The organism is Erwinia sp. MMLR14_017, assembly GCF_033657285.1.
In the GTDB taxonomy this organism is placed as follows: domain Bacteria; phylum Pseudomonadota; class Gammaproteobacteria; order Enterobacterales; family Enterobacteriaceae; genus Erwinia.
Genome location: NZ_JAWVWP010000015.1, coordinates 1 through 99,692 on the forward strand (window position 1 = coordinate 1; position 99,692 = coordinate 99,692).

The 99,692-nt window shown below is 53.3% G+C and carries 97 protein-coding genes, 3 tRNA genes, 1 other RNA gene and 1 other annotated feature; of the genes, 50 read left to right on the forward strand and 51 right to left on the reverse strand.

The annotated features are described in order from the left end of the window. Window positions 1-271: 271 nt before the first annotated feature. Genes yjfF through ytfQ form a run of 4 tightly spaced genes read right to left on the reverse strand, consistent with a single transcriptional unit; the run spans window position 272 to window position 4,800 of the window. Window positions 272-1,258, reverse strand: coding sequence for a galactofuranose ABC transporter, permease protein YjfF (yjfF, locus tag SD961_RS19565; RefSeq protein ID WP_318792007.1), 987 nt, complete (start codon window positions 1,256-1,258; stop codon window positions 272-274). Next, window positions 1,251-2,270 (reverse strand): galactofuranose ABC transporter, ATP-binding protein YtfT, encoded by a 1,020-nt coding sequence (gene ytfT, locus SD961_RS19570; protein WP_318792008.1) that lies wholly within the window; start codon window positions 2,268-2,270, stop codon window positions 1,251-1,253. The genes yjfF and ytfT overlap by 8 nt, the downstream gene beginning before the upstream one ends. Then, entirely contained in the window at window positions 2,263-3,789 is a 1,527-nt protein-coding gene (ytfR, locus tag SD961_RS19575) for a galactofuranose ABC transporter, ATP-binding protein YtfR (RefSeq protein WP_318792009.1), read from the reverse strand. The genes ytfT and ytfR overlap by 8 nt, the downstream gene beginning before the upstream one ends. A 54-nt stretch (window positions 3,790-3,843) precedes the next feature. Further along, on the reverse strand, window positions 3,844-4,800 hold the full coding sequence (ytfQ, locus tag SD961_RS19580; RefSeq protein WP_318792010.1) for a galactofuranose ABC transporter, galactofuranose-binding protein YtfQ: 957 nt from the start codon (window positions 4,798-4,800) through the stop codon (window positions 3,844-3,846). 495 nt (window positions 4,801-5,295) lie between these two features. Between ytfQ and ydgT the strand changes: the two genes are divergently transcribed. The 9 genes from ydgT to nth all read left to right on the forward strand — a co-directional run bounded on the left by ydgT (window position 5,296) and on the right by nth (window position 13,211). Next, complete coding sequence (ydgT, locus tag SD961_RS19585) at window positions 5,296-5,511, forward strand: transcription modulator YdgT (protein WP_318792011.1); 216 nt, start codon at window positions 5,296-5,298, stop codon at window positions 5,509-5,511. Between the two features lie 102 nt (window positions 5,512-5,613). Further along, window positions 5,614-6,054, forward strand: coding sequence for a DUF2569 domain-containing protein (locus tag SD961_RS19590; protein ID WP_318792012.1), 441 nt, complete (start codon window positions 5,614-5,616; stop codon window positions 6,052-6,054). Between the two features lie 309 nt (window positions 6,055-6,363). Next, window positions 6,364-6,945, forward strand: a complete 582-nt coding sequence (rsxA, locus tag SD961_RS19595) for an electron transport complex subunit RsxA (protein ID WP_318792013.1) — start codon at window positions 6,364-6,366, stop codon at window positions 6,943-6,945. Beyond that, window positions 6,945-7,520 carry an electron transport complex subunit RsxB gene (rsxB, locus tag SD961_RS19600; RefSeq protein ID WP_318792014.1) on the forward strand — a complete coding sequence of 192 codons (576 nt, stop codon included), beginning with the start codon at window positions 6,945-6,947 and terminating at the stop codon, window positions 7,518-7,520. Before rsxA ends, rsxB begins: the two co-directional genes overlap by 1 nt. Then, a complete protein-coding gene (gene rsxC / locus SD961_RS19605; RefSeq protein ID WP_318792015.1) occupies window positions 7,513-10,194 on the forward strand; it encodes an electron transport complex subunit RsxC in 2,682 nt (893 codons plus the stop codon). Before rsxB ends, rsxC begins: the two co-directional genes overlap by 8 nt. Beyond that, window positions 10,195-11,256 (forward strand): electron transport complex subunit RsxD, encoded by a 1,062-nt coding sequence (gene rsxD, locus SD961_RS19610; RefSeq protein ID WP_318792016.1) that lies wholly within the window; start codon window positions 10,195-10,197, stop codon window positions 11,254-11,256. Next, entirely contained in the window at window positions 11,256-11,885 is a 630-nt protein-coding gene (gene rsxG, locus SD961_RS19615; RefSeq protein WP_318792017.1) for an electron transport complex subunit RsxG, read from the forward strand. The genes rsxD and rsxG overlap by 1 nt, the downstream gene beginning before the upstream one ends. Continuing rightward, complete coding sequence (locus SD961_RS19620) at window positions 11,878-12,579, forward strand: electron transport complex subunit E (RefSeq protein WP_318792018.1); 702 nt, start codon at window positions 11,878-11,880, stop codon at window positions 12,577-12,579. Before rsxG ends, SD961_RS19620 begins: the two co-directional genes overlap by 8 nt. Beyond that, on the forward strand, window positions 12,576-13,211 hold the full coding sequence (gene nth, locus SD961_RS19625; protein WP_318792019.1) for an endonuclease III: 636 nt from the start codon (window positions 12,576-12,578) through the stop codon (window positions 13,209-13,211). The genes SD961_RS19620 and nth overlap by 4 nt, the downstream gene beginning before the upstream one ends. Window positions 13,212-13,277: 66 nt before the next feature. Here nth and betA read toward each other — a convergent pair whose 3' ends face one another. From betA to betI, 3 genes are all read right to left on the reverse strand, one after another. Next, window positions 13,278-14,954 (reverse strand): choline dehydrogenase, encoded by a 1,677-nt coding sequence (gene betA / locus SD961_RS19630; protein ID WP_318792020.1) that lies wholly within the window; start codon window positions 14,952-14,954, stop codon window positions 13,278-13,280. Between the two features lie 63 nt (window positions 14,955-15,017). Beyond that, on the reverse strand, window positions 15,018-16,475 hold the full coding sequence (gene betB, locus SD961_RS19635; RefSeq protein WP_318792095.1) for a betaine-aldehyde dehydrogenase: 1,458 nt from the start codon (window positions 16,473-16,475) through the stop codon (window positions 15,018-15,020). A 28-nt stretch (window positions 16,476-16,503) separates the two neighbouring features. Beyond that, window positions 16,504-17,100: a transcriptional regulator BetI gene (gene betI / locus SD961_RS19640; protein ID WP_318792021.1), complete on the reverse strand. Its 597-nt coding sequence runs from the start codon at window positions 17,098-17,100 to the stop codon at window positions 16,504-16,506. A gap of 660 nt (window positions 17,101-17,760) precedes the next feature. On the opposite strand from betI, the gene dtpA reads away from it, so the two are divergent. Further along, window positions 17,761-19,254, forward strand: a complete 1,494-nt coding sequence (gene dtpA / locus SD961_RS19645) for a dipeptide/tripeptide permease DtpA (protein ID WP_318792022.1) — start codon at window positions 17,761-17,763, stop codon at window positions 19,252-19,254. Window positions 19,255-19,305: 51 nt separating this feature from the next. Here dtpA and SD961_RS19650 read toward each other — a convergent pair whose 3' ends face one another. After that, window positions 19,306-20,187 carry a pyridoxamine 5'-phosphate oxidase family protein gene (locus tag SD961_RS19650; protein ID WP_318792023.1) on the reverse strand — a complete coding sequence of 294 codons (882 nt, stop codon included), beginning with the start codon at window positions 20,185-20,187 and terminating at the stop codon, window positions 19,306-19,308. Between the two features lie 2 nt (window positions 20,188-20,189). Beyond that, window positions 20,190-20,807 (reverse strand): glutathione S-transferase, encoded by a 618-nt coding sequence (locus SD961_RS19655; protein WP_318792024.1) that lies wholly within the window; start codon window positions 20,805-20,807, stop codon window positions 20,190-20,192. Window positions 20,808-20,903: 96 nt separating this feature from the next. Between SD961_RS19655 and SD961_RS19660 the strand changes: the two genes are divergently transcribed. Together SD961_RS19660 and gstA are read left to right on the forward strand one after the other, a co-directional pair. After that, the gene (locus SD961_RS19660; RefSeq protein ID WP_318792025.1) at window positions 20,904-21,836 is read left to right on the forward strand and encodes a LysR family transcriptional regulator; all 933 of its coding nucleotides are present in this window, start codon (window positions 20,904-20,906) and stop codon (window positions 21,834-21,836) included. Window positions 21,837-21,919: 83 nt separating this feature from the next. Next, window positions 21,920-22,528, forward strand: a complete 609-nt coding sequence (gene gstA, locus SD961_RS19665; protein WP_318792026.1) for a glutathione transferase GstA — start codon at window positions 21,920-21,922, stop codon at window positions 22,526-22,528. 42 nt (window positions 22,529-22,570) lie between these two features. Here gstA and pdxY read toward each other — a convergent pair whose 3' ends face one another. The 5 genes from pdxY to anmK all read right to left on the reverse strand — a co-directional run bounded on the left by pdxY (window position 22,571) and on the right by anmK (window position 27,076). After that, window positions 22,571-23,431 (reverse strand): pyridoxal kinase PdxY, encoded by an 861-nt coding sequence (gene pdxY / locus SD961_RS19670; protein WP_318792027.1) that lies wholly within the window; start codon window positions 23,429-23,431, stop codon window positions 22,571-22,573. 57 nt (window positions 23,432-23,488) lie between these two features. Continuing rightward, entirely contained in the window at window positions 23,489-24,763 is a 1,275-nt protein-coding gene (gene tyrS, locus SD961_RS19675) for a tyrosine--tRNA ligase (RefSeq protein WP_318792028.1), read from the reverse strand. Window positions 24,764-24,899: 136 nt separating this feature from the next. Further along, a complete protein-coding gene (pdxH, locus tag SD961_RS19680; RefSeq protein WP_318792029.1) occupies window positions 24,900-25,556 on the reverse strand; it encodes a pyridoxamine 5'-phosphate oxidase in 657 nt (218 codons plus the stop codon). Between the two features lie 65 nt (window positions 25,557-25,621). Then, window positions 25,622-25,933: an MliC family protein gene (locus tag SD961_RS19685; RefSeq protein WP_318792030.1), complete on the reverse strand. Its 312-nt coding sequence runs from the start codon at window positions 25,931-25,933 to the stop codon at window positions 25,622-25,624. Between the two features lie 21 nt (window positions 25,934-25,954). Beyond that, window positions 25,955-27,076, reverse strand: coding sequence for an anhydro-N-acetylmuramic acid kinase (gene anmK / locus SD961_RS19690; RefSeq protein ID WP_318792032.1), 1,122 nt, complete (start codon window positions 27,074-27,076; stop codon window positions 25,955-25,957). Window positions 27,077-27,352: 276 nt separating this feature from the next. Between anmK and slyB the strand changes: the two genes are divergently transcribed. Continuing rightward, window positions 27,353-27,820 carry an outer membrane lipoprotein SlyB gene (gene slyB / locus SD961_RS19695; protein ID WP_306212679.1) on the forward strand — a complete coding sequence of 156 codons (468 nt, stop codon included), beginning with the start codon at window positions 27,353-27,355 and terminating at the stop codon, window positions 27,818-27,820. Window positions 27,821-27,855: 35 nt separating this feature from the next. On the opposite strand, the gene slyA is transcribed toward slyB, so the two are convergent. Further along, a complete protein-coding gene (gene slyA, locus SD961_RS19700) occupies window positions 27,856-28,293 on the reverse strand; it encodes a transcriptional regulator SlyA (RefSeq protein ID WP_306212677.1) in 438 nt (145 codons plus the stop codon). Window positions 28,294-28,441: 148 nt separating this feature from the next. On the opposite strand from slyA, the gene SD961_RS19705 reads away from it, so the two are divergent. The 3 genes from SD961_RS19705 to SD961_RS19715 are packed head-to-tail and all read left to right on the forward strand — an operon-like array spanning window position 28,442 to window position 31,553. Next, window positions 28,442-28,681, forward strand: coding sequence for a DUF1656 domain-containing protein (locus SD961_RS19705; RefSeq protein ID WP_318792033.1), 240 nt, complete (start codon window positions 28,442-28,444; stop codon window positions 28,679-28,681). Continuing rightward, a complete protein-coding gene (locus SD961_RS19710) occupies window positions 28,678-29,535 on the forward strand; it encodes an HlyD family secretion protein (protein ID WP_318792034.1) in 858 nt (285 codons plus the stop codon). Before SD961_RS19705 ends, SD961_RS19710 begins: the two co-directional genes overlap by 4 nt. After that, the gene (locus tag SD961_RS19715; protein WP_318792035.1) at window positions 29,532-31,553 is read left to right on the forward strand and encodes an FUSC family protein; all 2,022 of its coding nucleotides are present in this window, start codon (window positions 29,532-29,534) and stop codon (window positions 31,551-31,553) included. The genes SD961_RS19710 and SD961_RS19715 overlap by 4 nt, the downstream gene beginning before the upstream one ends. A 5-nt stretch (window positions 31,554-31,558) precedes the next feature. On the opposite strand, the gene sodC is transcribed toward SD961_RS19715, so the two are convergent. Further along, complete coding sequence (gene sodC / locus SD961_RS19720) at window positions 31,559-32,077, reverse strand: superoxide dismutase [Cu-Zn] SodC (RefSeq protein WP_318792036.1); 519 nt, start codon at window positions 32,075-32,077, stop codon at window positions 31,559-31,561. Between the two features lie 117 nt (window positions 32,078-32,194). Next, window positions 32,195-32,434 carry a DUF1289 domain-containing protein gene (locus tag SD961_RS19725; protein ID WP_318792037.1) on the reverse strand — a complete coding sequence of 80 codons (240 nt, stop codon included), beginning with the start codon at window positions 32,432-32,434 and terminating at the stop codon, window positions 32,195-32,197. A gap of 236 nt (window positions 32,435-32,670) precedes the next feature. On the opposite strand from SD961_RS19725, the gene eptA reads away from it, so the two are divergent. The 4 genes from eptA to rnt all read left to right on the forward strand — a co-directional run bounded on the left by eptA (window position 32,671) and on the right by rnt (window position 36,957). Further along, window positions 32,671-34,305, forward strand: coding sequence for a phosphoethanolamine transferase EptA (gene eptA, locus SD961_RS19730; protein WP_318792038.1), 1,635 nt, complete (start codon window positions 32,671-32,673; stop codon window positions 34,303-34,305). A gap of 209 nt (window positions 34,306-34,514) precedes the next feature. After that, window positions 34,515-35,618 carry an alkene reductase gene (locus SD961_RS19735; RefSeq protein WP_318792039.1) on the forward strand — a complete coding sequence of 368 codons (1,104 nt, stop codon included), beginning with the start codon at window positions 34,515-34,517 and terminating at the stop codon, window positions 35,616-35,618. A gap of 175 nt (window positions 35,619-35,793) precedes the next feature. Further along, window positions 35,794-36,201 carry a lactoylglutathione lyase gene (gene gloA / locus SD961_RS19740; RefSeq protein ID WP_306212660.1) on the forward strand — a complete coding sequence of 136 codons (408 nt, stop codon included), beginning with the start codon at window positions 35,794-35,796 and terminating at the stop codon, window positions 36,199-36,201. A gap of 105 nt (window positions 36,202-36,306) precedes the next feature. Beyond that, window positions 36,307-36,957, forward strand: a complete 651-nt coding sequence (rnt, locus tag SD961_RS19745; protein WP_318792040.1) for a ribonuclease T — start codon at window positions 36,307-36,309, stop codon at window positions 36,955-36,957. Window positions 36,958-37,003: 46 nt separating this feature from the next. Here rnt and SD961_RS19750 read toward each other — a convergent pair whose 3' ends face one another. Next, entirely contained in the window at window positions 37,004-37,342 is a 339-nt protein-coding gene (locus tag SD961_RS19750; RefSeq protein WP_306212656.1) for a Grx4 family monothiol glutaredoxin, read from the reverse strand. A gap of 372 nt (window positions 37,343-37,714) precedes the next feature. On the opposite strand from SD961_RS19750, the gene SD961_RS19755 reads away from it, so the two are divergent. Beyond that, on the forward strand, window positions 37,715-38,530 hold the full coding sequence (locus SD961_RS19755; protein ID WP_318792041.1) for a C40 family peptidase: 816 nt from the start codon (window positions 37,715-37,717) through the stop codon (window positions 38,528-38,530). A 38-nt stretch (window positions 38,531-38,568) separates the two neighbouring features. On the opposite strand, the gene SD961_RS19760 is transcribed toward SD961_RS19755, so the two are convergent. Beyond that, on the reverse strand, window positions 38,569-38,658 hold the full coding sequence (locus SD961_RS19760) for a YnhF family membrane protein (RefSeq protein ID WP_318792042.1): 90 nt from the start codon (window positions 38,656-38,658) through the stop codon (window positions 38,569-38,571). 272 nt (window positions 38,659-38,930) lie between these two features. Here SD961_RS19760 and purR point away from each other — a divergent pair, with 272 nt between their 5' ends. Further along, window positions 38,931-39,956 (forward strand): HTH-type transcriptional repressor PurR, encoded by a 1,026-nt coding sequence (gene purR / locus SD961_RS19765; RefSeq protein ID WP_318792043.1) that lies wholly within the window; start codon window positions 38,931-38,933, stop codon window positions 39,954-39,956. 71 nt (window positions 39,957-40,027) lie between these two features. Here the strand turns inward: purR and punR are convergent, their stop codons facing one another. Further along, a complete protein-coding gene (punR, locus tag SD961_RS19770) occupies window positions 40,028-40,942 on the reverse strand; it encodes a DNA-binding transcriptional activator PunR (protein WP_318792044.1) in 915 nt (304 codons plus the stop codon). A 112-nt stretch (window positions 40,943-41,054) separates the two neighbouring features. Between punR and punC the strand changes: the two genes are divergently transcribed. Next, window positions 41,055-42,245 carry a purine nucleoside transporter PunC gene (gene punC, locus SD961_RS19775; RefSeq protein WP_318792045.1) on the forward strand — a complete coding sequence of 397 codons (1,191 nt, stop codon included), beginning with the start codon at window positions 41,055-41,057 and terminating at the stop codon, window positions 42,243-42,245. Window positions 42,246-42,541: 296 nt separating this feature from the next. Further along, window positions 42,542-43,690, forward strand: a complete 1,149-nt coding sequence (cfa, locus tag SD961_RS19780; protein WP_318792046.1) for a cyclopropane fatty acyl phospholipid synthase — start codon at window positions 42,542-42,544, stop codon at window positions 43,688-43,690. A 50-nt stretch (window positions 43,691-43,740) separates the two neighbouring features. Here cfa and SD961_RS19785 read toward each other — a convergent pair whose 3' ends face one another. Further along, window positions 43,741-44,385, reverse strand: coding sequence for a riboflavin synthase subunit alpha (locus SD961_RS19785; RefSeq protein ID WP_318792047.1), 645 nt, complete (start codon window positions 44,383-44,385; stop codon window positions 43,741-43,743). Between the two features lie 224 nt (window positions 44,386-44,609). Between SD961_RS19785 and SD961_RS19790 the strand changes: the two genes are divergently transcribed. The 6 genes from SD961_RS19790 (at window position 44,610) to SD961_RS19815 (ending at window position 48,705) form a co-directional block, all read left to right on the forward strand. Further along, entirely contained in the window at window positions 44,610-45,983 is a 1,374-nt protein-coding gene (locus SD961_RS19790) for an MATE family efflux transporter (RefSeq protein ID WP_318792048.1), read from the forward strand. Window positions 45,984-46,135: 152 nt separating this feature from the next. Beyond that, a tRNA-Val gene (locus SD961_RS19795) sits at window positions 46,136-46,212 on the forward strand. Between the two features lie 4 nt (window positions 46,213-46,216). Next, window positions 46,217-46,293, forward strand: a tRNA-Val gene (locus tag SD961_RS19800). 8 nt (window positions 46,294-46,301) lie between these two features. Continuing rightward, window positions 46,302-46,378, forward strand: a tRNA-Val gene (locus SD961_RS19805). Window positions 46,379-46,752: 374 nt separating this feature from the next. Then, window positions 46,753-48,165, forward strand: coding sequence for a pyruvate kinase PykF (gene pykF, locus SD961_RS19810; RefSeq protein ID WP_318792050.1), 1,413 nt, complete (start codon window positions 46,753-46,755; stop codon window positions 48,163-48,165). 303 nt (window positions 48,166-48,468) lie between these two features. Beyond that, window positions 48,469-48,705: a major outer membrane lipoprotein gene (locus SD961_RS19815; protein ID WP_013201929.1), complete on the forward strand. Its 237-nt coding sequence runs from the start codon at window positions 48,469-48,471 to the stop codon at window positions 48,703-48,705. Between the two features lie 111 nt (window positions 48,706-48,816). Here the strand turns inward: SD961_RS19815 and SD961_RS19820 are convergent, their stop codons facing one another. The 7 genes from SD961_RS19820 to sufA form a co-directional block, all read right to left on the reverse strand. Then, on the reverse strand, window positions 48,817-49,851 hold the full coding sequence (locus SD961_RS19820) for a L,D-transpeptidase family protein (RefSeq protein ID WP_318792051.1): 1,035 nt from the start codon (window positions 49,849-49,851) through the stop codon (window positions 48,817-48,819). A gap of 70 nt (window positions 49,852-49,921) precedes the next feature. After that, window positions 49,922-50,344, reverse strand: a complete 423-nt coding sequence (sufE, locus tag SD961_RS19825) for a cysteine desulfuration protein SufE (protein WP_318792052.1) — start codon at window positions 50,342-50,344, stop codon at window positions 49,922-49,924. Window positions 50,345-50,373: 29 nt separating this feature from the next. Further along, the gene (gene sufS / locus SD961_RS19830; RefSeq protein WP_318792053.1) at window positions 50,374-51,594 is read right to left on the reverse strand and encodes a cysteine desulfurase SufS; all 1,221 of its coding nucleotides are present in this window, start codon (window positions 51,592-51,594) and stop codon (window positions 50,374-50,376) included. Further along, window positions 51,591-52,871, reverse strand: coding sequence for a Fe-S cluster assembly protein SufD (gene sufD, locus SD961_RS19835; RefSeq protein ID WP_318792054.1), 1,281 nt, complete (start codon window positions 52,869-52,871; stop codon window positions 51,591-51,593). Before sufD ends, sufS begins: the two co-directional genes overlap by 4 nt. Then, window positions 52,846-53,592 (reverse strand): Fe-S cluster assembly ATPase SufC, encoded by a 747-nt coding sequence (sufC, locus tag SD961_RS19840; RefSeq protein ID WP_265910281.1) that lies wholly within the window; start codon window positions 53,590-53,592, stop codon window positions 52,846-52,848. Before sufC ends, sufD begins: the two co-directional genes overlap by 26 nt. A 57-nt stretch (window positions 53,593-53,649) precedes the next feature. Further along, window positions 53,650-55,140 carry a Fe-S cluster assembly protein SufB gene (sufB, locus tag SD961_RS19845; RefSeq protein WP_318792055.1) on the reverse strand — a complete coding sequence of 497 codons (1,491 nt, stop codon included), beginning with the start codon at window positions 55,138-55,140 and terminating at the stop codon, window positions 53,650-53,652. A 5-nt stretch (window positions 55,141-55,145) separates the two neighbouring features. After that, a complete protein-coding gene (gene sufA / locus SD961_RS19850) occupies window positions 55,146-55,520 on the reverse strand; it encodes a Fe-S cluster assembly scaffold SufA (RefSeq protein WP_318792057.1) in 375 nt (124 codons plus the stop codon). Window positions 55,521-55,910: 390 nt separating this feature from the next. Here sufA and SD961_RS19855 point away from each other — a divergent pair, with 390 nt between their 5' ends. Further along, a complete protein-coding gene (locus tag SD961_RS19855) occupies window positions 55,911-56,315 on the forward strand; it encodes a hypothetical protein (protein ID WP_318792058.1) in 405 nt (134 codons plus the stop codon). A gap of 36 nt (window positions 56,316-56,351) precedes the next feature. Here the strand turns inward: SD961_RS19855 and SD961_RS19860 are convergent, their stop codons facing one another. After that, window positions 56,352-56,780, reverse strand: coding sequence for a hotdog fold thioesterase (locus SD961_RS19860; protein ID WP_318792059.1), 429 nt, complete (start codon window positions 56,778-56,780; stop codon window positions 56,352-56,354). Then, window positions 56,780-59,833: an FAD-binding and (Fe-S)-binding domain-containing protein gene (locus SD961_RS19865; protein ID WP_318792060.1), complete on the reverse strand. Its 3,054-nt coding sequence runs from the start codon at window positions 59,831-59,833 to the stop codon at window positions 56,780-56,782. Before SD961_RS19865 ends, SD961_RS19860 begins: the two co-directional genes overlap by 1 nt. A 219-nt stretch (window positions 59,834-60,052) precedes the next feature. Between SD961_RS19865 and ydiK the strand changes: the two genes are divergently transcribed. Further along, window positions 60,053-61,171 carry an AI-2E family transporter YdiK gene (gene ydiK, locus SD961_RS19870; RefSeq protein ID WP_318792061.1) on the forward strand — a complete coding sequence of 373 codons (1,119 nt, stop codon included), beginning with the start codon at window positions 60,053-60,055 and terminating at the stop codon, window positions 61,169-61,171. 257 nt (window positions 61,172-61,428) lie between these two features. Next, an RNA gene (gene rprA / locus SD961_RS19875) (antisense sRNA RprA) lies at window positions 61,429-61,539 on the forward strand. A gap of 62 nt (window positions 61,540-61,601) precedes the next feature. Here the strand turns inward: rprA and ppsA are convergent. Further along, window positions 61,602-63,983 (reverse strand): phosphoenolpyruvate synthase, encoded by a 2,382-nt coding sequence (ppsA, locus tag SD961_RS19880; RefSeq protein ID WP_318792062.1) that lies wholly within the window; start codon window positions 63,981-63,983, stop codon window positions 61,602-61,604. 472 nt (window positions 63,984-64,455) lie between these two features. Here ppsA and SD961_RS19885 point away from each other — a divergent pair, with 472 nt between their 5' ends. From SD961_RS19885 to SD961_RS19895, 3 genes are all read left to right on the forward strand, one after another. Beyond that, on the forward strand, window positions 64,456-65,289 hold the full coding sequence (locus SD961_RS19885) for a pyruvate, water dikinase regulatory protein (protein ID WP_318792063.1): 834 nt from the start codon (window positions 64,456-64,458) through the stop codon (window positions 65,287-65,289). 132 nt (window positions 65,290-65,421) lie between these two features. Further along, entirely contained in the window at window positions 65,422-66,468 is a 1,047-nt protein-coding gene (locus SD961_RS19890) for a 3-deoxy-7-phosphoheptulonate synthase (protein ID WP_318792064.1), read from the forward strand. A gap of 186 nt (window positions 66,469-66,654) precedes the next feature. Continuing rightward, window positions 66,655-67,350 (forward strand): DUF421 domain-containing protein, encoded by a 696-nt coding sequence (locus SD961_RS19895; protein ID WP_318792065.1) that lies wholly within the window; start codon window positions 66,655-66,657, stop codon window positions 67,348-67,350. A 144-nt stretch (window positions 67,351-67,494) separates the two neighbouring features. On the opposite strand, the gene SD961_RS19900 is transcribed toward SD961_RS19895, so the two are convergent. The 14 genes from SD961_RS19900 to thrS form a co-directional block, all read right to left on the reverse strand. Further along, a complete protein-coding gene (locus SD961_RS19900; RefSeq protein ID WP_318792066.1) occupies window positions 67,495-68,934 on the reverse strand; it encodes a protein adenylyltransferase SelO in 1,440 nt (479 codons plus the stop codon). A gap of 107 nt (window positions 68,935-69,041) precedes the next feature. Further along, window positions 69,042-69,788: an EAL domain-containing protein gene (locus tag SD961_RS19905; RefSeq protein ID WP_318792067.1), complete on the reverse strand. Its 747-nt coding sequence runs from the start codon at window positions 69,786-69,788 to the stop codon at window positions 69,042-69,044. A gap of 379 nt (window positions 69,789-70,167) precedes the next feature. Continuing rightward, window positions 70,168-70,626, reverse strand: a complete 459-nt coding sequence (locus tag SD961_RS19910; protein WP_306212600.1) for an NlpC/P60 family protein — start codon at window positions 70,624-70,626, stop codon at window positions 70,168-70,170. A 51-nt stretch (window positions 70,627-70,677) separates the two neighbouring features. Beyond that, window positions 70,678-71,412: a vitamin B12 ABC transporter ATP-binding protein BtuD gene (gene btuD / locus SD961_RS19915; protein WP_318792068.1), complete on the reverse strand. Its 735-nt coding sequence runs from the start codon at window positions 71,410-71,412 to the stop codon at window positions 70,678-70,680. Further along, entirely contained in the window at window positions 71,413-71,958 is a 546-nt protein-coding gene (locus SD961_RS19920; RefSeq protein ID WP_318792069.1) for a glutathione peroxidase, read from the reverse strand. 43 nt (window positions 71,959-72,001) lie between these two features. After that, window positions 72,002-72,985, reverse strand: coding sequence for a vitamin B12 ABC transporter permease BtuC (gene btuC, locus SD961_RS19925; RefSeq protein ID WP_318792070.1), 984 nt, complete (start codon window positions 72,983-72,985; stop codon window positions 72,002-72,004). A 53-nt stretch (window positions 72,986-73,038) separates the two neighbouring features. Then, the gene (gene ihfA, locus SD961_RS19930; protein ID WP_056234587.1) at window positions 73,039-73,338 is read right to left on the reverse strand and encodes an integration host factor subunit alpha; all 300 of its coding nucleotides are present in this window, start codon (window positions 73,336-73,338) and stop codon (window positions 73,039-73,041) included. A 4-nt stretch (window positions 73,339-73,342) separates the two neighbouring features. After that, on the reverse strand, window positions 73,343-75,730 hold the full coding sequence (gene pheT, locus SD961_RS19935; protein WP_318792071.1) for a phenylalanine--tRNA ligase subunit beta: 2,388 nt from the start codon (window positions 75,728-75,730) through the stop codon (window positions 73,343-73,345). 14 nt (window positions 75,731-75,744) lie between these two features. Continuing rightward, entirely contained in the window at window positions 75,745-76,728 is a 984-nt protein-coding gene (gene pheS / locus SD961_RS19940) for a phenylalanine--tRNA ligase subunit alpha (RefSeq protein ID WP_318792072.1), read from the reverse strand. Window positions 76,729-76,808: 80 nt separating this feature from the next. Continuing rightward, window positions 76,809-76,933, reverse strand: a sequence feature (Phe leader region). Further along, window positions 76,884-76,928, reverse strand: a complete 45-nt coding sequence (pheM, locus tag SD961_RS19945; protein WP_306213151.1) for a pheST operon leader peptide PheM — start codon at window positions 76,926-76,928, stop codon at window positions 76,884-76,886. It overlaps the preceding feature by 45 nt. 128 nt (window positions 76,934-77,061) lie before the next feature. Further along, complete coding sequence (rplT, locus tag SD961_RS19950; RefSeq protein WP_318792073.1) at window positions 77,062-77,418, reverse strand: 50S ribosomal protein L20; 357 nt, start codon at window positions 77,416-77,418, stop codon at window positions 77,062-77,064. 40 nt (window positions 77,419-77,458) lie between these two features. Further along, window positions 77,459-77,656 carry a 50S ribosomal protein L35 gene (gene rpmI, locus SD961_RS19955; RefSeq protein WP_004157374.1) on the reverse strand — a complete coding sequence of 66 codons (198 nt, stop codon included), beginning with the start codon at window positions 77,654-77,656 and terminating at the stop codon, window positions 77,459-77,461. A 90-nt stretch (window positions 77,657-77,746) separates the two neighbouring features. Further along, entirely contained in the window at window positions 77,747-78,298 is a 552-nt protein-coding gene (infC, locus tag SD961_RS19960; RefSeq protein WP_152322585.1) for a translation initiation factor IF-3, read from the reverse strand. A gap of 3 nt (window positions 78,299-78,301) precedes the next feature. Next, on the reverse strand, window positions 78,302-80,230 hold the full coding sequence (gene thrS, locus SD961_RS19965; RefSeq protein ID WP_318792075.1) for a threonine--tRNA ligase: 1,929 nt from the start codon (window positions 80,228-80,230) through the stop codon (window positions 78,302-78,304). A 721-nt stretch (window positions 80,231-80,951) separates the two neighbouring features. Here thrS and SD961_RS19970 point away from each other — a divergent pair. Then, a complete protein-coding gene (locus SD961_RS19970) occupies window positions 80,952-81,155 on the forward strand; it encodes a hypothetical protein (protein WP_318792076.1) in 204 nt (67 codons plus the stop codon). 102 nt (window positions 81,156-81,257) lie between these two features. Here SD961_RS19970 and SD961_RS19975 read toward each other — a convergent pair whose 3' ends face one another. Together SD961_RS19975 and SD961_RS19980 are read right to left on the reverse strand one after the other, a co-directional pair. Next, complete coding sequence (locus SD961_RS19975; RefSeq protein ID WP_318792077.1) at window positions 81,258-82,013, reverse strand: YdiY family protein; 756 nt, start codon at window positions 82,011-82,013, stop codon at window positions 81,258-81,260. Between the two features lie 377 nt (window positions 82,014-82,390). Continuing rightward, complete coding sequence (locus SD961_RS19980) at window positions 82,391-83,521, reverse strand: ABC transporter substrate-binding protein (protein ID WP_318792078.1); 1,131 nt, start codon at window positions 83,519-83,521, stop codon at window positions 82,391-82,393. 142 nt (window positions 83,522-83,663) lie between these two features. Here SD961_RS19980 and ghoS point away from each other — a divergent pair, with 142 nt between their 5' ends. After that, a complete protein-coding gene (gene ghoS / locus SD961_RS19985) occupies window positions 83,664-83,957 on the forward strand; it encodes a type V toxin-antitoxin system endoribonuclease antitoxin GhoS (RefSeq protein ID WP_318792079.1) in 294 nt (97 codons plus the stop codon). Between the two features lie 106 nt (window positions 83,958-84,063). Further along, entirely contained in the window at window positions 84,064-84,948 is an 885-nt protein-coding gene (locus tag SD961_RS19990) for a fructosamine kinase family protein (protein WP_318792080.1), read from the forward strand. A 21-nt stretch (window positions 84,949-84,969) separates the two neighbouring features. Here SD961_RS19990 and SD961_RS19995 read toward each other — a convergent pair whose 3' ends face one another. Beyond that, entirely contained in the window at window positions 84,970-85,509 is a 540-nt protein-coding gene (locus SD961_RS19995) for a YniB family protein (protein ID WP_318792081.1), read from the reverse strand. Between the two features lie 170 nt (window positions 85,510-85,679). Here SD961_RS19995 and hxpB point away from each other — a divergent pair, with 170 nt between their 5' ends. The 6 genes from hxpB to SD961_RS20025 all read left to right on the forward strand — a co-directional run bounded on the left by hxpB (window position 85,680) and on the right by SD961_RS20025 (window position 93,124). Then, the gene (gene hxpB / locus SD961_RS20000; RefSeq protein ID WP_318792082.1) at window positions 85,680-86,348 is read left to right on the forward strand and encodes a hexitol phosphatase HxpB; all 669 of its coding nucleotides are present in this window, start codon (window positions 85,680-85,682) and stop codon (window positions 86,346-86,348) included. A 182-nt stretch (window positions 86,349-86,530) separates the two neighbouring features. Beyond that, window positions 86,531-87,121: a metal-dependent hydrolase gene (locus SD961_RS20005; protein ID WP_318792083.1), complete on the forward strand. Its 591-nt coding sequence runs from the start codon at window positions 86,531-86,533 to the stop codon at window positions 87,119-87,121. A 160-nt stretch (window positions 87,122-87,281) separates the two neighbouring features. Further along, the gene (locus tag SD961_RS20010; protein WP_318792084.1) at window positions 87,282-88,679 is read left to right on the forward strand and encodes an L-cystine transporter; all 1,398 of its coding nucleotides are present in this window, start codon (window positions 87,282-87,284) and stop codon (window positions 88,677-88,679) included. Window positions 88,680-88,840: 161 nt separating this feature from the next. Next, a complete protein-coding gene (gene katE / locus SD961_RS20015) occupies window positions 88,841-91,105 on the forward strand; it encodes a catalase HPII (protein ID WP_318792085.1) in 2,265 nt (754 codons plus the stop codon). Window positions 91,106-91,282: 177 nt separating this feature from the next. Beyond that, window positions 91,283-92,614, forward strand: a complete 1,332-nt coding sequence (locus SD961_RS20020; RefSeq protein WP_318792086.1) for an MFS transporter — start codon at window positions 91,283-91,285, stop codon at window positions 92,612-92,614. Between the two features lie 129 nt (window positions 92,615-92,743). Continuing rightward, window positions 92,744-93,124 carry a DUF6515 family protein gene (locus tag SD961_RS20025; protein ID WP_318792087.1) on the forward strand — a complete coding sequence of 127 codons (381 nt, stop codon included), beginning with the start codon at window positions 92,744-92,746 and terminating at the stop codon, window positions 93,122-93,124. 110 nt (window positions 93,125-93,234) lie between these two features. On the opposite strand, the gene osmE is transcribed toward SD961_RS20025, so the two are convergent. Further along, window positions 93,235-93,570: an osmotically-inducible lipoprotein OsmE gene (gene osmE / locus SD961_RS20030; protein WP_318792088.1), complete on the reverse strand. Its 336-nt coding sequence runs from the start codon at window positions 93,568-93,570 to the stop codon at window positions 93,235-93,237. A gap of 209 nt (window positions 93,571-93,779) precedes the next feature. Between osmE and SD961_RS20035 the strand changes: the two genes are divergently transcribed. The 5 genes from SD961_RS20035 to cho all read left to right on the forward strand — a co-directional run bounded on the left by SD961_RS20035 (window position 93,780) and on the right by cho (window position 98,374). Continuing rightward, the gene (locus tag SD961_RS20035; RefSeq protein ID WP_318792089.1) at window positions 93,780-94,364 is read left to right on the forward strand and encodes a TetR/AcrR family transcriptional regulator; all 585 of its coding nucleotides are present in this window, start codon (window positions 93,780-93,782) and stop codon (window positions 94,362-94,364) included. Continuing rightward, window positions 94,361-95,554 (forward strand): multidrug effflux MFS transporter, encoded by a 1,194-nt coding sequence (locus SD961_RS20040; RefSeq protein ID WP_318792090.1) that lies wholly within the window; start codon window positions 94,361-94,363, stop codon window positions 95,552-95,554. The genes SD961_RS20035 and SD961_RS20040 overlap by 4 nt, the downstream gene beginning before the upstream one ends. 120 nt (window positions 95,555-95,674) lie before the next feature. Then, window positions 95,675-96,502, forward strand: coding sequence for an ammonia-dependent NAD(+) synthetase (gene nadE / locus SD961_RS20045; RefSeq protein ID WP_318792091.1), 828 nt, complete (start codon window positions 95,675-95,677; stop codon window positions 96,500-96,502). Window positions 96,503-96,560: 58 nt separating this feature from the next. Beyond that, complete coding sequence (gene yddG / locus SD961_RS20050) at window positions 96,561-97,445, forward strand: aromatic amino acid DMT transporter YddG (RefSeq protein WP_318792092.1); 885 nt, start codon at window positions 96,561-96,563, stop codon at window positions 97,443-97,445. 65 nt (window positions 97,446-97,510) lie between these two features. Beyond that, on the forward strand, window positions 97,511-98,374 hold the full coding sequence (gene cho / locus SD961_RS20055; protein ID WP_318792093.1) for an excinuclease Cho: 864 nt from the start codon (window positions 97,511-97,513) through the stop codon (window positions 98,372-98,374). A gap of 83 nt (window positions 98,375-98,457) precedes the next feature. On the opposite strand, the gene spy is transcribed toward cho, so the two are convergent. Both spy and SD961_RS20065 read right to left on the reverse strand, forming a co-directional pair. Further along, entirely contained in the window at window positions 98,458-98,946 is a 489-nt protein-coding gene (spy, locus tag SD961_RS20060; protein WP_318792096.1) for an ATP-independent periplasmic protein-refolding chaperone Spy, read from the reverse strand. 433 nt (window positions 98,947-99,379) lie between these two features. Further along, window positions 99,380-99,692 (reverse strand): DUF2931 family protein (locus SD961_RS20065; protein WP_318792094.1); only part of this gene is annotated, 313 nt, incomplete at its 5' end.

The window sequence follows — 99,692 nt, forward strand, 5'->3', positions numbered from 1 at the left end:
GGGAGAATGGGCTGATAAGCAAAGGCTAAGCGGCATGGACGCCGCTTCGCAGCCATCAGGGATGATTTCACGGCGTTTTTGTGTTCAGCCCATTCTCCCTGACCGGAGCACCGCCTCACAGGCAACTGGTGCCTTTGGTTTAAACCCATTCTCCCTGACCGAAGCACCGCCTCACAGGCAACTTGTCTCCTTTGGGTTCAGCCCACCTCCCGGCCTGAGCACTTCCCCACAGGCAACTGGTGCCTTTGTGTTCAGCCCAATCTCCCTGCCCCTAACCGGCCAGCCTTTTCACCGGCGCATTTTGCTGGCGATCCCACATTACCGTCAGCAGACGTTGCAGCGCGATAAAAGCGAACAGCAGAATACCGATGGCGATTTTGGTCCACCATGAACTCAGCGTGCCGTCAAAATTGATCCAGGTCTGGATCAACCCCTGAATCAGTACGCCGAACAAAGTGCCCAGCACGGTGCCAACGCCGCCGGAAAGCAGCGTGCCGCCAATCACTACTGACGCAATCGCATCCAGCTCTACACCCATGCCCGCCAGCGCATACCCGGCGGAGGTATAGAGCGAGAAGACGATACCAGCAAGCGTGGCTAACCCGGAAGAGAGCATATAGATGCGGATAGTGGTGCTGCGGGTGGAAATACCCATCAGCTGGGCGGAAGTGACATTACCGCCAATAGCATAAACCTGATTACCAAAACGGCTGCGGTGCGCCAGCAAGATGCCCAACGCCACCACCGCCAGCATAATCACCGCCAGCAGGCTAAGCCTGCCGCCACCGGGTATCTTCCACGCCAGGCTGGATAAAGTAGTATAGAGCGGGTGATCAATAGGCAGTGAGCTTTCAGAAACCAGATAGCTGCTGCCCCGTAAAAAGAACATGCCTGCCAGCGTAATAATAAACGCCGGGATTTTCAGCGCGTCAATAAGCCAGCCCATAAAGGCACCAAACGCTGAGCCCATTACCATCACCAGCGCAAACGCCGCCCAGGGATTAAGATGAAAATCGCCGATGGCTCTGGCCAGAAACACGCCGGTGAACGCAATAACCGCGCCAACCGACAAATCGATCCCGCCGGAAAGAATAACAAACGTCATTCCTACCGCAATAATGCCCAGAAATGCGTTGTCGGTCAGTATATTGGCAATCACCCTGGTTGAGGCGAAACCGGGAAACTGGCTGAGACAAAAGAGATAACCTGCTACAAATACCAGCAGCGTTATCATCAGGGGAAGATGACGTTTAACCACCTTTGCGTCCTCGCTTAAACAGTTGAATAAACCGTGGCGACTGGATTAACAGTACCGCCATCACCACCACCGATTTCACTACCTGATTCAGCTCAGGCGGGAAACCGGAAAGCAAAATCCCGGTATTCATCGCCTGGATAATCAGCGCACCCGTCAGCGAAAGCAGCAGATTGAAGCGACCTCCCATCAGGGAAGCGCCACCGATCACTACCGCAAGGATCGCATCCAGTTCCAGCCAGAGTCCGGCATTGTTGGCATCCGCGCCCCGGATATCAGCCGCAATAATCAGTCCCGCCACCGCCGCACACAGGCCGCTGATAACATAAGTAGTCATCACTATCAGCCAGCCATTTACCCCTGCATTTCTCGCCGCGCGCAGGTTAATCCCTACCGCTTCGATAAACATGCCTAACGCACTTTTACGGGTCAGTAACCAGACCAGCAGCGCCATGACCAGCGTAATCCACACCGGTACCGGTAACAGCCAGAGGGTACCGCTTCCCAGATGAGCCAGCGACTCACTGTCGAAGGTGACAATTTGTCCCTGAGTGATCAGTTGCGCTATTCCGCGTCCTGCCACCATCAGGATTAGCGTGGCGACAAAGGGCTGGATCTTCAGCAGCGCGACCAGAATGCCGTTCCACAGACCGCAAAGAATGCCGGTTCCTAACGTGGCAAGGATAATCACCGTCAGGCTGTGACCCGCTACGGTAAGTGTCGCCGCCGTTGCACCGGCAATTGCCATTACCGCACCCACGGAGAGGTCAATCCCGCCGGTAGCGATCACCAGCGTCATGCCAATCGCCAGTAACGCAACGGGAGCGGCCCGGTTAAGAATATCGATCGGACTGCCGAACAGGCGCCCATCCTGAAGATGAATAGCGAAGAAATTATTGGCAACCAGGCTGTCCACCATCAGCACCAGCAACAGCGCTGCCAGTTGCGGCATGCCTGCCGGCAGTTTACGTTTCATCATGGGTCTCTTCCCCGGCACCAGATGTGACTCAAGCATGCTGCGCCCCTCCTGCCGCAATAGCGTTAACAATGGAGGCCACGGAAAGCTGCTCAAGCGGTATTTCCGCTACCTGCTGACGATCTCTCAGGATCACCACCCGATCCGCATACCCCACCAGCTCTTCCAACTCAGAGGAGATCACCAGAAGTGCCAGACCGTCGGCACAGAGTGATTCGATCAGACGAATGATTTCTGCATGCGCACCGACGTCAATGCCGCGCGTAGGCTCATCCAGGATCAGAAACTGAGGTTTTGTTACCAGCCAGCGGGAGAGCAGAACTTTTTGTTGATTGCCCCCGGAAAGTAGCTCGACCGGCTGATCTGCATGTGGGGTGCGGATACCCAGGCTTTTAATAAAGCGCTCCGCTATCTGCTGCTGTTCACGGCGTTTAATGGGCCGCAGCCAGCCGCGCTGCGCCTGAAGCGCGAGGATGATATTTTCACGCACCGATGCCGCCCCGATGATACCGTCCGTTTTGCGATCTTCCGGACAGAAACCCATCCCAAGACGCGATGCCTGGGCAGGCGTGCGAATAGTGCGTTTCTTTCCCTTGATAAAGGCGCTGCCGCTGTCGGCGCGTTTAATGCCAAACAGCAGTTCGGCGGTCTCCGTCCTGCCCGACCCTAACAGGCCAGCCAGACCTACGGCTTCACCGGGACGAACGCTGAGACTGAATGGTTCAATGGTGCCTTTCTTGCCGTAATCTTTGAACTCCACCACCGGCTGATTGCTTTTCAGCGTGCTGCCCGCACGTTGCAGCGCCGTCTCCAGCAGTTCGCGCCCCAGCATCAGCTTGATCAGTTCAATCTGCGGCAGTTCACGGGTTTCGCGCGTGGCAACAAATTGCCCGTTGCGCAGTACGGTGATCCTGTCGCTGACTTTATAAACCTGGTCCAGGAAGTGAGTAACAAAGATCAGACCCATCCCTCTGGCTTTAAGCTGATTCATCAGCGTAAACAGCATCTCAACTTCACTGGCATCCAGACTGGCGGTGGGTTCATCAAGGATCAGCACTTTAGCGGAGAGATCCACCGCCCGGCAGATGGCAATAATCTGCTGCATGGCTACCGAAAACTGCCCAAGAGGGCGTGTAACGTCCAGCTCAAAGCCGTAGCTACGCAGCAGGGCCTGCGCTTTACGCACCAGCGTTTTGCGGTCGATCAACCCAAAGCGGCGTGGCTCGCGGCCAATAAACAGATTATCCGCAACCGACATGTTAGGCAGCAGATTCACTTCCTGATAAACCGTACCGATACCCATAGCCTGGGCTTCGGCAGTGCTTTGCGGATGAATCGCTTTGCCGTCCAGGGTAACGGAACCGCTGTCCCGCTTATAGACGCCGGTCAGCACTTTAATTATGGTGGATTTACCCGCGCCATTTTCGCCAAGCAGCGCCATTATTTCGCCAGGCCGGACCTCAAAAGAGACGTTATCCAGCGCCTTAACGCCAGGAAAAGCTTTGCTGACGCCGCTGATGGCGAGCAGTGGTGCCGGTGTCATGTTTTGCATGCTCATACGACTTCGCCTCAACCATGAAAAAAGCCGCCTGTTTGCCAGGCGGCGAGAGGGTTAGTAACCCATGCCTTTTTTCTTGTCTAACTGAGACTGCGCATCGGCTGGAAGGTAGAGCTTCGACTCGGTTTTAATGATTTTCGCGGGCATAGTGCCATCTTTTTTGAATTTCTCCAGCGCATCAAACGCCGGGCCAGCCATATTTGGCGTCAGCTCTACGTTGGCATTCGCTTCGCCCGCCAGCATCGCTTTATAAATATCGGGAACGCCATCGATGGAGCCGGTCAGAATATCTTTACCGGGCTTCAGTCCCGCTTCTTTAATGGCCTGAATAGCGCCAATTGCCATATCATCGTTATGGGCATATACCATGCAGATATTTTTGCCGTTATTCTCCGCTTTAATAAAGCTTTCCATCACTTCTTTCCCTTTACTGCGGGTGAAGTCGCCGGACTGAGAACGGATAATTTTAATCCCGGGTGCCGAGCCTATCGCTTCAGCAAACCCTTTTTTACGATCGATCGCTACGCTGGCCCCCACTGTGCCCTGCAGTTCCACGACATTACATGGCTTACCAGCCTGCTGTTTCACCAGCCAGTCACCAATCAGCTTGCCTTCAAAGACGTTGTCTGCGGTCACCACCGCCATATATAACGACTTGTCTTTGACCACAATTGCCCGGTCAAGCAGGAACACCGGGATTTTGGCATCTTTCGCTTCTTCAAGTACCGGCTCCCAGCCAGTCTGTACCACCGGCGCGATAAAAATGGCATCCACACCCTGCGCGATAAAAGAGCGCACGGCCTTGATCTGGTTCTCCTGTTTCTGCTGACCATCGGCAATTTTCAGCGTGATGCCGCGCTTCTGAGCCTCGCTTTTCGCCACGCTGGTTTCTGCCGCACGCCAGCCTGATTCAGAGCCAACCTGCGAGAAACCCACCGTCATTGATTCTGCCAGCGCCGCGCCAGAGAGGCTCGCACTGATAAGGGTGGTTAAAAGTAAACGCTTCCACATGATCATTTTTCCTCTGAAGGGATTTCGTTGTGTAGGGTCAAACGCCAGTGAATCCTGACCGATTCTGGCTGAAACAATTTCGACAATGCTCACAAATCACAACAATTAAAAGAGGTTACGAGAATTACCACCGCGAAAGGCAGGACGCGTTATATGGATAAAACGGGTGAAGTTTTTTTTGCGGATGTTAAATAACTGTAATAAACATAAGCGCTTATCGCCGCATCTCATGGAAGCGATTACAATATAAGGTCAGGTTCTGTCATGGCGCGCCCCCGGTATCAGCTAAAAGCTTTTTAACCGTTTTGTGACTTACGCCACATCTGGTTAAAACCGGCCAGGAAAAGTGGCGAGATAATAAACGTCTGGTCTTAAAAGTGCGTGAAATCCTTACGTTGTTTTCTGAATTTACCGGGCTTTAACCATTTGGCCTATAGACACCCTATACGTCAGTAATATACTTAACGCTCCTATTTCTGACCGCTAACGGCCACCATGACAGTTCATGATTATCTGTTAAAATTTCGTAAAGTAAGCTCGCTTGAAACCCTGGAAAAATTGTACGACCACCTGAATTATTCTCTTACCGATAATCAAGAAATTATTAATATGTATCGCGCTGCCGATCACCGTCGCGCCGAATTGATTTCAGGAGGACGTCTGTTTGATCTGGGCTGCGTACCTAAATCTGTCTGGCGTTATGTGGTTTAAATTTCCGTGCAAAATTCACCAGGCCTTTCGTATACTCTGTGTCCCTGTTATGCATGACCTGTTCAGATAAGAAAGGGTCTGCTTGTTTTATAAGGATAATGAGTGGCTCCCGATCCAACACCGCGCATTGCCGGGCTGCTTCTGGTCCCGCTTGCCTGGTTAATAATGACTATGCTGACCAGCGCCGTGGTGGTGGCAATGTATTTAAGCGCATTGCTCACCCCTGAACTGCGCAGCGCGCTGTTTAACAACACCCATGCTTTTACCGTGCAATGGAGTATTTCATTAATCACCTCGCTGGTCGTTTGGGGATACAGCATCTGGGTCACATGGATTTTCTGTAAAAGATCGCGCCGTCTTCCCCGCCATTATATAATCTGGCTTCTGGTGACGGTGCTGCTGGCCATCAAGACCTTTGCGTTTTCTCCGGTTAGCGACGCGGCAGCTCTCCGTACTTTGCTGATTGCCCTGTTTGCTGCGGCGGTCCTTGTGCCCTACCTCAAGCGCTCTCAACGGGTGAAAAACACCTTTATTGAGCCTTAACCTTCCGTCTGGCTTTGATCGTGCTGCCACACCTGAGCTAACGCTGCGAGCCAGACTTTTTTCCGGCAGCAAATTACCGCACTGAATACTGGTACTCTCTGAAACGACGAGAATGCCAGTTTATTCCTTCACGAGTGTCTGCTGGCTTGCTTAAAGTCACTTTCCCAGATTTATCCGCCGGTTCAGTGATGAAAAAGGCAGCATAATTTTAATCCTCCGTGCGTTAGAGCAATAACCCTGCTGCTGATGTGTTGTCGTCACGCGCTCAATGTCCGATAATAGGCGGCTATCTTTTTATCAGGCGTAAAAATGACCGATTACCTGCTTCTTTTTATTGGCACAGTGCTGGTGAACAACTTCGTTCTGGTGAAGTTTCTCGGTCTCTGTCCCTTTATGGGCGTTTCCAAAAAACTGGAAACGGCAATTGGCATGGGACTCGCCACGACGTTTGTTATCACCCTGGCCTCGATCTGCGCATGGCTGGTGAACCATCTTATTCTGCTGCCGCTGGATCTCGTCTATCTGCGCACCATGGCCTATATCCTGGTGATCGCCGTCGTGGTGCAGTTCACCGAAATGGTGGTGCGTAAAACCAGCCCGGACCTCTATCGTCTTCTGGGTATTTTTCTGCCGCTGATTACCACCAACTGCGCGGTGTTAGGCGTGCCTTTGCTCAGCGTTAACCTGAATCACACCTTCCTTCAGGCTGCGCTGTTTGGCTTCAGCGGCGCGCTGGGCTTTTCACTGGTGATGGTGCTGTTTGCCGGCATCCGCGAACGTCTGGTGCTGGCCGAAGTTCCTGCGCCGTTTAAAGGTTCCTCCATTGCCCTGGTGACAGCAGGCCTGATGGCGCTGGCTTTTATGGGCTTCAGCGGACTGGTGAAATTCTGATGAGTGCGGTATGGATTGCTGTTGGGGTACTGAGCGTGCTTGGGCTCTTTTTTGGTGGCCTGCTGGGCTACGCTTCCCGTCGTTTCGAAGTGGAAGAAGACCCCATCGTTGAACAGATTGATGCCATTCTGCCGCAAAGCCAGTGCGGCCAGTGCGGCTACCCTGGCTGCCGTCCCTATGCGGATGCGGTGGGAAATAACGGCGAAATGATTAACAAGTGCGCTCCGGGCGGCGAGCAAACCATGCTCAAGCTGGCGGCGCTGCTGAATGTCGATCCTCAGCCGCTGGGTGAAGAGGCGGTACTGGAACCTCAGCGCAAAGTCGCGTGGATCGATGAAGAGAACTGCATCGGCTGTACCAAATGTATTCAGGCCTGCCCGGTGGATGCGATTGTAGGAGCGACCCGCGCCATGCACACCGTGCTTAGCGACGTCTGTACCGGTTGCGATCTCTGCGTTGCGCCCTGCCCAACCGACTGTATTGAAATGCGTCCTGTTGCGCCCACCACGGCGAACTGGAAGTGGGATTTAAATACTATCCCGGTCAAGGTTATTTCTGTGGAACGTCATGCGTAATCTGCTCAACTTTTTTAAAAAAGAGCCTCTCTGGGATTTCGCTGGCGGTATTCATCCGCCGGAGATGAAAACCCAGTCTAACGGCACGCCTCTGCGTCAGCTGCCGCTGCCAGCACAATTTATTATTCCCATTAAGCAGCATATCGGCCACGAAGGCGAACTGCTGGTCAGTCCTGATGACAAAGTGCTGCGCGGCGAGCCGCTGACGTTTGGTCGTGGCCGTATGCTGCCGGTACACGCCCCCACTTCCGGTACCGTAGAGGAGATTGGTCCCCATATGACCGCCCATCCTTCTGCGCTGGCCGAAATGTGTATTTTCCTCAGGCCAGATGGCGAAGATCGCTGGTGTGAACGTCATCCTGTGGCGGATTACCGCCAGAGCGAACGAAGTGAAATTGTCAGGCTGATCCATCAGGCTGGCGTGGCTGGTCTGGGCGGTGCGGGGTTCCCGACGGCTACCAAGCTAAAAGGTGGCCTGCAGGGCGTGAAAACGCTGATTATTAACGCCGCAGAGTGCGAGCCTTACATCACCGCAGATGACCGTCTGATGCAGGACTGTGCCGCAGAAGTGCTGGAAGGCAGCCGGATCCTGGCCTGGGTGTTACAGTCAGAACAGGTGCTGATCGGCATTGAAGATAATAAGCCCGAGGCGATAGCCGCGCTGAAAAAAGCGCTGGGCACGGCAACGGATCTGCAAATCAGGGTTATTCCTACCAAATATCCTTCCGGCGGCGCGAAACAGCTGACTAAAATCCTGACCGGACGCGAAGTTCCCCATGGCGGGCGTTCCACCGATATCGGCGTACTGATGCAAAACGTTGGAACGGCATACGCTGTTAAACGGGCAGTGATCAACGGTGAGGCGCTGACAGAACGCGTGGTGACGCTGACAGGCGGCTCCGTTGGTAAACCAGGCAACGTCTGGGGCCGCCTGGGCACTCCAATCAGCCACCTGCTGCACAATGCTGACTTCTCTCCGGCTTCTGGCCAGATGGTGGTGATGGGCGGTCCGCTGATGGGCTTCACCCTGCCGACTCTGGATGTGCCGGTGGTGAAAATCACCAACTGTATTCTGGCCCCGTCGGCGAGCGAAATGGGTAATGACGAGGAGGAGAAATCCTGCATTCGTTGCAGCGCCTGCGCCGATGTCTGTCCGGCGGCCCTGCTGCCGCAGCAGCTTTACTGGTACAGCCGGGGCGGCGATCATGACAAAGCCCGCGAGCACAATATCTCGGACTGCATTGAGTGTGGTGCCTGCGCTTATGTCTGCCCCAGCAATATCCCCCTGGTTCAGTATTATCGCCGGGAGAAGGCGGAAATTCGCGCCATCGATCTTGAGGCTGAACGTACCGCACAGGCTAAAGCCCGATTCGAAGCGCGGCAGGAACGTCTGGAACGCGAAAAACTGGCGCGGGAAACCCGTCATCAGCAGGCTAAGCGCACCACCAGTGATGGAGAAAATGGCCAGGTTGCCGCTGCGCTCGCACGGGTGAAAGCTAAAAAGCAGGCGGAGTTACCAACAGGCGAAACGGCGGCAGAAAACCCCGTCCAGACGGCGCAGCGTTCAGCGCGTCACGCGCAGGCTATGGCACATGATGCCGAAAGACAGTCTGAGACCGAGCCAGCCACCAGACAGACAGGCGATCCGCGTAAAGCGACAGTTGAGGCTGCTATTGCCCGAGCCAGGGCAAAGAAGGCTTCGCAGGATCAGCACGAATCAGCGCCGCAGCAGGCAATATCTGACGTGAAACCAGCAGCGACCGAAGCCGATGCAGCAGCCGATCCGCGCAAAGCGGCGGTGGCGGCTGCCGTTGCGCGGGCAAAAGCGAAGAAAGCAGCTCAGGCTGCTGAACAGGCAGAAGCTGAGCCGCAGCAGGCAACCTCTGACGTAAAACCAGCAGCGCCTGAAGCCACAGCGACCGAAGCCGAACCGCCAGCCGATCCGCGCAAAGCGGCGGTGGCGGCTGCCATTGCGCGGGCAAAAGCGAAGAAAGCTGCACAGAATGGCGAACAGGCAGAAGCTGGGCCACAGCAGGCAACCTCTGACGTAAAACCAGCAGCGCCTGAAGCCACAGTGACCGAAGTCGAACCGCCAGCCGATCCGCGCAAAGCGGCGGTGGCGGCTGCCATTGCGCGGGCAAAAGCGAAGAAAGCTGCACAGAATGGCGAACAGGCAGAAGCTGAGCCGCAGCAGGCAACCTCTGACGTAAAACCAGCAGCGCCTGAAGCCACAGTGACCGAAGTCGAACTGCCAGCCGATCCACGTAAAGCGGCGGTGGCGGCTGCCATTGCGCGGGCAAAAGCGAAGAAGGCAGCTCAGGCTGCTGAACAGGCAGAAGCTGAGCCGCAGCAGGCAACCTCTGACGTAAAACCAGCAGCGCCTGAAGCCACAGCGAACGAAGCCGAACCGCCAGCCGATCCGCGCAAAGCGGCGGTGGCGGCTGCCATCGCGCGGGCAAAAGCGAAGAAGGCAGCTCAGGCTGCTGAACAGGCAGAAGCTGAGCCGCAGCAGGTGGAGCCTGCCGATTCAGCGGCACAGCAGCCTGAAGCCGCAGTTAAAAACGATTCTGACGGATCGCCAGCAGCGTCTGACGATCCCCGCAAGGCAGCAGTGGCGGCGGCCATCGCACGTGTTAAAGCGCGCAAGGCGCAGCATTCTACGCAAGAGGATTAAATGGCTTTTCGACTCGCTAGCTCGCCCTATACGCACAACCGCCGCAGCACCAGCACTATTATGCTGCTGGTGCTTGCCGCAGCCGTTCCTGGCATTGCAGCCCAGTGTTACTTTTTTGGCTGGGGAAATCTTATTCAGGTAGTGATTGCCGCAGCGGCCGGACTCGCTGCGGAAGCCGCCGTGCTTAAGCTGCGCAAAATGCCGCTGGCTAAAACGCTGGGGGATAATTCTGCCCTGCTCACCGCACTGCTGCTGGGGATCAGCATTCCCCCGCTGGCGCCCTGGTGGGTAATTGTCATCGGCACGGTGTTTGCCGTGGTGATCGCCAAACAACTTTATGGCGGTCTGGGGCAGAATCCGTTTAATCCGGCGATGGTGGGCTACGTTGTGCTGCTTATCTCCTTCCCGGTGCAGATGACCAGCTGGCTGCCGCCCGAATCCTTACAGTCCATAACGCCCACGTTTATGGACACGCTGAGCATGATCTTTCATGGCCATACTCTGAACGGTCATAGCATGCAGCAACTGCAAACGGGCATTGATGGCGTCAGCCAGGCTACGCCGCTGGATACCTTTAAAACCGGTCTGCGCGCCGGTCACAGCGCTGAGCAGCTTCGTGCACAGCCAATTTATAGTGGCGTGATCGCCGGGCTGGGCTGGCAGTGGGTCAACATCGGCTATCTGGCTGGTGGCTTGTTCCTGCTGTGGAGCAACAGCATCCGCTGGCATATTCCGGTCAGCTTCCTGCTTTCTCTGGCACTCTTTTCCACGCTGGGCTGGCTCTTCTCCCCTGACACGCTGGTTTCACCCGTAGTGCATTTATTCTCCGGTGCGACGATGCTGGGGGCATTCTTTATTGCCACCGATCCTGTCAGCGCCTCGACCACCAATAAAGGTCGCCTGATTTACGGTGTGCTGATTGGCCTGCTGGTCTGGCTGATCCGCAGCTTTGGCGGCTATCCGGATGGCGTTGCCTTTGCAGTGCTGCTGGCTAATATTACCGTGCCGTTAATTGATTACTATACGCAGCCGCGCGTCTACGGTCATCGGAGGGAGAAGTAATGCTGGATGCCATTCGCAAAAACGGCGTACGGCTGGCGCTGTTTGCTGCCGTCACCACTGGCTTAACGGCGGTGATCAATGCTGTGACCAAACCGACGATTGACCATCAGACCGTGTTGCAGCAGAAAATCCTGCTGGACCAGGTTGTTCCGCCAGAGATGTATAACAATGCCATTCAGCAGGAGTGCTACCAGGTGTTCGACCCGTCACTGGGTAGCGGCCCGCATCACCTCTATCTTGCCCGCAAAGATGGCAAGCCCATAGCCGCCGCGGTTGAGACAACGGCGCCGGACGGCTATTCTGGTGCTATTAAAATGATTGTGGGCGCTGACTTTACCGGCAAAGTGCTGGGCGTACGGGTAGTTGAGCATCACGAAACGCCGGGGCTGGGTGATAAGATTGAGCTGAGGATCACCAACTGGATCAACAGTTTTAACGGCGTTCAGCTTAAAGGTAAGGATGACGCCAGTTTTGCAGTGAAGAAAGATGGTGGCAACTTTGACCAGTTCACGGGCGCAACCATTACGCCACGCGCCGTGGTCAACGCGACGAAACGCGCCACGCTTTATATCGCAACCTTACCAGCGCAGCTTGCCTCGCTGCCTTCATGTGGAGAATCCAATGAGTGAAGCAAAAAACCTGGTGATCGGCGGCCTGTGGAAAAATAACTCTGCACTGGTTCAGCTGTTGGGTTTATGTCCCCTGCTGGCTGTCACCTCAACGGCTACTAACGCACTCGGGCTGGGGTTGGCTACCACGCTGGTGCTGACCTGCACCAACAGTGCCATTTCAGCCTCGCGCCGCTGGGTTCCTTCTGATATCCGCATTCCAATCTACGTGATGATTATTGCTGCCGTTGTCAGCTGCGTGCAGATGCTGATTAACGCCTTTGCCTACGGTCTCTATCAGTCGCTGGGGATCTTTATTCCGCTGATTGTTACCAACTGCATCGTAGTGGGCCGCGCTGAGGCTGTAGCCTCGAAAAACAGCGTGCCTCTCTCTGCGTTAGATGGCCTGGCTATCGGGCTGGGAGCCACCAGCGTTATGGTGGTGCTGGGTTCCCTGCGGGAAATCATCGGTAACGGCACCATTTTCAACGGTGCCGACCAGCTCTTAGGCCCGTGGGCAAAAGTGTTACGCATTCAGGTGGTGCATTTTGATTCGCCGATGCTGCTGGCCATGTTGCCGCCGGGCGCGTTTATCGGGCTGGGAATGCTGCTGGCCGCTAAATATGTTATCGACAATAAACTCAAGGCAAGGGCGGCACTGAAAGCCGAACAGGCTGCGAAGAACTTGCCAGAAGGAAAAGCGAGTGCGCTGTGAATAAGGATAAACGTCAGCAAATTTTAACCCGTCTGCGCGAGAACAATCCGCATCCCACCACGGAGTTGGTCTTTACGACTCCCTTTGAACTGCTAATTTCGGTGCTGCTTTCGGCGCAGGCTACCGATGTCAGCGTCAACAAGGCTACCGCAAAACTTTATCCGGTGGCTAACACCCCGGCACAGTTACTGGCGCTGGGCGTGGAGGGGGTAAAAGAGTACATCAGAACTATTGGCCTGTTTAACAGCAAAGCAGAAAACATCATCAAAACCTGCCGTATTTTGCTGGAAAAGCATCAGGGTGAAGTTCCGGAAGATCGTGAAGCGTTAGAAGCACTGCCCGGCGTGGGACGTAAAACAGCGAACGTGGTGCTGAATACCGCCTTTGGCTGGCCCACCATTGCCGTCGATACGCATATCTTCCGCGTCTGTAACCGCACCAATTTTGCGCCAGGCAAGAATGTTGAACAGGTTGAAGAGAAGCTGCTGAAGGTTGTGCCAAAAGAGTTTAAGGTGGACTGCCATCACTGGTTTATTCTGCATGGTCGCTATACCTGCATTGCCCGCAAACCGCGCTGTGGCTCCTGTCTGATCGAAGACCTTTGTGAATACAAAGAGAAGGTCGAGATCTGAGATAAAAAGGCGGAACCTCTGTTCCGCCTTTTTTTGCTATAGCTGCCCTGCGCATTCTGACATAACTCAGCTCAGGGTTTCTTCAGCTTCCGCCTTTTCACGCTGTAACTGATAATATTCTGCCGTCGAGAGCGCCAGCGGCGCTTTACCCCGGATCATATCTGCTATTTTTTCAGCAATCATCACCGTTGGTGCATTGAGGTTGCCGGTAGTGATTTGCGGCATGATGGAGGCATCCACCACGCGCAGCCGCTGCATACCATGCACACGCCCTTCTGCATCCACCACTGCCATCTCATCATTCCCCATCGCGCAGCTGCCACAAGGGTGATAGGCGGTCTCTGCGTGCTCCCGGATAAAGGCATCAATCTGTTCGTCACTCTGAACCTGCGCACCCGGCTGGATTTCGTCGCCGCAATAGTCGGCCAGTGCAGGCTGACGCATGATTTCACGGGTCAGACGTACGGCGTTGCGGAACTCTACCCAGTCGCGCTCTTCAGACATATAGTTGAAGAAAATTGAGGGTGCGGCACCGGGATGCTTTGAGGTCAGCTTCACGCGGCCACGGCTCATCGAGCGCATCGGCCCTACGTGTGCCTGGAAGCCATGCTCTTTTACCGGGCTGCTGCCGTTGTAGTTGATCGCCACCGGCAGGAAGTGATACTGCAAATCAGGCCAGTCTGGCTGGTCATCGCTGCGAATAAATCCGCCCGCTTCAAACTGGTTGCTGGCTCCGGTACCTGTGCCGTTAAACAGCCACTCAGCCCCGATTGCAGGCTGGTTCCACCACTGCAAAGAAGGATAGAGGCTGACCGGCTTTTTGCAGCGGAACTGCATATAGACTTCAAGGTGGTCCTGTAAATTACGACCCACGCCCGGCAGAGCATGTACCACATCAATATCCAGCTCGCGCAGCCACTCTTCCGGCCCTACGCCCGAGCGCTGAAGGATTTGTGGCGAGGCGATAGCCCCCGCACAGAGCAGCACTTCACGCGCGGCTTCCGCCTGCTCTTGTTTGCCGTTGCGCAGCCAGCAGACGCCGGTAGCACTTTTGCCGCTGAACAGGATACGGTCAGTCTGAGCATGGGTAATAATGGTCAGATTTGAACGCTGCTTTGCCACGTCCAGATAACCTCTGGCAGTGCTGGAACGGCGACCCTGCGGCGTGACGGTACGGTCCATGGGGCCAAAACCATCCTGGCGATAACCGTTAAGATCATCCGTTTCGTGATGTCCCGCCTGGGTGGCGGCATCAATGAAAACACGGAACAGCGGATTATTGCCTTTTTTAGGCGTCGTGACGCTCAGGTAGCCTTCGCCACCGTGATAGTCGTTTTCGCCAATATCACGCTTCTCCGCCTTACGGAAATAGGGCAGGCAGTGAAGATAGGACCAGTTTTCCAGTCCCTTTTTGCTGGCCCAGTTGTCGTAGTCCATAGCGTTGCCGCGAATGTAGCACATACCGTTGATCAGCGAAGAGCCGCCCAGGCCTTTACCGCGTCCGCACTCCATACGACGGTTACCCATATTTGGCTCAGGGTCGGTTTCAAAGGCCCAGTTATAGCGTTTACCCTGTAGAGGGTAAGCCAAAGCGGCTGGCATTTGGGTACGGAAGTCCCAGCGGTGATCTTTTCCGCCCGCTTCCAGTAACAGTACCGATACGTCAGCATCCTCAGTCAGTCGCGTGGCCAGTACGTTGCCTGCTGAACCCGCGCCAATAATGATGTAATCAAATTTCTGCATTAAACCTCCAGAGTGCCGCAGCGGGAAAGCCGCGGCAAAAAATCAGATTGCCAGCCCTGCGCATCAGAATGCGGAAGGGTACTCTCCCATCTCAATCAGCACGGACTTGGTGCGCGTATAGTGATGCAGGGTTTCAAGCCCGTTTTCACGGCCGACGCCCGACTGTTTGTAGCCGCCCACCGGCATAGGGGCCGGTGATTCGCCCCAGCTGTTCACCCAGCAGATACCCGCTTCAAGCTGATGAATAACCCGGTGGGCACGGTTCAGAGAGGTGGTAAATACCCCTGCCGCCAGGCCATATTCGGTGTTGTTGGCGCGATCGATCGCTTCCTGTTCCTCATCAAACACCAGCACGCTCATGACCGGACCAAAAATCTCTTCCTGCACGATACGCATCTCATCGGTGCAGTCAGTAAAGACCGTAGGCTCCACATAACACCCTTTGGCAAAGGCGCCTTCTGTCATCCTTGAGCCACCAGCCAGCAGCCGTGCCCCCTGCTCTTTACCAATATTCAAATAAGAGACGACTTTCTGGCAGTGTTCTTCGCTGACCAGCGGCCCGAAATTGACCTGAGGGTCCATTGGGTCACCGCACCTGATACCTGCCATTTTCTCCTGCAGACGTTTTTCAAACGCCGGAAGCAGTGAACGCTGCACAAAAACGCGGGTGCCGTTAGTGCAAACCTGGCCGCTGCTGTAGAAGTTAGCCATCATCGCGCCATCTACGGCACGTTCCAGCTCGGCATCTTCAAACACGATCAGCGGAGATTTTCCGCCCAGTTCCATCGTGACAGATTTGAGGTTCGCCAGCGCCGCATCAGCCATCACCCGTTTGCCGGTGTTGACTTCTCCGGTGAAGGAGACTTTGGCAATTTGCGGGTGCTGGCTGAGGCCTTGCCCCACCGCTGCTGCGCCCTGAACCACGTTAAAGACACCGTCCGGCAGGCCCGCTTCGGTGAAGATCTTCGCCAGTTCAAGCGCGCTCAGCGGCGTCACTTCACTGGGTTTGAAGATCATTGCGTTACCGGTAGCCAGCGCCGGAGCACTTTTCCACAAGGCGATCTGGATGGGGTAGTTCCAGGCTCCGATCCCGGCGCAGACGCCTAACGGCTCGCGGCGGGTATAGACCAGCGCACTCTCACGCAAAGGGATAGACTCGCCTTCAACCGCTACGGCCAAACCAGCGTAATACTCCAGCACGTCGGCCCCGGTCACGATATCGACATAAGCTGTTTCGCTGATGGGTTTACCCGTATCGGCGGTTTCCAGTTCGGCCAGCGTCTGATTGCGTTCGCGCAGCAGCGCAACCGCCTTCAGCAGAACGCGGCTACGTTCTACCGGCGTGTAGGCGCGCCAGATACGCTGCCCGGCGTGAGCTGAGGCTACGGCACGGTCAATATCCTGCGTACTGGCAGCGGTGATCTCGGCCAGTACCTCGCCATTGGCGGGGTTGATGGTGGTAAATGTTTCGCCATGACCGGGTTCCTCACGGCCATTGATATAAATTCCACGGCGTTGCATATCTGCCATGCCTCCTCCTTTGGGGGGGTTAGTGTGCCGGGCCTGATAGCCACAGCGCGAGATTTTGATAGCAAAGCGCACGGGCGTTCTCCAGCCCCTGTGCCATCGGCTGTGGCGCCAGCGTCATACGCAGCCACAGACCGTCAATAAGCGCTGCCATGCTGGCTCCTGCGGCACGAGCCCTCTCAACAGGAAGTACCCGGGCGAACTGCGCCGTCAGGTTCGAATAGAGGCGACGGTCGTTAATGCATTGCAGACGATGCAGATCGGGCTGGTGCAGGCTGTTAGTCCAGAACGCAAGCCAGGTCTTCAGTACCGGGCTGTCAATCTGCGACACATCAAAGTTACCGTCGATGATGGCGCGTATTTGCGCCTCCGGCAGGTTTGCCGCCTGCTGACGATACTGAACCACCGCCTGATAAAGGTCAGAAAGGATCTGGCGCATACAGGCATCCAGCAGGCCATTTTTGTCGCCAAAATAGTGGCTGACAATCCCGGTGGATACCCCCGCCTCTTTGGCGATCAGTGCCAGGCTCGCATCTGCCAGCCCTACTCTGTCGATAACGGTCAGGGTGGCATGGATTAACTGCGCCTGACGAATGGCTTTCATTCCAACTTTTGGCATCGCTTCATCGGTTTTAGCTATTGAATGAAAGTGATTATAGCCATTTTATATTGAACGTTCAATCAATAAAAAAGAGAGGGCCGTTTGTTCGGCTCTGGTTCAACCTTTAACGGCTCTGCGTTAGCACAAAAAATGTGGGGGAAATTGCTTAAAAGCTATCGCGAATGAATAAAGAAAAGAGAGCAGGAAGAAGTTATTTTTCAATAATTATTATGTTGGCTTAAAGTGATCTGAATCACATTTAGATCATTTCTCTGGGATAAAATAGTTCCCGCCGCTATGTGATGGTGTGTATAGCTGACATCAGATTCAATAACAGTTATTAATTTTACCTTTTTTAAAGCAAGTAGTGGATATCTCTTTTGATGGCCTGAAGCTCCCGCTTTTACAGCGGGAAATGAGAGGCGCGTCTTTTTTAAGCTGTTTATTCTTAAAGGAAAATAGTTAACAGTATATTCATCTATCGATGAAAATTTCACCGCAGGTTAACACTTGATTCGCGGCTGAGTGCCTTATAAGAAAAAATGCTTGCCTGATCTGCTTCGATCGGCGAAATTAACCGCCGCTTTTCATTTCTTATAATCATGCGGCGAATGCCCACCTTGTGCTACGACGACTTTATTCAGGAGTCGAAACAGGCTACGAACATCAGAGGTACCAGTGTCAACTGCAAACAAACATCCTGAGGTCAACAGCCTCAATGCGTTCAAGCAACCTAAATCGTTCTATCTGATTTTTTCTATCGAACTGTGGGAACGCTTCGGTTATTACGGCCTGCAAGGCATCATGGCGGTCTACCTGGTAAAAATGCTGGGTATGTCTGAAGCGGAGTCGATCACTCTGTTCTCCTCCTTCAGTGCGCTGGTCTATGGCCTGGTTGCCGTGGGTGGCTGGCTGGGCGATAAAGTGCTGGGAACCAAACGCGTTATCGTATTGGGTACGCTGGTGCTGGCGCTGGGTTATGCGCTGGTGGCCTGGTCGGGGCATGATGTGAGCATGGTTTATATCGGCATGGCGACCATCGCCGTCGGTAACGGCCTGTTCAAGGCTAACCCCTCTTCCCTGCTCTCTACCTGCTATCAAAAAGATGACCCGCGCCTGGATGGGGCTTTCACCATGTATTACATGGCGATCAATATCGGTTCATTCTTCTCAATGCTGGCTACTCCGTGGCTGGCGGCAAAATTTGGCTGGAGCGTGGCGTTCTCCCTCTCCTTTATCGGTATGCTGCTGACGCTGGTCAACTTTATGCTGTTCCGCAAATGGGTAAAAAATTACGGTTCTAAGCCCGATTTTGCGCCGCTGCAGGTTGGTAAATTACTGGCCACGCTGGTGGGTGTCGCCGTACTGATCGTGCTGGCGACCTGGCTGCTGCATAACCAGGGCATCGCCCGCCTGGTATTGGCGGTGATCGCTGCGGGCATCGTTCTGATCTTCGCTAAAGAAGCCTTCGCGATGAAAGGCGCCGCGCGCCGCAAAATGATCGTCGCGTTTATGCTGATGGTGGAAGCGGTGGTGTTCTTTGTGCTCTATATGCAGATGCCCACATCCCTGAACTTCTTTGCCATCCGCAACGTTGAACACAGCATTTTCGGCATCGCGTTTCAGGCTGAACAGTATCAGGCGCTGAACCCGTTCTGGATTATGATTTTCAGCCCGATTCTGGCCGCTATCTATAACAAGATGGGCGACCGTCTGCCGATGCCGCACAAGTTTGCGCTGGGGATGATCCTCTGCTCTGCGGCCTTCCTGGTTCTGCCGCTGGGCGCAAAGTTTGCCAATCAGATGGGCATCGTTTCCGTTAACTGGCTGATCCTCAGCTATGCGCTGCAGAGCGTCGGTGAGCTGATGATTTCTGGCCTGGGCCTGGCTATGGTGGCGCAGTTAGTGCCGCAGCGTCTGATGGGCTTTATTATGGGTTCCTGGTTCCTGACCACCGCTGGCGCTGCGATGATTGCCGGTAAAGTGGCGAATCTGATGGCCGTGCCGGAAAATATCACCGATCCGGTGCAGTCGCTGCACGTCTATGGCGATGTCTTCCTGCAGATTGGTATCGTGACCGGTGTTATTGCCCTTCTGATGATGCTGACAGCACCGAAGCTGAACCGCATGACGCAGGACGAGCAAGGCGACTTAAAAGAAGTTAAAGCATAACGTATTGATTCTTATGCTGAGGGCGACAGAGATGTCGCCCTTTTTTGCTGGTTATCCGGCTGCAACCGAAGAATCCGCATATTCAACGTCAAGTCCCGCAGACGGAAAGAGCTGGCGGATGCGCCAGACCTTTTCAATTTCCACATACCAGTAGCGCTCGGTCAGCCCCTTTCCTCTTTGCCAGTCAATTTCAGCTTTACCCTGAATATGTAGCGCAGCCCCCTGCTGAAAATCGGGGATCAGCAGGGCGCAGCGTGGTTCAACCAGTAAATTGCCCAGCGTGTTCATATAACGGTTGCCGACATAATCAGGGATTTTCAGTTTTCCCCGCTCCAGTGAGAGAAACCCAGGCAGACCGCCACGATGGGAAATATCTGTCCCCCCCACATCCGCCTGACGTGGTGCCACGCTGGCGACAAAAAAGGTATCCGCAGCGCCAAGGGCATAACGCGCAGCAGCATCCAGAGTCGCAAGCTGCTCCACCTCAACCGGACCTTTTTCGCTACTGTAAGGGAGATGACGTCCCTGAATATATTTCGGGCAGTTGCCAAAGCTTTCCTCTACGCGGATCTCAACGTGTTCCTCATCTACAGCCTGAACCACGCCATTCACCCGGTTACGCCTGCGGTTAGAGAAATCAATGCCCAGTCCCCCTACCGCCATTCCTGTTTTTAGCGCAGGGAGTAAAGGCGTTGCCTGCAGCGAGCGCTGTGTGAGCGTCAGCAGACCAGGCCCCGCGCTGCTGACGAAACCCGGCTCTCCCTGTAGTAAACCAGCCACCGGATAGCCATCCTCACCCAGCGTTGCCAGGTAAAAAGTCTGCAGACCGGCAAAGAACTGACGATGCTGCTCAGGCATGGCGGGATAAATGGCGGCCCTGACCTCTCTATATCCTGCCCGCTGCTGTGCCTGCTGTTCCCCTGGATGAAACATGGCTAATTCAACTCAGGGTGCGGCAGCGGAGGAAGCCCAATGAAACCGGGCAGCGCCTCAACGTTTTGCAGCCACTGCTGAATGGCAGGATAATCCGCAAGTGAAATACCGCCCTCCGGCGCGCAGGCCACATAGGCGTAACAGGCCAGATCGGCCAGCGTAGCCTGTTCCCCCACCAGCCAGCGTTTACCGGTCAGATGCTGTTCCATCTGTGGCAGAAATTTGGCCGCCACACTACAGGCCGACGCATAATTCTCAGGCGTGGAAAACTGCCTGATCAGCCTTGCTGAGGCCACGCCATAGCGGATTTCACCGGCAGCTTTTGCCAGCCAGCGATGTACTTCTACTTCCTGCAACAGATCCTGCGGCAGCCAGTGGCTCCCTGGCGCATAACGCTTAACCAACCATATAAGAATAGCGTTGCTGTCTGTAATAACGGTTTCGTCCTCCACCAGCACGGGTACTTGCCCAAGCGGATTCAGCGCCAGAAACTGCGCTGTTTTACGTATGTCCGCACCGGCTTCGATCTCTTCAAACGGAAGGTCCAGCAGGGTCAGAAGTAATTTTACCCGATGTCCGTGCCCCGATAATGGAGTGTTGTAGAGCGTTAATGCGGTCATGATCTTCTCCTCTTGAGTTTCCCAGAGCTTACTCTTGCAGCAAACAGCCGGAAACCTGCATTATGGCAATTCATAATTTCTTTTAGTGGAAGAGTGATGGACAAGCTGGATGAACTTGAGGTGTTTGTGGCAGTAGTGCAACAAGGTAGCCTGGCTGCGGCAGCGCGGAAGCTGCGGCGTTCTCCACCAGCGATTACCCGTGCGTTGGCCTCGCTGGAGAGCCGCTTCGCGGCCAGCCTGATTGAGCGAACCACACGCAATATGTCCCCAACGCCCGCCGGACTCGCGTTGTTTGAACGAGCCAGGACGCTCATTAGCGATTATCAACAGGCGATTCAGGACTCCTCTGAATCTCAGCTCAACGGCCTGCTACGCATTACCGCGCCGGTACAGTTTGGCCGCAAGTATATCGCCCCGCTGGTGCTGGATTTTATCGATCGCTATCCCGGCATTCAGGTTGAACTGCTGCTTAACGACAGTTACCAGGATCTGCTGGAACAGGGGCTGGATATCGCCGTGCGCATCGGCCAGCTGCGGGATTCTTCGCTGGTTGCTGTGGAGACGGGAACCGTACAGCGTATCCTGCTTGCCAGCCCTGAGTATCTGGCACGTGCCGGCAACCCTGCATCTCCAGCCGATTTGGCGGCCCATACGCTGATAGCCGGAACTTCCGTGAGTTCAGTCAGAGAGTGGCGTTTTGGCACGGTCACTCATCAGGAACGCGTGCGCATTCAGCCCACATTTATGGTTAACGAAGTGGAAACGCAGTTAATCGCCGCCAGAGCGGGTAAAGGCATTACCCGCCTGCTCTCTTATCAGGCTTATGATGACCTGGCGCAGGGCACGCTTTGCGAGGTGCTGCCTTCCTGTCGGCCCGCTCCCCTGCCCGTACAGCTGGTCACGCAGAATCTGAAATATATGCCTGCCAGAGTCCGCGCATTCTGGGATACCGCCCGGGAAGCGCTGTCAGCATTGATCTGTCTGCAAGCCGAAAGCATGACGCCGGTTAAGAAACAGACAGATAATTAATGAAAGTGAGCACCTGGCGCTGACTTTTCAGCCAACTGCAGTAAGCTCAAAATATCTTTCGCTAATCAGCTGTAGGAGCCTGCATGAAACTCTACCTTACGTCCGGGGCTTGTTCGCTCTCGCCTCACATTGTGTTGCATGAATCTGGTCTTGATTTCACAGTGGTGTCGGTAGATTTAAAGAGCAAAAAAACCGAGCAGAACGGTGACTTTCTGGCCATCAATCCACAGGGCAAGGTACCCGCGCTGGAGCTGGATGATGGCACGATCCTGAGCGAAACCGTGGCGATTGTTCAGTATATTGCCGACCAGAAACCAGACCGCCAGCTGCTGGCACCCACGGGCTGTATGACGCGCTATCAGACGCTGGAATGGCTGAATTTTATCGCCACCGCGCTGCATGAACATTTCTATGCGCTTTACCGTTCTGGCGTGCCTGAAGAGTACCGCACTCAGGTCCGTGAGCAGTTGCAGAGCAAATTTCGCCGTGTAAACGACGCACTGGAGGGAAAACAGTGGCTGATGGGGCAGCACTTTACCGTGGCAGATGCCTACCTGTTTACGGTGATGCGTTGGGCGAAGGCGGTGAAGCTGGATTTAACCGGGCTGGATACGTTAACCACGTGGTTTGAACGAGCGGCAGAACGGCCCGCCGTGGCGGCAGCTTTACAGGCTGAAGGCGTGCAGGGCTGAAGTGTTCCCTCTGCCCTGTAGTGGCAGAGGGAATGTTAGCTGTTACAGTTTTTCTGCCGCGAAATGCTGCTGTGGATTAGCAATGCCATCCTGCGCCGCGACCAGCTGTAATTCATACTCGCCCATCTCATGGGTTTTCAGCATCACCTCATACACAGCCGCAGTGATATGCTCCAGCGCCTCCTTGAGGGATTTACCCTGCAGCAGATCTACCAGCAGCAGGCCACTGGTAAGATCGCCTACGCCCACAGGCTGTCTTACGCCGAAATCGACCAGAGGACGGCTGATATGCCAGGCTTCATCCACCGTCACCAGCAGCATTTCAAATCTGTCGCTGCGCAGGCCTGCTCTTGCCAGGTGCTTCACCAGCACCACTTTCGGCCCTTTAGCAATCAGCTCACGGGCGGTGGCAACAGCCTGCTCTACGTCGGTGACCGCGTGACCGCTCAGCATTTCCAGCTCAAGCAGGTTTGGGGCAATGATATCGCTGGCGGGCAGCGCAGAGCGGGTATGAAACTCCGCCACGCCCGGCGCCACAATGCAGCCCTTTTCCGGGTGGCCCATCACCGGATCGCAGAAATACCACGCAGCAGGGTTGGCCGCTTTTACCTGACGCACAATCTCCAGGATCTGCTCGCCCTGCTCTGCCGAGCCTAAATAGCCGCTCAGCACCGCATCGCAGGTTTTCAGACGATCAATATCAGCTATGCCTTTAACAATTTCGGTCAGATGGGTGGCGGGCATCACCACGCCGGTCCAGTGCCCATACTGCGTATGGTTAGAAAACTGAACGGTGTTCAGCGGCCAAACGTTTGCGCCCATGCGGCGCATAGGAAATTCCGACGCGCTGTTTCCCGCATGACCAAACACCGTATGCGACTGTATAGAGAGAATGTTTTTCATAACGAACCCTGCCTAAAAAGAAAGGCCGGACTGGCCGGCCTGTGGTGATGTTGTGTTTTATTTCCAGACAATCAGGCTGTAATTCTTTTTTCCACGGCGCAGCAGCGTAAAGCGGTCAAACAGGCGGTCTGCATCAGTAAAGAGGTACTCTGCACTGAGCTGAGGTTCGCCGTTAACGCTGACCGCTTTAGAGTCAATCAACTTACGGGCCTGACCTCGGGAGGGGGCCAGGTCGCCATCCACCATCGCCTGCTGCAAATCCTGTCCACGCTCCAGCTCAACGAACGGCATGCCATCCTGCGCCAGCTGCTCGAAGTCCGCTTCCGTCATCTCATTCAGCGCGCCGGAGAAAAGGCTTTTGGTGATACGTACCGCAGCGGCAAGGCCTTCTTCGCCATGCACCAGTTTTGTTACCTGCTCAGCCAGCACATATTGCGCACGAGGCGCTTTGCCGCTGTTTTTGTCTTCCTCTTCCAGCGCATTGATCTCTTCAAGGCTCATAAAGGTGAAGAATTTCAGGAAACGATACACATCAGCATCTGCGGTGTTGATCCAGAACTGGTAGAACTTGTAAGGACTGGTTTTGCTGGCATCAAGCCAGACAGCGCCGCCTTCGGTTTTACCAAATTTGGTGCCGTCCGATTTGGTGATCAGCGGCACGGTCAGGCCAAAGACCTGGTTTTGATGCAGACGACGGGTGAGATCGATGCCGGAGGTGATGTTGCCCCACTGATCGGAACCGCCAATCTGCAGCGCCACGCCATGCAGCTTGTTCAGGCAGGCAAAGTCGTAACCCTGCAGCAGGTTGTAGGAGAACTCGGTAAAGGAGATGCCCTGATCGTCACGGTTAAGGCGCTGCTTCACCGCTTCTTTATTAATCATCTGATTAACGGAGAAGTGCTTGCCAATATCACGCAGGAAGGTCAGCACATTCATGTTGCCAAACCAGTCGTAGTTATTGGCAGCGATAGCGCTGTTGTCACCGCAGTCGAAGTCGAGGAAGGGGGCAACCTGATGGCGGATTTTTTCCACCCATTCATTCACCGTCTCGTTGGTATTGAGCTTACGCTCCGCCGCTTTAAAGCTGGGATCGCCAATCAGGCCGGTGGCACCGCCCACCAGAGCGACAGGACGATGTCCGGCATCCTGGAAGCGTTTCAGGCAGAGTAACGGCACCAGATGCCCCAAATGCAAGCTGTCGGCAGTGGGATCAAAGCCGCAATAGAGTGCGATTGGCCCCTGCGCCAGTCGTTCTGCTAACGCCTCTTGATCCGTGACCTGGGCTACCAGGCCCCGCTCTTGCAATTGTGTGATCAGGTTACTGCTGGCCATCTTTGACTCCATGTAAAAAAAGTCTGCACCTTAGCTGGTACACAGCTTTCCGCTGATTCGCGGAGAAAAAATAAGGCATATAGAATAAAGCGCTGGCGCACTCTGTGCCAGCGCTTAACAGGATTATTTCAGGGGTTCAGGGTGCCAGGCGATCGATTTTCCAGCTATCCGCTTCACGCTGGTAGAAAAAGCGGTCATGAAGACGATGTTCGCCCCCCTGCCAGAACTCCATTGAATCGATTTTGATGCGGAAACCGCCCCAGAAACTGGGCAGAGGTACTTCGCCCTGCTGAAACTTCTGCTTCAGCTCCAGGAATTTGCCTTCCAGCACGCCTCTGGCGGAGATGCGGCTGGACTGTTTCGATACCCATGCACCAATCTGACTCTCGCGCGGGCGGCTGTGGAAATACTTCATCACCTCCAGCATGGAGAGTTTCTCCACCGTTCCCAGCACCATCACCTGACGCTCCAGCATGTGCCAGGGAAACAGCAGGCTGATGCGGGGATTCTGCTCCAGGTGATGAGCCTTGCGGCTGCCCAGGTTGGTATAGAACACCATGCCACGCTGATCGAAATGCTTCAGCAGCACGATGCGCTGGTAAGGTTGCCCCTGTTGGTTCACGGTTGCCACACTCATCGCCGTAGGATCGGGCAGTTGCGCCTCAACAGCCTGCCCCAGCCAGTGCTCAAACAGCACCAGCGGGTCGGCAGGCAGATCGTTACGGCGCAGGCCGCCACGGGTATATTCACGGCGCAGATGGGCGATCTGCTGCAGGTTGTCGCTTTCGTTCATCGCTCAGGCTTCAGCTTGAAGGGGGAAGCGGCATTGTGCGCTTCATCCCGATGGGTTTCAACGGGTTAACTGCCATTGAGGCGGCAGTCGTTAATAATGACTTTATCGTTTCGCTCGATAAATGCCCCGTCACCTTTAGACCAGAAAACATAGGTTCCGTCACTGTAACGGGTACCGGAGGCGGCTACCTGCTGTTTTAATGTCAGCGGGTTACCGTCAAGGATAAGGTTAACCTCCTCACGGCTATTATCAAGGATCACCGTCAGGGGTAACGTTCCGCAGGTGTAGTGCAGGGTTTTTTGCTGCTCCGGCGCTGAATGGAAATAGCTGCAGCCCGACAGTAACGTCAGCGTGGACAGTAAAAGTATCTTCTTCATTCTCTCTCCTGTGAACAGGGGTTAGCGATAATGGGCAGGATTAGCGGGATAGATAGCGCCAATCACCGAGGCTTCTTTGGCTCCCGTCACTGAGGGCAAATTTCCCGGCAGACCCGATAAGGTACGGTAAGCCAACCAGGCGAAAGCCAGCGCCTCCATATCATCACCGCTGATCCCCGCTTCATCTGTGCTGCCCACTTCGATCCCCGGAAGCTGTGCTGCCAGCCTTGACATCAGCAAAGGGTTCCTGCTGCCGCCGCCACAAACCAGCAGCCGTTCACACCCGCCGCACAGCATAACCTGTTCGGCAATAGTCACTGCGGTAAGTTCCGCCAGCGTTGCCTGGACATCCTCCGGCTGCAGTCCGGGGAAGGCAGAAAGCTGTTGCTCAACCCAGCCCAGATTAAAGTATTCGCGGCCGGTGGATTTTGGTGCCGGTAGTGAGAACCAGGGGTCGCTCAGCATTTGTTGCAGCAGCGGTGTAATAACGCTGCCCTGTCGGCCCCATTCGCCATCTTTATCATATCCTTTACCCTGATGGCGCCAGATCCAGGCGTCCAGAAGCATATTGCCGGGGCCGGTATCGTAGCCACCGATCGGTTTGCCTGGGATCAACAGCGAAAGATTGGCGATGCCACCTATGTTCAACACCATCCGGCGCTCTTCAGGGTGCATCAGAATAGCCTGATGGAAGGCGGGCACCAGCGGTGCGCCCTGCCCGCCAAGCGCCATATCGCGACGACGGAAATCCCCCACCACGGTGATGCCGGTAGCCGCGACAATCTGATTGTTATCGCCGATCTGCAACGTGTTCGGCGCCTCGCCCTGCGGCTCATGCCAGACCGTTTGCCCGTGGCAACCGATCGCCGTAATATCCTCTTTTTCAAGCCCTTCACGCTGAAGCAAGGCCTGCACCGCTTCGGCAAACGCCCGTCCCAGCTGTGTGTCTATCTGGCCCAACTGAGAGAGCGTTAACGACTGTCCCTGACAGATCCCCAATACTGCCTGACGCAAAGCTGGCGGCATGGGGTGGCAGTAGCTCGCCTGCTGCGCCACCATATGCTCATCAATGGCAGCCAGCACCACATCAATGCCATCCAGGCTGGTGCCGGACATAACGCCAATATAGCGTCCTGATTTCATTGTTTCGCCTTACCCGCTGGGGTTTGCTGGATTTCCTGCCTACAGCGTCGCAAAATCAGGCGGGCAATTCTATGATTAACTAACCATTTTTGAAGGCTGGCTGGATATTTAACTCTCTTTACGCAATTTTGCAGCTGATTGATTTATGGTTTATGCATGTTGCGCTACGCTGGGGGTAGCAGTTTTTTTACCCAACTTAGCGGCTTGTGCCATATAATTACCCTATTGAACGCTGCGCAATTATCTGCAGCAAATGGAAAACTAAGGAGTTTTACGATGATTAAGCGTTTATTAGTCGTGGCACTGACTGGCGTGACATTGGCAGGATGCAGCAACACTGACACCCTTTCTGGCGATGTTTACAGTGCCTCAGAAGCCAAGCAAGTGCAAAACGTCACCTACGGAACGCTGGTATCCGTCCGCCCGGTTCAGATTCAGGGCGGGGATGACAATAATGTCATCGGTGCAATCGGCGGTGCGGTATTGGGAGGCTTCCTGGGTAATACTCTGGGCGGCGGAACGGGCCGTAGCCTTGCTACCGCAGCTGGCGCAGTGGCTGGCGGGGTCGCAGGTCAGGGCGTACAGGGCGCCGCTAACAAAACGCAGGGTGTGGAGCTGGAAATCCGCAAAGATGACGGCAATACAATTATGGTGGTGCAGAAACAGGCGGCCAGCCGCTATGCCGTAGGCCAGCGTGTAACAATGGCCTCTAACGGAAGCCAGGTCACCGTTTCACCACGATAAGTAACAATAAAAAAACCGGCCTCAGCCGGTTTTTTTTATTCATCCCGACCCTGTAGTTCCAGGATGTTTTTTTCGAGACGGGCTATCAGCGTCACCAGTTTGTCGATTTCACTTTGTGAAATACCTGACAAAATATCATCCCGGGTGGCATCAATAACATGTTCAACCTGGGTGATGATGGGTGCGGCTTCAACCGTGAGCTTAATCCGCTTAGCGCGGCGATCGCTGGCACAGGTCGTTCGGGTTATTAGCCCCTTCTCCTCCAGCTGATCCAGCGTACGCACCAGCGAGGGCTGCTCAATACCGATCGCCTTGGCTAGCTGAATTTGTGACTGTTCAGGCGGCAGCTGATGAATATTGTGCAGCGTCACCCAGTGCGTCTGCGTGAGTTCCAGGGGTTTAAGGCGCTGATCGATCAGTGAACGCCAGATACGCACCAGTCTGGCGAGATCCGTTCCTAATGGGGTATCCAATTTCATCTCCTTATAATTAGCTTGCTAGCTATCATGCCTCATTTTAGACTATTCTGCGAGTTTACAGGACAAAATACAAATTCATCCCTTTTGAAACGTATTGATTACCCGGCGCGCCGCAAACGGCCTGGCAAGAAGGATTTACTTCGTGGATAACGCACATTTCTCCTCCTCCTCACCGCTAACAGACCTGGTTTTTGGCGCCTCGGTGTTTTTTCCACCGATTTTCAAAGCCGTACTGCTGGGGTTTTTCTTCTGGCTGTTACTTCATCCCCTGCTGCGGGGCTGGATCTACTCTGGCGAAATCTGGCACCCAACGCTGCTGGATCTTTCTCTCTTTATTCTTTGCGTCAGCGTTTCGCTGTGGCTGCTGCAGGTGAACGGATGAAATTCAGCACATTAAAATATTTTTCCACGGTGATTTTCTTTGCGGCGGCGCTCTGTGCCGGATGGTGGTTGTGGAATTATTATATGCAGTCACCCTGGACCCGGGATGGCAAAGTCCGCGCAGAGCTGGTGAATATCACTCCGCAGGTTTCCGGGCGCATTGCGCAACTGGCGATCAAAGATAATCAGTTTGTCACCAGAGGCACGACATTACTGACGTTAGATGATGAACCTTACCGGATTGCCGTGCTGAATGCTGAGGCACAGTTGGCAAAAGCGCAGTCTGATTTGCTGAAAGCGCAACATGAAGCGCGCCGTCGTCAGAGTCTGCCACGCAATGTGATCTCCGCAGAGGATCTGGATGCGGCCAACCTCAGCGCCAAAGGCATGGCCGCGACGGCAAAGGCGGCTCAGGCAGAACTGGAGCAGGAGCAATGGAACCTGTCGCAAACCAGGATAACAGCACCAACCGACGGCTGGATAACTAACCTGGTGGTACGTCCCGGAAATTATGCCACCAGCGGTACCCCACTGTTTGCGCTGGTCGACAGCCATTCGTTTTACGTAATGGGCTATTTTGAAGAAACCAAGCTGCGGCATATCCGTGCAGGTTATAAGGCCAGCGTGCGTCTCTATAGCGATAACCGGGCGTTACAGGGCGAGGTCGAGAGCATTGGCCGGGCTATTTATGATCAGAGCGTTGAAACTGACAGCGGTCTGGTACCAGATATCAAACCAAACGTGCCGTGGGTGCGTCTGGCTCAGCGCGTTCCGGTTCGTATCCGCCTGACCACTATTCCTGCGGATCTGCCGCTGGTGGCGGGAACCACCTGTAGCATCTCTATTCAGCCATGAATTTCAGTTGGCTTGCCTGGCAAAACCTTCCGTGGTGTAAAGCCACCGCAGGACAGTGGCGTTACGCCCTCCGCAATGCCATTGCCATGTGTCTGGCGCTGAGTATTGCCTATGGGCTTCAGCTGGATGAACCCTACTGGGCAATGACTTCGGCCGCCGTGGTCAGTTTCCCCACCGTAGGCGGCGTCATCAGCAAAAGTCTGGGGCGCATCGCCGGTAGCCTGCTGGGAGCAGGCGCAGCGCTGCTGATTGCCGGGCATACGCTTAATGAACCCTGGCTGTTTGCCCTGTCGATGTCCGCCTGGCTGGCACTTTGTACCTGGATTGCCAATCATTATCAAAACAACGTCGCCTACGCCTTCTCTCTGGCCGGATACACAGCGGCGATCATCGCTTTTACCACGGTTAATATCACCGATATCAACGATCTGTGGAATATTACTCAGGCACGGGTGTGTGAAGTGATTTCAGGCATCTTGTGTGGCGGGTTGATGATGATGATCCTGCCGAGCACCTCAGACGGCGATACGCTGATCCAGTCATTAAAAGCGATGCATACCCGTCTGCTGGAGCATGCCGGGCTGCTGTTGCAGCGTGAAACCACCGATAATGTTCGCAGCGCGCATGAGAGCGTTATCGGTCAGATCCTGACCATGAACCTGTTAAGGATCCAGGCGTTCTGGAGCCACTACCGTTTTCGCCGTCAGAACAATGTACTCAACTATGTTCTTCACCAGCAGCTGCGGCTGACCAGCGTCATCTCCAGCCTGCGCCGTATGCTGCTTAACTGGCCCGAGCCGCCGGAGATCCTCTTTACCACGCTACAGGCGCTGCTCAACGAGCTGGCAAAACCGGAGTGTAATAAATACCGTCTGGCGCAAATTCTGAGTCAGGCTGCCCCTGACGACAAGCAAGATTATCGCCATCAGGCCTTCTGGCACCGCTTGCGCTATTTCTGCTGGCTCTATCTGAATATCAGCCGCTGGCTGAGGCAGTTTGAACGGGCTGATGCCGACACGACTCTCTCTCCACCGGCCGTCCCGGCGCTGGCACGCCATGCCGACAGTGCTGAAGCGAGCTGGAGCGCATTGCGAACTTTTATCGTTATTCTGCTGGGATGCGCCTTCACTATTACCACCCAGTGGGATGCCGGTGATGCCGCCATAACCCTTGCTGCCATTAGCTGCGTGCTCTATTCGTCAGTGCCTTCTCCCAGCAACAGCGTCTCGTTGTTGCTGAAAACGCTGCTGCTGTTGAGCCTCTTCAGCTTCATCATCAAATTTGGTCTGATGGTGCAGATCAGCGTGCTGTGGCAGTTTCTACTCTTTCTTTTCCCTTTGCTCATCACGCTCCAGCTCTTTAAGCTGCAACAGAAAAACCGCGCCAGCCTCTGGGCGCAGCTGATTGTTTTTGGCGGATCGTTTCTGGCGGTCACTAACCCGCCTGTTTATGATTACCAGGCGTTTCTGAACGATAATCTGGCAAAGGTGTTTGGCGTGATGCTGGCCTGGCTGGCCTTTCAGATCCTGCGTCCCAGCTCGGATAAACGCCGCAGCCGCAGGCACATCCGTGCTCTGCGTCGGGAATTTCTCGACCAGCTCAGCCGGCGTCCTCACCTCAGTCAAAGCACGTTTGAATCGCTGATCTACCATCGGGTCAATCAACTCAACAGCAGTCGCGACGATCGGGCTCGTTTATGGTTGCTGCGCTGGGGCGTGGTGCTGCTGAACTGCTCACATATTGTCTGGCAGCTGCGTGAGTGGCACAGTGAGGCCAGTGAGCTGACCGATATGCGCGAGGTGACGCTGCAAAATTTACACCGAATCATCGGCGAACGCGGTGTGCATCACCATTCACTGGCGCAAACGCTGGAAGAGTTAGCGCAGAGAATTGAAAGGTTGCAGGCCATCGGCAATGACGAGGCCAGCGAGCTGGCGGGAATTATCTGGCGGCTTTTTTGTTCACTCTCTCAGTTGCAACAGGCGCTGCCGGAAGAGGCACGTGCGGCAGGCGCCTGATGCGATCAGATCACGCCGCAGGCGAAGCGATCGCCTCCGCCGCCCAGCGGTTTCGGCATATCCGCATGATTATCGCCGCCCATGTGGATCATCAAAGCTTTGCCTTTGATTTCCGAGAGTTTTTTGATGCGCGGTGCCAGTACCGGATAAGTTGCCATGCCATCGTCGGTCACAAACAAGGCGGGCAAATCGCCCAGGTGTCCGTTCTGCCAGGGTCCAAGATGTTTACCCGCCCCCGACGGGTCCAGATGTCCGCCAGCCGCTCCGGCCGGAACAATTTTACCCTCTTTGGTTTGCGGTTCGCAGCTCCCTTTTGCGTGAACATGAAAACCATGAATGCCCGCAGAGAGGTCATGGAGTGCTGGCGTGAAGGTGATGCCGTAAGGCGTCTCTTCCAGCGTTACGATACCCAGGCTCTCACCTGCTCCTTGCGGAGTAGCCAGCTTTATATCAACTTTTTCACTGGCCGCCTGCGCAAAACAACCTGTTGCCAACAGCAGCGCCATCAGAGTTATACGTTTCATACATTTCCCTTATCTCATCCAGAGTGGAGCTATAAGCCTGGTAAGTTTCAGAGAAAATGCCTGTTAAAACCGCTTTATTGACTCTTTTTTACCTGTGCCATCACCAGACCGGCACGCTTAAAACAGCGAAGGCTGTTCCGGCTCATCAGGAACCTCCGTTTTGCCCGCACGCTGCAAACGAAGATAGCGCTGGCGACAGAGGCGGATCACCTCCCGCTTTTGCGCATCGGTAAATTTCATCCAGTTGAAGCGCTCTTCACGACTTCTGAGACAACCACGGCAGTAGCCGCGTTCGTCAGACTGACAAATCCCCCGACAGGGACTTGGCACCGGGAAAAACTCAAGTTGTTCTGCCACCGCCCCTCCTGAATATATGCCAGTCTCTTATTGAAGATCGGTTATTCCCCGACCGCAAGTCTGAATGCTTTTTTTTTGCTCTGCAGGCGGTAGCCAGCCTGACCCTTTCTTACGCATAACTCACAGGTAACAGGCGACTATTTCCTGCGGGAGTTCGCATTGTTGAGCACGGATTAAGGTTTCACTAAGGTTACGACGCTAAGCTTTCCGCAGAATTTATTTTTTCATGGAACGCTATGAAACGCTTATTTAAGTTACGGTGTAACGAAAACGCCTTCAACCTTTATGTTACTATTTTCTTTACTTTTATTCTCAATGCGTTGTTTCTTATGCGTGCCTGGGAGACGATCCCCTACACGACATTTCATGATTATATTTTTGCTGCCACTCTGCCGGTGGTGCTGTTTTGTGCCTACCTGATTATCTTCAGCGTGGCTGCTGTTCCCTGGTTCCGTAAACCTTTGCTAATCATTTTAGTGCTGGCAGGGGCCGCTGCGAACTATTTCATCTACAGCTTCGGCACCGTCATTGACACAAATATGATCCAGAATGTCTTTGAAACTGACGCCCAGGAGGCCGCTGCGTTATTCAGCCTTCGTTATCTGCTGTGGATAACGGCTTTAGGTATCGTGCCCGCCGTATTAATTGCAGCCGTAAAAATTACTACTCATCGTCCCTGGTGGATGAACATCGCTATACGAGCCCTGACCGTGATGGCAGCGGTTGCCGTGGTTTTGCTGGTAGCCGCTCTTTTCTATAAAGATTACGCCTCACTGATCCGTAATAACAAAGGGCTGGTCAAAATGATCACCCCTGTTAATGTGGTCAGCAGCGTGGGCCATTATGCAGATAATCGCTGGTTTGCTGGCAATCAGACGCTGGTGCGAATTGGTCAGGATGCGAAGAAAGGGCCACTAATCAGGGCGGAAAAGAAAAAAACGCTGGTGATCTTTGTGCTGGGTGAAACAGGCCGGGCAGAAAACTTTTCCCTGGGTGGCTATGCCCGCGAAACCAATCCTGAGTTGAAAAAGGAGAATGTTATTTACTATCAGAACGCAACCTCCTGCGGCACCGAAACCGCCATCTCTGTCCCCTGCATGTTCTCCAATATGCCGCGTGAACATTATGATGCCAGCCTGGCACGTCATCAGGAAGGCGTGCTGGATGTGATGGCCCATGCTGGGGTAAACGTTTTGTGGCGTGAAAATGATGGCGGTTGTAAAGGTGCCTGCGATCGCGTGCCCCATACCGACATGACAAAATGGAATGTCAGGGCGCTTTGTAAAAGTGATTACTGCCTGGATGACGTGCTGTTGCACCGCCTGGACAAATATATTGACAGCGTGAAGGACGACACGGTTATTGTGCTGCATCAGATGGGGAGCCACGGACCTGCCTATTATCTGCGTTACCCGGCGGCGATGCGCAAGTTCACCCCAACCTGCGACAGTAATCAGATTCAGGATTGCGAACACCAGGCTTTAGTGAATACTTATGACAACTCGATCCTCTATACCGATGCCATGGTGGCCAGCACCATCAGCCTGCTGAAATCCCGGAGTGATAAATTCAACGTGGCGCTGGTCTATCTCTCCGATCATGGGGAATCACTTGGGGAACACGGCATGTATCTGCATGGCGCACCCTATGTGTTTGCTCCCTCCCAGCAGACGCACATTCCTTTCCTGCTCTGGATGTCGCCAGATTACGCCAGCGCCTTTGGCATCAGTCAGGATTGTCTTCACCAGGCCGCCAGAACTGAGGCGGTGTCACAGGACAACATCTTCCATACACTGCTGGGAATGATGAATGTGCAAACCAAAGAGTATCAGCCAACTCTGGATATGATCCGATCGTGCCAGGCGCACTAGCCCTGTTTGTACCAGACCTGCCGGTCTGGTACGCTAGCTGAATACGCTATTTTTGCAGGCGAAAATGCTTGCCTGCGCTAAGCTCATCCTCTCTCTATACTTCCAGAGAGCGCACTTAGGGTTAATGCCTGGCAGAAGATAACGCGTAGGCTGCCAGCGCTAGTAAAAAAAAGACTTTTATCTAGTCGACCGGTCTACCAGGAGAAATAATGGAATTGAAAAAACTGTTCACCCCTTTAAAAACGGGTGCGATTACCGTTCCTAACCGCATTTTCATGGCCCCTCTGACCCGACTGCGCAGTATTGAACCGGGCGATATTCCTACTCCACTGATGGGTGAATATTACCGCCAGCGTGCCAGTGCGGGACTGATCATCACTGAAGCGACACAAATTTCTGCACAGGCTAAAGGCTACGCCGGTGCACCTGGCCTGCACTCAGCAGCGCAAATTTCTGCCTGGAAGGCGATCAATACAGGCATTCACCAGGCGGGCGGCCACAGCGCCGTTCAGCTCTGGCATACCGGCCGTATTTCCCACACCAGCGTACAGCCAGAGGGTAAAGCCCCGGTTTCCTCTTCTGCCATCAACGCAGAAACCCGTACTTCCCTGCGTAATGAGCAGGGAGAGGCAATACGTGAAGCCACATCCACTCCGCGCGCGCTTGAAGTAAATGAGATTGCAGAGGTGGTTAATGATTTCCGTCAGGCGGTGACTAATGCCCGTGAAGCGGATTTTGACCTGGTAGAGCTACACTCCGCACACGGTTATCTGATCCATCAGTTCCTCTCGCCAGCATCTAACCAGCGCACGGACAGCTACGGTGGCAGCGTAGAAAACCGCACCCGCTTTGCGCTGGAAGTGGTTGATGCTGCTATTGCCGCCTGGAGCGCTGACCGCATCGGGATCCGCATCTCCCCTCTTGGCCCGTTCAACGGCCTGGATAATGGTGAAGATCAGGAAGCCGCCGCGATCTACTACATCACTGAGCTGGCGAAGCGTAATCTGGCTTATCTGCACATTTCCGAGCCTGACTGGGCCGGAGGCAAGCCTTACAGCGAAGCGTTCCGTAAAGCCATTCGTAACGTCTACCCGGGCGTGATTGTGGGTGCTGGCGCATATACCGCCGAAAAAGCAGAAGATTTGATTGAAAAAGGGCTGATTGACGCCGCTGCCTTTGGCCGCGTTTATATTGCTAACCCGGATCTGGTTGAACGCCTGCGTGAAAACGCTCCGCTTAACGCACAGCGTCCAGAGCTGTTCTACGGCGGCGGTGCAGAAGGATATACCGATTATCCTTCACTCGCCGGATAAGAGTTAACAGAGAAAATCAGGCTGCGCCCGACGCGGCCTGTAAAGCGTTGAAAAGCCTTGCTTGCTGTTTATTTCCCCGCAGGCAGAGCCTTCTGATTACCCTGCCAGAAAATCATCGCTATACTTATTTTTTTAACCGTTATCGGATGATAACGTTTTTCACAAAGAGGATGTTATGCGCTTACTTCACACCATGCTTCGCGTTGGCGATCTGCAGCGTTCCGTTGATTTTTATACTAAAGTTCTGGGCATGCGTCTGCTGCGCACCAGCGAAAATACCGAATATAAATACACGCTTGCTTTCGTGGGCTACACCGAGGAGAGCGAAGGTGCAGTGATTGAACTGACCTATAACTGGGGTCAGGAGAGCTACAATCTGGGCGACGCATACGGTCATATTGCGCTGGGCGTGGATGACGTTGCGGCTACCTGCGATCGTATCCGTCAGGACGGTGGCAACGTAACGCGCGAAGCTGGCCCGGTTAAAGGCGGTACCACTATCATCGCCTTCGTTGAAGATCCGGATGGCTATAAAATCGAACTGATTGAGAACAAGCATGCAGGTCACGGTCTGGGTGCCTGATTTTCCAGGGTGCCTTAAAGGCACCCTTCTTCTCCCTTCCCCTGCTGCATCTCGCGGTGAAATTTGCCATAATGCGCGCTGCATTTTTTCGCCAATGAGATCCTGATGTCTGAATCGAACCAACTGAACACCCTCAGCAGCCGTTTTCGCGGCTTTTATCCGGTAGTGATCGATGTGGAAACCGCTGGATTTGACGCGAAGACCAATGCGCTACTGGAAGTGGCTGCCGTCACCCTGAAAATGGATGAAAATGGCTGGCTGGAGAAAGACCAAACGCTCCATTTCCACGTTGAGCCGTTTGAAGGTTCTGTTCTGCAACCTGAAGCATTGGCTTTTAACGGCATTGACCCCTCTGACCCGCTTCGTGGTGCGGTGAGTGAATATGAAGCCCTGCATGCCATATTTAAACTTGTGCGCAAAGGGATTAAAGATCGGGACTGCAATCGCGCCATTATGGTTGCGCATAATGCCACCTTTGATCTCAATTTCATGAACGCGGCCGCTGAACGTACCGGTCTGAAACGCAACCCCTTCCATCCTTTCGTCACCTTTGATACGGCCGCGTTAAGCGGGCTGGTATTAGGGCAAACGGTGCTGGCAAAAGCCTGTGCGGCGGCGGGGATGGCGTTTGACAGTAATCAGGCGCATTCCGCTTTGTACGATACAGTGCAAACGGCCGATCTGTTCTGTGAGCTGGTAAACCGCTGGAAACGGCTGGGCGGCTGGCCTCTTCCCGCGCCGGTAAGCGCAGGATAAAAAAAGGGCGAGGAATTTTTCCTCGCCCTTTTACTTTCTGACTCGCTTATTCAGCGGTGTCAGAAGGATATTTTTGCGCAGTTTCTTTGATCAGCTGCTGCAATTCGCCCTGCTGATACATCTGAATGATAATGTCGCAACCGCCGACCAGTTCACCATCCACCCACAGCTGCGGGAAAGTCGGCCAGTTGGCATACTTAGGTAATTCCGCGCGAATTTCCGGATTCAACAAAATGTCCACATAGGCGAAACGTTCGCCACAGGCTGACAGCGCCTGAACGGCCTGTGCCGAGAAGCCGCAGCTTGGCAGTTTCGGTGAACCTTTCATGTAGAGCAGAATCGGGTTTTCTGCTATCTGGCGCTCAATTTTCTCAACGGTACTCATAAATGGCTTCCTTAATCGGATACTTCGTGTCTATTTAGTGTAGCGACTCTGTCCGCACGATGAAAACGACATTTTACTAAGAGCATTTTCGGCTGCTGCGCCTTACAAGCCCAGGCGGATACATTAAAATAACATTTTCCAGAGGTTATTGCAGCGCTGATGGCGGTAAACTGGATAAGGTTTGCGCAGATAACCAGCTGATTTGGCTTATTTTTACAGGTTTTACTTGTTCTGCATCATTGAAACAAAAAAGACCTTACCTTTTGTTAAACAGTTAGATTAGAATTGCCCCATGAGCCTGCTGCAAAGCAGATATCCCTGTTTTTGGCACGCTTTGGCCGCTGGTCGAAGCACAAACTGTTAATGGTAACGATGCGTTTACTCATCACCCTCTTTATGCTGGCGCTTGCTCAGCTCTTTTTTAACGTGGCGCACGCATCGCCACACGCCCCCGTTAATGCCAGTCATCATAAGAAAGACGCCGGTACGCCAGCCCGCGAAGATGAGCGACGTAAACGCCGGCCGGTTAAAGCAAGCTCGACTAAAAAAGTTAAAGAGTCCACCAGCAAGAAATCCCGCTTAACCTCCGTGTCAAAGCTCAAGCTTAAAAAGAAGGCCTCTCCAACTGCCGCCGTTACCCCCAGCAGATATAAAAAGAAAAGCGTTAATGAGAGTAAAAAACGTTACGGACGGCATCGCGGTAAAACAGCGCAAATGGAAGCGCTGACTGCCGATCTCGACCCGGCACCCCTGAAGTTGAGCAAGGCGCATCGTGCCCGCTATCAGAAAGCGCGTGAAACCGCGATGAACAAACTGATGGGCCAGCTGGGTAAACCCTATCAATGGGGCGGAACCTCACCGAAAACCGGCTTCGACTGTAGCGGGCTGGTCTGGTATGCCTATAAAGATTTGGTGAAATTTAAGATCCCCCGCACCGCTAACGAAATGTATCATCTGCGTGATGCCGCCTCGATCAAACGTGATGAGCTGGAAAAAGGGGATTTGGTCTTCTTCCGCATTAATGGACGCGGGGTTGCCGACCATGTTGGTGTCTATCTGGGTGACGGTAAGTTCATTCAGTCCCCGCGTACCGGCAAGGATATTCAGGTCAGCGCGCTGGGCGAAGATTACTGGCAGCGTCACTATATTGGCGCCCGTCGAATGATGACGCCGAAAACCATCCGCTAAGGGTTATAAAGGGGCCTGTAATCAGGCCCCTGTTAAAGTTAGTGTATGATGGCGGTAAAGCTAAACGCCATAATCATCACCAGGGCGCAAACCGTGGTCAGTAATGAGAACTTTAAATCGGTATCCATATTTTACCTGAATAACCCTACAGTTAATGGTGCTTTCAATTTTCCCATACTTATCGGTAAAAATCTCGTTTTCTCTGCTCAGCCTTGTTAGAATTCTCTTTGTTGCGCAACGCCCGCTCAGCCACCATTCTGCGGACGAACCACTCTTTTCCTTCCTGACGAATCCGGCAGCAACTTAAAACGATTTAAGCCGTCAGGTTTTATTCTTTCCAGGCAAACGATTAACAACAGTCTTATCAACACGTTGAGATAAGCGCAGGAGTAGCTAGTACATGGCAACAATTAAAGATGTGGCAAAGCAGGCCGGGGTGTCGACCACCACCGTCTCCCACGTCATCAATAAAACCCGCTTTGTCGCCGAAGAGACGCGGGAGGCCGTCTGGGCTGCAATTAAATCGCTGCACTATTCCCCCAGTGCGGTGGCCCGCAGTCTCAAGGTTAATCACACCAGGACTATTGGTCTGTTAGCCACCTCCAGTGAAGCGCCCTATTTTGCCGAGATTATTGAAGCGGTGGAAAACTGCTGTTTCGCAAAAGGCTATACCCTGATCCTGGGCAATGCCCATAACGATCTGCAAAAGCAGCAGGCCTATCTGTCGATGATGGCGCAAAAGCGCGTGGACGGTCTGCTGGTCATGTGCTCTGAGTATCCCGATCCGCTGATCAAAATGCTGGAAGAGAACCGCAATATCCCGATGGTAGTCATGGACTGGGGCGAGTCTCGCGGAGACTTCACAGATACCGTGCTGGATAACGCTTTTGAGGGCGGCTATCTGGCCGGGCGCTATCTGATCGATAGGGGTCACCGCGATATCGGCGTGATCCCCGGACAAATGGAGCGCAATACCGGCGGCGGTCGTCATGCCGGCTTCCTGAAAGCGCTGGCTGAAGCCAACATTACCCTTCGTAAAGAGTGGCTGGTGCAGGGTGATTTCGAACCGGAGTCGGGTTATCAGGCGATGCAGCAGATTTTATCGCAAAAACAGCGACCGACGGCGGTCTTTTGTGGCGGTGACGTAATGGCCATGGGCGCAATTTGCGCTGCGGACGAGATGGGCTTACGGGTCCCGCAGGATATATCGGTGATCGGTTATGATAACGTGCGCAACGCCCGTTACTTCACGCCAGCTCTGACTACCGTTCATCAGCCTAAAGAGCGTTTAGGCGAGACCGCTTTCGATATGCTGCTGGACCGCATCACCAGCAAACGGGAAGATCCACAGACCATTGAAGTACATCCTTCACTGATCGAACGCCGCTCGGTCGCTGACGGTCCTTTCCTGGATTACCGCCGCTAAGCCTCCTGCGTCTCTCTTTTTTGCTGCAACCGGGGGCATACTCTGCCCCTGGCTTGCGCTGTTCAGGCTTTTTACTCTTCCTCGCGCAGCCATTCGCTGTTCAGCGTATCGCTTTCACCCAGATAATCGAGTAGCCAGCTCAGCGCCGGGGACGCCTGTTGTTCAGACCAGCTGACGCAGCAGGGACTGTCGGGGAAACTGGCTACAAGCCTGAGCTCGTGCAGTGTGCCCTGCTTCAACAGCGGCCGGGCAAAATGTCCCGGCACCATGCCCACGCACAGCCCGGCTGAAAGACAGTCGAAGGCACTTTCCCAATCCGGTACCACCAGCCGCCGCTGGTTATCCAGGGTCCAGGTTGTTCGCTTGGGGAGTGCTCGCGAGGTGTCCTCCAGCACCAGCGAAGGCCATTCCCGGATCGCCTCTTCGCTGATAACCTGCTCCCTGTGCTGCGCCAGAGGATGATCTGCTGCCACCACGCAGCGCCAGTTCAGCGCTCCCATATCGCGAAAGGCAAAACGGCCGCCCACCGGAATAGCCTGAGTAGCACCGATGGCCACATCAACCCTGCCATCCGCCAGCGCATCCCAGACGCCGTTGAACACCTCTGGCGACAGATGCAGCTCCATATCCGGAAAATGGCGATAGAAGTCCACCACCAGCTGGCGCGTGCGCTGAGGTTTGACTATCCGATCGACGGCAATATTGATCTGTCCACGCCAGCCGTTGGCTACCTGCTGACACTGCCGCCGGGTGGCGAGCATTTTTTTGATAACACCACGCCCTTCCTGCACAAATACCCGTCCGGCTTCGGTCAGCACCACATCCCGGTGCCGCCGTTCAAACAGGGGTACCGCCAGCCACTCCTCCAGCTGCCGCACCGTATAGCTGATAGCTGAGGGGACGCGGTGCAGCTCAGCCGCGGCTGCGGTGAAACTGCCCGAACGGGCAACGGCATCAACAACTTCCAAAGCGTGCTCTGACCACATAACCTGCCTGCAAATTTTTTGAAGGGAACAGGCAAATATTACCGTTTCACAAGCTGGATGGCACGCGATTACACTCTGCGGCGTTTGATTCATTACCCATAAGAGAGAAAAAATGCCTTCAAAAGGATTTATTGTTTACCTCGCGCTACTCAGCGTCGCGGGTTTTCTCGCAACCGATATGTACCTGCCTGCTTTTATCGCTATGCAGCAAGACTTGCAAATCAGCGCGGGCATCATCAGCGCCAGCCTCAGCCTGTTTCTGGCCGGTTTTGCCAGTGGTCAGCTGATTTGGGGGCCGCTTTCCGATCGTATTGGCCGCAAGCCCGTTCTGTTGATGGGCCTGAGTCTGTTTGCCATCAGTTGTGCCGCGATGTGGTGGGTTCAATCCGCCTCTCTGCTGCTGGCGCTTCGATTTGCGCAGGCCATCGGCATCTGTGCCGCCGCAGTAAGCTGGCAAGCGCTGGTTGTTGACCGCTATCCGGCTGCGCAGGCTAACCGCGTTTTCGCCTCTATTATGCCTCTGGTAGCCCTGTCGCCAGCGCTTGCCCCGCTGCTGGGCGCCTGGCTGCTTAACCATTTTACCTGGCGTGCTATTTTTATCACGCTGTTGCTGGTCGCGGTTGCCTTGCTGATTTGTACCCTGTTTCTGGCATCGCCCCGTAAAGAGGCGACCCAGGCAGGCAGTGAGAAGATGAGCTTTATCAGCTTATTAAAATCCCCGGTCTACGGCGGTAACGTGCTGATATACGCCGCCTGTTCGGCCAGCTTTTTTGCCTGGTTAACAGGGTCTCCCTTCATTTTGGGAGCATTGGGCATGACGCCCGGAGATATCGGCCTGAGCTATGTGCCGCAAACGCTCGCGTTCCTGATTGGCGGGTATGGCTGCCGCACGCTGCTGAAACACCTTGAGGGACGGGCGCTGTTACCCTGGCTGCTGGCTCTTTATGGTGTCAGTATCGTCGCCTTCTTTATTGCCGCTCAACTGCCGGAACCTTCCCTGTATGCTTTGCTGATGCCTTTCTGCGGTATGGCGCTGGCCAATGGTGCGATTTATCCGATTGTGGTCGCTAATGCACTGCTGCCCTTCCCCCAATCCAGCGGCAAGGCTGCTGCCCTGCAGAACACACTGCAGCTGGGTTTATGCTGTGTTGCCAGTCTGATCGTGTCGACGTTTATCACCCATTCTCTGTTTACTACCTCGCTGGTCATGCTCTCAACTGTTGTTTTGTCAATAATCGGCTATATTTTACAACGTGTGAAATCACAAGAGATGGCTCTGGCTGGCGCACACGGCGGGCGCTAACGGCTTGAATTTATTGATTAGCACACTAACAATATTCCGTTGAATTGTGCCTGACGTGAGCATATACTCATGTCAGGCAACAAATAATAACAAGATTTTTGCATTTTTTTTGAGTCCTGACAGGGCTGTCAGCATGCTATTCCGCGTGGCTTTCGTTGCGCAACTCTGCAGGTATTCATATCAATCCTCTGTAACGCCGGATCAGGCGTACGGTTATGCCGTGCGTATTCTCAAATCCTGTAGAAATTGTCTATTCTTTTTCTCAGGTTTCAATCACACAGGGTGATGGAGAAGCTATGAGTTCATCGTGTATAGAAGAAGTGAGCCTTGGAGAGAATCAGTGGTACCGAATCATCCAGGAAATGTTGCGCAACGCTGATATTGAGATCAACGGTACCCGTCCCTGGGATATTAAGATAACCAACGCTGACTTCTTCAAGCGCGTGTTACAGGAAGGGTCACTGGGTCTGGGTGAAAGTTATATGGATGGCTGGTGGGAATGCGAACGGCTTGATATGTTCTTTCACCGCGTCCTGCTGGCTAAACTCGATCAACAGCTCCCCCACCACTTTAAAGATACGCTGAGGGTCGCTGCGGCCAGATTAACCAATCTGCAGTCACGTAAGCGTGCCTGGATTGTGGGCAAAGAGCATTACGATCTCGGTAATGACCTTTTCTCGCTGATGCTCGATCCTTATATGCAATATTCCTGTGGCTACTGGAAAGAAGCGCAAACGCTTGAACAGGCGCAGCAAGCTAAATTAAAAATGATCTGCGATAAGCTGAAGCTGGAGCCGGGGATGTCGCTGCTGGATATTGGTTGCGGCTGGGGCGGCCTGGCGGAGTTTGCGGCCAGAAATTATGGCGTGAGCGTATTCGGCGTGACTATTTCCGCCGAACAGCAAAAACTGGCCCAACAGCGTTGTGAAGGGCTGGATGTCACTATTCTGCTGCAGGACTATCGCGATCTCAATCAACAGTATGACCGTATTGTCTCTGTTGGCATGTTTGAACATGTAGGGCCAAAGAATTACGCAACCTATTTCGAGGTGGTCAACCGTAATCTGAAGCCTGACGGTATTTTCCTGCTCCACACCATCGGTGCCAACACTACCGATGAAAAAGTGGATCCATGGATCAATAAATATATTTTCCCCAACGGCTGCCTGCCCTCTGTGCGTCATATTGCCGATGCCCAGGAACCCTATTTCGTTATGGAAGACTGGCATAACTTCGGCCAGGATTACGACACCACGTTAATGGCCTGGCATCAGCGTTTTCTGGCCGCCTGGCCGGAACTGGCAGAAAAATATGGCGAGCGCTTTAAGCGGATGTTTGTTTATTATCTCAATGCCTGTGCTGGCGCCTTCCGCGCGCGCGACATTCAGCTCTGGCAGGTGGTCTTCACTCACGGCGTAGAAGGGGGGTTACGCGTTCCGCACTGATGGGATGAGAGACCAGAAGGGCCGACTAATGCTGTCGGCCTTTTTTTTATCTATTGCTCTGAAGCAGCCGCTGCGAGTAAAGCGGCTTCCCGCTGAGCCAGCACCCGCTCGACAGTTTCGACTATCGCCTGAGTATGGGGATCGATCTCAATATTAACGCGATCGCCCAGGCGTTTTGTGCCCAACGTGGTTCTGGCCAGCGTCTCTGGAATAAGATGAACACAGAATTTAGTTTTGGTGACTTCACCCACCGTCAGGCTGATGCCATCAATGCCAATAAAGCCTTTATGCAGAATGTATTTCATCTGCATAGCATCCTGCGGCCGGAACCATATTTCCCGGTTATTTTCTGAAGTCACTATTTTACTGATTTCAGCCGTGGTCATAATATGGCCGGACATTAAGTGACCGCCAATCTCATCGCTGAATTTCGCCGCACGCTCAACGTTCAGGGTATCCCCCACTTTCAGGTCACCCAGATTGGTAATCCGCAGCGTCTCTTTCACCAGATCAAAGCTTACCCGATCGCCCTGCACTTCTGTCACCGTCAGGCAGCAACCGTTGTGAGAGACAGAAGCGCCTAATTCCAGACCAGGCAGCATTTCCGCCGGCAATTTAACAATATGGGTACGAAAATTAGGTTTCTCTTCAATTGCCAGCACCTCAGCGGTGCCCTGCACAATACCGGTAAACATAGTTGTGGCCTCTTTAAAAGATTCTGGCTCTAGTTTGCCCTGGTCACCGAATAAAACCAAATGGCATCCCGAAGATCTCGTGACATAACGAGCTATTCTTAACGCGGAAGTTGGCTATTTTCTCTGCGAACATTACACTGTGCGACCATCCCTGCTTTTATATCGCAGAAATAGCGTTTTTTACTTTCGCAGTCTCTTTGTTTTGTTAACCAATAGGTGTATGTGTGCAGAAGTACTTTACAGAAGCGCGTCAATTATTAGCGCTGGCAATCCCGGTGATCCTTGCGCAGGTTGCGCAGACCGCTATGGGATTTGTCGATACCATTATGGCCGGCGCAGTCAGCGCCACGGACATGGCCGCCGTTGCCGTTGGCACCTCAGTCTGGTTGCCTGCCATTCTCTTCGGTCATGGTCTGATATTGTCACTTACTCCGGTGGTTGCGCAGTATAATGGCTCCGGTCGACGCGATCGCATAGCTTTCCAGGTACGTCAGGCCTACTGGCTGGCGGCGATGGTTTCTGTCGTCATCATGGTGCTGCTCTACAACGCCGGTTATCTGATCCGCTCTATGCATAATATTGATCCCCATATGGCAGATATTGCCGAAGGGTATCTTCATGCGCTGCTGTGGGGAGCGCCAGGCTACCTTTTCTTTCAGGTAGCCCGCAATCAGTGCGAAGGCCTTTCCAAAACCAAACCTGGCATGGTGATGGGATTCATCGGCCTGCTGGTGAATATCCCGGTTAACTATATCTTTATTTACGGCCATTTTGGCATGCCTGCACTGGGCGGCGTGGGCTGTGGTGTGGCCACCGCTTCCGTCTACTGGGTGATGTTTATTGCCATGAAATATTGGGCAGGCCGTGCCCATTCGATGCGTGATATTCGTGTAGCTGGCCGTTTCAGTCCGCCGGATAGCGCTATTCTGGGGCGTTTATTTAAGCTGGGTCTGCCCGTCGCACTGGCGCTTTTTTTCGAAGTCACGCTGTTTGCCGTGGTTGCCCTGCTGGTTTCTCCAATGGGAATTGTGAAGGTTGCGGGACATCAAATTGCGCTGAACTTCAGCTCGTTGATGTTTGTTTTGCCGCTCTCGCTGGGCGTGGCCACCACCATCCGCGTGGGTTACAGGCTTGGGCAGGGTTCTACTGAAGCAGCACGCGTCTCCGCCTGGACGGCACAGGCCGTGGGCGTATCGCTGGCAATGATGACCGCGATTTTTACCGTAACGTTCCGGGAACATATTGCTCATCTCTATACGGATAACCCTGAAGTGATCGCCCTGGCCTCTCATCTGATGTTCCTGGCCGCCATTTATCAGTTTTCTGATTCGATACAGGTTATTGGCAGCGGAATTTTGCGCGGCTACAAAGATACCCGTTCTATTTTCTTTATTACGTTTATTGCCTACTGGCTATTGGGTCTGCCCAGCGGATACATTCTGGCGCTAACGGATTGGGTGGTGCCGGGGATGGGACCAGCCGGTTTCTGGACCGGTTTTATCATCGGCCTGACCTCTGCGGCAATAATGATGGTCTGGCGGATGCGACGCCTGCAACAGAAGCCAGCTGAGGTAATTCTGGCTCGCGCAGCACATTAATTTATCGATATTTTTTAACCACGCCATGTTCAAAATTGCTGCGCTTCGCACAGTTGCGCAGCAGTTGGGAAGAAAAATGCAGATTTCCGCTTGCCAGGCGTAGAGGCTGTCGTTAATATTCGTCCCCGCTGTTACCAAGACAGCAAGCAGATGCGTTCTTAGCTCAGTTGGTTAGAGCACCACCTTGACATGGTGGGGGTCGGAGGTTCGAGTCCTCTAGAACGCACCACAGTGCGTCCGTAGCTCAGTTGGTTAGAGCACCACCTTGACATGGTGGGGGTCGGTGGTTCGAGTCCACTCGGACGCACCAAAATCAAAGCGTTCTTAGCTCAGTTGGTTAGAGCACCACCTTGACATGGTGGGGGTCGGAGGTTCGAGTCCTCTAGAACGCACCATTCTGCACGCTTCCAGATAAAACTCTCTGCTCCCCCCTGATGCGCAACAAGCTGATCTGCCGCAACCTTTGCTGCATTGCCTGCTGCTTTTTAATTGGTTTTCGCGCACTTAACGACTATAATACGGAACGTTGTTTCACTTGAATGGTTTCAGCGTATGGTTGACCCTTTAGCAAAAACGATAGCTTGTTGCGCAACGCATTTCTGCGCGCGCGCTGAAACCGCGTCTCAACTTCCCCTGCACGCTGTACCACCTTCACCTATTCTTATTCTGTATCGTAGTTTGCCACTCAGGCACGAATTCTTATCCGGCGCTCACTCAGGCTCCGGGATCTCGCTTTTCTCATCCATCACAACTTAATAGAAAACTCGTCATGAAAAAGACCAAGATTGTTTGTACTATCGGTCCAAAAACCGAATCCGAAGAAATGTTGACCAACCTGCTTGATGCGGGCATGAACGTAATGCGCCTTAACTTCTCCCACGGCGATTACGAAGAGCACGGTAAACGTATCTCGAATCTGCGCGCCGTGATGAGCAAAACCGGACATCAGGCGGCTATCCTGCTGGATACTAAAGGCCCTGAAATCCGTACCATGAAGCTGGAAGGCGGCACCGATGCGTCACTGAAAGCGGGTCAGACCTTTACCTTTACTACCGATCAGTCGGTCATTGGTAATACTGAACGCGTTGCTGTGACCTACGCTGGCTTAACCGCTGACCTGAAAGTGGGTAATACCGTGCTGGTGGATGACGGTTTGATCGGCATGGAAGTGACCGAAGTTACCGAAAACACCGTGGTTTGTAAGGTTCTGAATAACGGCGATCTGGGCGAGAATAAAGGCGTTAACCTGCCTGGCGTTTCTATCCAGCTGCCGGCACTGGCGGAAAAAGACAAGCGCGACCTGATCTTTGGTTGTGAGCAGGGCGTGGATTTTGTAGCCGCATCCTTTATCCGTAAGCGTTCTGACGTACTGGAAATCCGTGAGCATCTTAAGCAGCACGGTGGCGAGCACATTCAGATCATCTCTAAAATCGAAAACCAGGAAGGCCTGAACAACTTCGACGAAATCCTTGATGCTTCCGACGGCATCATGGTGGCTCGTGGTGATTTAGGCGTGGAGATCCCGGTTGAAGAGGTGATCTTTGCACAGAAAATGATGATCAAGAAATGTAACCGTGCCCGCAAAGTGGTGATCACCGCGACGCAGATGCTCGATTCCATGATCAAAAACCCGCGCCCTACCCGTGCAGAAGCGGGCGACGTTGCCAACGCCATTCTGGACGGCACCGATGCGGTCATGCTCTCTGGTGAGAGCGCCAAAGGGAAATACCCGCTGGAATCTGTGACCATTATGGCCACTATCTGCGAGCGTACTGACCGCGTAATGAAGAGCCGTATCGACTCTCAGCACGACAACCGTAAAATGCGTATCACCGAAGCGGTGTGTCGTGGCGCGGTTGAGACTGCCGAAAATCTGGAAGCTCCACTGATTGTGGTGGCGACTGAAGGCGGTAAATCAGCCAAGTCAGTACGTAAATACTTCCCTAACGCCACGATTCTGGCTTTAACCACCAATGAGCAGACCGCGCGTCAGCTGCTGTTAAGCAAAGGCATCATTACCTCTGTGGTGAAAGAAATCGCTTCTACTGACGATTTCTACCGCCTTGGTAAAGAAGCTGCGGTAGCCAGCGGCTATGGTCAGAAAGGCGATGTCGTGGTTATGGTTTCTGGCGCATTAGTGCCAAGTGGAACCACAAATACCGCCTCTGTGCACGTGCTGTAATAGAAGATTACGCCTTGTAGTGAAAAAGCGCCTCTAAGGCGCTTTTTTTACAACTGTAGTAAAGACTAGTCTTAAAATTTCCAATCGAATTTAACGATGCAATTTTTATTATCTGAAGATGAGTCCAATTAAAGTCGTCTGTTTTCGCTAATTTTTTTGTAGAAAAGTAGAAAGACGGTGCATCTTTGAGCGAACGATCAAAATTAAGCACTTTCTCATCAAAAATTTATTCTCATTAGAAAAAACTTTGTGTAATACTTGTAACGCTACATGGAGATTAACTCAATCTAGAGGGTATAAATAATGAATCGTACTAAACTGGTACTGGGCGCGGTAATCCTGGGTTCAACTTTGCTGGCTGGCTGTTCAAGCAACGCTAAAATCGATCAGCTGTCTACCGACGTGCAGACTCTGAACGCTAAAGTTGACCAGCTGAGCAACGACGTGAACGCAATGCGTTCTGACGTTCAGGCTGCTAAAGATGACGCAGCTCGCGCTAACCAGCGTCTGGACAACCAGGCTCACTCTTACCGTAAGTAAGAGTTCTGGTTTGAAAATGGCGCACATTGTGCGCCATTTTTTTGTCTGTAGTTTCCTGCCGATCCTCCTCTCCCCTCTTCTCCTCAGACATGTCGCTATAATGCCTTACAATCAATTCTGCGGGCTTTCGTCTTTTATCTGAGTGACACTGACAGAGGATGCCTGAACCTCTTCAGAATCGCTCTGCTGCAGGTTAACGGGCAATGTATTTTGATCGGTTACCACTTCCCCCTGACTTACAATCACCGGCATGCCAGAACGGCGCTCAATAACCTGTTTAATCATTTCAGCATCACTCTTATCGCTCTTCACAAACTTTTTGCCGTTTGTGGTCAGCGTAATCGGCATGGTCTGCGGATCATCCTTTTCACTGTGTGACAGCGGCTGGTGAACTTCGAGATAACGTTTCCCATCTGGCTCTACAGCATACTTCAACGGCTGATTGATAATCTGCACCCTGGTGCCCTTAGGGACGCTGTTGAACAGCGCCTCGATATCGTCAGGCCGCAGGCGAATACAACCGGAGCTGACGCGCATACCAATGCCAAAATCCGCATTGGTGCCGTGGATCAGATAATGGCCCTGACCATAAGCCAGACGCATGGCATACAGCCCCATGGGGTTATCCGGCCCGGCAGGCACGGTAACCGGCAAGGTCTTGCCTTCAGCGGCATAGCGCTTACGGATATTCGGTGTGGGAGTCCAGGTAGGATTAGGGATTTTCTGGCTGATGCTGGTCACCATGGCTGGCGTGTTCGCCCCAAGCTGGCCGATCCCGATGGGATAGACGATGACCTTGCTCTCATTTGCAGGGTAGTAGTAAAGCCTGAGCTCGGCGACGTTGACGACAATCCCTTCCCTTTTTGTATCCGGTAGCAGCATCTGAGTGGGAATAGTCAACTGGGTTCCCGCTTTGGGTAACCAGGGATCGGTGCCTGGGTTAGCTTCCAGCATACCTAACAGGCCAATTTTGTAGTGTGCTGCTACAGCTTCCAGCGATCGCCCATCCGCTGGAACGGTATAAGTGGTGTTCTCACCAATTAAGCGGCTGTTTTCTGCAGGCAGAGGGTACTCCGTAGCGCTGGCATACTGCGTGGAGGTCAGGATGGTAAAGAAAAGTGCGGCAAAAGTAGACAGAGGTTTCATGCGGATTTCCCGTTCAGGCTGATGAAACTTCCCGCCAGCGAAGCGGGAAGCCTGTCGGAAGTGTAGCAACTCAGTTCTGCGAAAGAACCTGAGCTTTTTGCCGGATGGCGCGGATCATCGCTTCCAGCCCCTGTGAACGCGAAGGCGTAAGGTGCTGAGTTAAAGCGAGCTGTTCAAACCACGGACGCACATCAAAGGCCAGGATTTCGGCCGGGGTCATGCGTTGATAAAGAACAAAAACCACGGCAATCAAGCCCTTAACAATGGCAGCATCGCTGTCACCGCGCAGGATAACGCGCCCTTCTTCATCACAATCCATCAGGATCCATACCTGGCTCTGACAGCCCGAGATGATATTTTCCGGCTGATGGAGGGATTCAGACAATTCTGGCAGCATCGCGCCCAGTTCAATAACGTAAAGGTACTTCTCTTCCCAGTTAGCGCAACGGGTAAAGTTACGCACCAGTTTCTCTTTCTCTGGCAATGACGCCATTGGTGCCTCCGGTAGCCGCCAGGCAAAAATCAGCCCAGCAGGCGGTGTATACGTGTCAGACCCGCCGCCAGGCGGTCGGCCTCTTCTTCGCTATTATACAGAACAAAGGAGGCACGGCACATCGCTGGCACGCCGTAGTGGTTCATTAACGGCATAGCGCAGTGGTTACCGGTGCGAATGGCAATACCATACTGATCCAGGAAGCTGCCGACGTCATAGGCGTGATGCTTGCCCAGATTGAAGGCGATAACGCCAGCACGCTGTTTCGGGCCATAAATAACCAGATCGGGCACCGAGGCCAGCTTGTCGAGTGTATAACGCATCAGCGACTGTTCACGCTCATGGATAACATCCAGACCCAGCTCTGAAACCCAGCTGAGTGCAGCGCCCAGACCGATAATGCTGCCGGTATTGGGAGAACCCGCCTCAAAGCGCCATGGCGCTGCGGCATACGTTGTCCCTTCAGTCAGGCTGACGGTGGCAATCATCGACCCGCCCCCTTCCCACGGAGGCATCTGGTCCAGCATCTCTTTACGACCATAAAGAATGCCGATGCCGGAGGGGCCATAAATTTTATGGCCCGAGAAGGCATAAAAATCGCAGCCCAGATCCTGGACATCGACTTTCTCATGCATCACGGCCTGTGCACCGTCAATCAACGTAGCAACACCGGCCGCTTTCGCCTGCGCGATAATCTCTTTCACCGGGTTGATGGTGCCAAGCACATTCGACACCTGCGTCAGAGCCAGCATACGGGTACGGCTGTCGATAAGCTGAGGTAACACGGAGAGGTCAAGTTCGCCAGTTTCCGTCAGCGGGATAAAGCGGACTTCCGCACCGGTGCGTTCAGCCACCATCTGCCAGGGGACAATATTGGCGTGATGCTCCATCTCGGTGATAATAATATTATCACCTGCCTGAAGCTGCCTGCCGCCCCAGCTGTTGGCCACCAGGTTTATCGCCTCGGTAGTCCCTTTAACAAAGACAATCTCTTCTGGCGATGCCGCATTCAGGAAGCGTGCAGCCTGAGTCCGCACGTTTTCCATATCGGTGGTCGCTTCCGCACTCAGAGTATGAATACCCCGGTGTACGGCAGCGTAGCCATGCTGATAAAAATGACTCTCTGCATCAATCACCGCCTGCGGCTTTTGCGCACTGGCGGCGCTGTCGAGGTAGGCCAGCGGTTGGCCATTTACTTCTCGCGCCAGAACAGGAAATTGAGCCCTGACGCGTGTCAGGTCAAAACTCATTTAATGCCTCCGGGAAAGCGCTGTGCAATACGCTGCATCACCGCTTCTTTCAGTACCTCATCCGTGATGGCTTCAGTCAGCTCGGCGGCAAAGGCGTAGATAATCATGCGCTGGGCAGACTCTTCGCCAATCCCACGAGCACGCAGGTAGAACATCTGCTCATCGTCGATGCGGCCAATGGTGGCACCGTGGCTGCACTTCACGTCGTCGGCGTAGATTTCAAGCTGCGGCTTGGTGTCCACTTCCGCAAGACGACCCAGCAACAGATTGTTGTTGGTCATCTGACCGTCGGTTTTTAACGCATGCTTCGCTACTTTGATCATGCCGTTAAACACTGCACGGGCTTTATCACGGACGATGGTTTTATGCAGCTGACGGCTCTGACAATACCCCTTGTTGTGCTCAAGGTAAGTACGGCTGTCGCACACTTCTTTCTCAACCGGCAGCATCAGGCTGTTGATGCCCAAATCCGTGCCTTCGCCATTAAGCTGAACGCTGGTATTGTGACGGGTAAGTCCCGCGCCCAGCAGGAAGCTGTGGCTTTTCACATTCGCGTCACGTTCGATAACAAAATCGTTATGCGCAAAGTGGTAGCTGCTGTTGTGCTCGAATGCCAGCTTGTAGTGCTTCAGCTGGGCATTGTTGCCTACGGTTGCCGTGAAGCGAGAACCGGTAAAGTGGCTGGCGTCGTTCAGGCTGACGTAATGTTCAATTACTGTCGCCTCTGCCCCTTCATCAAGCTGCAAATGATGACGATAGTGCGAAGTATTCATCCCCGCTTCTGCGCTGCTGCTGATGTGCAGCATATAGATAGCCCGGGAAGCGGATTTGCCACGCGCCAGATGCAGCGTGGTCACCTCTTCCGCCAGGCTTTCCGTCAGATGCAGAAATACTTCAGGCTGAACCGGCGCGCTGCTTTCGCGGCGCTGCGCTGCCTGAGTAACCTGAATATCAAACAGATCAAACGTATTGTCGCTCAGCGCAGCGTTAAACCGCCCGTCCACAAAGACCAGTCTGACCGCGTCGATATCCAGTGCCAGCGCTTTAACCTGCTCAGCAGTTACCGAAGCGGCTTTATGCGCCACGAACTGGTTATCAAAAAGCGCTTCCAGCGGGGTATATTTCCAGTTTTCCTGCTTACGCCCCGGCAGCCCTAAACGCAGCACCTGCTGCCAGTGCTGCTGAGCCTGCAGGGAACGGTTCTCGCCCTGGGTTTCAAACAAGTGATGCCACTGCTGCAGGGCATGATCACTATTCCTGGTCGGTAAGCCAGCCATAGCCTTGCTCCTCCAGTTGTTTCACCAGCGAGAAGTCACCTGACTTAACGATTTTTCCCTGATAGAGCACGTGCACGAAGTCCGGCTTGATGTAGTCCAGAATGCGCTGATAGTGCGTAACGATAATGAAAGCGCGCTTGCCGTCACGCAGCGTGTTAACGCCGTTTGCAACCGTTTTCAGGGCATCGATATCCAGACCGGAGTCGGTTTCATCCAGAATGCACAGCTCAGGCTCTAATGCCGCCATCTGCAGAATATCGTTACGCTTTTTCTCACCGCCAGAGAAGCCGACGTTGACTGAACGGGTCAGCAAATCTTCAGGCATTTTCAGCAGCTGAATTTTGTCTTCAATGAAGTCCTGAAAATCAAAACGATCCAGCGCTTCCTGGTCACGGTATTTGCGCACCGAATTAACGGCCGTTTGCAGGAAGAACTGGTTGCTGACGCCCGGGATCTCTACCGGGTACTGGAAGGCCATAAAGATCCCTTCCCCCGCGCGATCTTCCGGGGAAAGCTCCAGCAAATCTTTGCCTTTGAAGCTTACTGAACCGCCGGTGATCTCATACTCTTCGCGACCTGCCAGCGTGGCGGACAGCGTACTTTTGCCCGATCCGTTCGGCCCCATAATGGCGTGAACTTCACCCGCTTTTACCTCAAGATCCAGCCCACGCAGGATCTCTTTGTCTTCAATACTAACCTGTAAATCTTTGATACTTAACATAGTGTTTCCCTGGCAGTGCTGTCCGGCACTGCACTGAATGACCGTAAGCGCGGGGGCTTAGCCCACGCTGTGTTCAAGGCTGATCGCCAGCAGTTTCTGCGCTTCCACCGCAAATTCCAGCGGCAGCTCAGAGAAGACATCCTTACAGAAGCCGTTCACAATCATGGAGATAGCATCATCTTCGCTGATCCCACGCTGCAGGCAGTAGAACATCTGATCTTCACCAATTCTGGAGGTTGTTGCTTCATGCTCCAGCTGAGCGCTGTTGTTGCGCACCTCCACGTAGGGGAAGGTGTGCGCGCCGCAGTCGGCGCCAATCAGCATCGAGTCACACTGGGTGAAGTTTCGGGCGTTGGTCGCCGTAGGCATGATTTTTACCAAGCCACGGTAGGTATTCTGGCTTTTCCCCGCTGAAATCCCTTTGGAGATAATGGTCGACTTGGTGTTTTTACCAATGTGGATCATCTTGGTGCCGGTATCCGCCTGCTGATGACCGCTGGTCAGGGCAACGGAGAAGAATTCACCCACCGAGTTGTCGCCACGCAGGATCACGCTTGGGTATTTCCAGGTGATCGCTGAGCCAGTCTCAGACTGCGTCCAGGACATTTTGCTGTTTTCACCTTCGCAAAGCGCACGCTTGGTCACGAAGTTCAGGATGCCGCCTTCGGACTCGCCGCCGGAGAACCAATTCTGTACGGTGGAGTACTTCACTTCCGCATCTTTATGGATGATGACTTCAACCACCGCCGCGTGCAGCTGATAGGTGTCACGTACCGGAGCAGAACAGCCTTCGATGTAGCTGACATAGCTGCCTTCATCAGCAATCAGGATGGTGCGCTCGAACTGACCTGTTTTCGCCGCATTAATACGGAAATAGGTAGAAAGCTCCATCGGGCAACGGACGCCTTTCGGGATATAGACAAATGTCCCGTCAGAGGCCACAGCAGAGTTCAGCGCCGCAAAGAAGTTGTCGTTAGCGGGCACCACGCTTCCCAGATACTGTTTAACCAGTTCCGGATGATCGTGGATGGCTTCGCCAAAGGAGCAGAAGATGATCCCCTGCTCTGCCAGCTTGCCACGGTAAGTAGTAGAGACTGACACCGAGTCAAAGATGGCATCCACAGCGACTTCCTGACCTTCACGAACCGGTACGCCGAGCTGTTTGAAGGCGTTCTCCACTTCTTCAGTCAGGTAGTTCGCCGGGGTCGATCCCGAAGCTTGTTGTGCACCCGGCTCAGAGGCGCAACTGTCATCACAGTTACCGCAGGACGGCGCGGAATAGTAACTATAATCCTGGTAGTTCAGCGATTTATAGTTAGCTTTCAGCCAGTGCGGCTCTTCCATCTCCAGCCAGGCCGCATACGCTTTCAGGCGGAATTCAAGCATCCACTCTGGCTCGTTGCGTTTGGCAGAGATAGCACGCACAACGTCTTCGCTGATGCCGTGTTCAAACTCTTCGGTCTGCAGCTGAGTGAAGAAACCTTCTTTGTACTTCTGGTTTCCTTCCCAGACCTGCACATCATCCGATGTATCAGTGTTTCGGGACATAAATTTTACTCAACGCCAAAGCTCTCACCACAGCCACAGGCGTGTTGAGCTTTAGGATTATTAAATTTGAAAATCTGGTTCAGACCTTCACGAACGAAATCCACTTCAGTACCGTCGATGAAAGGCATGGCCTGCAGGGGCACATAGAGATGTGCGCCCTGGTTAGTGAAGACCAAATCATCGTCGGCGGGCTCTTTCACCAAATCCATGGTGTAGCCGAAACCGGCGCAGCCCGACGTTTTCACGCCGAGCTTCAGGCCTTTCACATGAGGGTCATTTGCGGCTAGCGCAATGATCTGTTTTGCGGCGCTGTCAGTGAGCGTCAGTCCTTTCCAGACATAGTCGTCGGGAGAAAAAGAAGCCGTAGTTGCTGATGGCATAACATTACCTCGTGAGTCGATAGCCCTGTGGGCTAATACCCCTATGTTAGTGATAATGAATATCGCTTCAACCTCTTGTTTTGCAGGGATTAAGGCCAAACGGGGTTTTTCGGCCCTCTGTATTGAGTTTAGACCCTGTAAGAAGGAATGCGATTTGTGTCACGCGTCGATTTAACGAAATGGTAACACATTGAAAACAGGTCAGTAAATCCAACCGCGAAAATGCTAAACAGGAATAATACTCATTTTACCTCTTTCAGCCGCGTCAATTATCGTTATTACCGATTTTTCTGAGAGGCAGCATTTATGGGTAAAAATAATTGCCATCGCCGTTGAATATTATGCCAGTTACTCTATGATAATGATTATCATTAACGAGTGGGTTCTGACATGACGCTGTCGATAAACGCCTGGCTACAACACAAAATTGATGAATATAAGTTCTCAATCCGCGATATCACCGTTGATTACTACATGGCGCAAGCCAAACTAAACCGCCCGGAATGCACGATTGAGCAGCTGCGTAAATTTAATGATACCTGCCTCGATATGGCTGAACTCTGCCAGCTTAACGGCGACGAACAGAGCTACCTGCATGCCCTCGGCAAACTTCACCACCGCCTGATTCAGGAGCTGGGTAATACAGAGCGCGAAAGGCTGTTCCGTATGCAAGCCTGGCAGCTGGCTCGCCACTCGCTTACCCGCCTGTGCCATCAGCTGGCACTCTGCGGAGAGTGGGATAAAGCGACAAAGCTCCAGAGCGACTTCGTTAAGCACGCTTCCTGGATAATCTGAGGCGTCCGGAGGCGATTTTAAAGGCCGGGAAGTATATCACTCTTTTCCCTTGCCTGACATCACTGCGGTGGTCAAACGAGAGGTACAGCATAAGCGCTGCTGCTGGTCGAAGATCTCAATCTGCCAGACCTGATGACGCCGCCCAAGATGAAGGGCCCGGCAGACCCCCGTTACCTCCCCTTCGCGTACGGCCCGGAGGTGACTGGCATTGATCTCCACGCCCACGATAAAGTCCTCCCCTTCCGTACAGAGATAGCCCGCCATTGAACCCAGCGTCTCAGCCAGAGCGGCAGAAGCGCCGCCATGAAGCAGGCCAAATGGCTGCCGGGTTCGGCCATCAACCGGCAGCGTGGCCGTTAACGACTGCTCATCCATCGCGGTAAAAAGAATGCCCAGATGCGCCACCAGCGTTCCCTGACTACGCTGATTGAGTTGTTCTAACGAAACCTGACGCTTCCAGACCATTACACTATCTCCAGCAGAGCCTGCAATGGATGACGCATACCGTTCCCCTCCACGCGTTTCACCTGGCTGCGGCAGGAGTAGCCGGTAGCCAGACAGCGCTGACGCGGCAGCTTTTGCAGCGCCTGATGCCAGGAGAGCTCATAGATCCCCAGTGAGTTTGCAAGGTTTTTACTTTCATGACCATAAGTGCCTGCCATACCGCAGCACCCCACGCTGACGTTTTCCAGCTTCGCGCCAAAGCGGGCAAAAATGCTTTCCCACTGTTTGGTGGAGGTTGGCAGCGCGGTCACTTCCGTGCAGTGCCCAAACAGATACCATGCTTCACCACTCGCCGGGCGCTTTTCCTGTGAAGGAAGCGCCTGTTGCAGCCACTCATGGACTAACTGAACATGGAACGTCCCGCGTTCGCCCGCCAGGATCTCTTTGTATTCTTCGCGATAACAGAGCACCAGGGCGGGGTCCACGCCAACCATAGGCAGCTCCAGTTGCGCTACCCGGTTAAGGAAATCTGCCGTTTTCTTCGCCGTGCGGGCAAAACTCTGCAGGAAGCCTTTTATATGCTGCGCTTTGCCGTTGGGAGAGAAAGGCAGCACCACCGGCTGGTAGCCGAGCTTTTCAATCAGACGGACAAAATCGGTTACCAACTGCGCTTCGTAGTAGCTGGTGAAAGGGTCCTGTACCACCAGCACATGGCCTTGACGTTCTGCCGGACTCATCGCCTCCAGCTGTTCCAGCGTGGTTTTCATGGCAGGCTGCCCGGCCAGCTGTTTTTTCAGATTAGGCGAAGAGAGTAACGGCAAATCCACCATGCCGATATGACGTTTACTCATCTCTCTCACCAGCGGCTGACGCAAAAAGAAATTGAAGAAAGCGGGTGCCTTCGCCATCAGCGGCGCATAGCTTTCCACGCTGCCTACCAGGTAGTCACTGGCCGGACGCAGATAGCGGGTGTGATAGAGCTGCAGGAAGCGTGAACGGAAGCCGGGCACATCAATTTTGATTGGGCATTGGGTCGAGCAGGCTTTACAGGCAAGGCAGCCAGACATCGCCTCTTTTACCTCATGCGAGAAATCATATTCGCCACGGCGGGCATACCAGCTGTTGCGGGTGCGCTCTATCATGCCACGCAGTGAGACTTTTGCTTTCGGCAGGCTTCTCTCCAGCACCAGCGGGTCAACGCCCTGCTCTGCCAGCAGACGCAGCCATTCACGGGTCAGAGTAGCGCGTCCTTTGGGCGAGTGAATGCGGTTGCCGGTAATTTTCATCGACGGGCACATGGGACTTTTAACGTCAAAGTTGAAGCAGAGGCCGTTACCGTTGCATTCCATTGCGCCACGCCAGTCAGTACGGACGTTAACCGGGATCTGACGGTCAAAGGTGCCACGCTTCTGCGCATCAACCTGCATCATCGGCTCATCCACACCGAATGGCGTACAAATTTTACCGGGGTTAAGACGGTTTGCGGGATCAAACGCCGCTTTAATGCGGCGCAAATCGTTGAAGAGTTCTTCCCCGAAAAAAGCCGGGCTGTATTCCGCGCGAAATCCTTTGCCGTGCTCTCCCCACAGCAGGCCACCATAACGGGCCGTCAGCGCCACCACTTCGTCAGAGATCTGCTTCATCAGCATCTCCTGGTGGGGATCGCACATATCCAGCGCCGGGCGCACGTGCAGCACGCCAGCATCCACATGCCCAAACATGCCATAACTCAGGTTATGGCCATCCAGCAGCGCACGGAATTCGACGATGTAATCCGCAAGATGCTGGGGCGGCACACAGGTATCCTCGACAAAAGGAATCGGTTTGGCCAGCCCCTTTGCATTACCCAGCAGGCCAACCGCTTTTTTGCGCATAGCGTAGATGCGCTCAATCCCCTTGAGATCGTCGCAGAGCTGATAGCCGATGATGCCCGCTTCACCGCTGCTCATCAGGCTGTCCAGGCGCTGACAGAGCGCCTCCATCTGACCATCGATCAGCGCCTTGTCGTCTCCGGCAAATTCCACGATATTCAGCCCCAGCATCTCCCGATCCGGCACATCAGTAATCAGTTCCCTGACTGAATGCCAGACGATATCCTCCCGCGCCAGGTTCAGCACCTTTGAGTCGACGGTTTCCACCGACAGCGCTTTCGCTTCCACCATAAAAGGCGCGCTGCGCAGAGCAGAGTCAAAAGAGTCATATTTAATGTTCACCAGCCGGCGAACTTTAGGGATCGGGGTAATGTTCAGACGCGCTTCGGCAATAAAGGCAAGCGTGCCTTCTGCGCCGCAGAGGATACGCGTCAGGTCGATATGCTGCAGATCGTCGCTGACCACGTGCCGCAGATCATAACCGGTCAGGAAACGGTTAAGCCTGGGGAAGGTCTCTCTGATAGCCTGATGGCGATCGCGGCAGCGCTCCAGCACGGTACGATAGATGGTCCCTTCCTGGCTCTGCTCCTGCGCCAGCTCTTCTGCCAGCGCGACGGGAACAGCGCGGGTGTCGAGGATTTCGCCGCCGAGCAACACGGCACGTAAGCCAGTGACATGATCGGAGGTCTTGCCGTACACCAGCGACCCCTGCCCTGAAGCATCGGTGTTAATCATGCCGCCAAGGGTAGCCCGGTTACTGGTGGAGAGTTCAGGTGAGAAGAAGTAGCCGTAAGGTTTCAGGAACGCATTGAGCTGATCTTTGATCACGCCGGCTTCAACCTTAACCCAGCCCTTTTCGACATTAATCTCAAGAATGCGATTCATATGACGCGACAGATCAACCACGATCCCCTGATTCAGAGATTGCCCGTTGGTGCCGGTGCCGCCGCCTCTGGGGGTAAAGATCAGGCTGGTAAAACGCTCTTCAGCAGCCAGCCGGGCAATCAGGGCGACATCCGCCGTAGAGCGGGGAAACAGCACCGCATCCGGAAGTAGCTGATAGATACTGTTGTCGGTGGACATCGTAAGGCGATCGGCATAGCTGGTGGCGGTGTCGCCTGTAAACCCATGCTGCTCCAGCGCCTGTAAAAAATTGAGCACCAGCTGAACGAGGCCGGGTGCCTGGGAAATCTGTGGGATCATTATCGGGTGACCAGATGTTGTGTATAGATAAACTCACTCTCCTGTTTTTATCACACTTTTTTATCGCCTGTCGCGATTTCAAAATCAGGGTAAAAAGATTAGCGTGGCGTTTCTGGTGAAAACGCGTTTAATACGCAAAGCTGGAGGAATATCTGTACAGACAAGGGGTCTGTCAGGATTTACCCGCACTGATTTCATACTGAAGGTACCGTAACAACCATGAAGAACACGCATACAGGATGGGATTTGCAGCAGATCGTCTTCTCCCTGATGTTTATTATCATAATGATTGTGGCCTGTTTGTGGGTGGTTCAGCCCTTTGTGCTGGGCTTTGCCTGGGCCAGTATGGTGGTGATTGCCACCTGGCCTCTGATGATCAAAATTCAGGGAATACTGTGGGGCCGACGCTCGCTGGCAGTGATCGCCATGACGGTTCTGCTGATCCTGCTGTTTATCATCCCCGTAGCGCTGCTGGTTAACGGCCTGATTGAGAATAGCGGGCCGGTGATTGCCTGGGCCTCCTCCGGACATATTCTGCTGCCGGATATGCACTGGCTGAAAAGCATTCCGCTGGCTGGCAGGAAAATCTACACCGCTTATCACCATCTGGTGCAGGGAGGTGGCAGCGCCCTGATGACGACAGTGCAGCCTTATATAGGCCGCACCAGCGGGTTCCTGTTTGCTCAGGCCGGGCATTTTGGCCGCTTCCTGATGCATCTTGGCCTGATGTTGTTATTCAGTGTACTGCTTTACTGGCGAGGCGAGCAGGTCGGGCAAGGCATCCGTCATTTCGCCTTCAGGCTCGCTTCACGTCGGGGAGATGCCGCCGTCCTGCTTGCCGGTCAGGCCATTCGGGCGGTGGCGCTGGGTGTGGTGGTAACGGCGCTGGTCCAGGGCGTGTTAGGTGGCATTGGCCTGGCGGTCTCCGGCATTCCTTACGCCACCGTACTGACGGTACTGATGATCCTCTCCTGCCTGGTGCAACTGGGTCCGCTGGTGGTGCTGGTGCCCGCCATTATCTGGCTTTACTGGAGCGGTGATACCACCTGGGGTACGGTGCTGCTGGTCTGGAGCTGTATTGTGGGGACGCTGGACAATGTGCTGCGCCCTATGCTTATCCGCATGGGTGCCGATTTACCGATGATCCTGATCCTCTCAGGCGTCATTGGTGGACTGGTAGCCTTTGGGATGATTGGGCTGTTTATCGGTCCTGTGGTGCTTGCCGTCTCCTATCGTCTGGTTTCCGTGTGGGTGCATGAAGCGCCAGCACCAGAAGAAGATCCGCTTATGGTGGTGGAAGAATTGGCGGAATTTGAAGCAGAACACCTCGAAAAATAACCTTTCCTCAGCGGCTGGCGTATCTAGCCGCTCTCCTGGCAAAAAAATAGTGCGTCACGTCTTAAAACCCTTTGATTAGGTTTTTTTACCAGAAATGCGCATTTTTTAGCCTTTTAGCCAGTAACGCAGCGCAATTGATTACGTTATGTACAGTTTTAACTCACTGCGTCCGGGAATTCTGTCACAAAAGGTTATGGGTTTTAAACTAATAAGAGGATTCTTAATGACTCGCCCCGCCCGTCTGAATAGTATGAGTCACATGTTTACGATCAAACTGCTGATTTCTAAACAACCTTTTTCCCCTGAGTAAAGTAAAAGAATTGCTGTGTGTAGTCTTTGCCCATCCCATGTGATGGGCTTTTTTTTTGCCTGCAGCACAGCAAAAAGGCCAGATTAACTGGCCTTTTTGCGGTTATAACAGTGAACGCGGCTATTTTGCCGGGATTTCTGCCAGACTTAACCAGGTTTGTACTACTGTATCGGGGTTAAGTGACAGGCTGTCGATACCCTCATCCATTAGCCACGCTGCAAAGTCTTCATGATCGGATGGACCTTGTCCGCAGATACCCACGTATTTTCCTTCTTTTTTCGCCGCCCGAATAGCCATTGAAAGCAGTGCTTTCACGGCATCATTTCGTTCGTCAAAAAGTTCAGAAACCACACCGGAGTCGCGATCAAGACCAAGCGCTAACTGTGTCATGTCGTTTGAACCGATGGAGAAGCCGTCAAAGTACTGCAGGAACTGTTCAGCCAACAGCGCGTTAGAGGGAATTTCGCACATCATGATCAGCTTGAGACCGTTCTCACCACGTTTAAGTCCCTGGCGTTCCAGCTCTTCCACTACCGCTTTGGCCTGCGCAACGGTACGGACGAACGGCACCATAATTTCCACGTTGGTCAGCCCCATATCGTTACGTACGCGCTTCACGGCCGCGCACTCCAGCGCAAAGCAGTCACGGAAGATGTCTGACACGTAACGACCTGCGCCGCGGAAGCCTAACATCGGGTTCTCTTCTTCCGGTTCGTAACGCTCGCCACCGACCAGATTGGCGTACTCATTTGTTTTGAAGTCAGAGAGGCGCACGATTACACGCTTCGGTGAGAATGCCGCACCCAGCGTGGCGATCCCCTCGGTCAGGCGAGCAATATAGAACTCAACCGGATCGTCAAAACCTTTCATCAGCGCGCGGATCTCTTTTTGCAGCTCCGGCGTTTGCTGGTCAAACTCCAACAGCGCTTTTGGGTGTACGCCAATCATACGGTTGATAATAAATTCCAGACGCGCCAGCCCTACACCTTCATTCGGCAGACAGGCAAAGTCGAAAGCCCGGTCCGGGTTGCCTACGTTCATCATGATCTTCAGCGGCAGCTCAGGCATTTTATCCACCTGTGAACTTTTCACTTCAAAGTCCAGCAGATCGTTATAGACGTAGCCCGTGTCCCCTTCCGCGCAGGAAACCGTCACTTTGTGACCATCCTTCAGGATGTCAGTGGCATTACCACAGCCTACTACAGCCGGAATGCCCAATTCACGCGCGATGATCGCTGCATGACAGGTCCGCCCGCCACGGTTGGTCACAATCGCTGAGGCCTTTTTCATGATCGGTTCCCAGTCCGGGTCGGTCATATCCGTAACCAGCACGTCGCCCTTTTCGATACGGTTCATCTCGCTGATATCGTGAATAACCTTCACTTCGCCAGCCCCGATACGGTGACCGATGGCGCGCCCTTCGACCACCACTTTGCCTGAACCTTGCAGGGTATAGCGTTCCATTACCTGGCCGTTAGAACGTACCGTTTCTGGACGGGCCTGCACGATAAACAGCTTGCCCGTATGCCCATCTTTAGCCCACTCAATGTCCATCGGACGCTGATAATGTTTCTCAATCTGTACAGCTTGTGCCGCCAGCGCTTCAACTTCTTCACTGGTCAGACAGAAAGTGTCGCGCTCTTCTTCCGGGACATCTTCTATCCGCACCTGCTCGCCATGCTCCTGCGAGTCGGCATAAACCATGCGGATTTTTTTAGAGCCCATGTTACGGCGTACAATAGCTGGACGGCCTGCCGCCAGCGTCGGTTTGTGGACATAAAATTCATCCGGGTTTACCGCGCCCTGCACCACCATTTCACCCAGCCCTAACGCAGCGGTGATAAACACCACCTGATCAAAGCCCGATTCGGTATCAATAGTAAACATGACGCCAGCAGAGCCAAGATCGGAACGCACCATACGCTGAACACCCGCCGAGAGCGCCACGCCACGGTGATCATACCCCTGATGCACACGGTAGGAGATGGCGCGGTCGTTGAACAGGGAAGCATAAACATGCTTCACCGCAATCAGCACGGCATCAAACCCCTGCACGTTAAGGAAGGTTTCCTGCTGCCCCGCAAAGGAAGCATCCGGCATATCTTCAGCTGTGGCCGAAGAGCGCACAGCAAATGAGGCTTCAGCATCGTCAGAAGAGAGCTGCTGATAAGCCTCACGGATAGCCTCTTCCAGTGCAGGCTGGAAGGGGGTGTCCACAATCCACTGGCGTATTTGTTTGCCTGCTTTCGCCAGCTCATCAACATCATCAATATCGGTCTTGTCCAGCAAATCATAGATACGCTGATTGACGCCGCTTTGATCGAGGAACTGATTAAATGCATCTGAGGTCGTCGCAAAGCCGTTTGGCACGGATACGCCCAACGAGGACAAATTAGTAATCATTTCACCCAGAGAGGCATTTTTGCCCCCCACCCGATCAACATCGTTCATGCCAAGTTGGTTATACCAGAGCACAAGCGGCACTTCGCCTTTATTGGACATTGAAGCAATCCTTTTACGTTTTAATTAAGAATATGGAGACAGAGTCGTACGTTTTGAGCCTGCCACATTCCTGTGTCAGAAAGAAACTGTTGAATCGTTCAAGCGGATTAAAAGGGTAATTTTAAGATAACTCCGCCCGTAAATGAGCAGTTGCGCAAATGAGAAAATAAGATAAATCCTTTTATTTCAAAGATATCCTTAAAAACTCTTTTTTAGCGGGAAAATCCGTTTGCGCAAGAGATAATGATTCCTGATCAGAATGCTTTTTTTATTAAGAGTTATTTTTAGGCATGACAAAAAGAAACATCATTTCATAAAAGCCCTTTTTCTCGCTTCCGGTGGGGTTTATAAAAATAAAAAGTTCATAATATTATTTTATGAATTATTTATTTTATCTTGCTGGTGACATCACTATTTGCTTTTCGGGTGTGGATTAATTTAGGCTGACCGCAACGCAAAAGCTGGAGTGAAAATGGACGTGAACAACGAACGAAGTGTTTTTTATATCTCTGACGGCACGGCGATCACCGCAGAGGTACTGGGGCATGCGGTGCTGTCTCAGTTTCCTGTGGGGATTAACAGCGTGACGCTGCCCTTTGTTGAAAACGTCCAGCGCGCCCAGGCGGTGAAAGCGCAAATCAACGCGCTGCATCAGAAAAGCGGCGTCCGGCCCCTGGTTTTCATCTCTATTGTCACCCCTGAAATTCGTGAAATCATTTTGCAGAGCGACGGTTTTTGCCAGGATATTGTGCAGTCTCTGGTTGCACCGCTGCAGCAGGAGTTAGGGATTGCTCCGGCGCCCATCGCCAACCGGACGCATGGGTTAACCGCGAATAATCTGGGAAAATATGATGCCCGTATAGCCGCGATAGATTATACGCTGGCGCACGACGACGGCATTTCGCTGCGCGGGCTGGAGGATGCGCAGGTGATTTTACTGGGCGTATCGCGCTGTGGCAAAACCCCGACCAGCCTCTATCTGGCTATGCAGTTTGGCATCCGCGCCGCAAACTATCCTTTTATTGCTGATGATATGGACAACCTTAAGTTGCCGCCCGCGCTGAAGCCTTTTCAAAACAAGCTGTTTGGCCTGACTATCGATCCTGAACGCCTTGCTGCCATTCGTCAGGAGCGGGCAGAGAATACGCGCTATGCTTCTATGCGCCAGTGCCGGCTTGAGGTAGGTGAAGTCGAAGCCCTGTTCCGCACCAATCAAATCCGTTATCTCAACAGTACAAATTATTCGGTGGAAGAGATCGCCACAAAAATCCTCGATATCATGGGCCTGACCCGCAGAATGTATTAAAAAGTGATATTTATCGCGTTACGCCCGATTCGCGGGCGTTAGCGGTTGAATTCATCGCTGGTTGGTTTATTGTGATCGCCATCACTTCCCGGTACTCCTGCCGCTGCGAAGAACTCAATTTTAGAGATGGTTATGAACAAAACTGATGAGCTGCGGACCGCGCGCATCGAGAGTCTGATTACGCCTGATGAACTGGCGAAACGGCTGCCGATCACCCCCGCTATCGCCACCAACGTCACCGATTCCCGCAAACGTATTGCCCGCATCCTTTCCGGCGAAGACGCTCGCCTGCTGGTTGTGATTGGCCCCTGCTCGCTGCACGATCCTGAAGCAGCCGTGGAATATGCCCGTAAGCTCAATACTCTGCGTGAAAAATATCACTCACGCCTTGAAATCGTCATGCGAACCTACTTTGAAAAACCCCGCACCGTGGTGGGCTGGAAGGGGCTGATTTCCGATCCGGATCTCAACGGCAGCTTCCGCGTTAATCACGGTCTGGAAGTTGCCCGCAAGCTTCTGCTGGAGATCAATGCGCTGGGCATGCCTACTGCCACCGAGTTTCTGGATATGGTCGTGGGCCAGTTTATTGCCGATCTCATCAGCTGGGGCGCTATTGGTGCGCGTACCACCGAAAGCCAAATCCATCGCGAAATGGCCTCTGCGCTCTCCTGCCCGGTAGGGTTCAAAAACGGGACAGACGGCAACATCCAGATTGCCGTGGATGCTATCCGCGCTGCCAGAGCCAGCCATATGTTCCTCTCTCCGGATAAATATGGGCAGATGACGATTTACCAGACCAGCGGTAACCCCTCTGGCCACATTATTATGCGTGGCGGAAAAGAGCCTAACTATCATGCTGAAGATATTGCAGCGGCAGCGACGCGGCTGCGTGAGTTCAGACTTCCGGAACAGCTGGTTATCGATTTCAGTCATGGCAACTGCCTGAAGCAGCATCGCCGCCAGAAAGAGGTTTCGGCTTCTGTTTCACAGCAAATCCGCGAAGGCTCACGTGCTGTTGCAGGCGTAATGATTGAGAGCTTCTTACAGGAAGGTACGCAGAAGGTGGAAGCTGGCAAGCCGCTGGTTTACGGACAGTCAATCACCGACCCTTGTCTGGGTTGGGACGACAGCGAAGAGGTTCTGGCTCAGTTAGCAGAAGCGGTAGATACGCGATTCTGATAAGTTGTTCGGGGGCGTTCGTAAGAGGCCCCCTGTTCCGGGATGAATTCCTCTGGAAGAGTTATTCGGAACAGGAGAGATCCCTAAGCCACATTCCAGCTTTTACCTTATCCCTCAAGCCTGTGTGATGCCATTAGCTTATGTCATAATAAATTCACGTTTAATTATCAGGCTTCCGTTCTCTCTATGTTCTCATTTGACTGGCATCGTTTTCTTCTTAATGACCAGCAGGCAACATTTCTGGTTGAGGTTGCTTTCCGGGTAGTCATTGCCTATGTCGTTGTCTTCAGCTTTCTGAAAATATCTGGTCGCCGGGGGATACGTCAGCTTTCTCTCTTTGAGCTGGTGATCATTCTTACCCTTGGGTCTGCGTCGGGCGACGTAACTTTCTATGATGACGTGCCCGTACTGCCGGTACTGATGGTTTTTGTTGTGCTGCTTTTTCTCTACCGGTTCACCACTTTCCTGACCGCGCGCATTCCCCGCTTTTCGCGCTGGATTGAAGGTGATGTTGTGACCCTGATTAAGGACGGGCTGTATGAACTTGAAAGCCTGGACAGGCACAATATTTCTGAAAACGAATTTTTTATGGAGCTTCGTCAGAATGGCGTTGAGCATCTCGGGCAGGTGCGTCTGGCCATCCTGGAAATTGATGGTGAGATAAGTATCTATTTTTTCGATCGCGATAACCTCAGACCCGGCCTCTCCGTTCTGCCACCAGCGCATCGCGAAGATTTCCGCCGCATGCCTGTAACGGGAGTCTATGCCTGTAATCACTGCGGACTGACGCAGCGTATTGAGGCGCAGCAAAGCCCGCATTGTCCGAGATGTAAAAATGAATTTTGGTCAGTTGCGTTGCGTACTCACCGCGCCGGAGCCTGACCATTTCACCCTTTCCACAGGCAGAAAACAAAATGGATTACTGGCAGGTTAACCAGGACAGAGAGGCTTAAGGCTCTGCCCATCCTGCCAGATATCCTTTGCAGGGGTCGACCCGGAGAGCGATCTCCTCTTCCCCACGCTGGCTCAGCTTGAACAGCTCACCTCTATCTTTTTGCCCCAGTCTGGCGGCCGACGCATTAAATCAGCGAATTCTGGCGCCTCCGCAAACGGCTGACTCAGCGCCTGGTGCAATCTGGTGAGCACGCTGATGTCATCTTTCTCCGCCTGCTCAATCGCCTGCTGCGCAAGATAATTGCGTAGCACAATAGCCGGATTAGCCTGTTTCATCTGCTGTTGACGCTCGCTATCGCTTCGCCCCTCCTCCAGCAGCCGCTGACGCCAGATGTTATACCAGCTGTCAAAAGCTTCACGGTCGATAAATTCATCACGCAACGGCGAGGTGGATTGCTGCTGTTCAATGTGCGAAAGCTGACGGAATGTCCAGGTATAGTCGCTGCCCTCTTTAGTCATCAGGGAGAGCAGTCCGGTCAGAATATCGTTGTCATGTTTGTTCTGCGTGACCAGTCCCAGCTTCGCCCGCATCTGCTCACCCCAGCAGCGCATCAGCTCAGGTTCATATTCTGCCAGCGCCTGCTTAAGCTGCTCTGTGGTCATCAGGCCGGAAAGGGAGTGAGCGAGACGGTTAAGATTCCACAGCCCCACCATGGGTTGATTCTCAAAACTGTAGCGCCCCTGATAATCGGAATGATTGCAGATAAAGTCCGGCTTATAATCATCCAGAAAACCGTAGGGGCCGTAATCGAGCGTCAGGCCAAGAATTGACATGTTATCGGTGTTCATCACACCATGGGCAAACCCCACACTTTGCCAGTGCGCAATCAGCCTTGCAGTTCGCCGCACAATGTCACTGAACCATAACAGGTAGCGTTCCGGTTCATCCTGCCACTGTGACCAGTGATGTCGGATGGCGTAATCGGCCAGCTGTCGAACTTTTTCCTGCTCGCCAGCATAAAAAAAATGTTCAAAATGACCAAAGCGGAGATGGCTTTCCGCCACGCGCAGCAGCATGGCGCCGCGCTCGGTGCTTTCACGGTAAACAGGCTCATCGCTGGTTACAACGGTTAACGCACGCGAAGTGGGAATGCCCAGGTGATGCATCGCTTCGGAAGCCAGGAACTCACGCAACGACGAGCGAAGAACGGCGCGGCCATCGCCCATTCGTGAATAGGGCGTAAGCCCAGCCCCTTTAAGGTGCCAGTCCATTTTGCGCCCGTCCGATAACATTTGCTCGCCAAGCAGGATCCCCCGCCCGTCTCCCAACTGTCCTGCCCAGACGCCAAACTGGTGACCGCTATAGACCTGAGCCAGCGGCTGCATGCCAGGCAACAGGGTTGCTCCACTCCAGAGTGGCGTTTTCTCTGGGGTGAACCAGCTTTCATCCAGACCCAAATCGTCGGCGAGGGAGGCACTGTGGTACAACAACCGCGGATTTTTTAACGGAGTGGGCTGAAGAGATGTGTAAAAACCTTCCAGCTCATGATGCCAGGTATTGTTAAACTGCATGAAGTCCCCCTGCGAAGTACCGTCACGGCTAAGGGTTAGCCGCTATCAGAATATCACTTAGTGTAGACCCGGGGGCCGGAGGTTAACACAGACACACTACAGGGTTTTTATTGGGGGCAGAGATGGCTCTGCAACGCTTCAGGCGGCTCAACCAATGACGTAAGGGCTTCTTCACTCACTGGCGAAAACAGCGTGCTTTGAATACCATCAAACTGATAATGGCTGATTTTTTCAAGGCCGGATAAATCGTCCACGCCCTGCACGATAACCTGCTGACAATGCGGCTTAATATGATCCAGTACGGTACTGATAAAGGGTTTAAACGAGAGCTTGTTAATATTCTGCTTGATAAACCCTTTGTCGAGTTTGATGCGGTAAAAGAGATCGTCATAGACAGCTTTGGAAGGCGCCTTACCCGATCCGTAGTTTTCCAGGCTTAAGTTAAATCGCTGGCTTAATGCCACCAACTGCGGATGATCTTTACCCAATTTAAAATCGGGGAAACTTTCATTAATTTCCAGCTCCAGCCACTCCAGCGCCTCTAATTTACGCGCAAGAAATTCACTTTCCAGAATAGCGCCTGAGATAACGTCATCAATTTTAAGCGTAACCTTGACGCCCTGCTGGCGAAAGAAGTCGTGATGCTTCTCAATGCTTTTAATTTGGCTCTGCAGTAAAAGAATACGCTGCTCTTTATCCATTTGAGGCAGCAGCATCTCCTGCGGCATGGCAACATTGGCTGTGGTATGAGAAAAATGCGTAAGCAGCTCGACGGCTATCAGGTGTCCGTCAAAACGGTAAACCGGGCAGAATGCTGTATAGCTCTTATAATCCGCTTCCAAATGGATTTTCATTTTTATTCAGCCATGATGAAGGAGCAATTCGCTCACCCCGTCTCACCTGATAATGGCCTGAGTAGTACCATGATAAAGTGATGATGCAGTATGTTTGCGATTGACAGGATAAGGCCTTTAGTTAAGGGATAAACTATCACACAATTGACATGAAAGATGCTAATCAGTTTACCCATTTGTTTAGCGAAAATCATTAGCCCTGCATTAACTTCAATAGCGCTTTACTAAAATTTGACGTAAAGCTGACCTTAAAAGAGATTTAAGGGCATTTTTTTTAATTAACGCAAAATTTGCTGAAGATTATTAATTATCAGCCCCTAAATCAAACGATCGGGAATTGTGCACTAGCTGAATACTTAGCACACTAAATATAGTTGAATCAGATTCGCCTCGCCTGCCAGAAGGCTTTCTTCCAGTACTGATTATTTAACGAAGAGCGGATCACCCCCTGACTGGTTGAGGCATGAATAAACTGATCGTCGGTGTCGTAAATCCCCACATGAAGACCATTCTCCCCTCTGCCGGTTTTGAAAAAGACCAGGTCGCCGGGTAACAATTCATCTTTATCTATACGCGTGCCAATATCCGTTTGCGCTGCGGTGGTACGGGGAAGCTGCAGATCAAAACGGTCGCGGAAAGTGAGATAAACAAAGCCAGAGCAGTCAACGCCACCCCGCCCCATGCCGCCATAGCGGTAAGGCGTACCGCGCCACTGGCTGAGCTGCTCATTCAGTTGCGCAATAACCGTAATCGAATCAGAAAGCCGCCCGTTGGGTGGCGGTGCATGGCTGCTACATCCCGCCAACAGAATAATGATCAGCACAAAGCAGTAGCGCATAAGAAATCCCTTTGATTCTGAAAGTCTGGCACCGGGCCTGTGTCGGGCATTTTAGAGGAATGTGGTAAGAATTTCGTGATTTTCTGCATGCAATTTATGGAAAGGCACGCCGAAGAGCTTACTGAGGGTCTCCGGTTGCAACACGCTCTTCACCTCACCCTGTTCAACCAGCGTCCCCTCTTTCATTAACCAGACCGTCCTGGCATGGTGAAGGCTGTGGTTAATATCGTGACCACTCATAATGACCGTCAAACCCTGCGCCACGCAGGCAGCAAGGTGACGATCAAACGCAGCCTGCTGCGCAAGATCCAGGCCAGTAAGCGGCTCGTCAAGCAGTAATATCCGCCCCTCTGGCTGCGCTATCTGACAGAACACCGCTGCCAGACGCACACGCTGCCACTCTCCGCCGGAGAGCTGATTCACTGGCGTGGCCAGTTTATCGGTTAACTGAAAAACGGCACACAACGTCTCCAGCGTGGTTTCACCTGCATCGCCCGCGTGATGCAGGTGTAGATAGTGCCACACTGGCATATGCCCAACGGGCATTTGCTGCTGCGGCAGCCAGGCGCGGATGCGAGCCAGTGCCGCCGCCGACCACTGGTTTAAAGGTCTCCCTGCCAGGCGAAGGGTTCCTTCAGCGGGCAGCAGACCGGCCAGCGTGGCCAGTAACGTACTTTTACCCGCGCCATTCGGTCCCACTATATGAATCAGCGCACCGGCCTCAACTTCGCTGCTGAACGGCGCAAGGCGCTGCCTGACAGCAACGCCCTCACACTGCAGTAACATCTATTTTGCCAGCGCCTCTTTCAGAGCGGCAAGGATCACGGGATCGTTCGGTTCCATATCGGGAGAAAAACGCTGCAGGACTGCGCCATCACGACCAATCAGGAATTTTTCAAAATTCCACAGGATATCGCCCTTCTCTTTGGGTGCGCGACCTTTACTGCTCATGCGCTCAAGGAAGCCGCTGTTCTCTGGCGCGGTAGCTTCCGGCTGCGCAGCCACCAGCTGGGCATAAAGCGGATGGCGCTCCGGGCCGTTAACCTCAATTTTACTGAACATCGGGAAGGTCACGCCGTAGGTGGTGCTGCAAAACGTTTTGATCTCCTCAGCACTGCCCGGTTCCTGACCCAGGAAAGCGTTACAGGGGAAACCCAGCACGGAAAAGCCCTGGTCCTTCCATTCATTCTGTAACGCCTCCAGTTGCTCATACTGCGGCGTCAGACCACATTTTGATGCCACGTTTACCACCAACAACACTTTCCCCTGCCATGCGGCCAGGGAAGTCTGCTCACCTTCCAGCGTTTCCAGTTGAGTATCAAAAATGCTCATTGCTCTTTTCCTGTTTAGTAGAGTGAGAAATAGTGTGCGCCTGTTAGGGTCGGTTACGTACCAGTAGCCAGATAAAAACCGGTGCTCCTATCGTGGCGGTAACCACACCAATAGGTAATTCTGCCGAAGAGAGAGCTATCCTTGCCACAATGTCGGCTGCCAGTAACACCGCGCCTCCCGCCAGCGCACAGGCAGGTAACAGGCTACGATGATCGCTGATGCCGTTAAGGCGCAGGATATGCGGAATAACCAGCCCGACAAAACCGATGGCACCCGCTAAGGCCACGCTGACGCCAGTCAGCCAGCCAATGGCCAGCACCAGCATATTGCGCCACAAAAGCAGCGATAAACCCAGTTGCCTTGCCGAAACTTCTCCCAGGGCAATCAGATTCAGCACGCGCCAGAGGGAGCAGAGCCAGCCGAGTACCGGCACCAGGGCCACCATCAGCCAGCGATAGCGCCAGTCAACACCGCTGAAACCGCCCAGCATCCAGTATATCAGCTGCCGTAAATCCAGGTTTGAGCTGAAATAGACAGCCCAGGTCATCACCGCGCTACAGATAATCCCCAGCGCTACCCCAGCCAGCAGCAGGCGGCTGTTAGAGAGATGATGCCGGGCAAAGCGCAGCAGGATCAGCGTCACCGCCAGCGCCCCGATAATCGCGCTCAGACTGCTTTGCCACAGCCCACCCGCACCAGCAAAAATGGTGAGCACCAGCCCGACCCCAGCGCCATTGGAGACGCCCAACAAGCCGGGTTCAGCGAGCGGATTCTCAAATAAAGCCTGCATTACCGCACCAGCCACCGCAAGAGAGGCTCCCACCAGCAATACCGCAACGGTTCTGGGCAGGCGCAATTGCCCGACATAGAGTGAACCTTCAGGCGTCAGCCACTCTGCAGGCATCAGCCAGCGATCGCCCGCGCACAGGCTCAGGATAAGCATCAGCAAGGCGAAAAGCGCCAGGAGAGTGAGCCAGCGCCGCTGGTGCCGTCGGGCACGGTGAATATGTTCTGAGAGCAAATTCATGGTTCACTTCATATGAAAAAGGCCGCATAAGCGGCCTTTTTTACTGGCAGAAATCACTCTTCTTTCGGTGTTGCGTTTTCAACCCGGCTTTTCAGCTTTTGTCCGGGCCGGAAAGTCACCACACGACGCGCCGTGATGGGAATATCTTCACCAGTCTTGGGGTTACGTCCCGGACGTTGGTTTTTGTCGCGAAGGTCGAAATTGCCAAATCCTGACAGTTTAACCTGTTCACCGTTTTCCAAGGCACGACGTACCTCCTCGAAAAACAGCTCTACGAGCTCTTTGGCATCCCGTTTGCTCAGCCCCAGCTTTTCAAACAGGTATTCAGACATTTCAGCTTTTGTAAGCGCCATAGGTTCAATCCCTCAAGGATGCTTGGAATCGCTCTTTCAGTGCCTCTACGCATTTTGCAACGGTAGCAGCAATCTCATCTTCTTCGAGTGTCCGGCCGGTATCTTGCAAAATCAGGCTGATAGCGAGGCTCTTAAAACCTTCATTTACGCCCTTACCGCGGTACACGTCAAACAAGTTTACGCCAACTACCTGATTTACGCCAACTTTCTTACACTCTGCGATGATATCTGCTGCAGGCACGTTTTCAGCCACAACAACAGCGATATCACGGCGGTTTGCCGGGAAACGAGAAATCCCGCTCGCATCAGGCAGGACGCGGTCTGACACCTTATCCCACTCCAGTTCAAACAGCACGGTACGGCCGTTAAGATCCAGTTTCCGCTCAAGTTCCGGATGAACCACACCCAGAAAACCGATACGTTCATCGTGCAAATAAATTGCCGCACTCTGCCCCGGGTGCAGAGCGGGATTAGCCTCAGCGCGGAACTGAATATCAGATAATTTACCGGTCAGGTCGAGAACGGATTCCAAATCGCCTTTTAAATCATAGAAGTCAACTGCCTGACGCGCCAGATCCCAATGTTCTTCATAACGGGTTCCGCTGATTACACCGGCCAGCATAACGTCCTGACGGATGCCCAGGTTTGCCTGTGTATCAGGGACAAAGCGCAATCCGCTTTCGAAAAGACGCACGCGGCTCTGCTGACGATTTTGGTTATACACCACAGCCGAGAGCAGTCCGGTCCAGAGCGACAGGCGCATTGCAGACATCTCTACAGAGATCGGGCTTGGCAGAACGAGGTTCTCTTCGCCTGGGTGCAGCAGGGCCTGGATTTTAGGATCGACGAAGCTGTAAGTGATCGCTTCCTGATAACCTTTGTCTACCAGCAGCGCTTTGACGCGCTTAAGCGACAGATTGGCTTCACGGTGTCTGGTCATCACCAGACCAGCCTGTACCGGCACATCCGGAATGTTGTTGTAGCCGTAGACGCGGGCGACCTCTTCCACCAGATCTTCTTCGATTTCCATATCGAAACGCCAGCCTGGGGCAACCGCCTGCCAGGAGCCCGCACCTTCGGTCACTTCGCAACCCAGACGACGCAGAATGTCGCTGACGTCGTTATCGGCAATCACATGACCAATCAGACGATCCAGCTTTTCACGACGCAGGGTAATAGTGGCACGTTTGGGCAGATCGGCTTCGCTGGTCACATCAATCACCGGCCCCGCTTCGCCACCGCAGATATCAAGCAGCAGACGAGTCGCCCGTTCAATAGCCTTAAACTGCAGCTGTGGGTCCACGCCACGCTCATAACGATGGGAAGCATCGGTATGCAGGCCATGACGACGCGCGCGTCCGGTAACAGAAAGAGGACTGAAGAAAGCACATTCGAACAGCACATTGGCCGTTTCCTGGTTCACACCAGAGTGTTCGCCACCAAAGATGCCGCCCATGGCCAGCGCTTTCTGATGATCGGCAATCACTAAGGTATCGGCATTCAGTTTTGCTTCTGTGCCATCCAGCAGCTTCAGGGTTTCACCCTCCTCAGCCATGCGCACCACGATGCCGCCGTCAATACGGTCAAGATCGAACGCATGCATAGGCTGGCCCAGCTCAAGCAGTACAAAGTTAGTGATGTCGACAACCGGGTCGATAGAGCGAATGCCGCAGCGACGCAGTTTCTCTTTCATCCAGAGCGGCGTGGCTGCCTTAACGTTAATGCCTTTAATCACGCGGCCAAGATAACGCGGGCACGCTTCCTTCGCATCAACCCGGATCGGGAAAGTATCCTGAATGGTGGCCGCTACCGGCGTGATCTCTGGCTCGTGTAACGCCAGCTTATTCAGCACAGCAACGTCACGGGCAACCCCGATGATGCCCAGGCAGTCTGCGCGGTTAGGCGTGACGCTGATCTCAATGGTGTTATCATCAAGCTTCAGGTATTCACGGATATCCGTACCTGGTGAAGCCTCCAGTGGCAGTTCGATAATGCCATCATGATCGTCGGAGATGCCCAGTTCAGAGAAAGAGCAAAGCATTCCTTCAGACGGTTCGCCACGCAGTTTGGCGGCTTTGATTTTGAAATCACCCGGCAGAACCGCGCCTACCGTGGCCACAGCCACTTTTAATCCCTGACGGCAGTTCGGCGCGCCGCACACGATATCCAGCAGACGATCGCCGCCCACGTTGATCTTAGTCACGCGCAGTTTATCTGCATTTGGGTGCTGGCCGCACTCCACCACTTCACCCACTACCACACCGTGAAAAGCACCGGCTACCGGCTCCACACCGTCAACTTCCAGGCCCGCCATGGTGATCTGTTCTGACAACGCTGCACTATCAATAGCCGGGTTAACCCACTCACGTAACCAGAGTTCGCTGAATTTCATAGGAAGACCCGCCCTTATTTAAACTGTTTGAGAAAACGTAAATCATTTTCGAAGAAGGCGCGCAAATCGGTCACGCCATAGCGCAGCATTGTCAGACGCTCCATCCCCATACCAAAGGCGAAGCCTGAATAGATTTCCGGATCGATGCCGACGTTACGCAGAACATTAGGGTGAACCATGCCGCAGCCCAGCACTTCCAGCCATTTGCCATTTTTGCCCATCACATCCACTTCTGCAGAAGGTTCGGTAAACGGGAAATAGGAAGGACGGAAACGAACCTGCAGATCCTCTTCAAAGAAGTTGTTCAGGAAGTCGTGCAGCGTCCCTTTCAGATTGGTGAAGCTGATATTTTTATCCACGATCAGCCCTTCCATCTGGTGGAACATTGGCGTGTGGGTCTGATCGTAGTCGTTACGGTACACGCGGCCTGGCGCAATAATGCGAATAGGTGGCTGCTGGTTTTTCATGGTGCGGATCTGCACGCCAGAGGTCTGCGTACGCAGCAGGCGGGTGGCATCGAACCAGAAGGTGTCATGGTCGGCACGCGCGGGGTGGTGTCCCGGAATGTTCAGCGCATCAAAGTTATGATAATCATCTTCAATTTCCGGACCGGTCGCTACCGCAAAGCCCAGTTCGCCAAAGAAGGTTTCGATACGGTCAATCGTACGGGTAACGGGATGCAGGCCGCCGTTTTCGATGCGACGGCCAGGCAGCGAAACATCAATGGTCTCTTCTGCCAGGCGAGCATTCAGTGCAGCGGACTCCAGCGACTCTTTGCGGGCGTTCAGCGCTTCCTGAACCTGCTGTTTCGCTTCGTTGATCACTGCACCTGCTGCCGGACGATCTTCCGCTGGCAACTCGCGCAGCGTCGTCATCTGCAGCGTCAGATGTCCTTTTTTCCCGAGATATTCAACGCGTACCGTGTCTAACGCGGCAACATCGTGAGCATCAGCAATGGCCGCTTTCGCGTTCGCCACCAGTTCTGCGAGATGTGACATGCTTTCCTCTTCTTCCAGCCGCCGTGGCCGGTCTGTTTTTATATGAGGACGAGAGTTCGTCCGATATCAGCTACGCCAGAAACAAAAAAGCCTCCACTGGGGAGGCTTTAAGCGCGATTTTTCGTTTCTTTTCTTTGCGCACAAGCCCCCGATGTTCAGGTGCTAAAGTAAAAAAAGAAACGGAAAATAGCCGAACTCATGCTTGCGTTACCTTGTCTGTCGCCGCCATCGCCAAAAAAGTGGAGCTATTGAAAGGCTGATGGGCAGAAAAGTCAATCTTTTGCTTTAGTTACAGAAAATAAAAGAGGGAGCAAGCTCCCTCTTTCACCTGACTTACGCCAGAGCTGATTTCGCTTTTTCAACCAGTGCCGCGAAGGTCACTTTGTCGAATACGGCGATGTCAGCCAGAATCTTACGGTCGATCTCAATAGAAGCCTTTTTCAGGCCATTGATGAAACGGCTGTAAGAGATACCGTTAGTGCGTGCCGCTGCGTTGATACGCGCGATCCACAGCTGACGGAACTGACGCTTACGCTGACGACGGTCGCGATAAGCATACTGACCAGCTTTGATAACAGCCTGGAAGGCAACGCGGTAAACACGTGAACGTGCACCGTAATAGCCTTTAGCTTGTTTTAAGATTTTTTTGTGACGTGCGCGAGCAACAACACCACGTTTTACACGAGCCATTTAGCTCTCCTGTTTAATATTCTGAATGGAAAAAATAGACTTATGCGTACGGCAGGCAGGCAATAACCAGACCCAGATCGCCTTTAGAAACCATGCCTTTAGGGCGCAGGTGACGTTTACGCTTAGTAGATTTTTTGGTCAGAATATGACGCAGGTTTGCGTGTTTACGCTTGAAGCCGCCAGAGGCAGTCTTCTTGAAGCGCTTAGCCGCGCCACGTACAGTTTTAATCTTTGGCATTTAAAACATCCACTTCGCATTGTTAATAAAATGAACCAGACAGGCGAATAAAAGTCCGGGCCGAAGCCCGGACTTCGATTACTTTAGGGCCTACTGCTTCTTCTTCGGAGCCAGCACCATGATCATCTGACGACCTTCGATCTTCGAAGGGAAGGATTCGACAATCGCCAAATCCATGTCTTCACAAAGATCTTTACGGACGCGGTTAAGCACTTCCATACCGATCTGCTGGTGCGCCATCTCACGACCACGGAATCGCAGCGTGATTTTGGCTTTGTCGCCCTCTTCGAGAAAGCGAACCAGGTTGCGTAGTTTTACCTGGTAGTCGCCATCATCGGTACCAGGACGGAATTTAATTTCCTTAACCTGGATAACTTTTTGCTTCTTCTTCTGTTCTTTAGAAGATTTGCTTTTTTCGTAAAGGAATTTGCCGTAATCCATGATACGGCAAACGGGCGGCTCGGCGTTAGGGCTGATTTCAACTAAATCAACGCCTGCTTCCTCAGCTTTTTCTAAAGCCTCATTCAGACTGACAATACCAATCTGCTCGCCATCGACGCCAGTCAGTCGTACTTCTGTGGCGCGGATTTCTCTGTTAATGCGATTAGGACGCGCCGGTTGAACTCGTTTTCCGCCTTTAATACTTTATTCCTCCAGTTGATGAAGATTGCGACTGCGAATTTCATCCTGCAGCTTCGCGATCACGTCGTTTACGTCCATGCTGCCCAGGTCTTTACCACGGCGGGTGCGAACGGCAACTTTGCCTGCTTCCACCTCTTTATCACCACAGACCAACATATAGGGCACACGACGTAAAGTGTGCTCGCGGATTTTAAAGCCAATCTTCTCGTTTCTCAAGTCCGCTTTTACACGAATGCCCGCATTCTGCAGTTTTCGGGTCAATTCTGCAACATATTCGGACTGGCCATCGGTGATATTCATCACCACTACTTGTACTGGAGCAAGCCAGGTTGGGAAGAACCCGGCAAACTCTTCGGTAAGAATACCGATAAAGCGCTCCACAGAACCCAGAATGGCACGGTGAATCATCACCGGCACCTGACGCTCATTATTCTCGCCGATGTAAGAGGCACTCAGACGGCCCGGCAGTGAGAAGTCGAGCTGAACGGTGCCACACTGCCATGCGCGATCCAGGCAGTCATGCAGCGTAAATTCAATTTTCGGGCCGTAGAAGGCGCCCTCGCCCGGCTGATATTCGAACGGAATATCGTTCTCTTTCAGCGCAGCGGCCAGATCGGCTTCAGCACGATCCCACTGCTCGTCGGTGCCAATGCGTTTTACCGGACGGGTAGAAAGCTTCACCACGATTTTTTCAAAGCCGAAGGTGCTGTACATATCATACACCATACGGATACAGCTGTTTACCTCGGCGCGCACCTGCTCTTCTGTACAGAAGATATGGGCATCATCCTGGGTAAAGCCACGAACGCGCATCAAACCGTGCAGCGCACCTGACGGCTCGTTACGGTGGCAGCTACCAAACTCCGCCATACGCAGCGGCAGGTCGCGGTATGATTTTAGACCCTGATTGAAAATTTGCACATGTCCGGGGCAATTCATGGGCTTGATGCAATACTCACGATTCTCTGAAGAGGTAGTGAACATCGCTTCTTTATAGTTTTCCCAGTGGCCGGTTTTCTCCCACAGCACGCGGTCCATCATCAACGGACCTTTCACTTCCTGATAGTCATATTCAGTCAGCTTGCTGCGGACAAAGACTTCCAGCTCGCGGAAAATAGTCCAGCCATCATTGTGCCAGAACACCATGCCAGGCGCTTCTTCCTGCATGTGGTAGAGGTCAAGCTGCTTGCCGATTTTACGGTGGTCACGCTTGCCTGCTTCTTCCAGACGTTGCAGATAGGCGGCCAGCTGCTTTTTATCCGCCCAGGCGGTACCGTAGATGCGCTGCAACATTTTGTTGTTGCTGTCGCCACGCCAGTAAGCACCAGAAATTTTCTGCAGCTTAAAGTGATGGCAGAAGCGCATGTTAGGCACGTGCGGCCCTCGGCACATATCAACATATTCTTCGTGATGATAGAGGCCAGGATGATCATCATGACTGATGTTTTCATCCAGGATCGCCATTTTATAAGTTTCACCGCGCGCGGCAAACGCATCGCGCGCTTCCTGCCAGCTCACTTTTTTCTTGATGACGTCATAATTGGTTTCAGCCAGCTGGTGCATGCGCTTTTCCAGCTGCTCAATATCTTCCTGAGTCAGCGTACGGTCAATATCAACGTCATAGTAGAAACCGTTGTCAATAACCGGACCAATCGCCATTTTGGTGTCTGGCCATAGCTGCTTGATAGCGTGTCCCAACAGGTGGGCGCTGGAGTGGCGAATGATCTCAAGACCGGCTTCATCTTTAGTAGTGATGATAGCGACGCTGGCGTCTTCAGTGATCGGATCAACCGCATCCACCAGCTCACCATTTACGCGGCCGGCGATACAGGCTTTCGCCAGGCCAGGACCGATGTCCTGAGCGATATCCATCACGCTTACGGCCTGATCATAAGAGCGCTGACTTCCATCAGGAAGAGTAATAACGGGCATTTTACATCCTTAGTTGCAGTGGTAACCCACACGAAAGGCTACATACAAAAATAATTTTTTCATTGTACATCAGGAGGTTGCAACTTGAAATCAACTCACATTTGTCGATTTGGTACACAGCCTGGTACACATATTCGAAAGTGGCGAATTCGCATAAACTCTCGAGGGACTAGTATCTTACACACCAGGAGATGAAATTGCACGGCAAGCAATCGCTGGAAAAGAAGCACTTACAGCCTGATCCGATTGTCATCGTCAACGCCGGCAAATTTTAATGCCGTTATCATTGCCATGTGAACTTATCATTAAAGTCGTTCTCTTTTCCTCTTTTGCCTTCCTGTGCTAAAGACAGTAAAGCCCTTCACCTGGCGTTTCTGGCATTGGGATTCACTATTTCTGCATGAGTTTTGAAGAGTTCGACAGAGCACATCCATTCGCCCTTCTCTCTGCTTTTCATGACGTCAGAAGGTAAAAGTTGACACATGAGCCACAACTCGGATGCACGCTTCAAAGAAGAGCGAGAGAAGATCAACGTTGATTTGGTCGCGTCAGGGGTTGCTTAAAAATAGTGCCTGAAGCAGCGAGTTCTCGCATATAAGATTGAGATGCAGCAGAAGGAAGTTATGCGCGCCAATTTTCAGGAACAGCTAAAATTCTACAGGTAAGGGTCAGCCAACTACCCAAGAGGTAATGACCGGGTTTATCAGAAGAAGGAAGGCAAATGAAAATAACTGTGACATTTGATGATACTGGCATTGAAGAGGAACATGATTTTGACTCTAAACCTCGCGCCGGTGAGTTAGTGACGTTAGTGCGTGAGGGTAAAGGAGCGAATTATATCGTTTTAACAGAACCTGAACCTGACCATACCCATGACAATGGGAATACTGGCTATCCCACAACGGCCAGAGTTCGGCCAGCGTAGTGATCAACTAAGAGTTAACCAACCGCCCACCGGGGCGGTTTTTTCTCGCCCAAATTCAGCAGAGTAGCAATCGGACAGGCCGCCGAGGCGGCCTGCCTCAGATTACATGGCGTAAGAGAGCATAACCGTGGTTTTGGTGTCAGTTTTATCCGGCGCAGACTCTGGCGGGTTCTGGTTCCAGGTCACGTTGTAAGCCAGCTTCAGCGAGAAGTGATCGTTGATCGCTACCTGCAGACCCGTTTCGGAGTTAACTGTCGTATCGTCGCTTCCCAACACGGAGACACCCTGAATGAACTTAGTGGTGTCGGTCAATTGCCATTGGTAGCTCAGCGCGCCATAAGCCAGCGCGGTGGTGTCGTGACCGCCGTCATGGTAGTCGTCATAACGTACGCCAGGACCCGCTTCCACACGCAGTGAGTGAACCGGGCCATTCAACAGCTGGCGACCATAACCGGCAGCGAGGAAGGAACGACCATCATAACCGTTGAAGCGATCGCTCAACCAGCTTGCCTGACCAAACAGGTAGTCAAAGCTGTTCAGGTTATAACGCGTACGACCACCCACCTGATAGGTTTCAGCAGAACGCTCATCGTTGGAAGAGGTATTACTGGCGTTGCCCCACAAGCTGTAAGCGGTGTTCGGCTGATACCAGGTCATGTTGGTATTGGCAGTTAAGGAAGAACTGGTGGTGTTACCAGTCTGCGCCAGATAGCCAGCGGCGGCATTTCCTTCGAAATCCTTTTTTGCCGTGGAGGGGTCATCCATGACCGTAAAGACGTTGTTGTCCGCCAGAGCTTGCTGACAGAGCGCGCTCCCGGAGAGTAAAAGAACTACAGAGAGCTTGTTAAACGCTTTCATTAATTGTGACCCGTACGACAGATTAAAAAAGAGGAGTGTGAAGCGTTTCGCAGGACGATCAATGCCTTTTATGGTAAGAATCGTAACATTTTATGAAATCGCTTTTTTTACCAGGCAACCCTGCCTGAACAGACTCTGAATGGGAAGATTCCCATTAACGGCGCGCATTATAAGGGTTATTTGCGGCTTTTGCAGCGCAGGGTAAATAAGAATCTTCTCTGAAAAGAGGAAATAATGTTTCTGTGCATGTCAAAGAGTATCCTAATGTAAACGACGTCTCTGGCAGCATTCTTTTCCCTGGCCTCTAAGGCAATAAAAAGGATGGCTTATTGAGGCCACCCTTCTCGCCTACTTCTCATTCCAGCCAGCAGGAAAAATTATTTTACTGGCGCCTGCGCGCCCAACACCCCTTCACCCAGCGGAACTTTGGTAAAACGCGTGACAATCTCTTTCCAGGTATTAGCCGGGTCAAGTTGTGTAAACTGCTGCGGATAAATAAATTTTGCCAGATATTCCAGTCCTACAATGTTGTAAGGATGGTTATAGAAGTTATGGTAAAGGCCGTAGAAGCGATCGTTTTTGATGGCTGAGACTTCTGCAAAGCCTGGCCGTTGTTTCATATTATCGAAAGCTTTATCTACCTGAGCCTGCGTGACGTTGTAACCAAACGGCACGGCTGCATTGCTTTTACTGGCCCACTGCGAACCCGAGACAATATAGACGTCTGGCTTCATGGCGATCACTTTCTCCAGGGAGATGTCACCCGTTGCCCCCGGCAGCAGGTTCGAACCAATGTTTTTTGCGCCTACCGCTTCTACCATTGCTCCCCAGCCAACATGAGCATGCGTAAAGCAGCAGGATTCAAGGCCGCCCAGCCCCGCCTTGGCCTCAATAAAAACCTGAGGTTGTGGCTTCACGTCACGCGTTTTAGTGACGATAGCCTGATAATGCTGTTGATAAAAATCCGTGTAGGCTTTGGCTTCAGATTCCCGGTTCAGCGCGATGCCCAGCGCGGTGACACTTTTCGGCGTATCCTCTACCGGGTGCTCAAAGGTATCAATAAACAGCACCGGAATACCGAGCTGCTTCATTTTATCCAGTACGCCACCCTGCACCAGCGAAGGCTTTGAGCGAAGCTGCGCAATCATCAGATCCGGATGTTCAGCTACCACGCTCTCAAGGTTAACCTCGCCTTTGTCGCTGAAGCCCATATCGATAATTTTTTTCGCTGCAGGCCACTTCTTTTCCATCAGTTCCCAGGTAGGTGCATCGCTTTTTTTCAACAGATTGTTCCAGGCAACCAGACGATGAAAGGGATCGTCACGATCCAGCAAAGCCAGCGTCAGTATGTCCCTGCCATCCTGTAGTACCACCCGTTGCGGCTCCTGCTGCAACGTGATTTGCTTGCCATCACTGTCGGTAAGCGTGACAGGATAAGTTGTCGCTAAGGCAGAAGATGAAAGGGCCAGCAAGGTAGCAAGAACAGCAAATTTTGGCTTAAGTGGCACGTCGGGCTCCGGTCATTGAGTATAAAAAGGCTAAGCGGATAATAATGATAATTAATTGCATTAGCAACAATAGCGCCTGGCCTCCTCCTTTTATCGCCAATGGGCTATGCTGAAAATTCACGGTTAAACAACGAGGTGAATAATGAGTGCATCTGATATTACGCAATATGTGGTGACGTTTCGCTATCAGGAAGAGGGGCTGACCGATATCCTGGAGCTAAACAGTGCGCTGACCACAGGCGGCTTTACCACCTCTCTGAGTGATAAAGAGGGACACCCGCACGAGCTGGGTACTAACAGCTTTGGCATCACCAGCGCCCTGGGTAAAGAGCAGATTCGGCAACAGGCCGAAGGTCTGGGCGAAATGGTCCTTGGCGAGAAGCCAGAGGTTGAAGTAGAGACGTGGGAAGAATTTCTCCGCGACAGCAAAAGCTGAGTTTATATAAAAATGTGCCATGCATTGCGCAAGCGCTGGTTTTGATTATTCTTTAAGCGTTATTATCAGTTTCTCCTGCAACATACAGCGAAAAGAGGAAACCGCTATGTGGTCAGCCATTAGTCGTCTGTTGAGTGAGCAGTTTGGCGATGCTGAAATCAACCAGCGTACTGAGCTTCCGGGCGGCGATGTCCATCCGACGTGGCATATTCGTTATGGTGCGCATGAGGTGTTTGTAAAATGCAACAGCCGGGAGATGCTGCATCTCTTTGCCTGGGAAGCGGACCAGCTCCAGCTACTTGCCCGGACCAAAACCGTGCGTGTACCGGCTGTTTATGGCGTAGGAAGCGATCGTGATGTGAGCTTTCTGCTGCTTGAATACATCCCCTTGCAGCCGCTGAATGAAGTCAGCGCAAGGGAGTTGGGCCAGCAGCTTGCGCAGCTTCATCAGTGGAGCGAACAGGCGCAGTTTGGTCTGGACTACGATAATAATCTCACTACCTCACCGCAACCCAACAGCTGGCTGAAGCGCTGGTCAGTTTTTTTTGCAGAACAGCGTATCGGGTGGCAGCTGCAGCTGGCCGCTGAAAAAGGCATTCTGTATGGCGACAGTGAATTAATTATTCATTGTGCCCAGAGAAGGTTAAGCAGCCATCATCCCCAACCTTCTCTGCTCCACGGTGATCTGTGGCCGGCAAACTGTGGAGGCAGCAGCAGCGGCCCGTGGATCTTTGACCCAGCCTGCTACTGGGGGGACAGAGAGTGCGATTTAGCCATGCTCGGCTGGTATGAAGATCTGCCTCTGGAAATTATTGAGGGCTATGAGTCCGTCTGGCCTTTGCCGGAGGATTACCTGCTGCGCCAGCCAGTCTATCAACTCTACTATTTACTCAACCGGGCTAACGTCTTTGGCGGTTACTGGCTTGGTGAAGCACAGCAGGCCGTTGGTGCGCTGCTGGATGCGGATGAACTGCACGCCCGCCCGGCCTGACAGCGCTCTCAGGCCGGTGTGTCAGTAGATAAAGCCCAGCAGCTTCAGAACAAAATAGCCCGCCACTGCAATCAACACAGGTAAGACATAGAGCGGGAAAAATTGCAGGAAGATAGTGTGGCGCGGCACCACAATTCTCTCTTCCAGCTGCTGGCGCGTACGTCCCTCCGGCCCTTTTGCATTTTCCAGAATCAGCTGATCTTCAATTCCCTCACGCAGATGTCGCGACTGCCGCCACATTCTTGCCCCGGAAGCCTGCAGGGCCAGCCCGACAAAAATCAGTATGTAGATAATCCAGAAAGTAACGTTGCTGCCGTGGTTGAAATCTGGCTGCGGTGAGTGATTCCAGAACATATCCAGGAAGCGGGTATTGAAGCGGATCATGTCGATCATCACGTGCGAGAAATCCTGCATAACCGCATTGATCCCCTCGCGCTTTTCACGGCTCTTTTCCAGAAAGGTCATCAGTGATATCAGTGTGGAAATCAGCGCCGGAATAAAAATAATCCAGCCAGCGACTCGCTTGAGGATGGCGACCCGTCCAGCTTGTTGATAAGTCATGCTTTCTCCTGACTAAGGTTTAAGGAGGTAAGTTTACCTTCAGGGGAGGAAATGTGCCTGAAAAAAGTTGCGGTGTCGTGTGAAAAGGCGGGAATGATGCCCTTAACCCCGGATGTTGTCGTTTCAGAGTTCATGCTAAGGTAAGTCAAATTAGTTAACGGAGCCGCAATATGTCTTATTCACGCCCAGTGCTTGCCGCTATTTTTGATATGGATGGTCTGCTGATAGATTCTGAACCGCTGTGGGATCAGGCGGAGATGGATGTGTTTTCAACGTTAAACATCGACCTCACCCGACGGAGCGAGCTGCCGGACACTCTGGGTTTGCGCATCGATCAGGTGGTGCGGATGTGGCATGAAACTTTGCCCTGGAACGGCCCTTCGCAGGAGGAGGTCACCCAGCGCATCATTACCCGCGCTATGACCCTGGTAGAAGAGAGTCGTCCCCTGCTGCCGGGCGTGGAGCAGGCCCTGAAACTGTGCCGTGCGGAAGGATTAAAAATCGGGCTTGCTTCAGCCTCTCCGTTGCACATGCTTGAGCGCGTACTGGAGTTGTTTGAGCTGCGCAGCTATTTTGATGTGCTCGCCTCCGCCGAGGCGTTGCCTTACAGCAAACCCCACCCACAGGTCTATCTTGATGCCGCAGCACGTCTGGGCGTTGATCCGCTTAACTGCGTGACGCTGGAAGATTCCCTGAACGGTATGATTGCCACTAAAGCGGCACGAATGCGTTCTGTGGTTATTCCCGCGAAGGAGTATGCTGATGACCCTCGCTGGTCACTGGCTAATGTGAAGCTGAACTCCCTGACAGAGCTTACCTCTGCCGATCTGCACGGATAATGTTGTTCAGGCCGGGCAACGCCCGGTCTCTGCGTGCGCCATGATGCCAAAATTAAGGAGATTGCGGTAAAAATGGCCTGAAACGTTAAAAAATTAATCTTTCGTTACAGCGTCACATATTTCTTCTACTGTATATATCCCCTATACTGGATGCATCGACAGTTCTGCAGCCAGGTATCCCTATGACGGCCGAAGGCCATGTAATATTTGCCATCGCCAGTGCCATTTTTGCCAAACGTGCCGAGCTGACGCCAGAACTGGCCAATGGCGACTGGTGGCATATCGTGCCTGCGACGCTGCTGACCTGCCTGTTCCCGGATATTGATCATCCCAAATCCACGCTGGGGCAGCGCTTTCGCTGGATCTCGCAACCCATCGCCCGCCTGTTTGGTCATCGTGGTTTTACCCACAGCCTGCTTGCGGTATTGGGCGGCGTGGCGCTGTTTCATCTGAAAGTGCCAAAAGAGTGGGTGATCCCGGCGGATGTGTTTCAGGGCCTGGTACTCGGCTATCTGAGCCATATCGCGGCCGATATGCTGACCCCCGCTGGCGTCCCCCTGCTCTGGCCCTGCCGCTGGCGTTTTCGCCTGCCTCTGCTCAGGAGTCAAAAAGGTAATCAACTGGAGCGAGCCTTGTGTCTTGCTTTAGTAGGCTTTGCGATGTGGTTTCCTGCCGGTTCGCTCCCTTTTGGTGCATCTGGCTGGACAACAACAGTGGTTAATTCTGTGGAAACCAGCATGAACCGCCTGATAAAGATGCAAAATGCGCATTAAACACTCAATTTAAGCCTAATTGTTATAAACCATTCCTTTTGGATATATAGCAGCCTCAGTCTTAACTGTTACCATTCCTCCACTGGACGCACTTAGTGCGCGATGAAAATTATCCGTTTACAGACGTAGGGATTACGTCGTCCTCACTGGAGTACTGGGAATGAACCTTCCATTAATTGCTAACCTGGTGGCCTTTGTTGCCCTGTTAGTTATCCTGGCTAAATGCGGTGCCGCCCACTGGAGCCTGTCGAAAAAGGTCCTGCTTGGGCTGGTAGTGGGCGTACTGTTTGGTCTGGCCCTGCACACAATTTATGGCTCAGAAAGCCCGGTGCTGAAAGAGTCCATCAGCTGGATCAATATCGTCGGCAATGGCTACGTGCAACTGTTGCAGATGATCGTTATGCCGCTGGTCTTCGCCTCAATCCTGAGCGCCGTTGCCCGCCTGCATAATGCTTCTTCACTGGGTAAAATCAGCGTACTGACCATCGGCGTGCTGCTGTTTACCACCGCCATCTCCGCGCTGGTGGGCGTTTTCGTTACCTGGCTGTTTGGCCTTAACGCCTCCGGTCTGGTGCAGGGCGTTCAGGAAACCGCTCGTCTTGCCGCGCTGCAAAATAACTACGTGGGCAAAGTGGCGGACCTCTCCACGCCGCAGCTGCTGCTCTCGTTCGTGCCCAAAAACCCGTTTGCCGATCTGACGGGCGCAAACCCGACGTCAATCATCAGCGTGGTCATTTTTGCCGCGTTCCTGGGCGTGGCCGCGCTCCACCTGCTGCGTGATGACAAGCCGAAAGGCGAACGCGTGCTGGCAGCGATTGATGTGCTGCAAGCCTGGGTAATGAAGCTGGTTCGCCTGATCATGAAGCTGACACCCTATGGTGTGCTGGCGCTGATGACTAAAGTGGTGGCCAGCTCAAACGTCAATGACATTATCAAGCTGGGTGGTTTTGTGGTGGCCTCTTATCTGGGCCTGGCGATTATGTTCGCCGTCCATGCTTTGCTGCTCGCCGTTAATGGCGTCAATCCCAAGCGTTTCTTCCGTAAAGTGTGGCCGGTGATCACCTTCGCCTTTACCAGTCGCTCCAGCGCCGCCACTATCCCGTTAAGCGTCGAAGCGCAGACCCGCCGTCTTGGCATTCCGGAATCTATTGCCAGCTTCTCTGCCTCTTTCGGTGCCACTATCGGTCAGAATGGCTGTGCAGGCCTTTATCCCACCATGCTCGCCGTCATGGTGGCGCCAACGGTAGGCATTAATCCCTTCGACCCGATGTGGATTGCTACCCTGGTAGGCATTGTCACCCTTAGCTCGGCTGGCGTGGCTGGCGTGGGCGGCGGTGCGACCTTCGCTGCGCTGATTGTCCTGCCCACCATGGGCTTGCCGGTCACGCTGGTTGCCCTGCTGATCTCCATCGAGCCGCTGATTGATATGGGCCGCACGGCACTGAACGTTAACGGTTCTATGACAGCCGGTACGCTGACCAGCCAGTGGCTGAAGCAGACTGATAAAACGCTGCTTAATGCCGATGCAGACAATGAAGTGGAGTTAGCTCATCGCTAACTCGCTCAACGGGCTGGTTTTCACCAGCCCGGTTACTTTTCCCGGGCGTAACACCTGTTCTCTCTGCTTTCCACTGATTATCCCTTCTGTTTCCAGGCATATCCGTTTCCCTGTTCTATAGTTACTGAAGTCCAGGATCACAACTACAGGAATAAGTGACGATGTCGAAAGAAACCGATAACAAGGAACTGAGCCATAACGCCCCCTTAACCGGCCCCGACTCCGCCAAACCAGGCATGGATTCGTTAGCCCCTGAAGATGGTTCACACAAACCTTTAGCGGAACCTACCGCGCCAGGTAAACAACCTACCGCACCGGGTAGCCTGAAGGCGCCTGATACGCATAATGCCAAACTTGATGCGCTGGAAACCTTCCGTAAAGGCGGCGAGAATTTCCCGCTGACCACCAATCAGGGCACCCGTATTGCGGACGACCAGAATTCACTGCGTGCGGGCACGCGAGGTCCCACCCTGCTGGAAGATTTTATCCTGCGGGAAAAAATTACCCATTTTGACCATGAGCGAATTCCGGAGCGCATAGTGCACGCCAGGGGTTCGGCTGCGCATGGCTATTTTCAGCCCTACCGAAATATGAGCCACGTTACCAAAGCCGATTTCCTGCGCGACCCGCAGCAGGTCACGCCTGTGTTCGTGCGTTTCTCAACTGTACAGGGGGGAGCGGGATCGGCTGATACGGTCAGGGATATTCGCGGCTGGGCGACCAAGTTCTATACCGAAGAAGGCGTCTTTGATCTGGTTGGCAATAACACGCCGGTGTTCTTTATTCAGGACGCCCACAAATTCCCTGATTTTGTTCATGCGGTGAAACCTGAGCCGCATAACGAAATTCCGCAGGGCCAGAGTGCGCACGATACCTTCTGGGATTACGTCTCGCTGCAACCAGAAACGCTGCATAACGTGATCTGGGCGATGTCCGATCGCGGTATTCCGCGCAGCTACCGCACGATGGAAGGCTTTGGCATCCACACTTTCCGCTTTATCAACGCGGAAGGCAAAGCCACCTTTGTACGCTTCCACTGGAAGCCGGTAGCGGGTAAAGCCTCTCTGCTGTGGGATGAGTCGCAAAAACTCACCGGCCGCGATCCTGACTTCCACCGCCGTGACCTGTGGGAAGCCATTGAAGCGGGCGATTTCCCCGAATATGAACTGGGCGTGCAGCTGATCCCGGAAGAGGATGAATTCAAATTTGATTTCGACCTGCTCGATGCCACCAAACTTATCCCGGAAGAGCTGGTCCCGGTAGAGCTGATTGGCAAAATGGTGCTCAACCGTAACCCGGATAACTTCTTTGCTGAGACCGAACAGGTCGCCTTCCATCCCGGTCATATCGTGCCCGGCATGGATTTCTCTAACGATCCGCTGCTCCAGGGCCGCCTCTTCTCCTATACGGATACGCAGATTAGCCGTCTGGGCGGACCCAACTTCCATGAGATCCCGATCAACCGCCCCGTTTGCCCTTACCATAACTTCCAGCGTCAGGGCATGCACCGGATGGATATTGATACCAATCCGGCAAATTACGAACCTAACTCCATCAATGATAACTGGCCGCGTGAAACCCCCTCTGCCCCTCATCGCGGCGGGTTTGAAAGCCATCAGGAACGTATTGAAGGCCACAAGGTGCGCGAGCGCAGCCCCTCCTTTGGCGAATATTATTCCCAGCCTCGCCTTTTCTGGTGCAGCCAGACGCCGGTGGAGCAGCAGCATATTATTGATGCATTCTCGTTTGAACTGAGCAAGGTTGCCCGGGAATATATCCGTGAACGCGTGGTGGATCATCTGGTGCATATTGACGTTTCGCTGGCGCATGGCGTAGCCCAGAATCTGGGGATTGCCCTTTCCGATGAGAAAATGCACACCGCACCGCCGAAAGATGTCAACGGCCTGAAGAAAGATGCCAGTCTGAGCCTTTATGCCGTGCCAAGCGGTTCAATTAAAGGCCGGCAGGTAGCCCTGCTGATGAGCGACGGCGTGATGGCGGCCGATACGCTGGCAATTCTTCAGGAGCTGAAAGCGCAGGGTGTCCATGCCAAACTGCTGGCACCACATATGGGGCGCGTTCGCGCTGATGATGGCTCAGACCTGCCGGTTGACGCCACCTTTAGCGGTCTGCCTTCGCTGACATTCGATGCGGTTATCGTCCCGGATGGCAATATTGATGCCCTGCTGTTAAGTGGTGATGCCCGCTACTTCCTGCTGGAAGCCTATAAGCACCTGAAGGTGATTGGCCTGAGTGGGGACGCGCGGCGCTTTAAATCTCAGTTCGGGCTGGGTGAAACCGAACAGGAGGAAGGCATTATTGAGGACAGTAAAGCAGAAGGCGTCTTTATGAGTGAGTTCCTCTCCGCTATGGGTGCCCACCGCATCTGGTCACGTAGTCAGAAAGCGCTGAGCGTACCAGCTTAACCTGCACTTTAAAGCAGCGGTTAGCGTTCCATCCGGGTGCAGCAGGCCAGAGAAGCCCTGCTGCACCCCTCTCTTACTCTGTTTCATCCCCCGCAGTGTCAAGTTTTACCATTTGGTCTGAATTCTGGCATTAATGTTGCTTCAGTTACCTTACCTGAGACGTAAGGAAGAAAATCTATGACTGTTGCCGCCCACCATCGCTATCGTTACCGCATCTTTGCCATGCTGTTTTTCATTGCCCTGATCAATTACATCGATCGCGGAGCACTCTCCTTTGCCGCTAACGATATTGCTGAGGCGTTCCATTTCAGTAAAATCCAGCTCGGCGCAGTACTGAGCTATTTTGGCTTTGGCTACCTGTTTGGTTCCCTGTGCGGCGGATTTCTTGCAGACCGCCTGGGTACCCGAAAAGTGTGGCTGATGGCGGGTATTCTCTGGTCACTGCTGGAGATCGCAACCGCCTGGGCGGGCGAAGCAGGTATCGCCTTGTTCAGCGGCTCCGCCATTATGGGATTCGCAGTGATGCGCGTGCTGTTTGGCTTCGCTGAAGGTCCGGCCTATGCACTGATGAATAAAGCCATTGCAAACTGGGCGCCGGATAACGAGCGGGGTTTTGCCTTAGGCATCGGCCTGCTGAGTACGCAGGTAGGCGCACTGCTTACCGCGCCAATCGCGGTGGGCCTGTTGCTGTTAACCGGTGACTGGCGGGTAATGTTTGTACTGCTGGGTATTTTCTCGCTGGCTGCAATGCTGCTGTTCGCTAAAGTCTTTGCAGATACGCCTGAGTTACATCCAGCGGTAACCGCTAAAGAACGCGCCCTGATCGCTGATGGTCAGGCAGAAGCGGCCAGCGGGCCACGTCTGCCGTGGTGGCGTTTTTTTACCAACCGTACGCTGGTATGTAATGCCCTGGGCTATTTCTCTTTCCTCTACATCACCTTCACCCTGGTGACCTGGGGGCCAAAATATCTGCAGGACAGTTTCCATTACGATCTGCACTCTCTCTGGTACGTGGCGATGATCCCCTGGAGCGGCGCCTGCTTTACAGTACTTCTTGGCGGGAAAATTGCTGATAAGCTACTGAAGCATTTCAATAATTTAAGATTGGCACGCAACCTCTTTGCTTCCGTCACGCTGCTCCTGACGGCGGCCTGCTTTATGGCTATACCTTATATGCCTTCCGCCGCCGGGATTATCCTGATGATGGCGCTGGGCAACGCGCTGAATGCATTAGTCAACAATGTCTACTGGTCGGTGGTGATCGACGTTACGCCAAAATCTACCGTTGGCACCTACAGCGGCATCACGCTTGCCATTGCTAATCTGGCATCAATTATCTCCCCTCTGCTCAGCGGCTGGCTGGCACAGAACTTTGGCTATAACGCCATGTTCAGCGCGACGGCTGCTATCGCTTTTTGCAGCATGCTGGCGATGACGCTGCTGCAGCCGGAAAAGCGGATGACGGCAGATCTGGCCTGCTGGCCTGGCGAGCGCAAAGAGGCAATCTGACAGCCATCATGGAGAGAGAGTTAAGAATGCGTTAAGCAGTGTAAGCAACCCACAATAGCGGAGGGCTGCCTCTTGCGTTTTGTCCGGCCCGGCGTAATGTTAGCCTCAGTCAGAACCAGGAGAAACCTTATGAAAAAGGTGATGTGTACACTGTTGGCCTTTACGTTGTTATCACCAGCGCTGGTCTCCGCCCATCCGGGTGGCTGGGGACATGGACCAGGGCCAGACTGGCATCACGGCGGCGGCGGGCCGGGGCATCTCTCTTTCCTGCCCGAGGCTGCAGCAGCCGTGCTGATCGGTGGGCTGACCTACTATGCGTTGAACGGTCACTACTATCAACGGCAGGAAGATAATACTTATGTTGTCGTGCAGCCGCCGTCTGAGTCTGTCAGCGGCGAGATGCACGCGCTTGATTATAATGGCGAGCGCTTTTACGTTGAGGAAGGACACTATTACCGTCGGGATATTGATGGGCGTTACCTTGAAGTGCCCCGCCCGCCCGGCCTGTAAACCAGCCAGCCCTGACGACCTGTCAGGGCTGGCTTTTTATACTGCGGCCCGAAAAGGGGCAAAAAAAACGGCCACCGAAGTGACCGTTTTTTATGATACCGGCGCTAAGATTACTGAGCAGCCTGCGGATCGGTATCGTACTCTTTACAGCTCTGGAAGCCGTAATTCATGACGCGGCCTGTGTCAGCATAGCTGACAAAGTAGGTCTGTGTCTTGCCGTCACGCTCGCCCAGAACATAGGTCTGACAGGTACCGCGAGCGTGAACCATAGTGATTTCGGTAGAAGGTGGCCCGGCGATGTCACGAACCTGCTGACGGGTCATCCCTTTTTTCACGTCCTGCACAACGGGTTTGGTTACGTAGCTTTCTGCACGATCGTAAGCAGTACAGCCTGATAATACGGCCAGCGCAACAGCAGCACCAATAAATCCAGTTAACTTTTTCATGTTTTTATTCCTCGTTGATTTTTCCATGTAGGGATAAGCCTGGAACATAAATGCTGATTTATCAACTTTATGGCCGCAAAAAAGTAAAATTCCGTGCGCCTTCCCCGACTGAAGCTTATAATGCGCGCTTTGAGAATGAACGTTCGCTCTCAGCATAACGTCCCTGGGGCGTCCGGCTGGCAGCTCAACCCCTGTGGGTAAAGGTCAGGATGAGTACACCGAATAAAGCCCGCGATGCCCGCCATCGCCAGCGGCAGGATCAGATCGTTGCAGCCGGACGCTGCTGTTTTCGCCGGTCAGGTTTTCACGGCGCCAGCATGGCGCAGTTGGCGGCAGAGGCAGGGCTGAGCGTCGGGCAAATCTACCGTTACTTCACCAATAAAGACGCCATCATTGAAGAGATCGTTAAACGCATTATCGATTCGCGCCTGATTCATATTGAACAAACGGCCACCGCTGCTAACCTGCCGGGCCTACTGGCCTGGCGTCACGTGCTGGATGAAGATGATGAAGCATTAATGCTGGAAGTGGCTGCAGAAGCCACCCGCAATCCGCTGGTCGCCAGAATGATGGTGGAGGCGGATAACCGCATGTTCTCGCACGCCTGCCAGAACCTGAAAAAAGAGTACCCCCACTTCAGCGACGAGCATATCTGCGCCTGCGTGGAGATGTTTGCTGTGCTGGTGGAAGGAACCACCTTTCGCCGACTGACGCCACAGAAAGCGTCAGCAGAAAAACTCTACGCCTTATACCAAAAACTCACGGATCTCCTATTTAAGACAGAGGAAAAATGACACCTGCACATCCCAATCGTCTTGGCTATGCCATTACGCTAGGCCTTCTTGCGGCGTTAGGGCCGCTTTGTATCGATCTTTATCTTCCCGCCCTGCCCTCGCTGGCTCGGGATCTGCAAACGCCCACCGCGACTGCGCAGCTTAGTCTGACCGCCGGTCTGCTGGGTCTGGGGCTGGGCCAGCTGATTTTTGGCCCGATGAGCGACAAATATGGCCGTATCCGGCCATTGTTGTTGTCGCTGGTGTTGCTACTTATCGCCTCGGTTGGCTGCGCGCTGGCCCAGGATATTAACCAGCTTCTGCTGGCTCGCCTCTTTGAAGGTCTCTCCGGCGCAGGCGGTGCGGTACTGTCGCGGGCGATTGCCCGTGATATGTACAGCGGACACGAGCTTACCCGTTTCTTTGCCCTGCTGATGCTGGTAAACGGTCTTGCCCCTATCGCCGCGCCCGTTATGGGGGGTGCGCTGATGGCGGTGCTGGACTGGCGCGGACTGTTTATGGTGATTGCGGCCATTGCCGCCCTGCTGTTCGTGCTGGCGAAGGTCAAACTTCATGAAACGCTGATCCCGGCGCGGCGAAGCCAGGGTTCATTTTTCTCGGCGTGGGCCGTGCTGGGGCAGGTAGTTAAACATCGTCCGTTTATGGGCTTCTGCCTGACTCAGGGCTTTATGATGTCCGGCATGTTCGCCTATATCGGCGCCTCCCCCTTTGTGCTGCAGCAGATTTATGGCCTGTCGCCTCAGGCATTCAGCTTCTGCTTTGCGGCCAACGGTGTTGGTCTGATCCTTGCATCTCAAATCAGTGCGCGTCTCAGTCCGCTATGGGGTGAATATCGCGTAGTGAAGGGTGCTCTGGCGCTGGCTTTCCTCTCATCAGGCAGCCTGCTGATCACCGGCCTGAGCGGAGCCGCCCTGCCGGTGGTGCTGGTCGCACTCTTCTTCAGTGTCGCCAGTAACGGCGCCGTAGGCGTGGCAGCCGCCTCGCTGGCAATGCAAAGTCAGGGTCACCGTGCCGGCAGCGCTTCAGCAGTGATGGGCGTAACGATGTTTACGCTGGGGGGAATTGCTGTTCCTGTAACCGGCATCGGCGGAACCTCGGTTCTGACTATGACCGCCACCATCTTTGGCTGCTATATGCTGGCGATAACGATGTTTGTGCTGCTGGCGCAGAAACCGAAAAAGCCAGAATAATCAGCTAAAAGCGTTGAAACAGCAGGATTGATTCTTGTTGTTTCACGCCGGGCAGGCTAGTTTTACCTGAGGCGACTTGTCATCACCGCACTTAAAGCGGATTGAACAGAGGAGAAGTAAATGGCTCTGCAACAGGAAATTATTGAAGCGCTGGGTGTAAAACCCACTATTGACGTAAAACAGGAAGTTCGCACCAGCGTTGACTTTCTGAAGTCCTATCTGAAGAGATATCCGGGGATCAAATCCCTGGTTTTAGGCATCAGCGGCGGCCAGGACTCCACGCTGGCGGGCAAACTCAGCCAGCTTGCCATTTCGGAGCTGCGGGAAGAAACGGGGTCAAACGACTATCAGTTTATCGCCGTGCGCCTTCCTCATGGCGTTCAGGCTGATGAGCAGGACTGTCAGGATGCGATAGATTTTATCAAGGCCGATCGCGTGCTGACGGTGAATATCAAAGAAGCGGTATTAGCCAGCGAAAAAGCGCTGCGCGATGCGGGCGTCACGCTTTCCGACTTTGTGCGGGGTAACGAAAAAGCGCGCGAACGCATGAAAGCGCAGTACAGCATTGCCGGCATGTGCTCGGGCGTGGTGGTAGGTACGGATCACGCTGCCGAAGCGGTAACCGGCTTCTTTACCAAATATGGCGATGGCGGCACAGACATCAATCCCCTCTTTCGTCTGAATAAAGGTCAGGGGAAAGCCCTGCTGAAAGAGCTGGGTTGCCCGGAACATCTCTATCTCAAGCACCCTACCGCCGACCTGGAAGATGATCGTCCGGGCCTGCAGGATGAGGTGGCGCTTGGGGTGACCTATGAGATGATTGATCAGTATCTTGAAGGCAAGACCATTGACGAGGCCGCCGCCAAAATCATCGAAGGCTGGTACCTGAAAACCGAGCACAAGCGACGTCCGCCGATCACTGTGTTTGATGACTTCTGGAAGAAGTAATTTCCTTAAAGCTTGCGGGGCGGCTAACACCGCCCTTTTTTGATCCAGCAGGGATGATATGGCACTGACATCGCAACGCGCGACGCTGACTGGCCTTTGCGCCATCGTTTTATGGAGCACCACGGTCGGGCTAATCCGCACTATTGCAGAATCGCTGGGCGCCACCGGCGGCGCCGCAATGATTTACAGCGCCAGTGCGCTGTTCCTCTGTCTGGCTGGCGGCTTCCCTCGCTGGCGTAACCTTCCCCCCCGCTATTTATGGTGGGGCGGTACGCTGTTTGTCAGTTACGAAATCTGCCTGGCTATCTCCATTGGTCTGGCCCATACGCGCCCACAGGCGCTGGAGTTAGGGATGATTAATTATCTCTGGCCCAGTCTGACGCTGCTATTAGCTATCCCGTTAAATCAGCAGCGCTTTCGCTGGTGGCTCTGGCCGGGGCTGGCGTTGGCAGCAGGAGGCATTATCTGGGTACTGAAGGGAGATGGCGCCTGGACGCCGCTGCTGCTGTGGCACAACGTTATGGATAATCCGCTGGCCTATGGACTGGCATTCTTTGCGGCTATCGCCTGGGCGCTCTACAACAATGTCACGCGCCGTTATGCCGGGGGCCAGAGTGGCGTCACCTTATTTTTCCTGATTACAGCTATTGCACTCTGGATCAAGTTTGCCGTAAGCGGTCAGCCGCAACCGATGCACTTCAGCCCGGTGGTCATAATGGAAGTTCTGTTTATGGCCGCTTCAACCGCAATGGCTTATTCGGCGTGGAACAGGGGCATTCAGCACGGCAATATGACTCTGTTAGCCACGGCTTCTTACTTCACGCCAGTATTTTCAGCCCTGCTCGCCTCTTTGTGGCTTCAGCTCACCCCCTCATTCAGTTTCTGGCAAGGAGTGATGATGGTCACGCTTGGCTCACTGATTTGCTGGCGGGCCACCCGCTAATTGGTGCTTTTTTCTCCGGGGACAGCCTGCTACACTGTACATGTAACCAGTAACCGGAGTGACATGTGCCAAGACGTGTAGCAAGCCATCGCCTGGAATTTGAACCTGCGGCGATTTATCAATACCCCGATCATCTCCGTCCCTTTCTTGAAGGCCTGCCCTCGGTGCCGGGCGTCTATATTTTCCACGGCGACAGCGAAACTATGCCGCTCTATATCGGGAAAAGCGTGAATATCCGCAGCCGGGTGATGTCGCATTTTCGCACGGCAGATGAGGCGAAAATGCTTCGTCTGGCGAGAGAGGTCACCTTTATTCAGACGGCGGGCGAGCTTGGAGCACTGCTGCTGGAAGCCCGAATGATCAAAAATCAGCAGCCGCTGTTTAACAAAAGGTTGCGGAAAAACCGCCAGCTCTGTTCGCTGCATATCAGCGGCGGCAAGCCGAGCGTGGTTTACGCTAAAGAGCTGGACTTCTCCCATACGCCAAACCTTTTTGGTCTCTATGCCAGCCGTCACGCCGCGCTGGAAAAGCTGCAAAAAATTGCCGATGAACAGCGGCTGTGCCTGGGCTTGCTGGGAATTGAGAAGGTCAATAAAGATCGTGCCTGCTTCCGTGCCAGCCTTGGGCGCTGTGCCGGGGCCTGCTGCGGGAAAGAGAGTGTGGAAGATCATCATCAACGCCTGATGCTGGCGCTGGAACAGGTTCGGGTAGCGTGCTGGCCGTGGGACGGCGCGGTAGGCGTTGTTGAGCAGGGACTGACCCACCAGCAGATTCATATCATCAACAACTGGTTCTATCTGGGATCGGTTGAGGATATCGCTGAGGCCGGTGAGCTGACGAAAACGCCACCAGGCTTCGACAGCGACGGGTATAAAATTCTCTGCAAGCCTATTCTCAGCGGAAAATATCCCATTCTGCCGCTTTCCTGAGGGGCAAAAACGAAACCGCCGACGCTGTCCGCACCCTTAAGAGTGTGAACAACGCCGGCGTTCTCAGATTATCTCAGCAGGGCTTAGTCTTCTGCTGGAGCCATTTTACCTTGATGGTGCGGCTTTTCAGTCAGACGTTTCTCAAAGTTCTGATTGAACTGCTTTTTCTGCTCAGGCGTCAGCACGTTATAGAGCTTGTTCTGCGTCTCCATCATCTTCATTGCCCGCTCTTTGCCCTCGGCGGACATTTTCTCTGCCTGCGCAGTCGCTTTGGCCTGGTCAAAACTCTCTGAAGCAATGATGTCATGCATAGCGCGACGCTCTTCCAGCGAAGGACGCTTCATATCTTTGTGGGCATCTTTCATGATGGCGCGCATTTGCGTTTTCTGCGCATCCGTCAGATTCAGGCCTTTAAACATTTCATGCATGCCACCATGACGAGGCGGCTGGTGCATCATGGTTTTGTCGGCCCCGGCTGGCGGAGGCGTCATGTTATCGGCCGCAGCGTGAACGATGTTCGCAGCACCCAGGGCCAGCGTCATTGCAACAACAAGAGAAGTTAATTTACGCATCATTTTATCCTTTAATTTTCAGTACTAAAACGACAGCAGTGTCGCGATGTCGGAAACAAGTTTATTGCGCTGAACGTCAAGTACTCAGAGCATGGGTAAAGCCCTGAAAGCATAAAAGACAAAATGGCGGCGATCATGGAGAGAATGCGAAGATTATCGTGAGGAATTGCTAACAGATATGAATTTAAAGCGATTAATGCAGAAACTATGGAGAAGTGTAATACCAATGACAGGAACGGGAAAGGAAAAAGTAAGCCTGAATGGGGGTTAGCAGCAGGCTGTTTATTGCCCTGGTGAATTCCGAATGACAGGGTTTACCCCGCGATGGTCAGGGATCAGTTTGGATAGTGAAAATCATCGTACGTTTAGGCTGAAAAATGACCACAAGGCCCCAAAGGATCTTGAGAAGATCCTTTAGGGTTTAATCGATTGGTTACCAACTACCGTAAGGATATTTTTTCCCTTTGATAAAGTCCTCAGTATCTTTTCCGTATTCATAGCCATTAGAGAACCGCGTTATCCCTTTGCAAATATCTAATTTATCCCCTGATACGGTTTTCAGGACTGACGGGGTGACGCGATAATTAGGCTCAGTGCCACTTCCCTGTAACCAGACGGCCACTTTTCCCTCCGGTGCCAGACCGATTTGTAATCTGTCGTAATACGCTTTCCCCCCCCGGTAATCTCTGTACTCACTTGCTCTGCGCATCTTTTCCACTACGGCTGCTGATAAAGTGAGATGCGTT

What these genes read in the sequence shown, in the direction of transcription:
- SD961_RS19885 (WP_318792063.1), top strand. Translation starts at nt 64,456, where the DNA reads ATGGACGTGAACAACGAACGAAGTGTTTTTTATATCTCTGACGGCACG.
- purR (WP_318792043.1), top strand. Translation starts at nt 38,931, where the DNA reads ATGGCAACAATTAAAGATGTGGCAAAGCAGGCCGGGGTGTCGACCACC.
- rnt (WP_318792040.1), top strand. Translation starts at nt 36,307, where the DNA reads ATGTCTGAATCGAACCAACTGAACACCCTCAGCAGCCGTTTTCGCGGC.
- sufB (WP_318792055.1), bottom strand. Translation starts at nt 55,140, where the DNA reads ATGTCCCGAAACACTGATACATCGGATGATGTGCAGGTCTGGGAAGGA.
- eptA (WP_318792038.1), top strand. Translation starts at nt 32,671, where the DNA reads ATGAAACGCTTATTTAAGTTACGGTGTAACGAAAACGCCTTCAACCTT.
- gloA (WP_306212660.1), top strand. Translation starts at nt 35,794, where the DNA reads ATGCGCTTACTTCACACCATGCTTCGCGTTGGCGATCTGCAGCGTTCC.
- SD961_RS19685 (WP_318792030.1), bottom strand. Translation starts at nt 25,933, where the DNA reads ATGAAGAAGATACTTTTACTGTCCACGCTGACGTTACTGTCGGGCTGC.
- sufS (WP_318792053.1), bottom strand. Translation starts at nt 51,594, where the DNA reads ATGAGTTTTGACCTGACACGCGTCAGGGCTCAATTTCCTGTTCTGGCG.
- SD961_RS20035 (WP_318792089.1), top strand. Translation starts at nt 93,780, where the DNA reads ATGAGTACACCGAATAAAGCCCGCGATGCCCGCCATCGCCAGCGGCAG.
- SD961_RS19660 (WP_318792025.1), top strand. Translation starts at nt 20,904, where the DNA reads ATGGACAAGCTGGATGAACTTGAGGTGTTTGTGGCAGTAGTGCAACAA.
- SD961_RS19820 (WP_318792051.1), bottom strand. Translation starts at nt 49,851, where the DNA reads ATGAAACCTCTGTCTACTTTTGCCGCACTTTTCTTTACCATCCTGACC.
- SD961_RS19815 (WP_013201929.1), top strand. Translation starts at nt 48,469, where the DNA reads ATGAATCGTACTAAACTGGTACTGGGCGCGGTAATCCTGGGTTCAACT.
- sufC (WP_265910281.1), bottom strand. Translation starts at nt 53,592, where the DNA reads ATGTTAAGTATCAAAGATTTACAGGTTAGTATTGAAGACAAAGAGATC.
- thrS (WP_318792075.1), bottom strand. Translation starts at nt 80,230, where the DNA reads ATGCCCGTTATTACTCTTCCTGATGGAAGTCAGCGCTCTTATGATCAG.
- btuD (WP_318792068.1), bottom strand. Translation starts at nt 71,412, where the DNA reads ATGTTACTGCAGTGTGAGGGCGTTGCTGTCAGGCAGCGCCTTGCGCCG.
- yddG (WP_318792092.1), top strand. Translation starts at nt 96,561, where the DNA reads ATGGCACTGACATCGCAACGCGCGACGCTGACTGGCCTTTGCGCCATC.
- pheT (WP_318792071.1), bottom strand. Translation starts at nt 75,730, where the DNA reads ATGAAATTCAGCGAACTCTGGTTACGTGAGTGGGTTAACCCGGCTATT.
- ydiK (WP_318792061.1), top strand. Translation starts at nt 60,053, where the DNA reads ATGAAGAACACGCATACAGGATGGGATTTGCAGCAGATCGTCTTCTCC.
- SD961_RS19650 (WP_318792023.1), bottom strand. Translation starts at nt 20,187, where the DNA reads ATGTTTCATCCAGGGGAACAGCAGGCACAGCAGCGGGCAGGATATAGA.
- sufD (WP_318792054.1), bottom strand. Translation starts at nt 52,871, where the DNA reads ATGGCTGGCTTACCGACCAGGAATAGTGATCATGCCCTGCAGCAGTGG.
- SD961_RS19970 (WP_318792076.1), top strand. Translation starts at nt 80,952, where the DNA reads ATGAAAATAACTGTGACATTTGATGATACTGGCATTGAAGAGGAACAT.
- SD961_RS19655 (WP_318792024.1), bottom strand. Translation starts at nt 20,807, where the DNA reads ATGACCGCATTAACGCTCTACAACACTCCATTATCGGGGCACGGACAT.
- SD961_RS19865 (WP_318792060.1), bottom strand. Translation starts at nt 59,833, where the DNA reads ATGATCCCACAGATTTCCCAGGCACCCGGCCTCGTTCAGCTGGTGCTC.
- ytfQ (WP_318792010.1), bottom strand. Translation starts at nt 4,800, where the DNA reads ATGTGGAAGCGTTTACTTTTAACCACCCTTATCAGTGCGAGCCTCTCT.
- osmE (WP_318792088.1), bottom strand. Translation starts at nt 93,570, where the DNA reads ATGAAAAAGTTAACTGGATTTATTGGTGCTGCTGTTGCGCTGGCCGTA.
- spy (WP_318792096.1), bottom strand. Translation starts at nt 98,946, where the DNA reads ATGCGTAAATTAACTTCTCTTGTTGTTGCAATGACGCTGGCCCTGGGT.
- katE (WP_318792085.1), top strand. Translation starts at nt 88,841, where the DNA reads ATGTCGAAAGAAACCGATAACAAGGAACTGAGCCATAACGCCCCCTTA.
- SD961_RS19620 (WP_318792018.1), top strand. Translation starts at nt 11,878, where the DNA reads ATGAGTGAAGCAAAAAACCTGGTGATCGGCGGCCTGTGGAAAAATAAC.
- SD961_RS19920 (WP_318792069.1), bottom strand. Translation starts at nt 71,958, where the DNA reads ATGAGCATTTTTGATACTCAACTGGAAACGCTGGAAGGTGAGCAGACT.
- SD961_RS20005 (WP_318792083.1), top strand. Translation starts at nt 86,531, where the DNA reads ATGACGGCCGAAGGCCATGTAATATTTGCCATCGCCAGTGCCATTTTT.
- SD961_RS19905 (WP_318792067.1), bottom strand. Translation starts at nt 69,788, where the DNA reads ATGAAAATCCATTTGGAAGCGGATTATAAGAGCTATACAGCATTCTGC.
- punC (WP_318792045.1), top strand. Translation starts at nt 41,055, where the DNA reads ATGCCTTCAAAAGGATTTATTGTTTACCTCGCGCTACTCAGCGTCGCG.
- SD961_RS19900 (WP_318792066.1), bottom strand. Translation starts at nt 68,934, where the DNA reads ATGCAGTTTAACAATACCTGGCATCATGAGCTGGAAGGTTTTTACACA.
- tyrS (WP_318792028.1), bottom strand. Translation starts at nt 24,763, where the DNA reads ATGGCCAGCAGTAACCTGATCACACAATTGCAAGAGCGGGGCCTGGTA.
- SD961_RS19755 (WP_318792041.1), top strand. Translation starts at nt 37,715, where the DNA reads ATGCGTTTACTCATCACCCTCTTTATGCTGGCGCTTGCTCAGCTCTTT.
- SD961_RS19750 (WP_306212656.1), bottom strand. Translation starts at nt 37,342, where the DNA reads ATGAGTACCGTTGAGAAAATTGAGCGCCAGATAGCAGAAAACCCGATT.
- rpmI (WP_004157374.1), bottom strand. Translation starts at nt 77,656, where the DNA reads ATGCCAAAGATTAAAACTGTACGTGGCGCGGCTAAGCGCTTCAAGAAG.
- ihfA (WP_056234587.1), bottom strand. Translation starts at nt 73,338, where the DNA reads ATGGCGCTTACAAAAGCTGAAATGTCTGAATACCTGTTTGAAAAGCTG.
- rsxC (WP_318792015.1), top strand. Translation starts at nt 7,513, where the DNA reads ATGCGTAATCTGCTCAACTTTTTTAAAAAAGAGCCTCTCTGGGATTTC.
- rsxB (WP_318792014.1), top strand. Translation starts at nt 6,945, where the DNA reads ATGAGTGCGGTATGGATTGCTGTTGGGGTACTGAGCGTGCTTGGGCTC.
- SD961_RS19860 (WP_318792059.1), bottom strand. Translation starts at nt 56,780, where the DNA reads ATGGTCTGGAAGCGTCAGGTTTCGTTAGAACAACTCAATCAGCGTAGT.
- ppsA (WP_318792062.1), bottom strand. Translation starts at nt 63,983, where the DNA reads ATGTCCAATAAAGGCGAAGTGCCGCTTGTGCTCTGGTATAACCAACTT.
- SD961_RS20020 (WP_318792086.1), top strand. Translation starts at nt 91,283, where the DNA reads ATGACTGTTGCCGCCCACCATCGCTATCGTTACCGCATCTTTGCCATG.
- cfa (WP_318792046.1), top strand. Translation starts at nt 42,542, where the DNA reads ATGAGTTCATCGTGTATAGAAGAAGTGAGCCTTGGAGAGAATCAGTGG.
- SD961_RS19895 (WP_318792065.1), top strand. Translation starts at nt 66,655, where the DNA reads ATGTTCTCATTTGACTGGCATCGTTTTCTTCTTAATGACCAGCAGGCA.
- SD961_RS19785 (WP_318792047.1), bottom strand. Translation starts at nt 44,385, where the DNA reads ATGTTTACCGGTATTGTGCAGGGCACCGCTGAGGTGCTGGCAATTGAA.
- ytfT (WP_318792008.1), bottom strand. Translation starts at nt 2,270, where the DNA reads ATGCTTGAGTCACATCTGGTGCCGGGGAAGAGACCCATGATGAAACGT.
- ytfR (WP_318792009.1), bottom strand. Translation starts at nt 3,789, where the DNA reads ATGAGCATGCAAAACATGACACCGGCACCACTGCTCGCCATCAGCGGC.
- betI (WP_318792021.1), bottom strand. Translation starts at nt 17,100, where the DNA reads ATGCCAAAAGTTGGAATGAAAGCCATTCGTCAGGCGCAGTTAATCCAT.
- pheS (WP_318792072.1), bottom strand. Translation starts at nt 76,728, where the DNA reads ATGTCACATCTCGCAGAACTGGTGGCGAACGCGAAAGCGGCCATTGCT.
- SD961_RS19890 (WP_318792064.1), top strand. Translation starts at nt 65,422, where the DNA reads ATGAACAAAACTGATGAGCTGCGGACCGCGCGCATCGAGAGTCTGATT.
- ydgT (WP_318792011.1), top strand. Translation starts at nt 5,296, where the DNA reads ATGACAGTTCATGATTATCTGTTAAAATTTCGTAAAGTAAGCTCGCTT.
- slyB (WP_306212679.1), top strand. Translation starts at nt 27,353, where the DNA reads ATGATTAAGCGTTTATTAGTCGTGGCACTGACTGGCGTGACATTGGCA.
- rsxA (WP_318792013.1), top strand. Translation starts at nt 6,364, where the DNA reads ATGACCGATTACCTGCTTCTTTTTATTGGCACAGTGCTGGTGAACAAC.
- hxpB (WP_318792082.1), top strand. Translation starts at nt 85,680, where the DNA reads ATGTCTTATTCACGCCCAGTGCTTGCCGCTATTTTTGATATGGATGGT.
- SD961_RS20010 (WP_318792084.1), top strand. Translation starts at nt 87,282, where the DNA reads ATGAACCTTCCATTAATTGCTAACCTGGTGGCCTTTGTTGCCCTGTTA.
- rsxD (WP_318792016.1), top strand. Translation starts at nt 10,195, where the DNA reads ATGGCTTTTCGACTCGCTAGCTCGCCCTATACGCACAACCGCCGCAGC.
- ghoS (WP_318792079.1), top strand. Translation starts at nt 83,664, where the DNA reads ATGAGTGCATCTGATATTACGCAATATGTGGTGACGTTTCGCTATCAG.
- nadE (WP_318792091.1), top strand. Translation starts at nt 95,675, where the DNA reads ATGGCTCTGCAACAGGAAATTATTGAAGCGCTGGGTGTAAAACCCACT.
- rsxG (WP_318792017.1), top strand. Translation starts at nt 11,256, where the DNA reads ATGCTGGATGCCATTCGCAAAAACGGCGTACGGCTGGCGCTGTTTGCT.
- btuC (WP_318792070.1), bottom strand. Translation starts at nt 72,985, where the DNA reads ATGAATTTGCTCTCAGAACATATTCACCGTGCCCGACGGCACCAGCGG.
- rplT (WP_318792073.1), bottom strand. Translation starts at nt 77,418, where the DNA reads ATGGCTCGTGTAAAACGTGGTGTTGTTGCTCGCGCACGTCACAAAAAA.
- SD961_RS19710 (WP_318792034.1), top strand. Translation starts at nt 28,678, where the DNA reads ATGAAATTCAGCACATTAAAATATTTTTCCACGGTGATTTTCTTTGCG.
- SD961_RS19735 (WP_318792039.1), top strand. Translation starts at nt 34,515, where the DNA reads ATGGAATTGAAAAAACTGTTCACCCCTTTAAAAACGGGTGCGATTACC.
- SD961_RS19760 (WP_318792042.1), bottom strand. Translation starts at nt 38,658, where the DNA reads ATGGATACCGATTTAAAGTTCTCATTACTGACCACGGTTTGCGCCCTG.
- punR (WP_318792044.1), bottom strand. Translation starts at nt 40,942, where the DNA reads ATGTGGTCAGAGCACGCTTTGGAAGTTGTTGATGCCGTTGCCCGTTCG.
- SD961_RS19995 (WP_318792081.1), bottom strand. Translation starts at nt 85,509, where the DNA reads ATGACTTATCAACAAGCTGGACGGGTCGCCATCCTCAAGCGAGTCGCT.
- pdxY (WP_318792027.1), bottom strand. Translation starts at nt 23,431, where the DNA reads ATGAAAAACATTCTCTCTATACAGTCGCATACGGTGTTTGGTCATGCG.
- gstA (WP_318792026.1), top strand. Translation starts at nt 21,920, where the DNA reads ATGAAACTCTACCTTACGTCCGGGGCTTGTTCGCTCTCGCCTCACATT.
- pdxH (WP_318792029.1), bottom strand. Translation starts at nt 25,556, where the DNA reads ATGAACGAAAGCGACAACCTGCAGCAGATCGCCCATCTGCGCCGTGAA.
- sufA (WP_318792057.1), bottom strand. Translation starts at nt 55,520, where the DNA reads ATGCCATCAGCAACTACGGCTTCTTTTTCTCCCGACGACTATGTCTGG.
- betB (WP_318792095.1), bottom strand. Translation starts at nt 16,475, where the DNA reads ATGCAACGCCGTGGAATTTATATCAATGGCCGTGAGGAACCCGGTCAT.
- SD961_RS19855 (WP_318792058.1), top strand. Translation starts at nt 55,911, where the DNA reads ATGACGCTGTCGATAAACGCCTGGCTACAACACAAAATTGATGAATAT.
- SD961_RS20040 (WP_318792090.1), top strand. Translation starts at nt 94,361, where the DNA reads ATGACACCTGCACATCCCAATCGTCTTGGCTATGCCATTACGCTAGGC.
- sodC (WP_318792036.1), bottom strand. Translation starts at nt 32,077, where the DNA reads ATGAAACGTATAACTCTGATGGCGCTGCTGTTGGCAACAGGTTGTTTT.
- SD961_RS19910 (WP_306212600.1), bottom strand. Translation starts at nt 70,626, where the DNA reads ATGCGCTACTGCTTTGTGCTGATCATTATTCTGTTGGCGGGATGTAGC.
- SD961_RS20025 (WP_318792087.1), top strand. Translation starts at nt 92,744, where the DNA reads ATGAAAAAGGTGATGTGTACACTGTTGGCCTTTACGTTGTTATCACCA.
- SD961_RS19990 (WP_318792080.1), top strand. Translation starts at nt 84,064, where the DNA reads ATGTGGTCAGCCATTAGTCGTCTGTTGAGTGAGCAGTTTGGCGATGCT.
- pykF (WP_318792050.1), top strand. Translation starts at nt 46,753, where the DNA reads ATGAAAAAGACCAAGATTGTTTGTACTATCGGTCCAAAAACCGAATCC.
- anmK (WP_318792032.1), bottom strand. Translation starts at nt 27,076, where the DNA reads ATGAAATCAGGACGCTATATTGGCGTTATGTCCGGCACCAGCCTGGAT.
- sufE (WP_318792052.1), bottom strand. Translation starts at nt 50,344, where the DNA reads ATGGCGTCATTGCCAGAGAAAGAGAAACTGGTGCGTAACTTTACCCGT.
- SD961_RS19715 (WP_318792035.1), top strand. Translation starts at nt 29,532, where the DNA reads ATGAATTTCAGTTGGCTTGCCTGGCAAAACCTTCCGTGGTGTAAAGCC.
- SD961_RS19975 (WP_318792077.1), bottom strand. Translation starts at nt 82,013, where the DNA reads ATGAAAGCGTTTAACAAGCTCTCTGTAGTTCTTTTACTCTCCGGGAGC.
- betA (WP_318792020.1), bottom strand. Translation starts at nt 14,954, where the DNA reads ATGCAGAAATTTGATTACATCATTATTGGCGCGGGTTCAGCAGGCAAC.